General features: G+C 42.2%; 100 protein-coding genes and 1 tRNA gene (2 of these 101 running past the window's edge). 49 read left to right on the forward strand and 52 right to left on the reverse strand.

Translation table 11 applies throughout. The features are described from left to right. Window positions 1-2,077: the 5' portion of an acyl-CoA dehydrogenase FadE gene (fadE, locus tag DXX94_RS00830; RefSeq protein ID WP_116013240.1), read on the reverse strand. Its footprint begins 386 nt before the window's first position; 2,077 of the gene's 2,463 nt are visible here — the first part of the coding sequence; it begins with the start codon at window positions 2,075-2,077; its stop codon lies beyond the left edge, outside the window. A gap of 262 nt (window positions 2,078-2,339) precedes the next feature. Between fadE and DXX94_RS00835 the strand changes: the two genes are divergently transcribed. Then, the gene (locus DXX94_RS00835) at window positions 2,340-3,122 is read left to right on the forward strand and encodes a class II glutamine amidotransferase (RefSeq protein ID WP_116013241.1); all 783 of its coding nucleotides are present in this window, start codon (window positions 2,340-2,342) and stop codon (window positions 3,120-3,122) included. A 191-nt stretch (window positions 3,123-3,313) separates the two neighbouring features. Here DXX94_RS00835 and DXX94_RS00840 read toward each other — a convergent pair whose 3' ends face one another. The 3 genes from DXX94_RS00840 to purM are packed head-to-tail and all read right to left on the reverse strand — an operon-like array spanning window position 3,314 to window position 5,802. Continuing rightward, entirely contained in the window at window positions 3,314-4,066 is a 753-nt protein-coding gene (locus DXX94_RS00840; protein WP_116013243.1) for a DUF3108 domain-containing protein, read from the reverse strand. Window positions 4,067-4,105: 39 nt separating this feature from the next. Then, a complete protein-coding gene (purN, locus tag DXX94_RS00845) occupies window positions 4,106-4,750 on the reverse strand; it encodes a phosphoribosylglycinamide formyltransferase (RefSeq protein WP_116013244.1) in 645 nt (214 codons plus the stop codon). A gap of 5 nt (window positions 4,751-4,755) precedes the next feature. Continuing rightward, entirely contained in the window at window positions 4,756-5,802 is a 1,047-nt protein-coding gene (purM, locus tag DXX94_RS00850; protein ID WP_116013246.1) for a phosphoribosylformylglycinamidine cyclo-ligase, read from the reverse strand. Between the two features lie 131 nt (window positions 5,803-5,933). Here purM and DXX94_RS00855 point away from each other — a divergent pair, with 131 nt between their 5' ends. Continuing rightward, window positions 5,934-7,049, forward strand: coding sequence for a DUF2066 domain-containing protein (locus tag DXX94_RS00855; RefSeq protein ID WP_116013248.1), 1,116 nt, complete (start codon window positions 5,934-5,936; stop codon window positions 7,047-7,049). Continuing rightward, window positions 7,046-7,801, forward strand: a complete 756-nt coding sequence (gene hda / locus DXX94_RS00860) for a DnaA regulatory inactivator Hda (RefSeq protein ID WP_116013249.1) — start codon at window positions 7,046-7,048, stop codon at window positions 7,799-7,801. The genes DXX94_RS00855 and hda overlap by 4 nt, the downstream gene beginning before the upstream one ends. Window positions 7,802-7,881: 80 nt before the next feature. On the opposite strand, the gene DXX94_RS00865 is transcribed toward hda, so the two are convergent. The 5 genes from DXX94_RS00865 to DXX94_RS00885 are packed head-to-tail and all read right to left on the reverse strand — an operon-like array spanning window position 7,882 to window position 12,720. Then, entirely contained in the window at window positions 7,882-9,798 is a 1,917-nt protein-coding gene (locus DXX94_RS00865; protein WP_116013251.1) for a hypothetical protein, read from the reverse strand. A gap of 36 nt (window positions 9,799-9,834) precedes the next feature. Then, the gene (locus DXX94_RS00870; protein WP_116013253.1) at window positions 9,835-10,218 is read right to left on the reverse strand and encodes a DUF2069 domain-containing protein; all 384 of its coding nucleotides are present in this window, start codon (window positions 10,216-10,218) and stop codon (window positions 9,835-9,837) included. A gap of 28 nt (window positions 10,219-10,246) precedes the next feature. Further along, window positions 10,247-10,585: an arsenate reductase (glutaredoxin) gene (gene arsC / locus DXX94_RS00875; protein ID WP_116013254.1), complete on the reverse strand. Its 339-nt coding sequence runs from the start codon at window positions 10,583-10,585 to the stop codon at window positions 10,247-10,249. A gap of 45 nt (window positions 10,586-10,630) precedes the next feature. After that, window positions 10,631-12,082 carry a M48 family metalloprotease gene (locus DXX94_RS00880; protein ID WP_116013256.1) on the reverse strand — a complete coding sequence of 484 codons (1,452 nt, stop codon included), beginning with the start codon at window positions 12,080-12,082 and terminating at the stop codon, window positions 10,631-10,633. A gap of 2 nt (window positions 12,083-12,084) precedes the next feature. Then, the gene (locus DXX94_RS00885) at window positions 12,085-12,720 is read right to left on the reverse strand and encodes a hypothetical protein (protein WP_181901451.1); all 636 of its coding nucleotides are present in this window, start codon (window positions 12,718-12,720) and stop codon (window positions 12,085-12,087) included. Between the two features lie 99 nt (window positions 12,721-12,819). Between DXX94_RS00885 and DXX94_RS00890 the strand changes: the two genes are divergently transcribed. Both DXX94_RS00890 and DXX94_RS00895 read left to right on the forward strand, forming a co-directional pair. Further along, window positions 12,820-13,041, forward strand: coding sequence for a sulfurtransferase TusA family protein (locus DXX94_RS00890; RefSeq protein ID WP_116013257.1), 222 nt, complete (start codon window positions 12,820-12,822; stop codon window positions 13,039-13,041). Window positions 13,042-13,048: 7 nt separating this feature from the next. Beyond that, entirely contained in the window at window positions 13,049-14,125 is a 1,077-nt protein-coding gene (locus tag DXX94_RS00895; RefSeq protein ID WP_116000093.1) for an AI-2E family transporter, read from the forward strand. Window positions 14,126-14,239: 114 nt separating this feature from the next. On the opposite strand, the gene bcp is transcribed toward DXX94_RS00895, so the two are convergent. Next, the gene (gene bcp / locus DXX94_RS00900) at window positions 14,240-14,710 is read right to left on the reverse strand and encodes a thioredoxin-dependent thiol peroxidase (RefSeq protein ID WP_116013259.1); all 471 of its coding nucleotides are present in this window, start codon (window positions 14,708-14,710) and stop codon (window positions 14,240-14,242) included. Between the two features lie 59 nt (window positions 14,711-14,769). Further along, window positions 14,770-15,282: a glycine cleavage system protein R gene (locus DXX94_RS00905; protein ID WP_116013261.1), complete on the reverse strand. Its 513-nt coding sequence runs from the start codon at window positions 15,280-15,282 to the stop codon at window positions 14,770-14,772. Window positions 15,283-15,459: 177 nt separating this feature from the next. Between DXX94_RS00905 and dapA the strand changes: the two genes are divergently transcribed. After that, window positions 15,460-16,389, forward strand: a complete 930-nt coding sequence (gene dapA / locus DXX94_RS00910) for a 4-hydroxy-tetrahydrodipicolinate synthase (protein WP_258872058.1) — start codon at window positions 15,460-15,462, stop codon at window positions 16,387-16,389. Beyond that, complete coding sequence (bamC, locus tag DXX94_RS00915) at window positions 16,389-17,474, forward strand: outer membrane protein assembly factor BamC (protein ID WP_116013262.1); 1,086 nt, start codon at window positions 16,389-16,391, stop codon at window positions 17,472-17,474. Before dapA ends, bamC begins: the two co-directional genes overlap by 1 nt. A 153-nt stretch (window positions 17,475-17,627) precedes the next feature. On the opposite strand, the gene DXX94_RS00920 is transcribed toward bamC, so the two are convergent. From DXX94_RS00920 to DXX94_RS00950, 7 genes are all read right to left on the reverse strand, one after another. Beyond that, window positions 17,628-17,828, reverse strand: a complete 201-nt coding sequence (locus tag DXX94_RS00920) for a hypothetical protein (protein WP_116000098.1) — start codon at window positions 17,826-17,828, stop codon at window positions 17,628-17,630. Beyond that, window positions 17,821-18,513 (reverse strand): M15 family metallopeptidase, encoded by a 693-nt coding sequence (locus tag DXX94_RS00925; protein WP_220348008.1) that lies wholly within the window; start codon window positions 18,511-18,513, stop codon window positions 17,821-17,823. Before DXX94_RS00925 ends, DXX94_RS00920 begins: the two co-directional genes overlap by 8 nt. Before the next feature lie 87 nt (window positions 18,514-18,600). Next, window positions 18,601-19,746 (reverse strand): succinyl-diaminopimelate desuccinylase, encoded by a 1,146-nt coding sequence (gene dapE, locus DXX94_RS00930; RefSeq protein ID WP_116013266.1) that lies wholly within the window; start codon window positions 19,744-19,746, stop codon window positions 18,601-18,603. Then, a complete protein-coding gene (locus DXX94_RS00935) occupies window positions 19,743-20,090 on the reverse strand; it encodes an ArsC family reductase (protein WP_116013267.1) in 348 nt (115 codons plus the stop codon). The genes dapE and DXX94_RS00935 overlap by 4 nt, the downstream gene beginning before the upstream one ends. Before the next feature lies 1 nt (window position 20,091). Beyond that, a complete protein-coding gene (locus DXX94_RS00940) occupies window positions 20,092-20,484 on the reverse strand; it encodes an ACT domain-containing protein (RefSeq protein WP_116013269.1) in 393 nt (130 codons plus the stop codon). A gap of 429 nt (window positions 20,485-20,913) precedes the next feature. After that, window positions 20,914-23,022 (reverse strand): phosphate acetyltransferase, encoded by a 2,109-nt coding sequence (gene pta / locus DXX94_RS00945; protein ID WP_116013270.1) that lies wholly within the window; start codon window positions 23,020-23,022, stop codon window positions 20,914-20,916. Between the two features lie 3 nt (window positions 23,023-23,025). Beyond that, window positions 23,026-24,222, reverse strand: coding sequence for an acetate kinase (locus DXX94_RS00950; protein ID WP_116013272.1), 1,197 nt, complete (start codon window positions 24,220-24,222; stop codon window positions 23,026-23,028). 167 nt (window positions 24,223-24,389) lie between these two features. Here DXX94_RS00950 and yfbV point away from each other — a divergent pair, with 167 nt between their 5' ends. Continuing rightward, a complete protein-coding gene (yfbV, locus tag DXX94_RS00955) occupies window positions 24,390-24,815 on the forward strand; it encodes a terminus macrodomain insulation protein YfbV (protein ID WP_116013274.1) in 426 nt (141 codons plus the stop codon). Between the two features lie 51 nt (window positions 24,816-24,866). On the opposite strand, the gene rlmA is transcribed toward yfbV, so the two are convergent. Both rlmA and xthA read right to left on the reverse strand, forming a co-directional pair. Then, window positions 24,867-25,682: a 23S rRNA (guanine(745)-N(1))-methyltransferase gene (gene rlmA, locus DXX94_RS00960; protein ID WP_116013275.1), complete on the reverse strand. Its 816-nt coding sequence runs from the start codon at window positions 25,680-25,682 to the stop codon at window positions 24,867-24,869. 13 nt (window positions 25,683-25,695) lie between these two features. Beyond that, a complete protein-coding gene (xthA, locus tag DXX94_RS00965) occupies window positions 25,696-26,502 on the reverse strand; it encodes an exodeoxyribonuclease III (protein ID WP_116013277.1) in 807 nt (268 codons plus the stop codon). 562 nt (window positions 26,503-27,064) lie between these two features. On the opposite strand from xthA, the gene DXX94_RS00970 reads away from it, so the two are divergent. From DXX94_RS00970 to DXX94_RS00980, 3 genes are all read left to right on the forward strand, one after another. Continuing rightward, window positions 27,065-27,781, forward strand: coding sequence for a response regulator (locus tag DXX94_RS00970; RefSeq protein WP_116000108.1), 717 nt, complete (start codon window positions 27,065-27,067; stop codon window positions 27,779-27,781). Between the two features lie 76 nt (window positions 27,782-27,857). Then, the gene (locus DXX94_RS00975; protein WP_116013278.1) at window positions 27,858-29,159 is read left to right on the forward strand and encodes a sensor histidine kinase; all 1,302 of its coding nucleotides are present in this window, start codon (window positions 27,858-27,860) and stop codon (window positions 29,157-29,159) included. A 318-nt stretch (window positions 29,160-29,477) separates the two neighbouring features. Beyond that, window positions 29,478-30,092, forward strand: a complete 615-nt coding sequence (locus tag DXX94_RS00980) for a VC2046/SO_2500 family protein (protein WP_116013280.1) — start codon at window positions 29,478-29,480, stop codon at window positions 30,090-30,092. A gap of 300 nt (window positions 30,093-30,392) precedes the next feature. On the opposite strand, the gene DXX94_RS00985 is transcribed toward DXX94_RS00980, so the two are convergent. Both DXX94_RS00985 and DXX94_RS00990 read right to left on the reverse strand, forming a co-directional pair. Then, on the reverse strand, window positions 30,393-30,887 hold the full coding sequence (locus DXX94_RS00985) for a YchJ family protein (protein WP_258872059.1): 495 nt from the start codon (window positions 30,885-30,887) through the stop codon (window positions 30,393-30,395). A gap of 40 nt (window positions 30,888-30,927) precedes the next feature. Further along, window positions 30,928-31,425 (reverse strand): hypothetical protein, encoded by a 498-nt coding sequence (locus tag DXX94_RS00990; protein WP_116013283.1) that lies wholly within the window; start codon window positions 31,423-31,425, stop codon window positions 30,928-30,930. Window positions 31,426-31,727: 302 nt separating this feature from the next. Between DXX94_RS00990 and DXX94_RS00995 the strand changes: the two genes are divergently transcribed. The 12 genes from DXX94_RS00995 to cobA all read left to right on the forward strand — a co-directional run bounded on the left by DXX94_RS00995 (window position 31,728) and on the right by cobA (window position 50,440). Next, window positions 31,728-33,860, forward strand: coding sequence for a trypsin-like serine protease (locus DXX94_RS00995; RefSeq protein WP_116013285.1), 2,133 nt, complete (start codon window positions 31,728-31,730; stop codon window positions 33,858-33,860). 210 nt (window positions 33,861-34,070) lie between these two features. Then, a complete protein-coding gene (locus tag DXX94_RS01000) occupies window positions 34,071-36,140 on the forward strand; it encodes a trypsin-like serine protease (protein ID WP_116013286.1) in 2,070 nt (689 codons plus the stop codon). 316 nt (window positions 36,141-36,456) lie between these two features. Then, a complete protein-coding gene (locus tag DXX94_RS01005) occupies window positions 36,457-37,062 on the forward strand; it encodes an ANTAR domain-containing response regulator (RefSeq protein WP_116013288.1) in 606 nt (201 codons plus the stop codon). Further along, the gene (locus tag DXX94_RS01010; RefSeq protein WP_116013290.1) at window positions 37,059-38,219 is read left to right on the forward strand and encodes a CmpA/NrtA family ABC transporter substrate-binding protein; all 1,161 of its coding nucleotides are present in this window, start codon (window positions 37,059-37,061) and stop codon (window positions 38,217-38,219) included. Before DXX94_RS01005 ends, DXX94_RS01010 begins: the two co-directional genes overlap by 4 nt. Window positions 38,220-38,663: 444 nt before the next feature. Further along, a complete protein-coding gene (locus DXX94_RS01015) occupies window positions 38,664-40,025 on the forward strand; it encodes a CmpA/NrtA family ABC transporter substrate-binding protein (RefSeq protein ID WP_258872221.1) in 1,362 nt (453 codons plus the stop codon). Between the two features lie 118 nt (window positions 40,026-40,143). Beyond that, window positions 40,144-41,121 (forward strand): ABC transporter permease, encoded by a 978-nt coding sequence (locus DXX94_RS01020; protein WP_220348145.1) that lies wholly within the window; start codon window positions 40,144-40,146, stop codon window positions 41,119-41,121. A gap of 43 nt (window positions 41,122-41,164) precedes the next feature. Then, window positions 41,165-42,028, forward strand: coding sequence for an ABC transporter ATP-binding protein (locus DXX94_RS01025; protein ID WP_116000120.1), 864 nt, complete (start codon window positions 41,165-41,167; stop codon window positions 42,026-42,028). A 111-nt stretch (window positions 42,029-42,139) separates the two neighbouring features. Continuing rightward, entirely contained in the window at window positions 42,140-43,330 is a 1,191-nt protein-coding gene (locus DXX94_RS01030) for an alginate export family protein (protein WP_116013294.1), read from the forward strand. Between the two features lie 42 nt (window positions 43,331-43,372). After that, window positions 43,373-45,988, forward strand: coding sequence for a nitrite reductase large subunit NirB (gene nirB / locus DXX94_RS01035; RefSeq protein WP_116013296.1), 2,616 nt, complete (start codon window positions 43,373-43,375; stop codon window positions 45,986-45,988). Window positions 45,989-45,990: 2 nt separating this feature from the next. After that, window positions 45,991-46,374 (forward strand): nitrite reductase small subunit NirD, encoded by a 384-nt coding sequence (nirD, locus tag DXX94_RS01040; protein ID WP_116000123.1) that lies wholly within the window; start codon window positions 45,991-45,993, stop codon window positions 46,372-46,374. A gap of 14 nt (window positions 46,375-46,388) precedes the next feature. Beyond that, window positions 46,389-49,208 (forward strand): nitrate reductase, encoded by a 2,820-nt coding sequence (locus tag DXX94_RS01045; RefSeq protein WP_116013298.1) that lies wholly within the window; start codon window positions 46,389-46,391, stop codon window positions 49,206-49,208. Between the two features lie 245 nt (window positions 49,209-49,453). Further along, entirely contained in the window at window positions 49,454-50,440 is a 987-nt protein-coding gene (gene cobA / locus DXX94_RS01050; RefSeq protein WP_116013299.1) for a uroporphyrinogen-III C-methyltransferase, read from the forward strand. A gap of 66 nt (window positions 50,441-50,506) precedes the next feature. On the opposite strand, the gene DXX94_RS01055 is transcribed toward cobA, so the two are convergent. Beyond that, a tRNA-Val gene (locus tag DXX94_RS01055) sits at window positions 50,507-50,583 on the reverse strand. A gap of 239 nt (window positions 50,584-50,822) precedes the next feature. Here DXX94_RS01055 and DXX94_RS01060 point away from each other — a divergent pair. After that, window positions 50,823-51,932: an OmpA family protein gene (locus DXX94_RS01060; protein WP_116013301.1), complete on the forward strand. Its 1,110-nt coding sequence runs from the start codon at window positions 50,823-50,825 to the stop codon at window positions 51,930-51,932. A 104-nt stretch (window positions 51,933-52,036) separates the two neighbouring features. On the opposite strand, the gene DXX94_RS01065 is transcribed toward DXX94_RS01060, so the two are convergent. Both DXX94_RS01065 and DXX94_RS01070 read right to left on the reverse strand, forming a co-directional pair. After that, on the reverse strand, window positions 52,037-52,981 hold the full coding sequence (locus tag DXX94_RS01065; protein WP_116013302.1) for a DUF3137 domain-containing protein: 945 nt from the start codon (window positions 52,979-52,981) through the stop codon (window positions 52,037-52,039). A gap of 51 nt (window positions 52,982-53,032) precedes the next feature. Next, complete coding sequence (locus DXX94_RS01070; RefSeq protein WP_116013304.1) at window positions 53,033-54,385, reverse strand: MATE family efflux transporter; 1,353 nt, start codon at window positions 54,383-54,385, stop codon at window positions 53,033-53,035. A 57-nt stretch (window positions 54,386-54,442) separates the two neighbouring features. Here DXX94_RS01070 and DXX94_RS01075 point away from each other — a divergent pair, with 57 nt between their 5' ends. Then, window positions 54,443-55,081 carry a riboflavin synthase subunit alpha gene (locus DXX94_RS01075; RefSeq protein WP_116013306.1) on the forward strand — a complete coding sequence of 213 codons (639 nt, stop codon included), beginning with the start codon at window positions 54,443-54,445 and terminating at the stop codon, window positions 55,079-55,081. A 61-nt stretch (window positions 55,082-55,142) separates the two neighbouring features. Here the strand turns inward: DXX94_RS01075 and DXX94_RS01080 are convergent, their stop codons facing one another. The 3 genes from DXX94_RS01080 to DXX94_RS01090 all read right to left on the reverse strand — a co-directional run bounded on the left by DXX94_RS01080 (window position 55,143) and on the right by DXX94_RS01090 (window position 57,264). Then, window positions 55,143-55,349, reverse strand: a complete 207-nt coding sequence (locus DXX94_RS01080; protein ID WP_116013307.1) for a CPXCG motif-containing cysteine-rich protein — start codon at window positions 55,347-55,349, stop codon at window positions 55,143-55,145. Between the two features lie 141 nt (window positions 55,350-55,490). Further along, window positions 55,491-56,405 (reverse strand): fructosamine kinase family protein, encoded by a 915-nt coding sequence (locus tag DXX94_RS01085; RefSeq protein ID WP_258872060.1) that lies wholly within the window; start codon window positions 56,403-56,405, stop codon window positions 55,491-55,493. Between the two features lie 40 nt (window positions 56,406-56,445). After that, on the reverse strand, window positions 56,446-57,264 hold the full coding sequence (locus DXX94_RS01090) for a hypothetical protein (RefSeq protein ID WP_116013310.1): 819 nt from the start codon (window positions 57,262-57,264) through the stop codon (window positions 56,446-56,448). A gap of 180 nt (window positions 57,265-57,444) precedes the next feature. On the opposite strand from DXX94_RS01090, the gene thrS reads away from it, so the two are divergent. From thrS to DXX94_RS01125, 6 genes are all read left to right on the forward strand, one after another. Continuing rightward, a complete protein-coding gene (thrS, locus tag DXX94_RS01095; protein WP_116013312.1) occupies window positions 57,445-59,355 on the forward strand; it encodes a threonine--tRNA ligase in 1,911 nt (636 codons plus the stop codon). A 92-nt stretch (window positions 59,356-59,447) separates the two neighbouring features. Next, entirely contained in the window at window positions 59,448-60,014 is a 567-nt protein-coding gene (infC, locus tag DXX94_RS01100; protein ID WP_181901589.1) for a translation initiation factor IF-3, read from the forward strand. A 156-nt stretch (window positions 60,015-60,170) separates the two neighbouring features. Next, the gene (gene rpmI, locus DXX94_RS01105) at window positions 60,171-60,365 is read left to right on the forward strand and encodes a 50S ribosomal protein L35 (RefSeq protein WP_116000135.1); all 195 of its coding nucleotides are present in this window, start codon (window positions 60,171-60,173) and stop codon (window positions 60,363-60,365) included. Window positions 60,366-60,381: 16 nt separating this feature from the next. Then, window positions 60,382-60,741 carry a 50S ribosomal protein L20 gene (gene rplT / locus DXX94_RS01110; protein ID WP_116000136.1) on the forward strand — a complete coding sequence of 120 codons (360 nt, stop codon included), beginning with the start codon at window positions 60,382-60,384 and terminating at the stop codon, window positions 60,739-60,741. 281 nt (window positions 60,742-61,022) lie between these two features. Continuing rightward, a complete protein-coding gene (locus DXX94_RS01120; RefSeq protein ID WP_116013317.1) occupies window positions 61,023-62,126 on the forward strand; it encodes a phosphoribosylaminoimidazolesuccinocarboxamide synthase in 1,104 nt (367 codons plus the stop codon). 371 nt (window positions 62,127-62,497) lie between these two features. Beyond that, window positions 62,498-64,642, forward strand: a complete 2,145-nt coding sequence (locus DXX94_RS01125; protein ID WP_116013318.1) for a methyl-accepting chemotaxis protein — start codon at window positions 62,498-62,500, stop codon at window positions 64,640-64,642. Window positions 64,643-64,778: 136 nt separating this feature from the next. On the opposite strand, the gene DXX94_RS01130 is transcribed toward DXX94_RS01125, so the two are convergent. The 3 genes from DXX94_RS01130 to DXX94_RS01140 all read right to left on the reverse strand — a co-directional run bounded on the left by DXX94_RS01130 (window position 64,779) and on the right by DXX94_RS01140 (window position 66,955). Next, the gene (locus tag DXX94_RS01130; protein ID WP_116013320.1) at window positions 64,779-65,417 is read right to left on the reverse strand and encodes a GNAT family N-acetyltransferase; all 639 of its coding nucleotides are present in this window, start codon (window positions 65,415-65,417) and stop codon (window positions 64,779-64,781) included. A gap of 15 nt (window positions 65,418-65,432) precedes the next feature. Further along, the gene (locus DXX94_RS01135; RefSeq protein ID WP_116013322.1) at window positions 65,433-66,149 is read right to left on the reverse strand and encodes a DUF1456 family protein; all 717 of its coding nucleotides are present in this window, start codon (window positions 66,147-66,149) and stop codon (window positions 65,433-65,435) included. 113 nt (window positions 66,150-66,262) lie between these two features. Next, a complete protein-coding gene (locus tag DXX94_RS01140; protein WP_116013323.1) occupies window positions 66,263-66,955 on the reverse strand; it encodes a helix-turn-helix domain-containing protein in 693 nt (230 codons plus the stop codon). A 228-nt stretch (window positions 66,956-67,183) separates the two neighbouring features. Between DXX94_RS01140 and DXX94_RS01145 the strand changes: the two genes are divergently transcribed. After that, a complete protein-coding gene (locus DXX94_RS01145; protein WP_116018209.1) occupies window positions 67,184-68,731 on the forward strand; it encodes a methyl-accepting chemotaxis protein in 1,548 nt (515 codons plus the stop codon). 74 nt (window positions 68,732-68,805) lie between these two features. Next, on the forward strand, window positions 68,806-70,866 hold the full coding sequence (locus DXX94_RS01150; protein WP_116013325.1) for a bifunctional diguanylate cyclase/phosphodiesterase: 2,061 nt from the start codon (window positions 68,806-68,808) through the stop codon (window positions 70,864-70,866). Between the two features lie 63 nt (window positions 70,867-70,929). Here the strand turns inward: DXX94_RS01150 and DXX94_RS01155 are convergent, their stop codons facing one another. Continuing rightward, window positions 70,930-71,196, reverse strand: a complete 267-nt coding sequence (locus DXX94_RS01155; RefSeq protein ID WP_116013326.1) for a hypothetical protein — start codon at window positions 71,194-71,196, stop codon at window positions 70,930-70,932. 661 nt (window positions 71,197-71,857) lie between these two features. Here DXX94_RS01155 and pheS point away from each other — a divergent pair. Genes pheS through DXX94_RS01170 form a run of 3 tightly spaced genes read left to right on the forward strand, consistent with a single transcriptional unit; the run spans window position 71,858 to window position 75,561 of the window. Then, a complete protein-coding gene (gene pheS / locus DXX94_RS01160; RefSeq protein WP_116013328.1) occupies window positions 71,858-72,838 on the forward strand; it encodes a phenylalanine--tRNA ligase subunit alpha in 981 nt (326 codons plus the stop codon). 11 nt (window positions 72,839-72,849) lie between these two features. Further along, entirely contained in the window at window positions 72,850-75,267 is a 2,418-nt protein-coding gene (pheT, locus tag DXX94_RS01165) for a phenylalanine--tRNA ligase subunit beta (protein WP_116013330.1), read from the forward strand. A 3-nt stretch (window positions 75,268-75,270) separates the two neighbouring features. Beyond that, window positions 75,271-75,561 carry an integration host factor subunit alpha gene (locus tag DXX94_RS01170; protein WP_116000146.1) on the forward strand — a complete coding sequence of 97 codons (291 nt, stop codon included), beginning with the start codon at window positions 75,271-75,273 and terminating at the stop codon, window positions 75,559-75,561. Between the two features lie 116 nt (window positions 75,562-75,677). Here the strand turns inward: DXX94_RS01170 and DXX94_RS01175 are convergent, their stop codons facing one another. From DXX94_RS01175 to queC, 3 genes are all read right to left on the reverse strand, one after another. Beyond that, window positions 75,678-76,187 carry a DUF2937 family protein gene (locus DXX94_RS01175; protein ID WP_116013331.1) on the reverse strand — a complete coding sequence of 170 codons (510 nt, stop codon included), beginning with the start codon at window positions 76,185-76,187 and terminating at the stop codon, window positions 75,678-75,680. Then, window positions 76,184-77,635, reverse strand: coding sequence for an HDOD domain-containing protein (locus DXX94_RS01180; RefSeq protein ID WP_181901452.1), 1,452 nt, complete (start codon window positions 77,633-77,635; stop codon window positions 76,184-76,186). Before DXX94_RS01180 ends, DXX94_RS01175 begins: the two co-directional genes overlap by 4 nt. A gap of 145 nt (window positions 77,636-77,780) precedes the next feature. Next, window positions 77,781-78,446, reverse strand: a complete 666-nt coding sequence (gene queC, locus DXX94_RS01185; protein ID WP_116013334.1) for a 7-cyano-7-deazaguanine synthase QueC — start codon at window positions 78,444-78,446, stop codon at window positions 77,781-77,783. Between the two features lie 69 nt (window positions 78,447-78,515). Between queC and queE the strand changes: the two genes are divergently transcribed. Beyond that, window positions 78,516-79,217 carry a 7-carboxy-7-deazaguanine synthase QueE gene (queE, locus tag DXX94_RS01190; protein ID WP_181901453.1) on the forward strand — a complete coding sequence of 234 codons (702 nt, stop codon included), beginning with the start codon at window positions 78,516-78,518 and terminating at the stop codon, window positions 79,215-79,217. Window positions 79,218-79,318: 101 nt separating this feature from the next. On the opposite strand, the gene pdsS is transcribed toward queE, so the two are convergent. Both pdsS and pdsR read right to left on the reverse strand, forming a co-directional pair. After that, on the reverse strand, window positions 79,319-81,565 hold the full coding sequence (gene pdsS / locus DXX94_RS01195) for a proteobacterial dedicated sortase system histidine kinase (RefSeq protein WP_258872061.1): 2,247 nt from the start codon (window positions 81,563-81,565) through the stop codon (window positions 79,319-79,321). Window positions 81,566-81,567: 2 nt separating this feature from the next. Continuing rightward, a complete protein-coding gene (gene pdsR, locus DXX94_RS01200) occupies window positions 81,568-82,299 on the reverse strand; it encodes a proteobacterial dedicated sortase system response regulator (RefSeq protein ID WP_116013336.1) in 732 nt (243 codons plus the stop codon). Window positions 82,300-82,584: 285 nt separating this feature from the next. Here pdsR and pdsO point away from each other — a divergent pair, with 285 nt between their 5' ends. Next, entirely contained in the window at window positions 82,585-83,358 is a 774-nt protein-coding gene (gene pdsO / locus DXX94_RS01210; protein WP_116013339.1) for a sortase-associated OmpA-like protein PdsO, read from the forward strand. A 251-nt stretch (window positions 83,359-83,609) separates the two neighbouring features. Then, window positions 83,610-84,092, forward strand: coding sequence for a hypothetical protein (locus tag DXX94_RS01215; RefSeq protein WP_116013340.1), 483 nt, complete (start codon window positions 83,610-83,612; stop codon window positions 84,090-84,092). A 97-nt stretch (window positions 84,093-84,189) separates the two neighbouring features. Here DXX94_RS01215 and DXX94_RS01220 read toward each other — a convergent pair whose 3' ends face one another. The 4 genes from DXX94_RS01220 to dinG form a co-directional block, all read right to left on the reverse strand. Then, window positions 84,190-85,392 carry an IS256 family transposase gene (locus DXX94_RS01220; protein WP_116013342.1) on the reverse strand — a complete coding sequence of 401 codons (1,203 nt, stop codon included), beginning with the start codon at window positions 85,390-85,392 and terminating at the stop codon, window positions 84,190-84,192. A gap of 63 nt (window positions 85,393-85,455) precedes the next feature. Continuing rightward, the gene (locus DXX94_RS01225; RefSeq protein WP_116013343.1) at window positions 85,456-89,634 is read right to left on the reverse strand and encodes an EAL domain-containing protein; all 4,179 of its coding nucleotides are present in this window, start codon (window positions 89,632-89,634) and stop codon (window positions 85,456-85,458) included. Beyond that, the gene (locus DXX94_RS01230) at window positions 89,634-90,053 is read right to left on the reverse strand and encodes a BLUF domain-containing protein (RefSeq protein ID WP_181901454.1); all 420 of its coding nucleotides are present in this window, start codon (window positions 90,051-90,053) and stop codon (window positions 89,634-89,636) included. Before DXX94_RS01230 ends, DXX94_RS01225 begins: the two co-directional genes overlap by 1 nt. Before the next feature lie 188 nt (window positions 90,054-90,241). Next, entirely contained in the window at window positions 90,242-92,380 is a 2,139-nt protein-coding gene (gene dinG, locus DXX94_RS01235; RefSeq protein ID WP_116013347.1) for an ATP-dependent DNA helicase DinG, read from the reverse strand. 75 nt (window positions 92,381-92,455) lie between these two features. On the opposite strand from dinG, the gene DXX94_RS01240 reads away from it, so the two are divergent. The 3 genes from DXX94_RS01240 to DXX94_RS01250 all read left to right on the forward strand — a co-directional run bounded on the left by DXX94_RS01240 (window position 92,456) and on the right by DXX94_RS01250 (window position 97,023). Then, complete coding sequence (locus DXX94_RS01240) at window positions 92,456-94,984, forward strand: DNA polymerase II (RefSeq protein ID WP_116013348.1); 2,529 nt, start codon at window positions 92,456-92,458, stop codon at window positions 94,982-94,984. A gap of 93 nt (window positions 94,985-95,077) precedes the next feature. Continuing rightward, the gene (locus DXX94_RS01245; protein ID WP_116013350.1) at window positions 95,078-95,614 is read left to right on the forward strand and encodes an AAA family ATPase; all 537 of its coding nucleotides are present in this window, start codon (window positions 95,078-95,080) and stop codon (window positions 95,612-95,614) included. Window positions 95,615-95,802: 188 nt separating this feature from the next. Beyond that, window positions 95,803-97,023 (forward strand): cystathionine beta-lyase, encoded by a 1,221-nt coding sequence (locus DXX94_RS01250; RefSeq protein ID WP_116013352.1) that lies wholly within the window; start codon window positions 95,803-95,805, stop codon window positions 97,021-97,023. Window positions 97,024-97,029: 6 nt separating this feature from the next. Here the strand turns inward: DXX94_RS01250 and DXX94_RS01255 are convergent, their stop codons facing one another. Further along, window positions 97,030-97,566, reverse strand: a complete 537-nt coding sequence (locus DXX94_RS01255; RefSeq protein WP_116013353.1) for a DUF924 family protein — start codon at window positions 97,564-97,566, stop codon at window positions 97,030-97,032. 18 nt (window positions 97,567-97,584) lie between these two features. Beyond that, on the reverse strand, window positions 97,585-99,462 hold the full coding sequence (locus DXX94_RS01260) for a winged helix-turn-helix domain-containing protein (protein ID WP_181901455.1): 1,878 nt from the start codon (window positions 99,460-99,462) through the stop codon (window positions 97,585-97,587). Window positions 99,463-99,607: 145 nt separating this feature from the next. Here DXX94_RS01260 and DXX94_RS01265 point away from each other — a divergent pair, with 145 nt between their 5' ends. Further along, complete coding sequence (locus DXX94_RS01265) at window positions 99,608-100,393, forward strand: sterol desaturase family protein (protein ID WP_116013356.1); 786 nt, start codon at window positions 99,608-99,610, stop codon at window positions 100,391-100,393. Between the two features lie 104 nt (window positions 100,394-100,497). On the opposite strand, the gene DXX94_RS01270 is transcribed toward DXX94_RS01265, so the two are convergent. The 8 genes from DXX94_RS01270 to DXX94_RS01305 all read right to left on the reverse strand — a co-directional run bounded on the left by DXX94_RS01270 (window position 100,498) and on the right by DXX94_RS01305 (window position 108,235). Continuing rightward, complete coding sequence (locus DXX94_RS01270) at window positions 100,498-101,532, reverse strand: Leu/Phe/Val dehydrogenase (RefSeq protein WP_116013358.1); 1,035 nt, start codon at window positions 101,530-101,532, stop codon at window positions 100,498-100,500. Window positions 101,533-101,760: 228 nt separating this feature from the next. Next, window positions 101,761-102,177: a GNAT family N-acetyltransferase gene (locus tag DXX94_RS01275; protein WP_181901456.1), complete on the reverse strand. Its 417-nt coding sequence runs from the start codon at window positions 102,175-102,177 to the stop codon at window positions 101,761-101,763. A gap of 49 nt (window positions 102,178-102,226) precedes the next feature. After that, window positions 102,227-103,387, reverse strand: coding sequence for a cupin domain-containing protein (locus tag DXX94_RS01280; protein WP_116013359.1), 1,161 nt, complete (start codon window positions 103,385-103,387; stop codon window positions 102,227-102,229). 143 nt (window positions 103,388-103,530) lie between these two features. Further along, window positions 103,531-104,898 carry an adenylosuccinate lyase gene (gene purB / locus DXX94_RS01285; RefSeq protein ID WP_116013361.1) on the reverse strand — a complete coding sequence of 456 codons (1,368 nt, stop codon included), beginning with the start codon at window positions 104,896-104,898 and terminating at the stop codon, window positions 103,531-103,533. A gap of 109 nt (window positions 104,899-105,007) precedes the next feature. Further along, complete coding sequence (gene hflD / locus DXX94_RS01290; protein ID WP_116013362.1) at window positions 105,008-105,625, reverse strand: high frequency lysogenization protein HflD; 618 nt, start codon at window positions 105,623-105,625, stop codon at window positions 105,008-105,010. Between the two features lie 5 nt (window positions 105,626-105,630). Beyond that, entirely contained in the window at window positions 105,631-106,788 is a 1,158-nt protein-coding gene (gene mnmA, locus DXX94_RS01295; RefSeq protein ID WP_116013364.1) for a tRNA 2-thiouridine(34) synthase MnmA, read from the reverse strand. Window positions 106,789-106,878: 90 nt separating this feature from the next. Further along, complete coding sequence (locus DXX94_RS01300) at window positions 106,879-107,379, reverse strand: NUDIX hydrolase (protein WP_116013365.1); 501 nt, start codon at window positions 107,377-107,379, stop codon at window positions 106,879-106,881. A 100-nt stretch (window positions 107,380-107,479) separates the two neighbouring features. After that, entirely contained in the window at window positions 107,480-108,235 is a 756-nt protein-coding gene (locus tag DXX94_RS01305) for an rRNA large subunit pseudouridine synthase E (protein ID WP_258872063.1), read from the reverse strand. Window positions 108,236-108,385: 150 nt separating this feature from the next. Between DXX94_RS01305 and DXX94_RS01310 the strand changes: the two genes are divergently transcribed. The 4 genes from DXX94_RS01310 to icd all read left to right on the forward strand — a co-directional run bounded on the left by DXX94_RS01310 (window position 108,386) and on the right by icd (window position 114,167). Beyond that, the gene (locus tag DXX94_RS01310) at window positions 108,386-110,617 is read left to right on the forward strand and encodes an NADP-dependent isocitrate dehydrogenase (RefSeq protein ID WP_116013367.1); all 2,232 of its coding nucleotides are present in this window, start codon (window positions 108,386-108,388) and stop codon (window positions 110,615-110,617) included. Between the two features lie 230 nt (window positions 110,618-110,847). Next, complete coding sequence (locus DXX94_RS01315; protein ID WP_116013368.1) at window positions 110,848-111,486, forward strand: LysE family translocator; 639 nt, start codon at window positions 110,848-110,850, stop codon at window positions 111,484-111,486. A gap of 31 nt (window positions 111,487-111,517) precedes the next feature. Further along, window positions 111,518-112,288 carry an SGNH/GDSL hydrolase family protein gene (locus DXX94_RS01320; protein ID WP_116013370.1) on the forward strand — a complete coding sequence of 257 codons (771 nt, stop codon included), beginning with the start codon at window positions 111,518-111,520 and terminating at the stop codon, window positions 112,286-112,288. 625 nt (window positions 112,289-112,913) lie between these two features. Beyond that, window positions 112,914-114,167, forward strand: coding sequence for an NADP-dependent isocitrate dehydrogenase (icd, locus tag DXX94_RS01325; protein ID WP_116013372.1), 1,254 nt, complete (start codon window positions 112,914-112,916; stop codon window positions 114,165-114,167). A 119-nt stretch (window positions 114,168-114,286) separates the two neighbouring features. Here the strand turns inward: icd and cspD are convergent, their stop codons facing one another. Beyond that, entirely contained in the window at window positions 114,287-114,508 is a 222-nt protein-coding gene (cspD, locus tag DXX94_RS01330; protein ID WP_116000172.1) for a cold shock domain-containing protein CspD, read from the reverse strand. A 213-nt stretch (window positions 114,509-114,721) separates the two neighbouring features. On the opposite strand from cspD, the gene clpS reads away from it, so the two are divergent. Continuing rightward, window positions 114,722-115,042 (forward strand): ATP-dependent Clp protease adapter ClpS, encoded by a 321-nt coding sequence (gene clpS / locus DXX94_RS01335; RefSeq protein WP_116013373.1) that lies wholly within the window; start codon window positions 114,722-114,724, stop codon window positions 115,040-115,042. Window positions 115,043-115,073: 31 nt separating this feature from the next. After that, window positions 115,074-115,343, forward strand: partial view of an ATP-dependent Clp protease ATP-binding subunit ClpA gene (gene clpA / locus DXX94_RS01340; protein WP_116013375.1) — the 5' portion only. The gene runs 1,992 nt beyond the window's last position; the window shows 270 of its 2,262 coding nt (coding positions 1-270); its start codon is at window positions 115,074-115,076; its stop codon lies beyond the right edge, outside the window.

The following is a 115,343-nucleotide window of genomic DNA, read 5'->3' on the forward strand; positions in this document are numbered from 1 at the left end:
CAGATGGTTTAGTTAACCAGCTACCAAATGGCAAGATAACCGCACGTAAAGCGACTGCAACTGCTTTGTTAGGGAAGTTGCTAATGAGCTCATCAATTGCAACTTGTGTTTGGTACAAGCTGTCTTCAACTGCCCATTGTAATACTGGTAAGTCAGCAGATTGACGGCCTTCGTCATTAAAGCGTTTCAATGTTGCTGAGGCTAAGTACAAGTGACTTAATACATCACCTAAGCGTGCTGAAATACGTTCACGACGTTTTAAATCACCACCTAGGGTTAACATCGCAATATCAGATAACATTGCTAAGTTAGAGCTAAAGCGTGTTAACAATTGGTAGTATCGGCGCGTACCGTCGCTGTATGGTGACTTAACAAAGCGAGAGCCTGTTAACGACATCCATAAGCTGCGGAAGATATTGCTTGTTGCAAAACCAATATGACCAAATAATGCGTGATCGAAATCATCTAATGCTTGTTTAAAGTCACTGTTACCAGCCGCTTCAAGCTCAGCTAAAACGTAAGGATGACAACGGATTGCACCTTGACCGTAGATAATCATGTTACGGGTTAGGATGTTTGCACCTTCAACCGTGATAGCAACTGGTGCACCTTGGTAGCCACGTGCTAAGTAGTTAGCAGGGCCCATACAAACGCCTTTACCACCGTGAATATCCATCGCATCTGTCACAGATGAACGCATTTTCTCGGTTAAGTGGTATTTAGCAATAGCAGAGATTACCGACGGCTTTTCGCCTAAGTCGATACCGCCTGTTGACATAGTTGTCACAGCATCCATTAGGTAAGCGTTACCGCCAATACGTGCCAATGCTTCTTCAATACCTTCCATTTTACCGATAGGTAGTTTGAATTGACGACGAATGCGGCTGTAAGCACCTGTGGCAAGTGCGATAGATTTAACGCCACCAGCACTGTTTGAAGGTAAGGTAATAGCACGGCCGACAGACAAACATTCAACTAGCATACGCCAGCCTTGACCAGCCATTTTCGGGCCACCGATGATGTAATCAAGTGGTACAAAAACTTCTTCACCTTGTGTCGGGCCATTTTGGAACGGCACGTTAAGTGGGAAGTGACGACGACCAGTAATCACACCGTCAAGATCTGTAGGGATCAGGGCACAAGTAATACCTAGGTCTTCTTCTTCACCGATTAATCCATCTGGATCGTACAACTTAAAAGCAAGGCCAAGTACTGTAGCTACAGGTGCAAGTGTAATGTAACGCTTGTCCCATGTTAGCTTCATGCCTAGTACTTCTTCGCCGTCAAATTCGCCTTTGCAAACAATACCAAAATCAGGAATTGAGCCTGCATCAGAGCCAGCTTCCGGACTGGTTAACGCAAAACACGGAATTTCTTGGCCATTAACTAGGCGAGGTAAGTAGTAGTCTTGTTGTTCTTTAGTGCCGTAGTGCTGCAATAGCTCACCTGGGCCTAAAGAGTTAGGAACACCAACGGTACTGGCAAGTACTGAACTTGCACCCGTTAGTTTTTGTAACACGCGAGACTGTGCATAGGCGCTGAATTCCAAACCACCAAATTCTTTTTTGATGATCATCGCAAAGAACTTGTTGTCTTTTAGGTATTGCCAAATCTCTGGCGATAGGTCGGCGCGATCGTGTGTGGTATCCCAGTCATCCACCATTTTACAAACTTGCTCAACAGGGCCATCCAAGAATGCCTGTTCTTCAGCTGACAAACGTGGTTTAGGGAAGTTGTGAAGCTTTTGCCAGTCCGGGTTACCACGGAATAGATCAGCTTCGAACCAAGTTGTACCCGCGTCAATCGCTTCTTTTTCGGTACGAGACATTTCTGGCATAATACCTTTAAACATTTTCAGCAAAGGCTTACTGATGTATTCCTTTCTGAAGCTTGTCATGTTCAATGGTAAAGCGATGGCGGCAAAGATTAACCAGCCAACAAGAGAAACAACGTTAAATACAGAGCCTACCACCATGAGTATACCGAATACTAAGGTGTAGGTAGTCAGAGCGGCTCGGGTATAAGCCATAAACCAGCTTAGTGCTATTGCGCTGGCAAACCAAATTAAAGTTTCCACTTACTTTCCTTACTTTTTTAAGAGGTCAGACCACTAAAGATTAGCTCGTAGATGAAAAAAATTCAATTAAAATGTCGAATAAATCAATAAATCTCACGTAAGTTTTGTTGAAGCGTTATAATTTCGAGCTTAGCGAGCCAATCTATTGGCTTTTGTTTATAGGTTTTGCTATCTAGTTTTTGTAATTTGGCTTGTTACTATCATCGTTGTTAGATCATTGTGACTAGGTTATTAGCTTTTAGTTGAGGTAAATAAAGCGTCTATGTGTGAACTTCTTGCCATGAGTGCAAATGTGCCGACCGATATCTGTTTTAGTTTTGCGGGCTTAATGCAGCGAGGTGGCAATACTGGGCCCCATAAGGATGGTTGGGGGGTTACTTTTTACGAAGGCAAAGGGTGCCGTAGCTTTAAAGATCCAATGCCGAGTGCCGAATCCAAAATTGCACAGTTAGTGACAGATTACCCGATCAAGAGCGAGTCTGTGATTTGCCATATACGCCAAGCCAATTCAGGCGCAGTTTGTTTAGAGAATACTCACCCATTTGTTCGTCAACTTTGGGGGAAAAATTGGACTTATGCCCACAATGGCCAATTGAAAAATTTTATTGAGGCTTTGCCGGTTGAGCATCACATACCTGTTGGCACAACCGATAGTGAGCACGCGTTTTGTTGGCTACTTGATCAACTTTATATAACGTTTGGTCGCACCCAACCTGCATCGGAAGTGTTGTTTAATTTTATTGCTGAGCACGCACAGCAAATTAATCAGCTAGGTGTGTTTAATCTAATTTTGTCTGACGGCGAGAGCTTATTTGCATTTTGTTCAAATAATCTGCATTGGATTACCCGACGGGCGCCTTTTGGCCAGGCACAGTTAATTGATGCCGATGTCGTCGTTGATTTCAAAAAAGAAACGAGCTCAACCGATATAGTGACCGTTATTGCTACCCAGCCGCTCACCAATAATGAAAAATGGCACAAGATGGAAGCAGGGCAGTGGCATGTATTTAACAAAGGGCTCTGTGTGTTTGGCTCGCCAACTTAAGACCTACTACTCTATAAATGCTTTGGTTAATACAGAAATCAAACAGCAACGATGTGCTGCTGTTTGATTTTTAAAAATAACGGATTGGTATTTGCCATCTAGCGACTTATAGAAAGTTTAGGTTACCGCCAAAGGCGGGTATGGATCTGGCGAGTGAGTTTGTGTCAAGGGAGCTTATGTTTAGCAAGCTGTTAGTTAACAGTCAAAGAAGACAATTGTGCTTGAAACTGCTCAACGCCGCCTTTTTGTTGAAACAACTTCACCATCAAATAATCAAGTTCAGGTGCAAACCAAGCATAGGTAACACGCTTTTTGTCTACCACTTCACGTTTTAAGCGAATCGTTTTTACTAAACCATACGGCAGCATTAATTCTTCTTCACCATCATACTCGTAAACGTAATTTTTGATTTTGCCAGAGGTACCAACCACCGGATAAACAAAATGTTGCGGCTTTTGTGCTTGGCCATCATTGGCTATTAAGTTCAAACGGTTTTGTAGGTGATAGCTAAGCTTGTCTTGAATATTGGTAGGAAAGTCTATATCGCGAGTACGCTTTGTTTTTACATTAGTTGCTTGATTGGCTTTAACGTCGTATTGCCATTCATAATATTTGTCTTTACCAGTGCCTTCGCGGTTATAGGTGTAGTGATTTGGCGTTACTTTGCCGCCTATCACTTCGACAATCGAAGTTTCGGCGCGGCGATCAGAAAAAATCATCCACTCAATATCAGTGTGATAACTGTATTTCGCTAAACCATTCTCTAAATATTCAAGTTCGCGTGTTGCGCTACCAACGGCTTTAGATTTGCGCAATATGGTATATTGCGCAGTAAAAGGACTAACAAGAGGGGACGCTAATTGTTCACCGTGGGATGCATAAACCGGTGATAAAGCGCTTAATGAACCAGCAGCCAATGCGGCTAATAGCCATTTTTTCAACATCAAAATTACCTCATCAGAAATGTACGCCAAAGAGTGTTACTACTCTTCGCTTGCATATCCTGACATAGGCAAAGGTGTGTCATCAAGTATTGCTTTTTCGTCCACCATTTTTAATCGTCCTTGGCATAGCCATTTGACGACAAGTGGATAAATTCGGTGTTCTTGTTCATGCACCCTAGCAGCTAGTTCGTCAGCTGTGTCATTTTCAAATACAGGCACTTTCGCTTGCAGAATAACTGGGCCGCCGTCTAACTCTTCAGTCACAAAATGAACACTAACGCCATGTTCGTCGTCACCTGCATCAATGGCGCGCTGATGCGTATTCAAGCCTTGATATTTGGGTAACAGAGATGGATGGATATTAACAAGTCGACCTTGATAATGTTGAACAAATGCAGGCGTTAAAATGCGCATAAAGCCAGCAAGCACAACAACGTCCGGTTGATACTTATCAATGGCTGCCATCAAGGCGTCATCATAAGCTTCTCTAGTGGCAAAATCACGATGGGATAATGTGGTGGTGGCGATATTGGCGTTGGCAGCACGTTCTAGGCCATAAGCGTCAGCTTTATTCGATAATACGCCAACCACTTGGCCCGGATAATCTGGCGATTTGCAGGCGTCGATAATCGCCTGCAAATTAGTCCCACTGCCAGAAATTAAAACGAGAATTCGGCAGGACATTTAGCTTACTCCTGACCAATAACGACTTGTTCTTGATCTTCTGCTTTGGTTTGGATTTCACCAATGTGCCAAGCTTGCTCGCCGTGTGCCTTAAGAATTTCAAGACTTTGTTCAACAGCATCTTTCGGTACAGCGATAATCATACCAACACCACAGTTAAAGGTACGGTACATTTCATGGGTTGTAACATTACCTTTTTCTTGTAACCAATTAAAAATGCTTGGCCACTGCCAAGATGTTTCATTAATAACTGCTTTAGCATTTTCAGGTAGTACGCGTGGAATATTTTCCCAGAAGCCACCACCGGTAATATGTGATAGTGCATGAACGTCTACTTCTTTGAGCAGTGCAAGCACTGATTTAACGTAAATTTTCGTTGGTTCAAGTAAGTGTTCGCCAATTGATTTACCGTCAAGTAGCTCGTTGGTATCACTACCGCTGACTTCTAGCACTTTGCGAATTAATGAGTAACCATTTGAGTGCGGGCCAGAAGAGCCAAGAGCAATCAGTTGGTCGCCAGCGGCAACTTTTTGGCCGTCTAATACTTTTGATTTTTCAGCAACGCCAACACAGAAGCCAGCAATATCGTAATCGCCTTGATGATACATGCCTGGCATTTCAGCAGTTTCACCGCCAACTAACGCACAGCCTGCTTGCACGCAGCCTTCAGCAATACCGTTAACCACACTTGCGGCAACTGGAACGTCTAACTTAGCGGTTGCATAATAATCAAGGAAGAACAGTGGCTCCGCCCCTTGAACAATTAAGTCGTTAACACACATAGCAACAAGGTCGATACCAACAGTGTCGTGTTTTGCTAAATCAATCGCTAAACGCAATTTTGTGCCAACGCCATCTGTACCCGCTACTAACACAGGCTCTTTATAACCAGTTGGTAATTGGCAAACCGAGCCAAATCCACCTAAACCACCCATTACTTCTGGGCGAGTTGTGCGCTTTACCGCGCCCTTAATGTTTTCTACTAACTCATTGCCTGCATCGATATCGACACCAGCGTCCTTATAGCTTAGGGATTGCTTTTGTTCGCTCACGAGAAACCTCAAATTGTTCAAAAGGATTTTTGAAAGCGCATATTCTAACAGCGCATTTAGGGAGATAAAATCTTTATCAGAAATTATTTTTAAGTGAAAACTTTGTCGCTAATTATGTTAAGATCGACACTATGAAATTGATTCAATTAAACAAAATGTTCCACGCGCTGGTATTAATTTTAACCACATTTAGCATATTTTCAGCAGCAGCGATTGAAGTAACTGATTTGTATCAAGCAAAAGTCGCGGTTGACTCGCAAGCAAACAAAGATCGCAACCAAGCAATTAAAAAAGCCATGGCGGCTGTGTTACTTAAAGTGGGTGGTCAAGAATCGGTATTAACCAATAGCGAAGTAAAGCGACAGTTAAGTCGTTACAATCAATATCTCACGCAATATCGCTACGAGCGCGATAGCGAACAACTTTTTCTCGTGGCGATGTTCGATGAAAACAAAATCAATCAATTATTCCAACAACAAAACCTTGCCATTTGGGGAAGCTTGCGCCCGCAGATTTTAGTTTGGCTGTTAAATGAAAGCGACTTAAATCGTGAGGTAGTGGCTGAATCAGCTGGACTTCCTTGGCCCAAACAAGTGAATGATTTTTCTGAGCAGCGCGGCCTGCCTCTATTATTACCATTAATGGATCTAGAAGACTCGCTGCAAGTAAACGTAACCGATTTGTGGGGGCGTTTTGCTAATGCAACCGAAGAAGCAGCGGCAAGATACTTTGTTGATGCCAACTTAATTATTCGAATTTCAAACAGCAGCTTGTTGAGCGAGCAAGATCAGCAAGTGGCATGTGAAGGCGTGCTATGCCAACAACCTAGTTGGTATGCGGTTGATTGGTCGCTATTGGCCGAACGCCAGCAGTTTGGTGAAACCTATGAAGGAAGTGATGTGGCGGCGCTATTATCACAAGTATTAAAAGATGTTGCGTCTGTGGTTTATCAAGACTACGCGCTATCTACCGATTTGAACAATGAATTGCTAATAGACGTGGCTAATGTTGACTCATTAACAAGCTATGTAGAAATTCATCAATTTCTAACTGCTTTGTCAGCGGTTGAGTCGGTAATTTTAGTCGAAGCAGAAGAACAAACTAGAACATTTAAGCTTAATTTACTCGGTTCGAAAAAAGCCTTGTTAGCGTCACTTAAATTAAATGATCAACTACAACAGTATATCGACCCTTTAGTTGGCGAAGAGCCAGGTGCAAACCCTGTGTTTTATTGGAGAAAACAATGAAGCAAGATGCACAATTAGCACTGGCTGTGCACTTGCCTGATGATGAAACGTTTGAGAGTTATACTGGCAACACTAATCTAACAGTACTCAAAATTTTACGGGATTTCGTCAGCCAATTAAGGTTTTCGAACAGTCATAAAACGCAAAATTCAACGCAACCGGATTTGATTGAAACGGTCAATAGCTTTTATTTATTTGGCTTATCAGGCGCTGGTAAATCTCATTTATTGCACGCTGCTAGCAACTATGCTGACAGCTTAGGTAAAACCTCATTGTGTCTGCCAATGTCTGAGATTATTGAGATGCCAGTTGAAGTGCTGGAAGGGCTTGAACAAATTGATTTAATTTGTGTTGATGATATTCAACTGATTCGCGGCAATATGGTTTGGCAACAAGCAATTTTTGACCTGTTTAATCGCGTTAAAGAGCAGGGCAAGCAAATTCTGATTGCGGGCACAAACTCAGTACAAGACTTGTCACTAGAGTTACCTGATCTCAAATCACGATTGAGTTGGGGTTATGTTGAGCAGCTAAAACAATTAACCGACGATGAGAAAATGGCGGTGGTTGCAAGGCGCGCCCGTCAGCGTGGCTTAAATATTCAACCAGACGTAATTAAGTATCTATTGAATCATTTTAGCCGTGACACAGCCGCTTTAATTCAATACTTGGATACGCTCGACAAGTTGTCGATACGTGAACAACGCAAAATTACCATTCCATTTATCAAAGAAGCGCTAGCCAATAGTTAGACAGTTTGTTGTTTAGCGCTTTTCGTCACTTTTTTGTCATTTGCCTTTTACTTAGTTTGGCTTCCTATCAACTAAGGTAGTCATTGATTTGTGTTACTGCGTTTCGGTAAAGGTTTACTGTAGTAATGGTATTGACGATGATTGGAGTTTGCAGAGTTGTCACCGTTAGCATTTTTTGCCCTTGCTCGGCCATTAGTGTTTGGGCTCAGTGACAGATTGTCTCGCCAACTGGCACCAGCAACAAAAGGGATTGCTGCAGGTAGTTCAGCAATTGCTGCTTGTGCATCGAATTCTGGATAAACAAAGTTGGTTGTATAAGCGGCGCGATCAACAATTTGTGGTTGAGATAGTCGGCCTCGCTGTCCCCACTCAACGATGTAGTCGTTGCGATTATCATTGACGTTGTTAGGGTTATTGGTGACCGCAACATCGCGTTGCACGCCATATCTATGTTGCATCATTAACTCTTCAAAGAGCATGGCAAAGTCTTCACGTTCAGTGCTAAAACCATAAAAATGCACTGCCTTGTCTGGTTCAAACAGTGTACGAACATCTTGTGGTAAATACGCCTTTTGAATGTCTGTTGCATTACCCGTGTTGTAGCGTACTTGCGCCAAATCTTTCATTACTTGGCTTTCCAGTGGACTAAATGCGGTGAGCAGCTCAGAGCGGGCCGCATTATCTAGTGCAGCATCTAACACGCGGGCTTGGCTATTTAGCGATGACCAGTTAGTTTGTGGAAAAAAATCATTGGCATGGGCAAGCTCGTGGTAAAGCAAGTAGCCAAGTGGGTAGGTAAGTGCTGAAAGCGGACGTTCTACTCGCTCATCTTTAGCGTAAAATTCAAATGCGTAATCGTTGTCTTTAACGTAACGCCATGGAATCGCAAATTGTAAATCATCGCCTAAACCTGAACGAAAATCTGGCGCTTCGTTAATTGTGTCGCGCTGTCGTGGTGTTAGCCAAAAGTTCTCTGCATCCAGATAGATAGCACCAGTTGCCGCCCAGTAAAATGACGGTCTAACATCATAGGCTATAACAACCGCTGTTGTTGCTCTGAGCAACTGCTTAAAGTCATTGTGAGGGTCGAGTTGTTCTAAAAATGCTTTAAAGTTATCGCCCATCCATTGATGAGAGACGACTACTCTGTTCATCACATCATCGACACTTGGTGTTAATGTTTGTTGTGCCAGTAGTGGAAGTCGGTCCAATGTACATGAGGAGTTGAGAGCATTGCTATAAACACAATTGGCTAACTGATTCGCATAGGGGCTATTTGGGTTATACGGAAATACGCGGGCAACGCGATCGTCAAAATAAGCAGCATTGCTAATACTTTCAGCTTGTTCTACCAAAATTGTGACAGTTTCAGACGATTGACGGTTATTAACATTAGCGCTGGCTTCAAATGAGAAAAGCGTATCTTGTGACACCGCTGGCGCCTTAAAAATCAACACATTGTCACTGGTACTACTGAGGCTTATTGAAGGCCCTTGAGTTTGTCGCCAATTGACATTGGATAAGGTAGCAGCTTCATTTTGCCCACTAAACACGCGAACTGATACTTTATTCTGCGCTAATACGGCTTGTCCCGTCGGGATGGAAAGTGTCGCGTTATCCGCGGAGACGTCAATCGCAGCGTTTAAGGTTTTCGCTTGCCCATTTTCATTGAAACTCACTTGGAATTCATAGTTGCCACTTTCTGTCGGAACTACCGATAAGACTTTGTGATTGGTTGTGACAAGGTCGATTGCTTGTCCGCTGGTTTGCGACCAAGTAATGTTGGAAATGTTAGTGTCAGGTGCATATAGGATGAGCTCGGCGGCCTGATTAGTACTAACGTTGTTGCCATCAATAACAATCTCAGCGATTTTTGCTGCGCTGCCACTGTTGTTAGGACTTGGTTGAGTTGTGGAGTCACCCGAGGAGCCTCCGCCGCAGCCGTAAAGCATTGGCAGGGCAATGATAAATGCACAGTTAATTAGTTTTTTATTCATGCTAAAACTCCTGTGAATGACTCAATACAAAGGGGGTTACTCTTCACCCTTCTTTTTTCTGATACTTAATCCGAGCTCTTGACCTCGATATTTCGCGTAATATGTACCACCAAAAAACATCAGGCTGGCAAATATTAGTTCAATCAATGGGTAAAGCTTATTAGCTGACACCCATAAACTGGTCAAGCTGTGTAGGAAATACCACATGACAATAAAATTAGACCAGGCAAAGGTATAAGGATTTCCTTTTAACATACCCTTAGCTGGAAAAAATAACGGCACTACGAATAAAACTAACGCTAGCCAAGGGCCAAGTGAGCTTGGTTCAAGCACCAGTAACCACAGTGGCATAAATGCCAATAAACCAAAGTAGCCAATTAAGGCTATTTTTTTATAGGTTGCAGTGTTGATGGATTTCATTGAAGTTAAGGCCTATTAAACTAATGGGCTATAGCAAGGCATTAACATTTTCTGGTGGACGACCAATAACGGCTTGTTCACCTTTAACCACAATGGGGCGCTCCATGAGTTTAGGAGTGGCGGCCATGGCGGCGAATAATGTATCGTCATCTGCGCCTTTTAGTGCTTGCTCTTTAAACTCGGTTTCTTTAGTGCGCATCATATCAATAGGTGCAACCGATAATTTTTTTGCTAAATCGCGAAGTGCATCTTCAGACAATGGAGTTTTTAAATATTCCACCACTTCATGTGCAGCATTAGCAGATTCGATAAGTTGAAGTGTTTGGCGGCTCTTTGAGCAGCGTGGATTATGGTAAATAGTTAACATAAATTTTCTCAGTGTTTACATGTTAGATACGCTTGCAGCAATCGCTTACAGGCGTTTTAGTTTATTTTGTTGGTCTTCAAATTGTAAAATACGGGCTTTAATTCGCTTTTGGATTAGTGGTTTTCCTTCCGCGAAATTATAACCTGTTTGCAACTCATCAATTGCTTTAGGGTAAGCGCCTAGTAGGGCATAAACTTCTGCCTGTGTGGTGTGCATCAACGCTGTTTTTTTCGCTTTGCGGTAAACTTCATTCAATAAGTCGTAAGCAATAAAGTGCTTTGGTTTGACGAGTAAGAAGTCTTGTAGCACTTGTTCAGCTTGATCGTATTGTTGGTTTTTTTGCAGTGCGTTAGCATAGTTCAATGCGACCACTTGATTGTTTGGCATTAATAAATTCAGCGCTGCCAACATGTCGATTGCACTTTGATACTCCTCTAGTTCGAGGTAGGTATCAGTTAATGCGTCAACATAAAACAAGTTACGCTTATCATTAGCCAGTAGCTGCTCTAACAACTGTTTTGCTTGGTTGTAGTCTTCGTTGGCAAAATACGAAAGTGCCAAACCATAGTTAGCCGCTTCTTTAATGGCGTACTGTTGCTGTTTAAGAATGTGCTGAAATTGCGTGATATTGTTTTTCGGCTCACCTTGATATCGCGCTTGAATGCGCGCTTTAGCCAACTCAAATTCGAGGCTAGGTGGCAGCTGAGTTCTTGGATAATTTTGTGCTCTTAAACGGGCATCGCTAATTCGAGACTCTGGCAGTGGATGGGTCAATAGCATTGCCGGCGGCTTAGATTTATAGCGGAACCGTTCAGCCATCTTGCCAAAAAAGTTCGGTGCACCCATTGGATCAAAATTACTATTCACCAATAACGCGATGCCGACGCGATCTGCCTCTTTCTCGTTGCCTCGTGTGTAATTTAATGAGGCTTGCTGGCTTGCCGCAACGCTGGTACTTAGTGCCGCAATACCAACGGTTGGGTTAACTAAGGTCAGCAAAACACCGCCGAGCATACCCGCAAGCGTCAGCGGTTGGTTGGCAGATTGCGCTTCCAGCCGACGTGCCAAATGGCGCTGCGTAACGTGTGATATTTCATGGGCAAGTACTGACGCTAGTTCACTTTCCGTATCAGCTGTGGTGATAAGCCCAGAATGTACACCGACATGGCCGCCGAAGAAGGCAAATGCATTAAGTTCATTGTTGTTTAAAACAAAAAACTTAAATTTGTAGTTAACATCTTGCGCATTTCTAACCAAGCGGTTACCAAGGTGGTTAAGGTATTCGGTGATCACCGGATCGTGCAAAATAGGTTGTGTGGCCCTTAAATGGCGCATCATGGCGTCACCGACCACGCGTTCTTTATCGATTGATAAAATACTTGAGCCGGCAGCCCCTATTTCAGGTAATTCATTTTTGTCTTGTTGTGCATTAATAGGAGAACTACCAATGGTTAAGCACAGACCAATACTGAGTAAAACAGGTTTAAGCTTAAACAAAATTATCCCACTTCATTGTTATTAGAGTTAGCTAGACCAGCGATAAGTGCATCTTTGTGATGCTTGATGGCTTCTTGGAAAAATCTAGCGATATTAGGTCCTTTGACCTCAACGATTTCAAATGATTCATCCAAATAGCCAATTAATCTTTCTACTCTGCGGTAAATATGACGGATCAGCGCGACATCCGCTTGATCGCCGTTTTCAGCGGTTATCATAATAAATGACATTAAACTGTTAACGCGAAATAAGCGGCGCATCGCTTCTGGGATCCAGCGTTGAAATGGACACATGGGGTGATCGATCATGTTGTGATTCATTCGTTGACCGCGAATGACAGGGTAGCAATGAAGCTCATAGCCCATGTCGTTGTATACATGACGTAGGCTGACTTGTGGTTTAATCGCAACTGTTATCTCACCACTATTATCAACATTGCCTTTTAGTAAATTTAGATTCCAGTACTTTTTTTCTAAAATATTGGTGTAGCCACTTTCAAACCCGTGACTGAGGATACCATCAAGTTCACCTGCCGAACTGGCGACCATATGATAGAGCGCTGAAACATCTCCCCAAGTGAGCTGCTTTTTTAAAGCGTTTATTTCTTTTAAATCGAATGTTTCAGGTAAATCCAGCATATATACAAATGGTTGAAAACAAAATTAAACTACGACACTTGTTGTATTCGATTGTCGCAAATTAGATAATCAAACAAAAGAGCTGTGTAACAATTTACAATGAATTATCAGTATGACGCCAGTGGCGAAGTGTGCCCGTTGCCTTTAGTTAAGCTGCGAGTGTTACTGAAAAAAATGAAAATTGGTGATAGTTGTCGATTATTAATAAAAGACACGGGATCGAAGAGCGATATTCCCAAATTGCTCGACAAACTTAATTACCCATACACGTCAAGCATCATTGATGATGGGATTCAAGAACTCAATATTAGGATCAGGTAACAATTTTATGGTCAGGTTTTTTAAAGACTGGTATACGCGCAAGTTTTCAGATCCGCATGCCGTCACGCTCGTGGTTATTCTGGTGACGGCGTTTTTGGCGGTCTATTTCCTAAGCAGCTTGCTAATGCCAGTATTTGTGGCAATGGCGATTGCCTTCTTACTTGATTTGCCAGTTAACCGCTTAACTAATGCCGGAATTAGCCACAGTTGGTCGGTGATTATGGTGGTTGCTGCATTTGTCGGTGTCTCGTTAATCACTTTCTTAGGGTTGATGCCAATAGTGTGGCAGCAAAGCACGAACTTGATGCAAGAAGTGCCGCATATGGTCACGGAAGGTCGTACTTATTTGATGACGTTACCGGAAAAATATCCAGAAATTGTTCAAGCTGAACAAATAGAGCATATGATTGCGCTGACAAACGACAAATTGTTGGAATGGGGACAAGTGGCGATTGAGGCAACGTTAAACTCACTTTCTGACTTAGTTGCCTTGATTATTTACCTAATACTTGTGCCGATCATGATCTTCTTTTTCCTGAAAGATAAGCGAGAATTACTGACAGGCTTTAGTCGATTTTTACCGAAAGAGCGTCGCATGGCGAGTCAAGTCGGTAAGGAAATGAATCAGCAGATCCTTAACTATATACGCGGCAAGTTAATCGAGATATTGATTATTGGCGCAGTCAGTACGGTTACCTTTATTTTCTTAGATTTGCGCTACTCAGTGCTGCTTGGCGTATTGGTTGGTTTGTCTGTACTCGTCCCTTACGTTGGTGCAACACTGGTAACCTTACCTGTGATGTTAGTGGCCTTGTTCCAATTTGGCGTTAGTCCAGAATTTGGATACGTAATGCTAGCTTACGGAATTATTCAAGTACTCGACGGTAACTTGCTAGTACCGGTGTTGTTTTCCGAAGCGGTAAACTTACATCCGGTGACCATTATCATCGCAGTTATCTTCTTTGGCGGTATGTGGGGCTTTTGGGGCGTATTTTTCGCTATTCCACTGGCAACATTAGTGAAAGCCGTTGTTAATGCTTTTCCAAATACGCCACTTGACGAGGAGCAGTCTGTGACTGCGTAACGCCGTTAAATTGGGCGCATAACTTAGCTTCACGTAAAAATAAAAAAGCCCTGCTTGTTAAACTACCAAGCAGGGCTTTTTGTCTGTAAAAGGTAAATGTAACCAGTAATAAGCTTATACTTGGTTAAGTACTTCTAATACGACCTCGTGATGGTTTTTCGTTTTAAACTTGTTAAATACGTGACTAATTTTACCGTCTAAGCCAATTAAAAAACTTAAACGGTGAATACCGTCGTATTCTTTGCCCATAAACTTTTTCAATCCCCAAACACCGAAGTCATCAGCCACTTTGTGATCTACATCTGATAATAAGGTGAAGTTAAGCTCGTCGCGTTGGCAAAATTTATCTAGACGTTTGCTTTCATCAGGGCTAATACCAAAGACAACAGTGTTTAGATTGTCTAGCTCAGTTTTACTATCTCTTAATCCTTGTGCCTGCACTGTACAGCCAGGTGTCATTGCTTTTGGGTAAAAGTATACAAGCACTTGCTGTTTGCCGATGTAATCTTGTAATGATACTCCGTCGCCGTTTTGGTCAGGTAACGTAAATAATGGGGCAGTATCGCCAACTTGTAGTGTATTCATATCTAAATCCTGCGTTATATTTGTTATAGCATTGCTGATGGTTGCACGTAGCCGCCTAGCTACTGCTTATGGATACAACCTTGAATATCGAACTGCTGGCAAAGTTCTAAAAAGTCAGTTTCGATAGTATCAATACTCGTGTCTTGATTGACCGTAAATTCAATGCTGGCACTCATATTGTTGGTAACAGGGTCAATATCTGACTTTAATGACGAGATATCTATCTGTCGATTTGCAAAAAAAGCGGTAACCGCTTTTAAAATACCAGGCTGATCAATACCCGTGTATTCTGCCGAGTACATTTGAGTCTTATCGAGCACATGGTAGCCAGAGGTACGTTTCATCATGGTGATAAGTTCAAGCTCAACGGCCATGGTGGGCAAACGCGCTTCAATTTGATTGATGGCACGCATGTCGCCTTGCAGTAACATGATGAAGGAAAATTCTTTACCAAATATCGCCATACGACTGTCAAGAATATTACATTCACACTCGCTTGCTAGGTTAGTAAGCTCACTGACACTACCGTTTCTATCTGCGCCCATGGCAGTTAGTACAAGATATTGAGACATTCGTCGCCGTTTTTTGAATAAATAAAGGGCGGCATTGTAACTTACTTAACCTTAAATTATTAGTTACCTACAAAAAATTATCGCTAGTGGTGGAATTATCGCCACAAATCACCGACTAAGCGGCTTTCACCTTGTTATTAGCATGGCTGGCAAGTACCATGAGCGCAGTTTGTTGTAATGAAAATAGTTAACAAGTTTACGGGTATGTTTAGAGGAAGCATTGTCGCTTTAATTACGCCATTTACCGAGCAAGGGAAAATAGACTATAGCGCCTTAGCTCAGTTGATTGATTGGCATATAGCTCAAGGTTCGCAAGGGTTGGTAATTGCTGGAACAACGGGTGAGTCTGCAACCTTATCAGATAATGAAAAAATTGAGCTGGCCCGCTTTAGCGCAAAACAGAGCGCAAAACATAATGCAGGGCGAATTCCAGTGCTTGTCGGTAATGGTTGCAATGCCACAGCGCACGCTGTTGAACTTACTAAGCAACTCAACGATACCGGTATCGATGGCTACTTAACGGTCACCCCGTATTACAACAAGCCAACTGAACAAGGCTTACTAGCACACTACAGCGCGATTAACTCAGCAAGCGAATTACCCATACTGCTTTACAATGTGCCAAGTCGCACGAGTTGTGATTTATCGCCAAAGCTTGTCAGCCTGCTTGCGGAACTATCTCACGTTTGCGGCATCAAAGATGCGTCAGGTGAACTATCTCGCATAGATGAACATCGCCAGTTATGCCCAGAAAACTTCGCGCTGCTTAGCGGTGACGACGAATCTGGCACAGAGTTTTGTAAACTCGGTGGTGACGGTGTAATATCAGTGACCGCTAATGTGATGCCAAAGGCAATGGCGCAAATACAGCAGCTTATAGAACAAGAAAAATTCCAGCAAGCTGAGTTAATTGACCAGCAGTTGGCAAAATTACATAAAAATTTATTTGTTGAGTCAAATCCAATCCCAGTTAAGTGGGCGATGAGCGCAATAAACCGTTTACCTAGCGCCCATATGCGTTTGCCTTTATGCCAATTAACTCCTGCAGGGCAGGCTGTTATGTCGGCAACGTTAACTGACTTAACACAACATTTTCAGGAGATTTAATGAGTCGTCGTAGTCTTTTATTATCGGTATTAGCACTTTCCGTTTCGGCATGTAGTAGTGTTCGTCATAACCAAGCTTCCGGCGATTTTGAATATGCAACTGGTGAGGAAGCAACGCCATTAGTCGTGCCGCAGTCGCTAGATAAGCCAGCAGCGAAGAGCGACTTTAAGGTTGCTAATGTTAAAAATACCCAAGGTCCAGTGGGTCAAGCTGTTGATGTTCGAGCACCATCGCTGGTTTTGCCTATCGCAGCATCTTCGCGTGTTGTGCCAGAAAATGATGATGCCATTATTTGGTTTGATAAAGTGCTTGAAGACAAGGACTTGGCACAATTCATTGAATTAGCCGTTAAAGATACCTTGCTGGAAAGCAGTGTTGAGTTTAATAGCCTTGCTGATAAACCGTTATCATTTGAGTCTGATTGGTTTCACAGTGAAGAAGAGTCAGGCTGGATTTTCAAACAAGTAGACGCCTCTGAAAGTATGCGTTTTCGCTTTGACCTAACAACTAAGCCGCATGGCCGTAGCGTTTCATTGCAAGTTTCCATGATTGACTACATGAAAACCGACCAATCAGGTTCAACTAAAACACCAAACATTATTGACAAGCATCGCGCTGAAATGGCGTTGCTTAACGAAATTACGGCAACTGTTGATTATAAATATCGATTGCAACAACGAGAAAATCGCTTAATGCGCGCTAATCAAAAGTTAGTCACTGTTGGTGAAAATCCTCAGGGTGAAGCGGCTTACGTGGTTGAAATGGAAACAGACTTGTTATGGTCAAACCTACCGATCTTTTTTGAACGATACGGTTTTGATATTGCAGATTTGAATGAAAGCAAAAAGATTTACTTTGTTGACTTCACGCAACCAGATATTAGCCTTTGGGACCGAATTTGGGGCGATGATGTGCCAGTTATTGAACTTAGCAATGCCAGCTATCAATTCCACTTGAAACCCTTGGCTGAATCACAAAGCACTGCACTAACCATTTACAATAGTGAACAACAAGCATTAACGAAAGAAGTGTTAGAGCAAATCTTCCCAGTAATGGAACCTGCGCTTTCTTTCCGAGATTTGTAAGCGTAATACTGAGTGTTAATAAGTAATAAATAGCAAAAAACTCAGTTTATCGGAGTTTTTTGCTTTTAAGTAATTGTTTCTCCAGAATGATGGCGTCGTCTAGTGCTTGTTATTTAGGTTATTACACTGCTTACGCGCAAAAACTTAAGCGGTTTATAAGTTTTTTGTTTTATTAAAGCTAGGTAACGCGTCATCTTGCGCTTTTTTCGGACTGCGCGGTAAGGTTTCTTCCAAATCGTTCAAGCCTTTTTTACGCATCGGCTTTTGTGCTGTTTTATGCACTGTACTAAAGTTACCAACGATAAATAAAAATACCGCCACGATAATTAGAATAACTACCCAATGATTATCCATGCGGATAAGCTCCAATATTCATAATATAAGTGTCGTAGAGTTCGTCTAAATTGCTCAAAATAGCCGACTTTCCGGCAATTTCTGCCTGTGCAATACAATCGGCTAGGCAATTTAGGGTTAAGCTAGCTTGAAAATCACTAGCACTGTCAAAGTGTGATATATGCCAAGGCTCTACGGCAACGCCACCTCGGTATTTATCGTAAGGAAAGAAAAAACCAAAGTCACTAGCGTGTTTAGCAAGCCATGTACTTAATCGGTGCATTGGCCCACCTGCTTGGTATTCCCATTGCTCAAGCTTGAGCGCTTGATTGTCGCCAAGTAGGTTGCTTGCGTAAACATCTAGGTCTGTACCCCAATGGTGGCGGCTGGCGCCAGGCAGGGCAGAGAATAACATAATTGCCTTTATTTTTTCTAAATCGCTACGCGAGCTCATATTGACTGCTTGCTCATTGATATCAAGCACTGGCAGTTCGCCATGAAACTTTCTATTCCAGATGCTCAACTGTCGCTCGAAAGAGCGGAAGCTGCTGGCAAGTGTTAATGTTAGTTGCTCGTGAGCAGCGGCCTCAACCATGGATTGCCAAGCATGGTACACCTGATGGTTTATACCGTGACGTTCATCCAGCCATTGAATATGCTGGGCTTCTATACCTGTTACCGTTGTTACAGTTATCGATTTAGTCAAATTTCACTCGTTTATACAATTCGCTAAGTGCCTTTGTGAGCCTTATTCGGTTTATTTTACATTGCTGAAAAGGTTGTTTTAGGCATGCTAATCAGCGCCTTTGGTGCACAAAATATTGACCATGCTGTGATAATAAATATCGACAAGCTTAATTAAATCGTCACAAGAAACGCATTCATTCACTTGATGAATGGTCGCATTGCACGGACCAAGTTCAATAACTTCAGCACCTGTAGGTGCAATAAAGCGACCGTCAGAGGTGCCGCCAGATGTTGAAAGCTCAGTTGCTTGCCCAGTTACCTGTTCAATCGCATTGACCACGCCGTCCAATAGTACACCAGGTTCGGTAATAAAGGGTTTGCCGTTGTATGTCCATTTAATGTCGTAATCAAGCTGGTGACGCGTCAGGATTTCATTAACGCGGTTAACAATCGTTTGGTCGTCTAATTCCGTGCTGTAACGTAAATTAAACAGCGCAGTTAGCTGACCCGGTACGACATTGGTTGCCCCCGTGCCACTGTGGATATTGGTTAACTGAAAACTGGTGGCAGGAAAGTAATCATTACCTTGATCCCACTCAGTTTGACTAAGCTCAGCTAATGCAGGGGCGGCAAGGTGAATAGGGTTAATGACATGATCAGGGTAAGCAACGTGACCTTGTTTGCCTTTGATCACTAACTCGCCAGAAATAGAGCCACGACGCCCATTTTTAACGACATCACCTACTTGGTGCGAACTTGATGGCTCACCGACAATGCAGTGATCTATCTTTTCATTGCGTGCTTCAAGCGTGTCAATGACGCGTGTGGTGCCATTGATAAACGGTCCTTCTTCGTCACTGGTAATCAAAAAGCTAATAGAACCCTGATGATCTGGATGATCGGTAACAAAGCGCTCAGTGGCGATTATCATTGCAGCCAGCGAACCTTTCATATCGGCAGCGCCACGACCGTAAAGCATATTATTATGAATAACAGGGGTAAAAGGCGCAGTGTGCCATTGCGTCAAGTCACCGGGTGGCACAACATCGGTATGGCCAGCGAAGCAAAACAGCGGTTGCTGTTGGCCTTTTCGTGCCCACATATTGGTTGTGTCTTCAAACACTAAACTTTCAACATCAAAGCCGAGCGGTGCTAACCGCTCAGCCATTAACTGCTGGCAACCTGCGTCTTCTGGTGTAACAGATTCACGTGCAATTAGCGCTTTCGCAAGCTCAATAACAGGATGGTTCATGATAAAAATGTGTCAGCGAAAGTATCTGCTTTAAAGCCTACCACAACTTGTTCGTTAATAAGTGTGACTGGGCGTTTGATGAGCGTAGGCTCTGCCAGCATAGCGGCTTTGGCAGTGGCTTCGTTTAGGTTATTTTTAATATCGTCTGCTAAGTTGCGAAAACTGGTACTGCGTTTATTAAGTAATTGCTCCCAAGTTGCTTTTTCAAGCAAAGAGGTCAGTAGTTCGTCACTTAGGCCGTCTTTGCGAAAGTCATGGAAGTCGTGCTCAATATTTTGCTCTGCTAACCATTTTCTTGCTTTTTTTACTGTGTCGCAGTTTGGAATGCCGTATAGGGTTGTCATGTTAGTCTCTTATAATGCTGTAATTATTATGGCCAAGGGCATCAATGGCTTTATTGATTAGGTTATCTTTCACCAGAATATAATCAGTGTCGAACGTCGAAATCGCGAATATACTGATTTTCTCAGCCGCTAGAATACTTGAAATACGGGATAAAATACCCGTTAGGCTAAAGCCCAAAGGGCCGACAACTTCCAAAGCTCGCCAATCTTTTTCCACATCTTCACTGTCCAGTGTAATGGATTGCGGCAACACCAATGATACTTCGTCGTAAGTTTTGGCAATAAAGTAAATAGGCGCTGAAAAAGCTTCCGGTGGAATGGTACTTTCTGGCGCTAAACTATGTATCGCAAAGGTTTCCGAGAGCAATTGTAATGTCAGAGTGTTACTGGTCATATTTGCGTCTATTGTCGGCATTAAAGAGTTTGTATCTTAGCAAGTTTTACTGCCGTTGACTAACCGCTGGTTTTAGCGTTTTGTATACAAGAATTATAGTTTTATGCAGTTAAGCGTAATTTTGAGTGAAAACACGTAAAAAGCTTAGGTAAAGATCGCGTTTTAACGCCAGTAAATTGCCAAGTTGCTCAAATTGGGTAAAAAATGATATCCACAAAACCTGTGGATAAGTTTGTTAGCAAACCATGGGAAAGATTTAAAGTTTTTGAATTATAAAGGAAAATATAATGGCTCGTTTTTTGACTAGTTAAACATCAGCAAAAAACAGGATAAAAGGGTTAAAAATAGCGGCTTTTGTCAAAGCCGCTACAATTTGGTGCATCATTACCAATTAAATTGGCTTGATATGGCGAAAAGTGTCAGACTTTTTTACTTATCTGCTTGAATTGCCGTCAATGCGATGGTGTAAACAATATCATCAACTAGCGCGCCACGAGATAAGTCGTTGACCGGCTTAGCCATACCTTGCAGCATTGGGCCAATACTGATCAAGTCTGCAGATCTTTGTACAGCCTTATACGTCGTATTACCAGTATTTAAATCTGGGAACACAAATACGGTTGCTTGACCGGCAACTGGACTGTTTGGTGCCTTTTTCTTGGCAACATTTTCCATAATTGCCGCATCGTATTGCAGTGGCCCATCGATTATCAAGTCAGGGCGTTTTGTTTTAGCGATTTCTGTTGCTTTTGTTACTTTCTCAACATCAGCGCCAGAGCCAGAAGTACCTGTGCTGTAACTGATCATTGCAACTTTCGGCTCAATACCAAACTGTGCTGCAGAATCGGCAGATTGAATTGCAATATCAGCTAATTGCTCAGCATCAGGATCTGGGTTAATCGCACAATCGCCATATACCAGTACTTGATCAGGTAATAGCATAAAGAATACTGACGAAACTAGGCTAGAGTCAGGTGCTGTTTTTACCAGTTGTAGTGCAGGGCGGATGGTATTAGCTGTCGTGTTTACTGCACCTGAAACCAGACCATCAACTTGACCAAGTTGTAGCATCATGGTGCCAAGTACAACGTTGTCTTGCAGTTTTTCACGTGCCACAACATCGGTTAAGCCTTTGTGCTTACGCAGCTCAACCATAGGGCCAACGTAGTTCTCGATGATCTCTTTTGGATCTGTGATGATCACGCCCGAAGATAGGGTGATTCCTTGTTGCTCGGCTAAACGCAGAATTTCTTCTTTGTCGCCCAATAGCTGACAGCGGGCAATGTTGCGCTCTGCACAGATGGCAGCAGCTTTAATCGTACGAATGTCATTACCTTCCGGTAAAACAATGAGCTTGTCGGCATTACGGGCTAATACGGTTAGCTTGTGTCTGAAAGCTGGCGGTGAGAATTGACGGTTAACGGCTACGTTTTCAGTGAATTCGCCTACCCAGTCGTGATCAAGGTGATCGGCAACAAACTGCTTCACTTTGTCTTGGCGCTGAACATCATCTTCTGGCATTTCTGGGTTGAAACTCATGATATAGCGAGAAGTTTGCCATGTATCAGATTGCACCGAAAGCACAGGTAAACCAGCATCTAAGGCTTGCTGGCAAAGCGCTTTTACATTGTCGTTTGGCACATAACCGTTAGTTAATAATAGAGCGCCAACTTTAGTACCGTTTAACGCTGATAAACAAGTAGCGACGATAATATCAACGCGATCGCCCGGGGTAACTATGAGTCGACCTGCAGCTAAGTGACTCGTTAAGTTGGCGACTGAGCGGGCACAAAACGAAACGCTGCGAATTCGGCGGTGCTCGTAGTCACCTTCGTTGAGCACGTCAGCACCTAAATAATCTGCAATATCTTTAACGCGTGGCGCGATTAAATCATGCTCCCAAGGAATAGTACCGAGTAATCGAAAACGTGCATCGTTAAAAATGCTAAGGTTTTGCCAACTGTCCAAATCAAGTGTTGTCTGAGCCTCGTGTTCACGCGGCAGCAAACCATATTCGTCAGTATCTGGCGAATTGACTTTGTTAATGATACAACCGACTAAGCGTTTACTTTTTAAACCACCGTATGTTGCGGCAGAAACTTCAATACGATCTTCAAATTCTTCCAGTGAATCATTATCAGGCGATGCAACCAAGACGACATTAACCGATAGGGCTTGTGATACTTCGCGATTAAAGCGCGCGGCATAAGGTTGTCTGGTGGTCGGAATTAACCCTTCAACGATAACAATGTCGTACTCTTGTGTTAGCTTGCTGTATGTTTCTACAATTTGCTCTAACACAACTTCAAGATCGCCATCGCCCATTTTTTCTTCAACATAACTAATCGGTAAGCTAAGCGAATCTGGGTTAGCACTTTCTACTTTTCTGCCACGGCGCACATTGCGCGCTGGCTGTGAAATAGGCTTGTAATGAACAACCTTAAGACCTTGCTGCTGACAAGCGTGATACAAACCGAGTACCACACTGCCAAGGCCAACACCAAAGCCAGCAGGGACTAACATAACTTGATGTGACATGAGTTATCCTTGAATTAATTGGTGAGTTTGATTGGCAATAACCCACTCTTCGTTAGTTGGCACAACCAACACTGCTGGCGATGGAGCGGTAGCAATGTTAAGTGATTTTCCGCGAATGGCTTGTGCATTTAGCTCAGGGTCAATTGCTACACCAAGCACGGCCAGTTGCTTTACGATTTGTTCACGCACGTAATCGGAATTTTCACCAATACCACCAGTGAATATAATACCGTCTAATTTCGATAAGCTTACTGTCATTGCGGCAAGTGACTTAGCAATAGTGAAACTGAATACATCTAAGGCCAGTTTTGCTTGCGGGTTGTTTTGTTCTAGCGCTTGGTCTTCAAGCGTACGGCAGTCGTTGCTAATGCCAGATAAACCCAATAAACCACTTTCTTTGTTAAGCATAGTATCAACTTGCTCAACCGTATAACCACAGTGTGTGGTCAGGTGGAAAATTACGCCAGGGTCGATATCACCACAGCGAGTACCCATAGTAACACCCGCTAGCGGCGTGAAGCCCATGCTAGTATCAACGCTTTGACCAGCTTCTATTGCGGCCAAACTACAACCATTGCCCAGGTGCACGGTGACTAAACTTAATGCTTCTATGTCTTTATCTAACATGGTGGCTGCTTCGCGACTGACGAAGTAGTGGCTGGTGCCATGGAAACCATATTTGCGAATGCTATGTTCTTTGTACAACTGTTGTGGCACAGCATATAAAAAGGCTTTGTTTGGCATCGTTTGGTGGAATGCTGTGTCAAATACCGCGACTTGTGGTAAGTCAGCAAATGCCGCTAACGCCGCTTCAATACCTTGTATATTGGCAGGGTTATGAAGTGGTGCTAGGTTGCTAAGACTTTTCAGTTGCGCCATGACTTCATCGTTAATCAAGGTTGGTTGATGATACATTTCACCACCGTGTACTACACGATGACCAATAGCGACTATGCTTTGAGTTAGGCTGTTCGTTTGTAAAAACTCGATTAATGCAGCTAATGCCGCTTGATGGTTGTATGACGCTGCTAACGAAAACGTTTGCTTTTCGCCGTTAAACTTGATGGTAATTGAAGCATCACTAGCGCCTAGGCGTTGTGCTAAGCCAGAAAGCGACTCTTCTTTGGTTGCAACATCAATAAGTGCGAATTTTAATGAGGAACTGCCACAGTTAATGACAAGGATAGTTTGTTTAGTCATAGCCACTCAAATTTGGTTGTTTGTCTAATAGCGTAATAAGGTTAGTCTATTTTGCCAAAATACAGTTTAAGTATTTGCTCTAATTATACTATGTGTGATTTACAATTAGAAATCCGATTACTCTTTTTTACTGTTTTTTACCAAAGGTATGGTTTACATTTAAAGCTATGAAATTAAGTGTCTCTGCATTAATCAAACTGGGTTATCAATACATGGAGCTTTGGCCAAAACGGCCTGAGTTGGCTCAGTACTTTGCTGAATATAAAACGGTACGATTTGCTCGCTTGGTGGTTAACTATGCCCCAGGTTTGGCGGTGTTGTCGTTGATTTTGCAATTGGGCCTACAACCCACAAATGGCGTAGTGATGGGCCTGTTTTATTTTATCCTGTTATTGTCTATGCCTGTTCAGGCCATGGTTATGCTGGGCGTAAATGCCGATAAAGTGCTACCACCATCGCTTGCCGCTTGGTATAAGCAAGGGGTCGCTCGCTATAATCAGCAGGGCGGCTCAATAAAGCTTTCGGTGAACAAACCTAAATACCTTGATTTAGCCAAGCTGTTAAATATGACCTATCAGCAAGCTAAAAAGTAGTATTGCTGATAGGTACTCACTTTAGCTATTCCCTTAACTTTCTTAAGTCCTTTAGTTCTTTTGATAAAGCTTGATCAGAAAATCTGCTTGGCAAGTAAACTCTACTTGTTTAGCTAACCACTCTTTAACCTGCTCACTGGCTTTAAATGCAAATGGTGTCATTGACAACAGGTTTAAGCAATCTTCGCCAGTGGCTAATGTCATTGGATAACCCAATTGCCATTCATCTACCAGTGTTAATTCGCTAATTGGTTGTCTAGTTTCATCGTGCGGCAAAGCTTGTTGATAGACTTGCTGTTTGAGCTCGGCTAGGTGATTAGCACCTGGGGTTACGGTGATCAGGTACCCTTGTTCAGCTAATACACGGGTAAATTCTGGCTCAAGAATTGGCGCGTAAATTGAAACAATCCAATCAAAAAAGCTATCTGCAAATGATAACTTGGACAAGGTGCCCACACTAAAGTGACAGTCGTGATATTTTTTACCGGCTTTTTTGATGGCTTCCTTGGCTATATCAACACCATAAACCTGATTGTTCTCTTGCTTATGTTGGTGAGTGTAATAACCTTCACCGCAGCCAGCGTCTAGCAGTTTACCTGTGGCAAGACCAAACTCCTGATATTTCGCGACAAGACATTCAATTAGTGGTTGATAGTAGCTTTTTTCTAGAAAAGCACGGCGGGCATTAACCATGGCTTTATTGTCGCCCGGGTTTTTAGAGTGCTTGAATTGAACGGGCAACAAGTTGACATAGTTTTCTTTCGCCAAGTCAAAACAATGGTTTTGCTCGCAGCGGTAAATGCTATTTGTCAAAGCCAAAGGGCTTTGACAAATAGGGCAGCTATATTCGGCAACACTTACTGACATTGCTTACTCGCGGCTACTTAAATGTTGACCAAATCGGCGCATGATCTGAAGGTTTCTCAATACCGCGCAGTTCATAATCAACGTCAGATTCAACACAGGTTTTGGCTAATGCAGAAGTTGCTAGTACAACATCAATACGTAGGCCGCGATTGTCGTCAAACCCTTTTGAGCGATAATCGAACCAAGAGTAACGCTCTGTTTTTTCTGGGTGTAATTCACGAAAAGTATCTTTAAAGCCCCAATTTAATAGCGTTGCTAACCACTCGCGCTCTTCTGGCTGGAAGCTACATTTACCTGTTTTTAACCAGCGTTTACGATTCACTTCGCCGATGCCGATGTCTAAATCAATCGGGGAAATATTAATGTCACCCATAATCACAATGTTTTCGTCAGGTGTGTGGTGCTCGTTTAAATAGGTCATTAGATCTTTGTAGAATTGGCGCTTATACGGGAATTTAGTTTCGTGGCTAATATTGTCACCCTGCGGGAAATAACCGTTTAGCACGGTAACTTTTTCACCGGCGCTATTTGTGGTTTCTACCATTATCATGCGACGTTGTGCTTCTTCCGTATCTGTCGGGAAGCCTTTCATTACTTTATCTGCTGGCTTTTTACATAGCATAGCAACACCGTAATGGGCTTTTTGACCATGAAAATAAACGTGATAACCCATAGCCTCGACATCTGCTAAAGGAAAGGCCTCATCATGTACCTTAATTTCTTGTAGGCCAATAATATCAGGCTGGTGCTTGTCTATTACCGCTTGTAGTTGATGAAGTCTGGCACGTAGGCCATTGATGTTAAATGAGATTATTTTCATGGTTAGCTATCTACTTAAGTCACTTGGGCTGATTTACAAATGCTTGGCACATTGTTAGTGCCTCATAAATTTATGGATGATTTGCCAAATCACGCGCCGAAATTGGAATGTAGGGTATTAGAAAACAATTGTTTACTGATGGCAACGACTGCTTGCTAGATTTAATTGTGACTAATGAGTAATTATGATGAATGAGAAGTTGCTCAGTAGTGGTTGATTCTGCCAATTCGCTGAGGGCGTCACGCCAACATAAAACTAATGGCAAAGTTGACCCCTTTTGGGGCTAGAGGCATTAAAAATTAGATTTTAGATTAATCTATTTTTAACAACTTTATAGCATTTTGTAACTTAATGTAGCTATCGGGTAACACCTTGTAGTTTAAGTTGTTATCTCGGTATAAGTTATTTATGGTTAAGCACAGTCAAGACAATAAAAACGGCAGTATGTTGCAGGCTAAGTTGGTAAAAAAAGCCAGATAACACATGCAATTATTGCGATAAATAGGCAAGATTATGGACTGTTAACGAAAAATAACGGTTTATAACAACGATTGGAGTGAAAATGTCAGATAACATGTCATCGGTAAAAAAAATACTTTTGGTGGAAGATGACCGCCAACTATCTGATCTAGTAACAGATTTTTTAACGACTGAGGGTTTTCATGTAAAGCAAGAGTTCCGTGGCGACACTGCTGCGAAACGCGTTGAAAGTTTTACACCAGATTTGATTATTCTCGACGTTATGTTGCCTGGCAAAGACGGCTTTGCTGTTTGTCGTGATGTAAGAGCAACTTATAACGGGCCGATTTTGATGCTTACTGCCAAGGGAACTGATTTTGATCAGGTACTTGGTTTAGAAATTGGTGCTGATGACTATGTAATTAAGCCTGTAGAGCCACGTGTTTTACTGGCAAGAGTGAATGCTTTATTGCGTCGTGGTGAACTGGCAACAGATACCAAAGACAAAGAAGTGTTGAACATTGGTGAGCTATACATTAACCGTGGTTCAAGGCAAGTGACCTTGCACGAAGAAAGTATTGAGCTGACTAGCCAAGAGTTTGATTTATTGTGGTTACTTGCAAGCCGAGCTGGAGAAGTACAAAACCGTGATTATATATACAAAGCCGTTGTTGGCCGCGAGTATGACGGTATGGACCGGAGCGTTGATGTACGCATTTCTCGCCTTCGTAAAAAACTACACGATAGCAACGACACACCATTTCGTATCAAAACTATCTGGGGTCAAGGCTACTTATTCGTTCCTGATGCATGGAACTAGCATTCCCTTCAATTTTCGCATGGCAGGCAATAATAGCTCGCCATGCGCAGCCAGCATTGTGAAAACCCCGTATTAAATGAAAACTTTTGTCAAAATAGGGCGCTCGTTTCTCAGCCTATACTTCCTGATTACCTTAACTTTTATTGTTGCCTCTTGGTTGCTCGATGAAGTGTGGAACTCGTATATGGAGCAAGATATTGAGTCCTACACTGGCTACAAAACCATGTTGCATGCGATTGGCGATTATGTCACCAATCATCCACAAGAAGAGTGGCAACAAGTCGTTGAAAATGCGGCGATTCGCTATCATTTACCGCTTTCGTTAGTAAAAATTGCTGATATTGAATCGCAAGGGATAGCCGGTGAGCGACGTTTGCTGGGTGCTGGCAATACTTATGTATACATTGAAAAAGATACGGTTTCGCTACATCACTTAATCGCGGGCTCTGAATTTGTGATTACGTTAGGGCCAACAGAGATGCCAACGAGGCCGAGAGCCGAAACCATGGTTCGAGTGTTAGTGCTGATAGCCTTGGCTGTGATGATTCTCGTGTGGCTGTGGCCAATCTCTAGAGATCTACACGCGCTTCGTAAAGTGACTAAAGAGTTTGGTACTGAGCATTTTGATGTTCGCGCCCAAAAACCTAAGTCCATTATGATGGCAGGGCTAGTGCATGGTTTTAACGCCATGGCTGAGCGGATTAAAGATTTGGTTGATGCGCACAAAGAGTTAACGACGGCAATGTCGCATGAGCTAAGAACGCCCCTAGCACGCAGTAAATTTGCATTACAAATGCTAAGTCATGCGAGTGAGGAAACAAAACGACAAAAATACGTAAAGCAGATATGCGGCGACATTAACGAGCTTGAGAGTTTAGTAAATGAGCTGCTTGAATACGCCTCCCTTGAAGATGACAAACCTAAATTAAACTTTGGTGAGCATAACCTTGACGATATTATCAGTCGGCAGATAGGGCTTGTCGGTGGCCAATGCGTGCAAGTGAGCTACAACGCACCTGATATCCCAGTTATAGCCGATTGTGATCGTCTATATATTGAACGAGCACTGAGTAATTACATTTCTAATGCCATTAAATACGGTGATGGCCTTGTGGTTATTTCGTGTGAAACAACGGAACAAGACTGCGTTATCAAAGTAGAAGACAATGGTAATGGTGTCGATACTTGCATTGAAAATACCTTGTTTGATGCATTCTCTCGCGCAGATGACAGCCGAAATAAGGAAACTGGTGGTTTTGGCTTGGGACTTGCGATTGTTAAGCGTGTGCTTGAGTGGCACGGTGGTCGTGTCTATACAGAGAAGAGTCGCTTAGGTGGTGCGTGTTTTGTGATGCAATGGCCAATAAAAGGCCAATAGCTTCCTTTTACAGCCTCTATAGCCTCTATAGCCTCACTATGGCAAAAAGTTAACAATTTGGGCAATAGACGAATATCACTTGAAACCCATATTAAATTTTAGATTAAGTTTTAGTCTATTGGCCTGCTACTATCTTTTGTTTAATTTTTTTGGTTAACGTTTAATCGCTAACTTGAGGTTGAAAATCACACTGATTGCTTCAGTGCCTAATGACTAATTTGGTCTATATTTATTCGGTATGTTCACCCTTTGAACAGTTAACTAAAACTTCCCACTTATTTGATAATTTTTTCTAAAGGTTAAGCAATCTGCGCCGATATGTTAGTTGTTCCACTAGCAGTATTATTGGCAGCAAACCCTTTGATAGAAAACATCCATCTTCAACATGAGCACCAACTTGGTGAATCGCTAAATAAATGCGTTCATCATGAAAGACGTGCTGATTTTTCGTTGATGCTTGCGATGTTAAATGATGATGTTCGTCAGCAAAGCCAGTTTCTTATGCCAAAAACTGAGCAAAGTGTCGCTGAAATCACTGATGCTCGTTTACGTGCTGAACTAGAACTTCCAAAACCCGCTTCATTAGGCATAACTAACAGCAATCAAATTGCTCAATATGATCAAGCGGCACTGGCTGAGCAAGACTTAATGGCGTCCATTAAATTGAGTGATGCACTTAACCCTAAGCCAATTAGCTTTCGCGATAATAAACATCATCTACCGACACATGTTGTTGGTAATACGAGTATTCATTGCCAAACTCGCAGTCTTTCTGGTTCAGAAGATTTGGCAGGCATCAATGAAAGTACCGTTTCTGAACCACAAGAGTCATCACCTAAACGTATGCAGCTTGATGCAAAAGGTTGGTTGAAATCGATTCAACATTCCTTAATTAAAACAGAGCAGCCGTTAATTACCGAGCAATTTGCCTAGTCACATACTTGGCAACTCTTCTGTTTTTCAAATGTTCCTTTAATACCAATTTCAATAAATACTTGATTATTCTAGCTGGTTAAAACGCTTATAAACTACGTTGTTATTTTGAGATTAGAATAACTACTAACTTCAAAATGAGCCCTGCCAACATGGATGTAGTTACTTAGGTTTTGCTTGGAGCATAAAACTTGTGTTTATGAATCTTTTTTCTGCGCCACAATTATCCAATCTATTTGTTCGATTAATGTAATTCAAAGACTAGATTGCACTAACTGGTGGGGCTTTGTTAATGACTAGTTATCTTGCGCAGCACTTTTTGTACTTCTTACCGCTTAAGCAAGGGCAAGGATCGTTTCGTTTAATGGTTGCTATTTGTTCGTGCTTAATAATTTCACCATCGTGATAGCGCCACTGCTCGTTTTCTTTAATAAAGTTTGAACACTCACGCATTTCGTAAACTCTTTCTTGGTGCAGATAAAATGCCGAAAACTCCACTTGTGCAGGTTGCGCTACTGGATTGTGTTGATGAACAGTTAAACGCAGCCAAATATTTTCTTTAGCCCATTCTTCTATGTCTGAGACGGAATTTGTTTGTTGGCTTTCTTGTGTGTATGTATCGAATATATATTGAGCGTGGGACTCTGAGTAAGCTGAGAATCTAGAGCGCATTAACTGCTCTGCGTTGACAGGGTATTTAGCTCCAGTTAGGAAAGGCTGGCAGCACAACAAAAAAGTCATGCCCGAACCACACGGGCAGGCTTTATCTTTGTTTACATTATCTATATTTGCCAAGGGAATATCCGGTAAAGAAAAAAACCTTATTTTACGTGAATTAGTGCCTCAACAAAACACAGTGTGTTTTACCCAGATGAGCTAAATCCTGCAATTGTGCTTGTTGCTCTGTGTTTATTTGCGCATTAACAAGGACAACAGCTGCACAATTACCTTTCGTTAAGGTTTTTTCAATATTGGTATGTGCCACATTAACTTTATTGGCATGAACCCACAGCACATTTTGGGTTTTCATTTTAGCTTGAGTAAGCGTATTCGCTGAATGTTGGCTTATACGCTTGTCACCGCAGTGATGCGAATTATGTGTTGTGGATTTATAAAAACCATCGAACGCATGGCTATCGCTGCTAATCACTAGTACCCATTTATGACTCTCGCTGAAACGTTGGCTTAGCAAGCTAATTTGCTGTTCTATACCCGTAGAGTCATTAACGATTTTTTCTTCAAACCAAGGGGTTAGTTGGTAAAGGTTACTTACTGAAGCTGCTTCATTGTTATCAATCGTTGTTTCACGTGCTGTTATTGGCTGTACTTTCATGGTGAAGTTCCTTGGTATAGATATACTGTATAAATAAACAGTATATCTATTTTTGTTTAATTGCAAGTGTTGCTTGAATAAAGTTTGTTCAATTTTTTGAGGTGGATTAACGCTTGCTGTACGCGCGGCGATTGATGCTAAGCGAAGCTAAATCAATTAAGCCATTTTACTCGTCTGATATGCTGTGCCTTTATGGCGATGTATAATTCCTGCGCTAATTTTTTGTCAGCTTTGTAAGCATTATCCGCGTTCGCGTTGCTAATAAGGCTTGTTGTGACAGTTTTATTAATTAGGAACCTTCTATGAAAATCTTCTCAGTGATTTTGGCAAGCACCGCAATTTTAATGACGAGCTCTACGATTGCGAAAAACGTCAACCCGTTGATCAAACCAAGAATTGTCGGTGGCCAAGAGGCAACTCAAGGTGATTGGCCATGGATGTCGGCTTTGGTTATTACTAATGAGCAACCTTTATCGTTGCTAATTGCAAAAGACGGTGAAGTTGCAACTCAGCCATTTATGTTTAGCCCGCAAGGCAAGGCAAGTGGCGAAATTATTGATTGCGGGCTAGGCGAAAAGGCATGTACCAACGCTCAGGGTAAAATTTGTTTTATGGAACGTGGTGAGGTGCCATTTGCCACTAAAGTTAATCACTGTGAAACTGGTGGTGGCATAGGTGCAATTATTTATAACAATGCGCCTGGGCCAATATTAAGTGGTACTTTGTATCCAGATTTTGTTGGTACTATCCCTGTTGTTGCGATATCTCAAGAAGACGGTCAAGCATTTAAAGATGGTTTGTTGGGTAGTCAAGTAGAAGTGTCTGTGACAATGATAGTCGATGGTGCTCAAACATCATTTTGTGGTGCTAGCTTTTTAGGTGACAAGTGGCTGCTTACTGCATCGCATTGCGTGGATGGTGAAACAACTGACTCATTTAAAGTGAATATTGGTGAGTATGATTTGTCTGATGGAGCCCCAAATGCACGTTCTGTTGCTCGCATCTATATGCATCCTGAATATGATCCTATTGCGCTTAATAACGATGTCGCATTAATTGAGTTAACAGAAGAAGCTAACGTTACGGCGGTTAACTTGGCGTCAAAAATTACCACTGATAATGCAGCGCTAGATCATCAAACGGTGACTGCGATGGGGTGGGGTGATCGCACTGGCTATCAACCGGGGGAAGAGCACTTAGTTGATATTCCAGATATTTTACATCAAGTAGATTTAGAGCTGCTTACCAACCTTGAGTGCAATACGACGTTAGTTAATTCCTTGATTGGCCCAGATAGCGACCCTAGTCAAGGTGGAGTTACCGATAAAATGCTTTGCGCCGCGGTAGCGGGAGGTGGCAAAAGTTCATGCCAAGGCGACAGCGGTGGACCACTCGTATTAAATACAAATCAAGGGTGGCAACAAGTAGGCATTGTTAGTTGGGGGATTGGCTGCGCCGCTGATGGCTACCCGGGCGTTTATGCGCGTGTCGCGGAATTTAACGATTGGATTGATGGCATCTATCAAGGTGTTGCTATTGAACAACATGCTGATTTTCACGTTGTTGGGGTTAATCGCACAGAAACTGCTTTAGTCAGAGTGTCTAACAACAGTGGGCAGGCTGTTAATCTTAACTATTCAATTGTCGGCGATTCGAGTTTTACTATTACTGATGGTGAATGTTCGTCGCTGGCTATCGGCGCAAGTTGTGACTTAACGGTCACTTATCAGCCAATTGAAGTTGACAAGCATAGTGCAAGGTTAACAATCACAACAGACGATATTAGCGTGAAAACAAGTTCCGCTTATTTGTCAGGACAAGCGATTGCTCCTATGCCGAGCTTTGACAATAGTCTGGCAGCGGGTAATGAAGTTAATTGGTATAGCGGTGGCCAAAAAAATTGGCAGCAGAATACGAGTAATAGCAGTATTGAAAGCGGCACTATTGAGCATAATCAATCAAGCATTGTGATGGCTCAAATTGAAGGTAAGGGTGAGCTAAGTTTTGAATGGGCGGTATCTTCAGAAGCCAACACTGAGAATTCAAGCGATCCATATGATGCACTTTATGTATTCATTAATGGGATTGAGTATAACCTTATCTCTGGTGAGCAAGACTTCGCGGCATTAACGTGTACACTTGAAGGTGACAGAAACCGCGTGACTTGGGTATACCGCAAAGATCAGGAAACATCGGCAGGTAACGATAAGGCCTATTTGCGAAATATAGTGTTTACCGCAACAGAAGAGTCAGGTACTAATCCCGTTCCGCCAGCGCCTTCAACCCCAAGTACGCCGAGCACACCGTCTACACCGGCTCCGCCAACGGCACCAGAAACAGAGTCATCAACAGGCTCTTCTGGTGGAGGTTCAATCGTCTGGTTATTGTCACTTTCTTTTTTATTGATTTTTAGGCGCAAAGGCTCGATTAGTTAGCCAAATTTTCTGCCAACTTATAAAAGGTAACTTATCTTATATTATAGAGCTCGGTATTACTGCTTCACTGATGTCTGTTTTTTACGAATCATTAGGGGCGGCATTTAAAGCTTACCTTTATATAAATTGTAAAATTTTTCGACTTTTTTGCTTTAAACCTCGTAGAGGATCTATTAAGGTGAGTTTGGAAAATTTGTTAAGGAAGTGTAAATGAAAAGATTTGGGATAGCGGCAATCAGTGCGGCACTAATGGTAGCCTACCCTGTGGTAGCCAAAAACACTAATCCACTGGTAAAGCCGAGAATTGTTGGTGGTGAGCAGGCGGTGAATGGCGATTGGCCATGGATGTCGGCGTTAGTGTTTACTGGCGAAGAGCTAACAACCTCATTGGAAGTATCGGGCACAAGCTATGATACTGGCCCGTTTACCAATAGCCCAGCAGGTCAGGCAAGCGGCGAACTTGTCGATTGTGGCATTGGCGATCAAGCTTGTAGCGATGCACAAGACAAAGTTTGTTTAATTGAGCGTGGTGAAATCAACTTTTCGGTAAAAGCGGAAAACTGTGAAGCCGGCGGTGGTGTTGGTGTTGTTATTTACAACAATGTTGACGGCGCGATTAATGGCACGCTAGGCGATGACTTTGCTGGTGGTATTCCGGTCGTTGCAATTAATCAAGAAGATGGCCAAGCGCTAAAGGCAAATAACCTAGGTGATATGGCAACGGTTTCTGTATCGAGTGAAGCGAGCCTAATCCAAGACTCTTCATGTGGTGCTACATTCCTTGGTGGCAAGTGGGTATTGACGGCTTCGCACTGTGTTGATAGTGCAAGCTCACAATTTGTCAAAGTTAATGTTGGCGAACATGACCTATCCGATGGCGCAGAAAATGCTATCGATATCCAAACCATTTACATGCACCCAGAATTCGATGCACCTAGTTTAAATAATGATATTGCGTTACTAGAGTTAGTGGAAACTGTTGATGCCCCAAGTGTCACCTTGGCATCTAAAGTTATCACTGACAATGCGGCAGCAGAAGCAAGCGATGTTACTGTAATTGGTTGGGGCGGTCGTTTGGGTTATGAGCCAGGCGAAGGGCCAACAGGTGATTTCCCAGATATTTTGCATCAAGTAGACTTACAACTGCTAAATAACCAAGAATGTCGAACCGTTTTAGCCAATTCATTGTTTGGTGAAGGCGGCGACCCTGACAGAGCAGGTGTGACTGATGTCATGATTTGTGCCGCTGTTGCTGGAGGCGGCAAAGGTTCATGTCAAGGTGACAGTGGGGGCCCTCTCGTACTAAATACTAACGAAGGCTGGCAACAACTTGGTATCGTTAGCTGGGGCTTTGGCTGTGCAGCAGATGGGTTCCCAGGCGTTTATGCGCGTGTTGCTGAATTTGATGATTGGTTAACGGCAATTACAGAAGGTATTGCGATTAACCAAACCCAAGACTTCCATATTGTCGGTACTGAGCAAACTTTTAGCACGCAAGTAGAAGTGGTTAACAACGCCTCACAAACAGCGAACCTTACCTACAGCATTGAAGGCGATGATAGCTTCTCTGTTGCTGATGGTGAGTGTTTATCGCTTACCGCGGGTGAACGTTGTCAGTTAACGGTTAATTACACGGCTAGTGCCGTAGGTGAGCAAACAGCTCGTCTAACCATTAACAGTGATAATAGTGAGATTACCACCAGCGAGACTTTCTTAGCAGGTCGTGCAATTGCGGCATCAAGTGATATTGAAAACACAGTTGGCGGCGATGAAAACATCACTTGGTATAACGGTGGTGAACAGGCTTGGCTTGCCAATAGCGTTGACGGTGGCATTGAAAGCGGCGCAATTACTCATGATCAAGACAGTATCGTTATGGCTGTTGTAAGTGGTGAAGGTGAACTTAACTTTGAATGGTCGGTATCATCAGAAGAAAATGCTGACGATCCTGCCGAGCCTTACGACGCGCTTTATGTTTACATCAATGGTGAACTAGTGGAGTTTATTTCAGGTGAAGTCGCATTTGAGCAAAAATCATACGACTTAACGGGTGAAGAAAACCGTATTACTTGGGTATACAACAAAGACGGCTCTGCAAGTGAAGGCGACGATAAAGGCTATATTCGCAATATTAGCTTTACGCCGACAGCGGCACCAGCTCCTGCTCCAGCGCCGACACCAACACCGACTCCGGCAGCACCGAGTAGCTCTTCTGGTGGCGGCTCTATGGCATGGTTACTACCATTGTTATCGTTAGTGTGGTTAAGAAGAAAACACTAGCTAAGCTGATTATTAACGGCAGCTTGTTAACTTATTAGTTTATATAGCTTTTCGTTAACCTGTTTAAAGGTCTGCATATGCAGGCCTTTTTTGTGCCAAATAGCTTAACACCAGGGAATATTTATAGTTATCAGTTCATGGCGTTGGACGTGTTTCACTAAAATAAAGCAAAGCTGCATTAAATCGGTTCAACAGTTGCGTAATTAGCCATAATAATAAACTTAAGAACATGTTATTCAAGGGAATATAAAGCTGGTGCGTATCTTGTATTAGTTGCTATCTAAGCTTGGAAAAGTGGCGACTCACGCAAACCAGCATGCAAAAACAACAATTAAATGAACTAAACGTGCTCCTTATCGAAGACGATAAGAAAAAAGCCGACATTCTGATGAGTGCCTTAGATCACTCACAATACTGTATTAAACACGTCGCATCTTCGGGTATGTCATTGCTCAAGCAAGTTGAACAACTGCAACCTGATGTCATTATTATCGATGTCGAATCCCCAAGTCGCGATATTCTCGACAGCCTCAGCATTATTTCACACGCCAATCCTAAACCTGTTGTCATGTTCTCGGAACAAGAAGATACCGAAACCATTAATCAAACAGTGAAATCTGGGGTTAGTGCCTATATTGCCGGCGATATAAATCCTGTTCGTGTGCGCTCCATTTTAGATACCGCCGTCGCGCGTTTTTCAGAATACCAAGCGCTAAAAAGTGAACTGGTCAAAACCAAGCAAAAGCTTTCTAGCCAGCGAGTGGTTGAACAAGCAAAAGTTTGGCTGATGGAAACCAAAAGCCTAACTGAAAAAGAGGCTTATCATCGAATTCGCAAAATGGCGATGGATAACAGTCAGAAGCTGGAAGATGTAGCCAAAAATATTTTATCACTTGCGCAAATGTTGGAGAAATCATCATGAACAGCACTAACATTCATAACATAGAGCATAACAAGCGCAATATCTCTCTTGGCTTTATGCCATTAACTGACTGTGCGCCCCTTGTCATTGCCCATGAGTTGGGCTTTTTTGAGTCGCAAGGGCTAAATGTTACGCTGAAAAAGCAATATTCATGGGCGACCATGCGCGATAAGTTGCATGCAGGCGTGTTAGATGCTGCGCAGTTTCTTGCACCGATGCCGATTGCCAGCACGTTAGGATTAAGTGGCCCTGCGGTGAACGTTATTGCGCCTATGGTGCTGAGCCAAAATGGCAACGGTATTACCATCTCAATGGCGCTTTATGAAGAAATAAAGTTTGTTCATCAACGTCATCATATTGATTTACCCATTAGCGCTGCTTTGTTGAAACCTGTTATTGAGGCTAGAAAGAAAGCAAGCAAGCAAACTGACACGAAATTAAGATTTGCCACCGTTTATCCGCACAGTTGTCACTATTATCAATTACTGACGTGGTTCGAGCAAAATGGTGTTAATAAGGACGATGTTGATATCGTTATTATTCCTCCTGCCTCTATGGTTGAAGCGCTCCAAAGTGACGATATTGACGGCTTTTGTGTGGGTGGTCCTTGGAATGCCAAAGCAGTACGTGATGGTGTTGGCGTTACGGGGGCAACATCTTGCGATATATGGCCGGACATGCCAGAAAAAGTACTGGCGATGAAACAGAGCTGGCAAGAGCAACACCCAGAAACCACGAAAGCGCTAATTATCGCACTGCAGCAAGCATGCGATTGGCTGGCTACAGTGGCTAATCGCTTTGAAGCGGCACGCATATTGAGCAGGCACACCTATTTAGATTTACATTTGTCGGTTATCGCGCCGTCGCTTATTGGAAGCTGCCTCGTGCATCATCAACTATCACCACGTCACATTCCGAGCTATAACCGTTTTGCCCTTGATGGCAATGATACGATCAATAAACCGGAACTCTTCCATGGTGAATGGCTGTTGAGTCAGATGGTCAAACATCAACATATTCCTGCTGAAGTTAAGCTAGAAGCACTGATTGATAGTGTATTTCGACAAGATATTTATCAGCAAGCATTTGCAGAGCACGATGCTTTTGCAACACCAACTAAGGTAACGCCACTAAAAAGCACCAAAATGGTACCTTAGTGCGCCAAACTAATGCATTGGCAGGCAAACAGCATCTAACACAAAATCATCACTAGAGTGTGCAAAGTCAATAAAAATAAGGGTTTAGAGTAAACATTCAAAGTTGGCACTAAACCTGAATAGTAGTAATTGAAGTTATCAACGTTTGTAGTTGGGTCAAACGAAAATTAAAACCAACCCTGCAACGGCTGTGGGTATAACTCGCCTAGAACCAAGCATTTTAGGCAACAAAGATTACGCGTTAATAAACAAGTAATAACACAACAATTTATTTAACTAATTACACCGCAAAGGCGTGGTAACCGATTAGTTTGGCATAGTAGCCCGCATGCACGTGGTAATGATCCTCATGATCAAACCTCAGGTGCAGCGGGCTTTTTTTATTTGGAGGAACGGATGTTTAAACACCTATTAAAACAACCTAAACATATCTGCCGTAAAATAATGGGTCAAGCGCTTGTAGCCGGCCTTTGTCTTTCGAGCAGTGTCGTAAGCGTTAGCGTTAGTGCCGAGGAATTAGGGTATCCAGAAAAAGAAGAGCTAAAATTCGGTTTCATTAAACTTACAGATATGGCACCTATCGCCATTGCTTATGAAAAAGGCTACTTCGAAGACGAAGGTTTATACGTCACGATTGAAGCGCAAGCAAACTGGAAAGTGTTGCTTGATGGTGTGATTGATGGCCGCTTAGACGGTGCCCATATGCTAGCAGGTCAGCCAATTGCAGCAACCATTGGTTATGGAACAAAGGCTGAAATCATTACACCGTTTTCAATGGACTTAAATGGTAACGGCATCACAGTTTCTAATGAAATTTGGAAACAAATGAAACCAAACATTCCTAAGCAAGCTGACGGTAAGCCAGTTCACCCGATCAAAGCTGATGCCCTTAAGCCTGTGGTTGAAAAATACTCAGAAGCGGGTAAGCCATTTAATATGGGCATGGTATTCCCTGTGTCTACCCATAACTATGAGTTACGCTACTGGTTGGCGGCAGGTGGTATTCACCCTGGTTACTACGCACCTCATAAAGGCGACACATCAGGTCAAATTGACGCTCAAGCATTACTTTCTGTAACGCCGCCACCTCAAATGCCTGCCACGTTAGAAGCTGGCACTATCTACGGTTACTGTGTGGGTGAACCTTGGAACCAGCAAGCAGTATTCAAAGGTATTGGTGTACCTGTTGTTACTGACTACGAGATCTGGAAAGACAACCCAGAAAAAGTATTCGGTATCACCAAAGCGTTTGCTGAAAAATACCCTAATACCACTATTCGTTTAACGCGTGCACTGATTCGCGCTGCGAAATGGTTAGACGAGAACGACAACGCTAACCGCCCAGAAGCGGTAAAAATTCTATCGCAGTCAAACTACGTTGGTGCTGACTACGATGTGATTGCAAACAGCATGACAGGTACCTTTGAATACGAAAAAGGTGACAAACGCGCTGTTCCTGACTTCAACGTATTCTTCCGTTACAACGCAACATACCCATTCTATTCAGATGCAATTTGGTACTTAACACAAATGCGTCGTTGGGGCCAAATCAGTGATGATAAGCCGGATAGCTGGTACTTCGATGTAGCGAAAAAAGTATACCGTCCAGACATTTACATGAAGGCAGTTCAATCATTGGTCGATGAAAAAATTATGCCAGCAACTGATTTCGCTTCGCTTGATGGTGAAGACGGCTTCCGCAGCCCGCAAACACACTTCATCGATAACATCGTTTACGACGGTACTAAGCCAAACGAATACATCAATAAATTTAACATTGGCTTAAAAGCTGGCGACAAGATTTAGTCGCCAGTAACAAAACCCAGTACTAGAAAAGTAAATAGAAAGTTATACAGCGTAGCTTTACGGTTAAGTGGCTAGTGTTACGCGCTTGGAGAGAAATATGACCACCTTAATACAAAAAATGGCTACATCAGAAGGACAGCCGAGCTGGGCAACCAATGCGTTGCGTTGGCTGTCAAATCACATCAAAGCTATTGTTTTGCCAATAGTTGGTATTGGGATTTTCCTGATAATTTGGTCGTTTGCCGCCAGTAAAATTGATACGTCGTTAGGCAAGTTCCCAGGCCCAACGGCAGTGGCGACTCAGGTGGTCAATTTATACCAAGAGCACAACACAGAACGCGAAAAAGAAGCAGCGTTTTATCAACGTCAAGAAGAGCGCAATGCCAAGCGTGTTGCTAAAGATCCGAATTATGTACCTAAAATCCGTGCATATACCGGTAAAGAAACCTTTATCGACCAAATCGGCACTAGTTTGATTACGGTGATGAGCGGTTTTGCTGTCGCGGCGGCTATCGCGATCCCACTAGGCATTGCAATTGGTCTTAGCAAAAACTTGAATACGGCAATTAACCCCATTATTCAAATTTTTAAGCCGGTATCACCGTTAGCGTGGTTGCCACTCGTGACCATGGTGGTTAGCGCGGTATATGTGTCGCCTGAGCCAATGTTTGCCAAGTCATTTCTAAACTCAATGATCACGGTAACCCTGTGTTGCTTGTGGCCAATGGTGATCAACACCTCTGTGGGTGTGTCAGCAATTAACTCTGATTGGAACAACGTTAGCCGAGTATTGCGCTTGCCCAGCCTAGTACACGTGCAAAAGATTGTACTACCAGCGTCAATTCCTGCCATTTTCACGGGTATGCGTTTATCACTGGGTATTGCTTGGATGGTGTTAATCGCGGCAGAAATGCTGGCGCAAAACCCTGGTCTTGGCAAATTTGTTTGGGATGAATTCCAAAATGGTAGCTCGCAAAGCTTAAGTCGCATTATGACCGCCGTATTTGTTATTGGCTTTATCGGCTTTTTGCTTGACCGCGGCATGTTACAACTGCAACGCATTGTCTCTTGGGACAAAGCCAGCGCAAACCGTTAATCCTCTTTAGGCCCTGATAATAATACAGACAAGGAATATTTAGATGAGCATTTTACTTGATATCAGCAAAATCGACATGGTATTTCCAACGCCTAAAGGAGACTTTACCGCGCTAAAAGAAGTGGATTTAAAAATTAACAAAGGTGAATTTATCTCGTTAATTGGCCACTCTGGTTGCGGCAAGTCAACGGTACTAAACGTAGTGGCGGGTTTATACCAAGCCACTAAAGGTGGTGTGTTACTGAACAATAAAGAAGTGACGGAACCAGGCCCAGAGCGCGCCGTTGTGTTTCAAAACCACTCTTTATTACCTTGGCTAACGGCTTATCAAAACGTTGAACTTGCGGTTAAACAGGTGTTCAAGAAAAAAATGGCACCGGGCGAGATGAAAGAGTGGATAGAACACAATTTGAAACTCGTTCATATGGATCACGCGATGCACAAACGCCCAGATGAAATTTCTGGTGGTATGAAGCAACGTGTGGGTATCGCTCGTGCGCTGGCTATGCAACCCGAAGTACTCTTGATGGATGAACCATTTGGTGCATTGGATGCACTAACCCGTGCGCATATGCAAGATTCATTGATGGAAATACAAGACGAACTCAACAATACCGTGATCATGATCACTCATGATGTTGATGAGGCTGTGTTGCTATCAGATCGCATTGTCATGATGACCAATGGCCCTGCGGCCACAATTGGTGAAATTCTTGATGTTAACTTACCAAGACCGAGAAATCGCTTGGCACTAGCGCAAGATGTTGAATATAACCGACTTCGCTCCGCTGTATTAACTTTCCTTTATGAAAAACAACGAAAAGTCGAAACCATTGGCCAAAAGGCTGATGACTCGACAACTGTTAAATCGAACAAAGAAAACATGAAAAAACATGACGTGGCGTAACAAAAAAACACTAAATTAGCGCTACGATACGCTGGTTAATATTTAGCCTGTCACTAGACTGAGCTATGTAAAACCCTCGTTTTCGTTTGAATCGAACACTAAGGAATTAATATGAAAGCAAATAAACTAACTCTCTCAATTCTAGCTGCAACTACATTTACTGCTGTTTCACCTTTGGCCTACAGTGCTGATGCAGGCACAGCGTCTATCGATTTTCGTTTACGTTATGAAGCTGTCGATCAAGACAACGCATTGCGCGATGCTGATGCCTTAACGCTTCGTACTCGCCTAAGTTATAAAACGGCAACCTTTAACAAGTTCTCAGGCTTTGTTGAATTTGAAGACTCACGTCAAGTGCTAGGTGTTGACGATTACAACGACACGGCTGGCAATGGCGCAGGTTATTCAGTGATTGCCGATCCTGAAACAACAGAAGTTGATCAAGCATATGTTCAGTATGCCGATCAAGGCTTTACGGCAAAAGTTGGTCGTCAAGTACTTACCTTAGACAATCACCGTTTTGTGGGTCACGTTGGCTGGCGACAAGACAGACAGACCTTCGATGCGGCTTCATTTAATTACAAATCGGATAACTATGAAGCGACTTACGCTTACCTGACTCAACGTAACCGTATTTTTGCCGAAAATCGTGATTTAGATAGTAAAGACCACTTGTTGAATGTGAGCTATAAAACGCCATTCGGTAAGTTAACTGGTTATGGCTACTTGTTAGATGAAGATGAGGGCGTTCAAAGAGAAATAGATACGTACGGTATTCGCTTTGCGGGTAGCCAAAAACACGGTGATAGCAACAAGGTACTGTATGCCTTTGAGTTTGCAACACAAGACTCTGAATCTGCAGCGGGTCAATTTGATGCCGAATATTCACTCATTGAAGTAGGTTACGGCTTTAGCGGTATCACTGTCAAAGGCGGTTACGAAGTATTGGGCAGCGATAACGGCTTTTACGGCTTCTCAACTCCTCTTGCAACCTTGCACAAATTTAACGGTTGGGCTGATCAATTCTTAGGTACACCAAGCTTAGGTTTAGCTGATTTATATGTCTCAGTTTCAGGTAAGGCGTTAGGCGGTAAATGGTCGATAGTGTATCACGACTATGAAGCTGACGAAGATGAAGCAGCAGTGGAAGACTTTGGTGACGAAATCAATCTTTCATACGGGAAAAGTTTCAACAAAACCTTTTCAGGTGGAATTAAGTTTGCCGCTTATTCGGCAGGCGACAGTGGCTCAGGCAAAGTCGACACAGACAAGCTTTGGGTCTGGGTTGGTGCGAAATTCTAATAAAAAAGCATCAATCAGGAATCTAAGTTAAGAGGAAATAACATGTCTAAACAGCTAAACGTCGTTGTTGTTGGCAACGGTATGGTCGGTCATCACTTTGTTGAGCAACTTGCCAATTTACGTGAGTCTGCAGAGCAAGTGAACATCACAGTGTTGTCAGCTGAAAATCGCTTGGCCTATGACCGCGTTCATTTATCTGAGTATTTTGCGGGTAAAACAGCGCAAGACTTGGCATTAACAGACGAATCAACTTACCACGATTGGCAAATTGATTTTCGTACCAATGCTAAGGTCACGACTATTGATCGCCAGCAGCAGCAAATCACCACTGAAGTGGGTGAAACGTTTAGCTACGACAAGTTAATCCTTGCAACAGGTTCTTATCCTTTTGTGCCACCGATCCCTGGGGGAGATCAATCTCATTGCCTTGTTTACCGCACCATAGATGACCTGGAGTCTATTAAAAGCAGTGCAAGTAGCAGTAAAGTTGGTGTGGTGATCGGTGGCGGTTTATTAGGCTTAGAAGCCGCCAATGCACTCAAAGAGTTAGGGCTGCAAACCCATGTAGTGGAATTTGCACCGCAATTAATGGCAGTACAAGTTGACACTGGCGGTGGCCGTTTACTCAAATCAAAAATTGAAGAGCTTGGCGTGCAAGTGCATACCTCAAAAGCAACACAAGTGATTGAAAAAGGTGAGTCTTGCCGATACCGCTTAGTGTTTGCTGATGGTGAAACCTTAGAAACCGATCTGGTGTTATTCTCAGCAGGTATTCGCCCATACGACAACTTAGGGCGAGAAAACGACCTGACGCTTGGTGAACGTGGTGGTATTGTGATTAACAGCCAATGCCAAACGTCAGACGAGAATATTTATGCGATTGGCGAATGTGCGCTATATGAAAATATGATTTACGGCTTAGTGGCACCGGGCTACTCGATGGCGAAAGTTACCGCTAATCATGTGTTAGATAGCACCAGTGAAACGGTGTTTGAAGGCGCCGACATGAGCACTAAATTAAAATTAATGGGTGTTGATGTTGGCTCGATTGGTGATGCGCATGCCAAAACACAAGGTGCATTAACCTATACCTACGAAAACCAACCAGAAGGCGTTTACAAGAAAATCGTTGTTTCTAGCGATAAAACTCTGCTACTAGGTGCTGTGCTTGTTGGTGATACCAGCGAATACGACAGCCTTTTGCAATACATGCTAAACGCCATTGAACTGCCAGAAAGCCCAGAAGCGCTGATTCTACCAATGGCTGCAGACAAACCTATGTTGGGTGCTGATGCATTGCCTGATACCGCAACCATTTGTTCATGTTTAAATGTCACTAAAGGCGATATTGTTGCTGCTGTCGATGGCGGTGCCTGTAGCGTTGCCGATGTGAAATCTTGCACCAAAGCCAGTACAGGTTGTGGTGGCTGTGCTGCCTTGCTTAAAGACGTGGTAGATAAAGAGCTAGAAAGCCGTGGCGTTGAAGTGAAAAAAGATATCTGTGAGCACTTTGCCTATTCTCGTCGCGAATTGTTCGATATCGTTAAAGTCGAGAAAATCACCAGTTTCGAGCAGTTAATTGAAAAACACGGCCAAGGGTTGGGATGTGAAATTTGTAAGCCAACCGTGGGTTCAATTTTAGCGTCGGTTTGGAACGATTATATCCTGGATAGCAGTAAAGTGCCGCTTCAAGATACCAACGATACTTTCCTCGCAAACATGCAAAAAGACGGTACTTATTCAGTCGTACCGCGTATTCCAGGCGGTGAAATTACCCCTGACAAGCTGATCACTATTGGTGAAGTCGCGAAAAAGTATAACCTTTATACCAAGATCACCGGTGGCCAACGCATCGATTTATTCGGCGCTCGTGTCGACCAATTACCTGATATTTGGCAAGAATTAATTGATGCTGGCTTAGAGACAGGCCACGCTTACGGTAAATCTGTACGTACCGTGAAATCTTGTGTTGGTAGCACTTGGTGTCGATATGGCGTGCAAGACAGTGTCGGCATGGCGATTGACATTGAAAACCGCTACAAAGGCGTGCGTGCTCCACACAAAGTGAAGTTTGCTGTCTCTGGTTGTACGCGCGAATGTGCTGAGGCGCAAAGTAAAGATTTTGGCGTGATTGCAACTGACAAAGGCTGGAACCTTTATGTTAGTGGTAACGGTGGCATGAAGCCTCGTCACGCGGACTTATTCGCAACCGACTTAGATGACGAAACCCTGATTAAATACATTGACCGTATCTTTAGCTTTTACATTCAAACGGGTGATCGTTTGCAACGCACGTCGGTATGGATGGAAAATTTAGAAGGCGGTTTAGAGTACCTGCAAAAAGTGATTATTGACGATCACTTAGGCATTTGCGACGAACTTGAAAAACAAATGGCAAGTATTGTTGGCAAATACCAATGTGAGTGGAAAACCACACTGGAAAACCCAGAGTCATTGAAGCGATTTAGACAATTCGTCAATTCAGATAAAACCGACAGCAATATTCAATTTGTGACGGAGCGCGATCAAATTCGCCCGGCAACACTTGCTGAAAAGAAAGCGGGTGAACTGGGCGGCAATATCGAAATTGTCGATTTAACCTACAATGAGAGCCCTAGCGAATCTAGCAAACAAGCTGTTGCTGTAATGGAGGACTAATTATGACACAAGCGTTAAAAGAGCAAACGGTAAACAAAGATTGGGTGACCTTGTGTGGTATTCAAGACCTAGTTGCTAACTCCGGTATCTGTGCCTTAGTTGCTAAGCCAAGTGAACAGGGGGAGCAACTAGAGAAACAAATTGCCATTTTTAGTATTCCCGACAGTGAAGAAAAAGTGTTTGCGGTTGATAATTTTGACCCGATTGGCAAAGCGAATGTGCTATATCGCGGCATTGTTGGCAGTAACAACGGCGAACCTATTGTTGCTTCACCACTTTACAAACAGCAATTTTCGCTGAAAACCGGTACTTGTATTCAAGAAGAAGCTGAAATAGGCGCTTATCCAGCGCGTATTCAGGACCAAGCGATCCAAGTCTATATCTAAGAGGATTGCAGTGTATGACGTGCGACCACACTATTGATAAGGCAGCTCAGCTTTGCGCTACTGGCTTGAATGAGCAAGCTCAATCTTTATCCTTAAATGAGCAGACTCACTGTTCATCTCTAAATGAGCAAGTTCATTATCCACCTAAAGCGACAAACGCTTTGGTGCAAAGTACGTGTGCCTATTGTGGCGTTGGTTGTGGTGTGGATATTACGATAAACGGCGAGCAGGCAACTAGTCTAACGGGCTCACCGGAGCATCCTGCTAACTTTGGTCGTTTGTGTGTCAAGGGAACGCACCTACTTGATACGGTTGATATCACCAATCGCTTATTAGTGCCTGAAATTGCCGGTGAGCAAGTAAGTTGGGATACGGCAATTAGCAAAGTTGCTGGTGAGTTTAACAAAATAATTAAGCAACATGGCCCCGATTCGGTTGCCTTTTATGTCTCGGGGCAGTTACTGACCGAAGATTACTATGTTGCTAACAAACTAATGAAGGGTTATATCGGCAGTGCCAATATCGATACTAACTCAAGGCTTTGCATGTCATCAGCAGTGTCGGCGTATAAACGAGCGTTTGGCGAAGACGTGGTGCCATGTGATTACCAAGATTTAGAACACACCGACTTAATCGTATTAATTGGCTCTAATGCCGCGTGGACGCACCCCGTATTGTTTCAACGTATGCAACGGGCTAAACAAATCAACCCGGCGTGTCAGCTCGTGGTGGTTGACCCACGTCGCACGGCAACGGCGGAAAGTGCCGAACAGCATTTAGCGATTAATCCCGGTACCGATGCCGCGCTGTATAACGGTTTATTGAATTTCTTGGCCGAACATGAAGCGTTGGACAAAGCTTACATAAACGACAATACACAAGGATTTGACGAGGCACTTGCCGAAGCCTCGCATTGGGACATGGCAAAAGTCAGTCAATTTTGTGGTGTTAGCCAAGCCCAGTTGCAAGATTTTTATCAGTTATTCCTGCGCTCAAAAAAAGCAATATCCATGTACTCCATGGGCATCAATCAATCGACTTCCGGTGTTGATAAATGCCATGCCATTATCAACGTGCATTTAGCGACAGGCAAAATTGCATCACTTGGCTCTGGGCCATTTTCGATCACGGGTCAGCCTAATGCCATGGGGGGGCGCGAAGTAGGTGGCTTAGCTAACCAATTAGCGGCTCATATGGATATTGAAAATCCAGCACATCGTGATTTAGTGCAAACGTTTTGGCAATCACCGCACATCCCAACCGAGCAAGGTGCGAAAGCGGTTGATATGATTGAACAAATGCAATCGGGCAAAATTAAAGCGGTTTGGGTTATGGCAACCAACCCTCTCGTGAGTTTGCCGGATCACAATCAAGTTGCTAAAGCATTTGAACAATGTGAGTTTGTCGTGGTGTCAGATTGCGTCGCTGATAATGATACATTGGCTTACGCTGATGTTAAATTACCAGCTACGCCATGGCTTGAGAAAAATGGCACTGTCACCAACTCTGAGCGCAGAATTTCAAGGCAGCGCGGTGCCTTAGCACCTGCAGGGCAAGCCAAACACGATTGGCAGATCATGTCGCTAGTAGCGCAAAAAATGGGTTTTAGTGGCTTTGATTACCAGCACCCTTACCAAGTGTTTACCGAATTTGCTGCCTTATCTGGCTATCAAAACGCAGGGGACAGCAAGCGCGTTTTTGATATGTCAGGCTTGGCACGACTAACACTCGCCGAATATGAGCAATTACAACCTGTGCAATGGCCAATAAAAGGGCCAATAAAAGCGGGCGTTCAAAAAAGCGCACGTGTATTTGCAGACGGTCAATTTGCTACTGTGAGTGGCAAAGCTAAGTTTTTCGCAGTAACCCCACAATTACCTCAGCAGAAAGTCAGTAAAGCATATTCATTAGTACTTAACAGCGGTCGTTATCGCGATCAATGGCATACGATGACACGCACAGGTGCTGCATCTGCGCTAACTCAACATTTAGCGAAACCCTATATTGCTGTTAACCCGCAAGATGCGATAAAACTAGGTTTAACAGAACACCAGATTGCCCATGTTCAATCGCAAACCGGTGAGTTATTTGTCCCTGTGCAAGTCACTGATACCGTTAATTTCGGTGAGTGTTTTATGCCAATTCACTGGAACGGCCAATTTTCATCAAATGCAACGGTGTCAACGCTTTACAATGCAGTGGTAGATCCTATTTCTGGTCAACCTGAATTGAAACATACTGGTATTGCAATAGAAAAGGCTAACTTTGCTCAGTATCTTGATTGCTACTTTGCAGAGGATATTGCCGCTGATACACCATACTGGTTAAAAGCTAAGCAGGAGCATTGTTGGCACTACCAACTTGCCACCAGTGAAGAGCAGCCAATGACCATCGCCAAACTGCAAAAACTTTTTCCGTTCCAAGGGGAGTGGTTAAGCTTTAACGATGAAGATAACCAACTTTCTCATGTGATTTGCCTGCAAAATGGCGCACTGAAATGTGTCGCTTACTTTGCCAATCAGGCATTTAATGAAGCGAAAAAATGGGTCGATAGTCTGTTTGGGCAAGACAGTTTGTCATTTGCCGAAGTGCAAGCCTTACTTTCTAAAACAGCGCCAGCCAGTGCAGACGAAAGTCGGAACGTGTGTAGTTGTTTCAATGTTTCTGAAGCGAGTATTCGAGAGGCGGTAATGTCTGGTACAGACAGCGTTGCCGCGCTGGGTAAGTCACTAAAGTGTGGCAGTAACTGCGGCTCGTGTAAGCCAGAATTACAAGCCATTATTAATGATTGCCAATCGAACCTAATCGACATTAAAGAAGTCGCCAGCGCTTAGTTAGTGTCTATTTAACCTCAGGTTTGGATAAGAAATAGTGAATAGCAAAGTTAATTCAAATACTTAGATTTGCAATTACCTTCTAGCGAGTAATTTTCACTGATATCAAGGCGAATTTACGCGTCAATAGCTGGCCTATTGCAAGTGAAGTCAACGCAGATAGGAGTGAAAATAGCCGCTAGAAGCACATTAGTTATCCAGAGCTGAGGTTACTTATTAAAATTTAAGATGCTTAAGGAGTTAGTATGCAGTTAAGCTTATTTAAAACCCCGTTATTTTGGTTTAGGCATCAACAAAAGCGCCGTTGGGCTGCCAAAAGTGTTAAAAATGTCGCTGCTGGAGCGAATACTAGTGATGCCCTTGCTAATAATGTCAGCAAATTAACCTGGCTAACGCGTAAGCTAAATCAACACAAGAACAGCTCGTCAGTACTATCCACCGACAAAAATTCTGGGCAAGTGGTATTTGTTGGGGCAGGGGCTGGCGACCCAGAGCTATTGACGTTAAAAGCGGTAAAAGCACTGCAGCAAGCAGATATTGTATTAGTTGACTGGCTGGTGAACCCTGAAATTAATGCCCTTATTCCAGATCATATCGAACGTGTATTTGTTGGCAAAAAATGTGGTCAACATTCAGTCACACAAGCAGAAATTTGTCAGCTATTGGTTGATTACGCGGCTCAAGGAAAACGAGTTGTGCGATTAAAAGGGGGAGACCCGTCGATATTTGCGCGACTTGCCGAAGAAACGGATGTGCTTTCGCAAGCGAATGTTCCATTTCAAGTCATCCCCGGTATTACTGCGGCGACAGGCTGCGCCGCTTATTCCGGTATTCCGTTAACCCATAGAGACTGCGCGCAATCAGTGAAATTTATTACTGCTCATGGCAAGCAAGAAGAGCATGAATGTGATTGGCATTTGATTGCAGCAGAGCAAAGTACACTGGTTTTTTATATGGGCTTGAATCGTGTTCAGTTAATTTGTCAGCGATTAATAAGTCACGGCATGGCAGCAACGATGCCGATTGCGGTGATTGACCAAGGCACGAGTCATACTCAGAAAGTAGTTTGCAAGTCTTTGGCATCGATGGATGCGGCAAGTGATTTAGCTGACTTTCAAGGCCCAGCGTTAATTATCGTAGGTAAGGTGGTTGAAAAGCGCGTAGACGTTAATTTATCGCTGGTTGATGGTGAAGCGCCTACCATTTCCGCAAGTGCTTTCGAAGCCGCTTAGCGATAAAAAACTTGTAATAATCTCTCAAAACGAAAAAAGCCGCACAATGTGCGGCTTTTTAAAATGTGGTGGGTGCGACTGGAGTTGAACCAGCGACCTCTTGCATGTCAAGCAAGCGCTCTAACCAACTGAGCTACGCTCCCAAATCAATGTTGCCTTAGCAACGGAGCGCTATGTTAGCGATGCTATTTTACAGTTGCAAGTGTTTTTCGCGATATTTTCTCAAATTTGGTTTGTTCGATTAATTTAACAACAAATCACTAAATTTATTGATTAAATTAGCATCGTTATTAACAATGTAATTAAATAACTCGGTAGTTTAAAAATCTTCACGCATTGATAAGCCCCAAACGCAGGGCATGGAAAAATTAAGGGAATCTAGATGAAAAATAATAAAATTATTGCGCTATTGGTAGCGGGAGCGTGTTCTTCAGCATTTTCAATGGGAGTAATGGCAAACGAGCAGCCAGATGCCTCAGTTTTGGTTAAGCAAGCCTATGGCGGTATTCATTACAGCTATTTTGATGCAGACAATGAACGACTGACCGTGGCAGGTGATCGTGCGTCAGGGTTAGAAGAGGGCGATGGTGCAGGTTTGTCACTTGGCTATCGTTTTTCCGAATACAACGAATTGCGTATTCAGTATACCGACTTGTCAGTTGATGCATTGCGCAGTGTTTATGGCGACCAAGATGGTCGTTCGGTAGCAATTGACGTTTTACACTTTCCAAGCAAAAAGAACCTTTACCTTATTGGTGGTTTTAAAGAAATTGATTTAGAAGAAAAAGAAGTATCAGCCAACATTGGTATGGGGTATCGTCATTACTTCACTAATCGCTTTGCTGGTTTTGTTGAAGGTAAAGGGCATTATCAATTTGAAGAGTACCATACTGATTTTAACGCCACTTTGGGTTTAATTTACTTCTTTGGTGAGAACAAGGCACGTACAGCCTCACCTGTAACGTCAAAACCAACCGTAGCTAAGCCCGTAACGGCTAAACCAGCGACAACGCCTACCATTAAAGATGCTGATAAAGACGGTGTTATTGATAGTTTAGACCAGTGTCCAGGCACACCAACAAACCATATGGTCGATATTAAAGGCTGTACCTTGTTTAGCGAGAAAATGCGTTCTATTGAAGTGCAAGTAAACTTTGATAACAACAGTGATGTCATTAAGCCTGAGTTTTATGGTGAAGTTGAAAAGTTGGCTAACTTCTTAAAACAATACAGCGGTGTTAATCTGACTATTGAAGGTCATTCATCTAGCGTTGGTGCGGCAGGCTACAATAAAACCTTATCAATGAAACGTGCCCAAGCCGTTGTTGATATGCTGGTAAACGAATATCGCATTGACGGTGGACGATTAAACGCTGTTGGCTATGGCGAAGAGCGTTTAATTAACGAGGCAAATACTGCTGCTGCTCATGCAGAAAATCGCCGTATTATGGCAACAGCGGAAACTAGTGAAAAAGTTGCAGTTGAGAAATAGCTGAGCCTATCAAGCCTGCTGCTAAAGAAAGAAAAAAGCGCAAAGTGGATTAACTTATACAATTAATTACTTTGCGCTTTTTTATGCTCCTTGCGAAGCAATTATTAGTGCTGGCTATTGGATGGAAGTCCTAATTCTCGTAATAAACCCGTATAAAACACTAAATCTTGAAACAGGCCTTTGATGATGTCAAAGTCTGTTAAAGCTAGTGCTAGTTGAGGCTCGAATAAATCCCTGCCTTCGGGGATTGCAATGTAAACATTTTGGTCAATAAAAGATAGCGATATCGCGATTCCCTTTTTTTGATTTCTATAGTCAACTAATTTATCCATCAACTTGGGCGATAGCATTTGTAATATGGTATCTGGCGCTGAGCTGACAACGGAGAAATATTGGCTAAATTCACTTTCCTGTAATGCTACGTTTTCACCAATACGTTGACTTTGAAAATGGCCAAATAGCTTTGCTTTTATCCCTTGCTTGGCATTTTCTTTCGCTAAAATATAACTAGAGTGAGAAAATGGTGTGGGACGTTGAGCTTTGAGAAATAGACCGATAAAAATCGGATTTTTTAGCGAGCCGCCTTCAGGCCGCTGAATGATCTGTTCTACAAAAAGTTCAGACATTTCAATCTTAAAGCCTTCGAGCTCGCCACAAATAAGATCTTCACCACCGTAACTATCAACTTTTGTGGGGTACAAACCGCTTTGTTCGAACTCGGGTTGAGTGATGAATTTGTCTTTATGCCAGATTAGCGACTTGTCAATTTCACTCAACAGAGTCACCATTATTTGTTTTTTGTAACTACTTCGGAACTTGTCCCAACTGAACTTAAAGGTGACAAAGCAATACGCCATAATGGCAAATAGCGCAATTAGCAAAGGCGTTGAGTCAATGCCTGACAATACCGCGATAAAAAAGGCACCTACGGAAAAGGTAAGCGCTTTTTTCTTCTTTAATGTCGCTAAACGAGAGGTTTCTAGTGGCGCTAACTTGGGTTTTAGCTTTTGTTCAAACAGCAAATTTAACTTTGCACTGTCTATGTTCATTTCTCGTCCACCTCCAAAAAATGAGCTAGCTTTTGAAAATATACTCTAATCTTACGCTAGCCGTGCTTGCACAACCTTTAATCGAATAGCCAACAGCACAGCGGCGGTGGTTAAGCCTGAGATAAAACCAATCCAAAAGCCTGATGGGCCTATCGGCTCAATTATCCAATCCGTTAAACCGAGTATTAATCCAATAGATAAGCCGACAATCCAATATGAGAAAAATGTGATGATCAATATTGAGGTAGTATCTTTATACCCACGTAATGCACCTGCTGAAATCACTTGAATAGCGTCTGAAAACTGAAATAGTGCCGCTAAGAACATTAAGCTTGCTGCTAGCTCAATTACAGGTAGTTCAGTGGTATAAATACCCGCAATCTCGGATTTAAACAGTAACGTGCCAGAGGCTGTAACCACGGCAATAACTAAGCCTAATAGTGCTGAATACCAACAAATATCTTTTGCATCCTGATATTGTTTGTTGCCGACGGCAAAGCCCACTTTTATCGTCACCGCCATAGCAAGGCTCAGCGGGATCATAAATACCAGCCCCGAGAAGTTAATGGCTATTTGGTGGCTAGCCACAACTTCAGCACCAAATGGCGCCAAAATTATCGCGACCACAGCAAATAAACTCACTTCAAACAGCAGTGATAGCGCGATAGGCACACCCAGTGCTAATACCGTTTTTATTTCTGACCAGTTTGGCCAATAAAAACGCTCAAACAAGTGCGCTTGTTTGAGGTGTTTTGAGAAGTAGGTATAGGCCAACATAGATAAAAACATTGCCCAATAAACCAGCGCGGTAGCTAGGCCGCACCCAGCGCCGCCCAGTGCAGGCATGCCGAACTTACCGTAGATAAATATGTAGTTAGCGGGGATGTTAACTAGCAAACCAATGATACTAATGATCATGGTTGGTCGAGTATGCGACAAACCCTCTGAATAGTTCCTTAACACAAAGTACAAGCAAAACGCGGGTCCACCCCAAACGATATAGTCTAGGTAGTCAAACATTAACTTTTTGAGTTCTGGCTCAAGGGTTACTTCTTGATAAATTGCTGGCGCGGCGGTGGCGTTTAATAAGATAAGTGAGCCACCTAAAAACAAGCCAATCCACGCAGTTTGATAGGTTGCACTTGCGACCTTATCAAATGCCTTAGCGCCTGAGTATTGAGACACGATTGCCGCTAAAGCCATCATAATACCGGAAATCGTTAGAATGGCTGGTAACCAAACACTACTAGCAACCGCTACAGCAGCCATGTCAGTTGCGCTTACACGACCAGCCATTACCGTATCGGCAAAGCCCATTAAGTTTTGGATCAGTTGGGCAATAAGAATCGGGTAGGCAAGTTTAAGTAAACTTTTTGATTGATAAATAAAATCTGATAAGCGCATGAAAACCTGAATGCTTTGCTGTTAAAATAGCGAAAAATTTTAAGGGGTAAATAATATATGTTTACTGGGATTGTGCAATCGAAAGCACAAGTTTTATCAGCACAAACTAAGCATGGCGTTTGCCAGTTATGCATCGCTGTTGACAAGCAATATGCACAGCAAATTGAGTTGGGCGCCAGTATCGCGATTAATGGTGTATGTTTAACGGTTGTCGAGCAGCAATCGCTTGATGAAACGCTCGACAAAATTCGCTTTGATGTGATTGATGAAACGTTACGCGTAACCAACCTTGTATCGATTAATACTGGCGACTTCGTGAATTATGAGCGGTCGTTAAAAGTTGGCGATGAAATCGGCGGGCATCAAGTCTCGGGGCATATTCATGCGATGGCCAGTGTGACTAACATTGAAAATATCGGTGATAATCGCAGTGTTTATTTTGAGTTAGCGCCAAGTCAACAAGCAGCTTATGCAAAGTACATATTTGGCAAAGGGTTTATCTCAATTAATGGCACGAGTTTGACCTTAGGTGAGTCAGTGGAAAACGGTCACTTCAATGTGCATTTGATCCCTGAGACATTAACCAGAACCAATATTGGTGACCTTAAGGTTGGTGATAACGTCAATATTGAAATGGATCAGCAAACCATTACTATCGTGTCGACGATAGAGCGAATGAAATTACAATTAGACTAACCTTAAAAACGCAGAGATAAGTAGGCCAGTTTTACGCCGCTTTTCGCTCAAGCAGTTATGCTTAAAAAACTTGTTCGTCGTCTGCGTCTACTTGTAGCTCAATTTTTTGGTCGACCTCATCAATATGCATGTTCAAATGAATTTCACTGCAACATGCTGGGCAATCGTCGTAATAATCTTGGTCACCGGCACTTGGGTCTAACGTTACGTGTAAGTGGTGTCCGCAGTGTGGACACTCAATCCGCTGTTGCTGGAGTTCTTCGAGCATAATTGACCTCTTCACCTTTGCTCAAACGTCTTTTAAGTATGACCAAAATATGTGATTCTGCTAGCCGCAGCTAAGTCTCTGATAAGCGGTAAAATAGTAGTTTATAGGCGTTTTACGTGAATTTTTAACGATTGGTCGTGGCTAACTTGGCGTTGATAAAATTCGCTGCAAACTAGCTTTTGACTGGTCAATGTAGATACCACCGAACATATTGGCGTGATTAAGTACATGGTAAAAGTTATAAAGCAGTTTTCGTTTGGCATAACTTTTCGATAATGGGTATATCGCTTGGTAGCCTTGATAAAAACTTGCGGGAAACAAGCCAAATAATTCTGTCATGGCAATATCAGCTTCGCGATCACCGCAGTAACACGCAGGGTCGTAAAAAACGCCCTGTAATTCAGTAAAACTTACGTTACCTTGCCATAGATCGCCGTGCAGTAAACTTGGCTGTGGGTGATGGTGGGCGAGCAGCTTTTGGCAATGCGCGCAAATGTAGTCAATATTACCCAACAAAATGGATTTTTCTTCTAACGAGGCTAACTGCCAACCAATACGTTGCTCTGCAAAAAATACACTCCAATTTTTCTGCCATTTATTAGGTTGTCGAGTATGACCAAGGTAGTTGTCGTTTTGCCAACCAAATTCACCATGAGTGCAAACTTGGTGCATTAGAGCAAGTTGTTGACCGATTTGAAACCACTGGCTATCGCTGCCACTGGTTAATGCTAAATATTCAAGCACCAGAAAACTTTTATCTAGTGTGCTGCCAATCGCAATAGGCTTGGGTGATTTAACGTCAGAAAGAGTGGCCAGTTGGTCAAGCGAATACCACTCTTGCGCTAAGTTATCGTATGCAGTTTTGTTGTTCACCTTAACGAAGTAGTTTTGGTCTTTACCACTAATGTGAAATGCTAAGTTGATATCACCGCCAGAAATAGGGGATTTATTTTCAATACTGAACGCCTTTCCTGTGCTTTTAGTTATCGCAGATTCTACGCTGTGCCACATAGTTAATAGAATATTAAATACCAATAATTGCTTAGTATAGAACAAGTTGCGGTAACCGTTTGCGGCGCTTTATCAGCACCTTTACTTAGTGTGTTGGAGAAATTTGAACTGCTTGCTCTTTAATTGAGTTGATGTGAAATTGTTGCCATTGAGATGCGGGTAACTGTTGTTCAATGTTTCGCATGGTTTGCCATACGGAATTCACTGTCATTTGATTAACTAGCCAAACTGGAATGGCCCCATTTGGATTGACGCTGAATTCGTAGGCAATATGAATATAGCCAAGTTGCTCAATGGGTTTGATTAGCCAGTTCGCATGCAATACGCTAACCCTAACAATGTCGTCTGAAAGTGGTACTGAATTGCCTGCATCTTTCACATGAATATTGATGCTGAGATCCGACTGCTGTGTAAACTCTGTGTCTATCACCATATCTCGGGGCTTAACTGGCCAAATACCTTCAAAATAGGTGATGAAAATATTACGGGTTGGCGATTCCTGACTGACCAATTCACTATGGTAGGCATTATCCAGCCAATTGGGAATGTTGTCGTAATCTTGTAAAAACAATAAAAAACCGGAAAGGGAAGATCGAACGGTAAGCTCGGCTCTAATATGAGCAAGGTGCTTGTTTTCGTCATGGTTCTCGTTATGGTCTTCGTTTTGCTTTGCAGCCTTTGCAGCCTTTGCAGCCTTTGCACCCTTAGCTGTGTAGACTTTAATAGCGTCGCTAGTTCGCACTAATTGCCAATGTGTAGCTGTACCCTTATTTTCAACTTTTTCTACAATATCATTCGCGTAACTTTTACCAAGAATAAGAGGGTTTGCAACAATTAATAAAAGCAGTGGAAACGTTATTTTAACCAAATGATGAAAAAGCTTTGAAAAACGCCTGTTTGCCATTGAAATATCCGCTTAATTTTTCTATTCTTCTGGGCTCATTTGTATTAGACCATATTTTGCGTGTTTTAGGTTCGAAAACGTAATTCGAAACGATAGTGCAATTTCTGATGGCCAATCACACTTTTATTTAAAATTAACAAGCGGCGCTACGTGTGCGTCGCCACTGTGTAAGGAAATTTCATGCCTGTAATTACTCTCCCAGACGGAAGTCAACGTTCTTTCGATAATCCAGTATCTGTAATGGATGTTGCATTAGACATTGGTCCTGGTTTAGCAAAAGCGACACTTGCCGGTCGCATTAATGGTGAGCGCGTAGACGCGTGCGAAACAATCACCGAAGATTGCCAACTACAGTTGATCACTGCAAAAGATGAAGATGGTCTGGAGATTATTCGCCACTCTTGTGCTCACTTGTTAGGTCACGCGATCAAGCAATTATTCCCAGATGTAAAAATGGCGATTGGTCCTACAATCGACAACGGGTTTTACTACGACATCGATTTAGAGCAAGCATTAAACGACGATGATTTAGCTAAGTTAGAAAAGCGCATGCTTGAGCTTGCTAAAACTAACTATGCGGTTGTGAAGAAAACGGTTTCTTGGCAAGAAGCACGCGACACGTTTGAAGCGCGTGGCGAAAGTTACAAGATGGAAATCTTAGACGAAAACATCGAAAAAGATGATCGTCCAGGCTTATACCACCACGAAGAATACATCGACATGTGTCGTGGCCCACACGTACCAAACATGAAGCACTGTCATCACTTTAAACTGATGAATGTCGCAGGTGCCTACTGGCGTGGTGATTCAGAAAACAAAATGCTACAGCGTATTTACGGCACAGCATGGGCAGATAAGAAGCAATTAAAAGCTTACTTACAACGTTTGGCCGAAGCGGAAAAGCGCGACCACCGTAAAATTGGTAAAGCATTAGATTTATTCCACTGGCAAACCGAAGCGCCGGGTATGGTGTTCTGGCATAACGATGGTTGGACGATTTACACTGAACTTGAAAAGTTTGTTCGCCAAAAGCTACACGAGTATGACTACGACGAAGTAAAAGGTCCATTAATGATGGATCGTCAGTTGTGGGAGCGCTCAGGCCACTGGGACAAATACGCAGAAAACATGTTCACGACAGAATCTGAAAAACGTGAATATGCGATTAAGCCAATGAACTGCCCAGGTCACGTACAAATTTTCAACCAAGGTCTTAAGTCATACCGTGACTTACCGCTACGTATGGCGGAATTTGGCTGTTGCCACCGCAATGAGCCATCAGGTGCATTGCACGGCTTAATGCGCGTACGTGGTTTCACCCAAGATGACGCCCACATTTTCTGTACTGAAGATCAAGTTCAAGCAGAAGTTACTAAGTGTATTGAAATGGTTTACGACGTCTACAAAACCTTTGGTTTTGAAGACATTCTCGTAAAACTTTCGACACGTCCTGAAAAGCGCATCGGTGCTGACGAAATTTGGGACAAAGCCGAGGAAGGCCTCGCAAATGCGCTTAACTCGTTAGACATCCCATTTGATTACTTACCAGGTGAAGGTGCATTCTACGGTCCAAAAATTGAGTTCACTTTGCTCGATTGTTTAGGCCGTAACTGGCAATGTGGTACGGTGCAGCTAGACTTTGCACTACCAGGTCGTTTAGATGCGTCTTACATTGGTGAAGATGGCGAACGTCATGTACCAGTTATGATCCACCGTGCAATCTTAGGTTCATTAGAGCGTTTCATCGGTATTTTAATCGAAGAATACTCAGGTAAATTCCCAACTTGGTTATCACCAATTCAGGCAACTGTGATGAATATCACCGACAAACAAGGTGAATATTGTGAAAATGTTGTGAAAAAACTGAAAGAAAGTGGATTTAGAGCCAAAGTTGACTTGAGAAATGAGAAGATAGGCTTTAAAATCCGCGAGCACACTTTGAAGCGTGTTCCATATCTTTTAGTCGTTGGTGACAAAGAGATGGAAAATGGCGAAATTGCAGTTCGTACACGCGGTGGTGAAGATTTAGGAAAAATGTCGGTTGACGACTTTATTGCTAAGCTAACACAAGAAGTTAGCGACAGAACCTAATCCTAGTGATTCGCAAATAAAGTTAAAACGGACACAACACGTTATTTTATCCAGGCATGTATGCAAAATCATGCCTGATTATTTTTAGTTCTTTGGAGGAACAGGCTATTAAAGGTGGTCAAAGAGGCGGTCAAAAAGAGCCGGCACATCGTTTAAATGAGTTAATTACAGGTATTCCAGGTAATGAAGTTCGCTTGATTGGTTATGACGGCGAAGCTGCTGGAATCGTAACCTTAAATGAGGCAATGAACTTAGCGGAGCAAGCTGGTGTTGATTTAGTAGAAATCAGCCCAACGGCAAAACCGCCTGTGTGTCGTGTAATGGATTACGGTAAGTTCCTTTACGAAAAAGCCAAAGAGCAAAAAGAACAGCGTAAAAAGCAGAAACAAATACAGGTCAAGGAAATTAAATTCCGTCCTGGTACAGATGAAGGCGACTATCAGGTCAAACTACGCAACCTGAAGCGCTTTTTAGAAGGTGGTGACAAGGCTAAGGTAACAGTACGTTTCCGCGGTCGTGAAATGGCCCACCAAGACATTGGTATCGAGCTTTTAAACCGTGTTAAAGCGGATTTACAAGACATAGCATCTGTAGAGTTCTTCCCGAAAAGGGCAGAGGGTCGTCAGATGATTATGGTTCTCGCACCAATCAAACGTTAATAGTTTGGTCTACAAGTAGTTAATCCTTTTATTTTTGTAATTGGATTGCTCACCACTATTATCTTGAAGCTGGTTATTAAGGCCTGCAAGTAGAGCGCAATTAGCACTCTCGCCTTGATAACTTAATATTAATGGCAGAAATGCGGAGTATTTTTCATGCCTAAAATGAAAACTAACAAAGGTGCTGCAAAGCGCTTTAAGCCTACAGCTAACGGCTATAAATTCAAGCAAGCTGGTCTTCGTCACATCCTGACTAAGCGCCGTACCAAAGTTAAGCGTCACTTACGTGCTAAATGCCTAGTTGCCGCTTCTGACATCAAGTCAGTTAAGAAAATGTTACGTCACGCTTAATAGGAGAACTTAGACAATGGCAAGAGTAAAACGTGGTGTTGTAGCACGCCGTTCTCACAAAAAAGTTTTAAAGCAAGCTAAAGGTTACTACGGTGCTCGTAGTCGCGTTTATCGCGTTGCTTTCCAAGCAGTAACTAAAGCTGGCCAATACGCATACCGTGACCGTCGTCAACGTAAGCGTCAATTCCGTCAACTTTGGATTGCTCGTATCAATGCTGCATCTCGTCAAAATGGTTTATCTTACAGCCGTTTCATCAACGGTCTTAAGAAAGCTTCTATCGAGATCGATCGTAAGATCTTAGCAGACATCGCTGTATACGATAAAGCTGCTTTCACTGTACTAGTAGAAAAAGCAAACGCGGCATTAGCTGCTTAAGCTTGACTATTTGAATAGTTGAAACACAAAAAAGGACGCACTAGCGTCCTTTTTTATTTTTTATACATGGATGTGTTTATGTCGCGTTAACAGGACGTTATAGAGCGACGATGTACAGGAAGTACGGTACGCCATGCCTATGTTGTGAAAGGAGGACGTCATAGAATGGCGCTTTATTATTTACATTGCTTTTGGTTTTAGTAAATAAGCTTAAAGAAATTATTAATGTGTTTTCATCGATTGAAATCAGACTAATAGATTCTTTAAAGGAAAGTATAAGCATGAGTCTTGCTGATCAAGTTTTGGCGGTAAATGATGATTTACCCATCCGCACTGATAAACCTGTTCACAGTGGTAAAGTTCGCAGCGTTTATTGGTTAACTGAAGCTGACAGTCGTCGTTTAATCATCGAGAAAGGATACGATGTTCCTACCGATACACCATTAGCCATCATGGTGATCAGCGACCGCATTTCAGCCTTTGATTGTATTTGGACTGGTGAGGGTGGCATGCGCGGTGTACCAGGTAAAGGTGCAGCGCTCAATGCGGTTTCAAACCATTGGTTTAAGCTTTTTAAAGAGCAAGGCTTAGCCGATAGTCACATTCTTGATATTCCTCACCCATTTGTATGGATCGTACAAAAAGCACAACCTGTGATGATTGAAGCGATCTGTCGTCAATACATTACCGGCTCTATGTGGCGTGCCTACGAAAAAGGTGAGCGTGATTTTTGTGGTATTGAATTACCAGTAGGCTTAAGCAGGGACAGCAAATTACCAGAGTTATTACAAACGCCATCAACAAAAGGTATTTTGAAAGGGATCCCTGATGTACCAGAGGCGGATGACGTTAACATTACCCGTAAAAACATTGTTGATAACTTCCAAGCCTTCAACTTTAAGTCGGTTGATGATATCGCTCTGTACGAAAAGCTGTTAACGCAGGGCTTTGATGTAATCTCAGACGCGCTTGGCAAGCTTGACCAAATTTTTGTCGATACCAAATTTGAATTTGGTTACGTCAAAGACAAAGCCGGTAACGACAAGTTAATTTACATGGATGAAGTGGGCACACCAGATTCTTCTCGTATTTGGGACGGTGAACAATATCGCGCTGGTAAAGTGGTGGAGAATTCAAAAGAGGGTTTCCGCCAACTATTGCTTAGTCATTTCCCAGATCCAGACATTCTGCTAAATAAAGAGCGAATGGAAGAGCGTGAAGCATTGGCACGCGATAATGAGTTACCTGCCAACGTACTCATGCAAGTGTCAAAAACTTATACCGATATTGCCGAGAAAATTACCGGCGAAAAAATCGTGTTAAGCGACAATCCTAAAGCTGAGATCATTAAAATATTGAAAACCCAGTACCAATTAGTTGACTAGGCAGTTATTATTTCTGCGAGGTTAATCGGCGAACTCAGCAAATGAAGCATCTGTAATTGTTACTAAAATTTGCTGGACTTGCCCGTTAGTGAAGCTAATAGGTAATATGATTTAGCATAGAATTATGTATATAACTTTGTATATAACGAGTTTACCAATTAGAGAATACCCATTAAGTATCTCGGTAACTATTGAAAAATACATAAACGACACACATTTGTATGCGCCCCGTTAAATCCTAAGGTAATATTAAGAATAATCTAATCATTACAACATACCTAACAAATGTATTTCAGATTGCGAGAAACTCAAATTTAGACTAGTTTCTCCATCTAAGTGTCCTTCAAATTAAGACAAAGGAATTTCCAGTTATGGCAACGAAAACCGCTAGTACCCCAGATCACGACTATCAACAAATGATCGCAAAAGTTGATGCATTAAATAAGGTACAGGCCGTTATTGAATTTACATTAGACGGCACAATCGTGACCGCCAATGATAATTTTCTCAACGCAATGGGTTACACATTGGAAGAAGTTGTAGGCAAGCACCATAGCATGTTTGCAGAAGCTGGCTATGCGAATACCGCTGAATACGCTGCATTTTGGCAGCAGTTGAACCAAGGCGAATTTGTCACCGGTGAATTCAAACGTATCGGTAAAGATGGTCAGCCAGTTTGGATCCAAGCATCGTACAATCCGATTTTCAACGAAGAAGGCAAAGCCACAGGTGTTGTAAAGTTTGCAACTGATATCACCGAGCAAAAAATAGCGGCGGCGAACTTTCAAGGTCAAATTGATGCCATCAGTAAATCTCAAGCGGTAATTGAATTTAATATGGATGGCACCATTATCACGGCGAATGATAACTTCCTTAATGCCATGGGTTACAGTTTAGTCGAAGTGCAGGGTAAACATCATAGTATCTTTGCTGATTCTGAGTACGCTAACAGCCTAGAGTACAAGCTGTTTTGGGAAAAACTAGGCCGCGGTGAGTTTGAAGCAGGTGAATACCGACGTGTCGGTAAAAATGGGAAAGAAGTTTGGATTCAAGCTTCCTACAACCCAATATTAGATATGGAAGGCAAGCCATTTAAAGTGGTTAAGTATGCTTCAGATATCACGACACAAAAATTAGAATCGGCTAATTTCTCAGGTCAGATTGACGCTATTGGCAAATCACAAGCCGTGATTGAGTTTGAATTAGACGGCACAATTATTGATGCCAACGAAAACTTTTTAATGACCATGGGCTATACGCTAGCTGAAGTGAAAGGTAAACACCACAGCATGTTTGCAGAGCCAGAAGTTGCCGGTAGTCCAGAGTATCAGCACTTCTGGCAAAAACTAGGTCAAGGTCAGTTCGATTCCGGTGAATACCGTCGTTTAGGTAAGTTTGGTAAAGAAGTTTGGATTCAAGCTTCATATAACCCAATTTTAGACATGAACGGTAAGCCATTTAAAGTGGTTAAGTACGCCACTGATATTACCAAGCGCAAACAAGCGATATCAGAAATCAAAGACAGCATTATGTCGTTATCGGAAGGGGATTTAACCAACCGTATTGACGCTGACCTAGGTGAAGAATTCAGCGTGTTAGGTGATTCGATGAATTCCTTGCTGGATAACTTAAACGATATGATGAGTACGATTCGCGATGCAGCTGATCATGTGTTCCACTCGTCGCGTGAGTTAGCGGTAGGTAACAGTGAGTTAAGTCAACGTACTGAATCTCAAGCGGCAAGCCTTGAAGAAACTGCCTCAGCGATGGAAGAACTGACTTCTACGGTTCAGCAAAATGCCAATAACGCAACGGAGGCCACTAAGCTTTCTACTACGGCGATGAGTAAAGCCAGTGATGGTGGCGACGTGGTAAACAATGCGATTGCTGCAATGCAGGCTATTGAAAAGTCTAGCAAGAAAATCTCTGACATCATCGGTGTTATTGATGAAATTGCATTTCAAACAAACCTGCTCGCACTAAACGCCGCAGTTGAAGCCGCACGTGCTGGCGAGCAAGGCCGCGGTTTTGCAGTTGTTGCAAGTGAAGTTCGCAACTTAGCACAACGCAGTGCGTCTGCGGCGAAGGAAATCAAAGGTTTGATTAACGACAGTGTTGATGCGGTTAATCAAGGTAGCAAGCTTGTTGATGATACAGGCAAGACATTTAGCGATGTTATCGGTGCGGTACAAGAAGTGGTTACCATGATTTCGGATATCGACTCTGCAAGTCGCGAACAAGCGGTTGGTATTAGTGAAGTGAGCAACGCAGTTTCGCAAATGGATTCGATGACACAGCAAAATGCAGCATTAGTTGAAGAAGCAACAGCGGCAAGCCGTTCGATGGAAGAAAAAGCACAAGACTTACTTGAGCAAGTATCAAACTTCGAAACTGATGAAGCTTTACAAAGCCCAGTATTAAAACCTGAAGTGACTCGCACTAGAGACTTTAACTCACGCCCTAAACCGGCAGCGCGTTTACGCAAGCCAGTAGTTAATGAGTGGGAAGACTTCTAATTATCGTTTTGCAATAGCTAATAAGCTAACATAGTTGGCAATATATTAAAAAAGCCATCATCGATTCACGTCGATGATGGCTTTTTTAATGCGTATGTTTTAGCTGGAAGTTACTAGTCGCTATTTATAGCCAGTTTTATTCGTTATCAGCTAATAACTTAGGTGACGTGACCAAAATCTTATAGGGTAAAAGCTCGGCTAATAAGTTTTCATCAATACTGAGTGATTGAAAGCCTTGTTTTTGGAAATAGGCCGAAATTTCTGAACTTGTTGCGGTTTGCTCAGTCAACTTCATGGCTTGATAGTAAGCTTTATCCTCAGCTAACTCACATTCTTCTGGGTCGATAAAAAAGTGCATTGGCATTGCCATTAACCAAATCGACTGCGCTTTTGAGTATTCGTTTGCCAGGTAATTTAGGATCGCTTTACCTACACCTTTACCTTGGTATGCTGGCAGAACGCTAATCGCCTCTAGCATAATGTGCTGGGTTGCCTTTTTACTCTCTTGTTTTACTGAAAGTTGCTCACTAAGGTCAGCTTTTACATTGTGCCCTTTAAAAAATAAGTTTAATGGCAGCTCCCAATCTGTGGCACCTAGTTCTTCAAGTGCTTCACAGCTTTGTAGTGCATTGCGATGCTTGTTGATGGTTAGTAGCTCTAATTCAACTTTGGCGATAAGTTGATCGCCATCTAATACATTTAGCTCTTGATAAAGCTGCCATTCAAAATTTGTTTTAATCTCTGGCGATTGCAGGGAAAAGGTATAGTCGGTCATGAATTTGCCTTGTGCTTACTTATCTTTTTGTCCCCAGATTTGCTCTGGTTTAAGTTTCAATGTTTTGCGCTCATCTGACTTCATGCTGTCATCGCGTTGATTACTGGCATTTGGATTCACATAAACTTTACTTTTGTTTGGTCGCGCGCCTTGTTTCGTCAATTTGTCAGTTTTACTCTTTTTATTAGTAACAGCACTTTTGGGCTTGCCAGCATGCTTATTAGGTTGAGTGTTTGCTGAGCCATCCTGGTGGTCAGCGACAGCAGAGTTTCTGATTGGTCGCTGTTTTTGCTGGATTGCCGTTAACAAGTTACGCAATATTTGATCTTTACATTGACGAAAATGCTTGTGATCAGGCTTTCTAAAAAATGCACTTAGTTCAGCTTTACCTAAATTAAAATCAACTGATTTTAGTAACGCTAATATATCTTCAGCTTTCAGTGATAAGGCAATTTTTATCTTAGTTAAAATTAAATTATTGCTAAGTTGTTTTTCGTTAATTGGCGTTTGCCCATCTTTTTTACCGCGATTTTTAACTATCCAACCATTTAGGAAACCTGCTAATTTTTGATCTGATAGGTTAACTTGATCTTTATCGTCGTCTTTTCTTAACCAGTTGACTACTTGCTCGGTCGTCACACCAACGTCTGCTAGCGCAAAAATGTCGCAAATCTGCTTGTCTGTGAAGTTATAGGTAAAACGCAGTCGGCGCAGAATATCGTTATTAGTCACTCGTTAATCTCATGAAAAGGGTAAACGCGTATTTTAGCATGAAATTGGTGATGCGCGCTTAATTTTGTAGTCTTGCGATATTTTTACGCAATGGAATTGAATTCGAGCACTTATCAGGAATCAGCAACTTCTTTACGCAAATCATCGATACATTTATCGCATTTTGCTTTTAGACATTTAGAGAGCTGTTCATGTTCCGAGAATACTTTAGTGACGCTAAAAGAAATACCCTCTAGCAACTGTGTGTGATTAACAATGGGCATTAATGTGCATTGGTAAATATGGGGATTATGCACGGTGCTTATGTGAAATGAATCAATATGCAACTGGGTTAGCAGTTTAAGTGCGTTTAGTTTGATGCGTTTTAATTGTTGAGAACAGACATGACTGGTTAAGTCTTCGAAACTATCTACAGGGCCCGCTGCTGGGTTCAAAACAGTGCTTGTGTTATAACAACTTATTTTCCCTGTGCTGAAGTGATAGGCGCCAATTAGCACATCAAGTTCAGCAAGGTGCTGCTTAGTATCATTGAACGCATGGTTATCTAGCACTTTAATAAAGGCATTTTTACCTGAATTTACGCTTTGTTCTCGTGTAGTAAAACCTTTCGTACCATATCGCAGCCAGTCTTCATCAACCGCTAAACTGCGGGCGAGTTTGGTTAAAGAGTGCGAGCTGATGTTGTCGGTAGCAAACCATTTGTAAATTGATTGTCGGCTAATGTTAGTAAGCCGAGATAACTGTGAAATTGAGATGTTGCGCTCTGCCAACAACTTTTTCAGTCGGGAAGAAAACTTATGTGCCATAAACTTCAGGCTAATACTTTTGCTTATTATTATGATACTCGGCTACTGGTCACCAATCTTGATCTGCGTCAACCTGCCTTGGCTTTTTAGCATAAAATGTAAGGGTTTTCATTGCTCAGATTGCAAGGTGTCAAGTTGTAGTTGACACATTTGCAGCGATTTGACGATCGTCAGATAAATTTACAAGCTAGCGCATCACTTCTACATTATTTAATGGCAGTTGAAAGGATGTCACGAGAAGTAAAGTTAGCCCATGATGACGTACTCATATCAGTTACGGATACCGCAAGCCATATCACTTATGCGAACCAAAAGTTTTGCGATATAGCGGGATTTACTGAAGATGAATTAGCCAACCAACCACACAATATCGTTCGCCATAGCGAGATGCCCAAAGCGGCGTTTGCCAATATGTGGCAGTATATAGAAAATGGCGAATCATGGATGGGACCGGTTAAAAACCACTGTAAAAATGGTGATTACTACTGGGTAAATGCCTTTGTTACGCCGATTAAAGATCAGCAAGGGAACATTGTTGAATACCAGTCGGTACGCACCCAACCTGATCCAGAGGTTGTCGAACGAGCGAGCAAAACCTATCAACAGCTTAACCAAGATAAGTTGCCAGCCAAATTAAAATTCTGTACCGATGCCACAAGCTGGGTGCAATGGCTACTGCCGTTAATACTGCTCTACTTACTTACATTACCTTTCTTTTTTCCACACATCACTACCGCATTGCTACCGTTGATGTTAGTTGTGGCTGCAACAGTCGGTGTGTTTTCTTACTGGCGAATAAAATACCGTGCCATGGTCAAAGCGACCAAAGAGGTGTACGACAACCCACTGATGAATTATCTATACGCCGGCACAACTGATGACATAGGCTCAGTGATTTTAGCGTTAAAAATGCGTAAAGCTGAATTAAATGCTGTGGTAGGGCGTGTGTGTGATGTCTCTACTCAGGTTACCGAAACCGCTAATGATTGCCATCAACTAGGTCAACAAGCATCAACGGCTTGTAGTGAGCAAAATCGTGAAACATCGCAAGTTTCGCAGGCGATAAAAGAGCTTTCCGATACCATCAACGATATTTCAACTACCGTTAAACAAGGTGCGCAGGCAAGTGAGCAAGGCATGCAACTTTCGCAACTTAGCCAATCTACCGTTACGGATATGCTCGGCGCAATCGATGCATTGTCACAACACTTGTCATGTGTTGGCGGCACGATAGAACGATTAATTACCGGTACTCATTCGATCGAAACGGTATTAACTGAAATTAGTGGTATTGCAGATCAAACTAATCTACTCGCGTTAAACGCAGCGATTGAAGCAGCACGTGCCGGTGAACAGGGCAGAGGTTTTTCCGTTGTCGCTGAAGAAGTTAGAGCACTTGCCATTCGTACACAGTCTTCTACGGAAGAGATCAACAGTTTACTTAGCCAAATTAAAACTGAATCTGCTGGAGCCATTAAAGAAATGAATGAAGGTGGCGAGCTATCTGCGACTTGTGTTGAGTTGGCGACAGCCACAAAACAAGCCCTAACAGACATTAATAATGAAGTTCATCGGCTTTCCACACACAGTGTCGATATTTCTGTCAATGTTGAGCAGCAAGCAGTGGTGGCTGAGCAAATTAGTCATAACTTGCAATCAATTTCTACAATGTCGTCTGATACTGATGAGCATAGCAAGAGCGCATGTCAATTGAACCTGAGCCTGTTGCATCGAATTAGTGACCAACAGCGCTTAGTTGGCCAGTTTTTGAATTAACACATTGAAGGCGCTTTATTAGTGCGTTTTTTTGGTAATAAAAGTTAAGTTATTCCCTAAGTTCGAGAAGATCGATGAATGAAGTTGTATTAAGTAGTCGTTTCCCTGAATTATTGTCTGATGCTATTGATCCCATGTTGATATTGCGTGGCGAAGACGTGATTGATTGTAACCAGGCAGCCTTGGATTTTTTCAAATTTACCTGCCGACGTGAGTGTTTAACAAAGCGCCCATGGGATTTATCACCAACCTATCAGCCTGACGGACTACTTTCACTTGAAAAAGGTTGGCAAAAAATTATGGCCTGCTACCAACACGGTAAGCAGCGGTTCTTATGGTTACACCGAGACATGCAGCAACTTCTGCACTGGGTTGAAGTCACCATTGTAAAAATTTCGCACGGTGATAGCAGTTATATTCACGCGACAATTCGTGATGTTGTAAAAACGCAAACTGATAAAGACTCACAATCAACCGAAGAAGAGGGCACTCAGCTATATCAGATTGATAATGGCTATCGTGAACAGCTCGATTTGGTGAATCCTTATATCCAGCTATTACATGAACATAAAAAGGTGATTGATGCTTCTTCGATCGTGTCAAAAACCAGCCCTAAGGGCATCATTACATACGTCAACAAAAATTTTTGTGAAACCTCTGGTTATCATGAGCGTGAACTGATTGGCCAAAGTCATAATATTATTCGCCACCCTGATATGGACACCGCGGTATTTAAAGATTTATGGCGCACCATAGCGTGCGGTAAAATTTGGCAAGGGGTGATCAAAAACCGTAAGAAAAATGGTGACACTTATTTAGTGAAAAGCACCATAGCACCGATATTTAATGATAGTGGTCGTATCGCTGAGTATATCGCGATTAGACAAGATGTTACTGAATTTACCAAACAAAAGTTAGTCATTGAACAGCAAACAATCGACCCAATTACCAAAGCAAAAAACTACTCTACTTTACTTAGCGACATGAGCAGTGAGCTGCAATGTCATATTGCCATTATTGATATACCTGACTTAGAAGTGATTCAAAATGCTTATGATATTAAAGAGTATTATCGGGTGTTTGCGCGAGTTGCCTCTCAACTAGCTAGCTTGCTGCCAGTTGAAGCAACGCTATATCGTCATTCTGGCCGCTCTTTTGCGGTATTGATGCCTAATACTATACCGTTTAACGACTTTATTCGCCTTTGCTTAGAGTGGCAGAATGAGCTTGAAGAGCGAGACATAGAAACGGCGAACAACTTGTTCTCGTTAACTTTTTATATTGGGTTAGCGCAATGGATGCCTGATGCCGACTTACTTAGCCGCGCACGGATGGCGTTAGTAGGTGGTGACGAATTGAATCAGAAGCTTTCTGTTTTTACGCAAGGCAGTAATATTCACAGTCGCTTGCTATCCACCATTGATTGGACAAATCGCTTAAAGTCAGCAGTTACGGGCAATGGCATTGTCATTTTTGGTCAGAAAATAGTGAATCAGCAACACGACTATTATTCCACCGAAGTACTCATGCGCTATTTTGACCCAGACAAGCAGCATTATGTATCGCCAATTGAATTTTTAGGTTATGCCAAACGTTCAAAAGTTTACCCAAGCTTATCGCGTGTGGTGATTGAAAAAGCGTTTGAATATTTTGCCAGCAAGCAGCAACGCTTTTCGATTAACTTATCAAAAGCGGATATCTCGGATCGGTTTACTGCAAATTTAATACTTTCATTGCTAGACAAATACCAACTCGGCAAAAACGTTATCATTGAACTTGTTGAGTCTGAAAACTACGAGTTGGACGATCAAAAGTTTGCAGACTTCCTCGTCAAGCTTAAAGCGCACCAGTGCCAGATTGCGATTGACGACTTTGGCTCAGGCTACTCTAACTTTGAATATTTAACCCGCTTACCCGTCGATATTATTAAAATCGATGGTTCACTAATAAAGCAGATAGCGACGAATCAAAAGCATCAAGTGATTGTGAATACCATAGTGACCTTCTGTCACTCACTGGGTATAAAAGTGGTCGCTGAATATGTTGCCAATGAGCAGGTGTTAGATAAGGTGAAAGAGTTTGGTGTTGATATGTACCAAGGCTATCACTTTCATCAACCGGAAAGGTTGCATTGATAACAAGGTTTTAATGTTCATCATCAGAAAGAATTAAGCAGAATTGGTTAATTTAAAATACTTCTATATGGCTGGAAAACGCTCTTGCAAGTACTCGTAGTACGTTGCAGAGGCTTTCCTCATAAAATTTATGTTTAAAGGATACAGCTCGTTAGCAATAATTTTAGCTAGTTCTTTTTGTGCAGGTAGGTAGTCGCCGCTTTCACTATTATTACAATTACTGATAAGACTGAATATGCGATCCCTAATTTCTTGCCAGTCATCATACCAGCTTTCTACCGCAGCTCTGTCTTTTTCAGGATAAATACTAATTAATGGGTGACGTTCCAATAGCCCATGCTGTGCCGATTCAAATTCAATCCCTATTATTTGCTTTCACCAAGCTCAGTAAATTCTCTCTTACTGTCAAAGCATTTATTTAGTTCTTTGGTTCTCCGGTCTATAAAGCCAAACTTAAATCTTCCTCCTGATATTAACCCCGCCAGAAGAATACCCATATCATCGTGTTTACTGAAATCTGCAGGAAGTTGTTCAACTAGCATAATAAAGGCAATTGCATCACCATTTTGAAAACGATTTATTCGAGAAAGTTGAGGCCTATAAACCTCTTGTTTTCTTGAGAGTACAGCAGTGCTGTATGAGGCTCCGGCATTTTTCTGGTCGATTCATATCTTAATAGCTAGACAAAAATGACAGGGTCATACTGATAGTTGTAAATCGCTTGGCTCTGTCTTTGGTATCTATCAATTCCACACAAAACTCTTAATCATTCATTTCTTTAAAAAAACTCCCCTAAAAACCTAATAAAATTAGTGCTAAGCCAATATTAGCTCTACATTTCTCCTCGCTTTTTATGTAGAATCATTCACCATTTTTTAAATTGACCCAATTCCAAAAAAAGTCCAAGAAAAATCCAAGAAAAGCATGGTTTTTCAGACTGGGGTGGGTATATGAATAAGTCTAACTTAAGCCATTCGCTTTAGAGGAAATCATGAACTTAGACGATATAATTTTGCAAGCAGAGCAAGAGATCGCTGCGGCGTCTACACCTGCTGCGCTAGATGACGTGCGCGTAAGCTACCTAGGTAAAAAAGGTGTGTTTACCGAAAAGATGAAAGGCTTAGGCCAGCTACCTAAAGAAGAAAAGCCAAAAGCAGGCCAAGTAATCAACCAAGCTAAGCAGCAAGTACAAAAGCTATTAACTGAACGTGGTGAGTTACTGCGCGCAGAAGAAATCAAAGCAAAATTAGCGGCTGAGTCAATTGATGTAACTTTACCGGGTAACACTAACGAGATTGGTGGCTTACACCCAGTTACGCGCACAATTGAACGCATTGAGTCATTTTTCAGCGAGTTAGGCTTTGAGGTAAAGGCGGGTCCAGAAGTGGAGGATGATTTCCATAACTTTGATGCGTTGAACATTCCTGAACATCACCCAGCACGTCAAGATCACGATACCTTCTACTTTAACCCTAAGTTGGTTTTGCGTACGCAAACATCAGGCGTGCAAATTCGTACTATGGAAGCGGAAAAGCCGCCATTGCGCATTATCTCGCCGGGTCGCGTATACCGTAACGATTACGATCAAACCCATACGCCGATGTTCCATCAGGTAGAAGGTTTATTGGTTGATAAAGACGTGAGCTTTACTCACCTGAAAGGCATTTTGCACGACTTCTTACATAACTTCTTTGAAGAAGACTTAGAAATTCGTTTCCGTCCGTCTTACTTCCCATTCACTGAGCCTTCAGCAGAAGTGGATGTGATGGGTAAAAACGGCAAATGGTTAGAAGTACTAGGTTGTGGCATGGTTCACCCGAACGTACTTAAATCAGTGGGTATCGATCCAGAAGAATACACCGGTTTCGCCTTTGGTATGGGTGTTGAGCGTTTAACTATGTTGCGCTACGGCGTGAACGACTTGCGTTCATTTTTTGAAAACGATCTTCGATTATTAAAACAGTTTAAGTAAGGCGAGCGATAATGAAATTTAGTGAATCTTGGTTAAGAGAGTGGGTTAACCCAGAGAGTACTTCTGACGAGTTAGCGCACCAAATTACAATGGCTGGCCTTGAAGTTGATGGTGTAGACCCAGTTGCGGGGGAGTTCTCTGGCGTTGTTGTTGGTGAAGTGGTTGAATGCGGTCAACATCCAGATGCTGACAAACTGCAAGTTACCAAAATTAACGTTGGTGATGCCAGCACAGACGGCGAGTTATTAGACATTGTTTGTGGTGCGAAAAACTGTCGCTTAGGTCTTAAAGTGGCTGTTGCTATGGTGGGCGCTGTGCTACCGGGCAACTTCAAAATAAAGAAAGCGAAACTTCGCGGCCAACCGTCATTTGGTATGCTGTGTTCAGAATCTGAACTCGGTATGGCAGAAAGCGCTGATGGTATTATTGAATTGCCAGCTGATGCGCCAATCGGCACTGATATTCGTGATTACTTAGACTTAAACGACAACACGATTGATGTTGATTTAACCGCTAACCGTGGTGACTGTTTAGGTATTAAAGGTTTAGCCCGTGAAGTGGGTGTACTCAACAGCTTAGCTGTTACTGAGCCTGCGATTGAGCCAGTACCTGCGACGATTGAAGATACTCGTGAAATCAAATTATCAGCACCAGCTGCTTGCCCGCGCTACTTAGGTCGTGTTATTAAAGGCATTAACCTTGGCGCAACAACACCGCTTTGTATGGTTGAAAAGCTACGTCGCTGTGGTGTGCGTTCAATCGACCCAGTAGTTGATGTCACCAACTATGTATTACTTGAGTTAGGCCACCCAATGCACGCTTTCGATTTAGCAAAAATCGACGGTGCAATTGATGTACGATTTGCGAACAAAGAAGAAAAGCTAGTTTTATTAGACGAAAACGAAGTGACGCTTTCTGAAGAAACATTAGTTATCGCTGATACTGGTTCTGAAGGTAAAGACGGCAAGTCGTTAGCGATGGCAGGTATCTTCGGTGGTCTTCACTCAGGTGTTGCACAAGGCAGCAAAGACATTTTCCTAGAAAGTGCCTTCTTTGCGCCATTAGCGATCTTAGGTAAAGCGCGTCAATATGGTTTACATACTGATGCATCTCACCGTTACGAGCGTGGTGTTGACCCAGCACTTCAACGTGATGCGATGGAGCGTGCTACTCAGTTACTACTTGAGATTGTTGGCGGTGAAGCTGGCCCAATCGTAGAAGCAAAATCTGACGAGCATATTCCTCAGCCGCGCCAAGTAAGCCTTCGCCGTGCGAAATTAGATCAGCGTATTGGTTTACACATTGAAGACGACAAAGTGTCTGAAATTCTAACTCGCTTAGGTTTTACGGTTGCTTTTGCTAACGATGTTTGGGAAGTGACTGTACCGGGTTACCGTTTTGATATTTCAATTGAAGTTGATTTAATTGAAGAAGTGGCGCGTATTTTTGGTTACAACAACATTCCAAATGTTGCGCCGCAAGCATCACTTTCAATGCGCAAGCACAGCGAAGGTAAGTTAGGTTTAACTAAACTTCGCCAAGCGCTGATTAATCGTGGTTACCAAGAAGCGATCACCTACAGCTTTGTTGACCCGAAAGTTCAAGCGTTATTGCACCCGAACCAAGAAGTGATGACGTTACCACACCCAATTTCATCTGAAATGTCAGTGATGCGTTTAAGCCTATGGACAGGTTTATTACAAGCGGTAACTTACAACCAAAACCGTCAGCAAGGTCGTGTTCGTTTGTTTGAAACTGGTCTTCGCTTTATTCCTGACGAAAGTGCAGAAAACGGTGTACGCCAACAACAAATGATCGCTGGTGTAATCTCAGGCTCACAAAACCAAGAGCACTGGAACTTAGCAAAAGCAGCCGCTGATTTCTTCGATATCAAAGGTGATGTTGAAGCTATGTTAGCCGTGACTGGTAAAGGCGCTGAGTTTGAATTTTCAAAAGCAGAAATTGATGCACTACACCCAGGTCAAACAGCGGCAGTTCACAAAGATGGCGAGCTAGTTGGTTACCTTGGTACCTTACATCCTGAATTAGAAAGAAAATTAGGATTAAACGGCCGTACGTTAGTGTTTGAATTATTGTTAGACGCTGTTTTAACCTTAAATGTACCTGAAGCTCGCGATATTTCTCGCTTCCCTGCAAACCGTCGCGACATCGCGGTTGTGGTTGAAGAGCAAGTTGAAGCAAATAATGTGTTACAACTCATTGAAAAGGTTGGCGGAAATAATTTAGTTGATCTAAACTTGTTCGATGTATACACAGGCAAAGGTATCGAACCTGGCTTTAAGAGTTTAGCGATTGCAATGACCTTGCAAGACGTCGAGAAAACCCTTGAAGAAAAAGATATAACAGAAGTTGTTAATCGGGTTGTTGATACATTAAAAACTGAACTAAATGCATCACTGAGGGATTAAGCAATGGCGCTAACCAAAGCAGAAATCGCAGAACACCTATATGAAAAGGTCGGGTTGAGCAAACGCGATGCTAAAGATATGGTTGAGATATTCTTCGAAGAAATTCGAGAAACTCTTGAAGAAGGTGAGCAGGTTAAATTATCAGGCTTTGGCAACTTTGACTTAAGAGAGAAAAGTGAACGTCCTGGCAGAAACCCTAAAACTGGTGAAGATATTCCTATCTCTGCCCGTAAAGTGGTTACCTTTAGACCGGGTCAAAAACTTAAAAGTCGTGTTGAAGACGGCAACGAGTAAAGTATGCTATTGGCTGCAAGGTAAATAACCTTTAACTTGTTGCTAGCGAAGAAAAAAATCGAGGCTTATGCCTCGATTTTTTTATGCGTTAATTTTTTGAATGCGATTGATTAACGCTAAGCTCCTTGGGGTAACACTCGGCTAAATAACCCTGTAACTAGCATTCGAAGCCAAATAAAGATAAAGGCCAACACAACACCTGATGCTAATGCTTCAACGGTTAATGGGAACGCTAATTGATAATAACCGAGCACAGTTTCTGCATCTTTAACATTTACACTGCTAAATAAGCTAATCACTTGCTCTATGTAACTGTTGCTATCAAGCGATGCAATGGTTTCTGTAAGGCTTTGTTTGCGAGTTAACATCTCACTGACCAATTGACCGGTCTGTTCAATCGCTTGTTTACCACTTGCCAAGTAATCTTGAATTAACGCTGGAATACTGCCTTGATAGTTTTGATCGGCAATTTTTTGGTAGCCATTTAAGTGCCACTGAGTTTCACTTAGTTTACCTGCCAAATATTGTTTATATTGTTGAATAAATTCTGGAAGTTGTACGGCTAAAATAAAACCTAAGGTAAATAAGCAATAGTCCAGTGTGGATTTTATAGCGGTGGTGATCATGTGGCTTTTTTATTGGGTGAAATCAAGGTTAGGCACATATTAAGGTGCTGAGTCAGCAAATGAAAGTTGTCTAACTCTGCTTGTTCTATTGTTGGCTTTTTACGCTGCCCTATAATCATACCTATATTACTTTGTTTTATGTGGACAGCTGCGAGTACCAATTTTGATTTGGCGAAAAGCTTATTAACTGGGTAGGGAAAGCGAGCGTTACCGTGGTCACTTTCGTTGTTTACGATTGCTGGTTGTTGGGTATACAAAACGCGGTTTAGCAAAGATTTCTGATCTGTCAGTGAGATGGTTAACGGCTCTTCTACAACTTTACCAAAGTGGTTAACGGTTTGGCGACAGGTTAATGTTTGTTTTAAATTGGTCAGCAAATAAAACGAGCAGGTTTCAAAATTAAGGATTCGAGCCAGTTGCGTTAGTGCGTATTCCAAGTATAGGCTAGCGTCTTTAGTCGTTAGCGTCATGCTGGTGAGGTGCTGAATGGTTTTCAGCAATGCCGCTTCCTTATTGACAACGTCCTCATAAACAAACTGATTATCGTGAGCAAGATCTGCTGCAGATGGAAGTTTTTTCACATACTCAATAAGTATTTGTGCACCGTATGATTCTAATAACTTGATTGACGTTTCGCGGGTTTGTTTAATGCGGTAAAGCAATTGCTGATCAGATATTTTCATTAGCTTGGATATCTGGCGAATTATTTTGTTGTACTTCACTGCGGTAGGCGGGTTGTGAATATAATGAACTAGCTTGTCGGCGAGGTAGATAACTTGCATCTCTAGAGTGCGTTGCTCTGGATTATCGAGTGATTTAATCATTAAATCACCTAGTTGCCAGCGGCGCGCTAAGCCAATGCTCAATTCATCAAACGACATTCCAATAAGCTCAATGCAAGCTTCTTCATATTGCTGTTTTGGTACACTGATTAAATGATCTAGCTCTTCTTGAAACTCCTTTCCTAAACACCAAAATGCCGTTTCGCCAATTCTGCGCAGCATCGCTGCTATGTATACTTCTTCTTGGGTTTCATCGCTGTGATTAGGGAGCATCATTTTAGCAAGTTGTCCGGCAAAAAATGATTGCGCCATCAAGCTTTTAATTCTTGTGTAAACTTCAATATCGAGATCTTTATGTTTCAGCAGGCTTTCGATGACCTTAGAGGTCAGGCAAATATTTTTAACGGTTTGAATGCCAAGGATCACAGTAGCGCGAGAGACTGTGGTGATTTTATTTACCCCGATACGCTGAATGCTGTTGGCAACCTTGAGTAAAGAAGAAGAAAGCACTTGATCGTGCAAAATCGCGTTGCTTAATCTCGGTAGGGATGAAACATCATCGTTAGCAAATTTATCGAGTAACAGCGCAGTTGAGGTTAACGCTGGTAATTCTCGCTGTGAAATGATTGAAATCCAATGTTCTGAACTGGCTTTTTTTGCTGCCACACCACCACCAAAACAAGCTAAGTTTTTGTTTAATATGAGCTACGTTTACTAAAGATGACAGACAAAAGAACAATTTACAAACAATAAGACTAAAAAGCGGGCAAGAATGCCCGCGTTATTTACGTCGTAGTTAGCTCTAGGGGATTCAAGCTGTAACTTCGTAAGTTAATGGATCCGTTGCGTTATTATCACGAAAGGCTTCTAAACGCTCTTGGCAAGCACCGCATTTTCCACAAGCGTGTTCACGACCGTTGTAGCAGGTCCATGTTTGGCTGTAGTCTAGGCCCATCGCTATGCCGTCAGTTAAAATAGCCGTTTTGCTCACACTTAAATAAGGGCTATAAATTTCAACGGCTTCATAGTTAGCGATCTGACATACATCATTCATTTTCTCAACAAACTCTGGGCGACAGTCAGGGTAGATGGCATGATCGCCAGAGTGTGCGCCGTAATAAACCTTTGAAGCACCAACTGATACCGCGTAACCCACAGCAAGTGACAGTAAAATCATATTGCGGTTCGGCACAACGGTAGATTTCATGCTTTCTTCTTCGTAATGGCCTTCGGGTATCTCGATATCATCGGTTAGTGACGAACCCGCCAATAACTGATTAATCGCTGAAATATCAATAACCTTATGCGGTACATTTAATGATTTACATACAGCTGCTGCACAATCAATTTCTTTAACGTGGCGTTGACCATAATCAAACGTTAGTGGGTATACTTGCATACCATCTTTAATTGCGCGATTCAGTACTGTGTATGAATCCATGCCGCCGGAATAGATAACGACAACTTTTTCAGTCATTTATTACTTCTCTTGAGGTATAATCGATAATGCGTTGAATTTTACTTGATCTACTTCTTTAGCGAAAGCATGACAACTGATATAACACCTACCGACAATACCATTTTGTATAAAATTAATGAGATCTTTGAAACCCTTCAAGGTGAGGGTTCTTTTACGGGGCAGCCTTCTATATTTATCCGTTTACAAGGGTGTCCAGTCGGCTGTTCTTGGTGTGATACTAAGCACACTTGGGAAACCAAGCCTGACTTAGCTATTCCCGTTAACGATTTATTAGCGAAAAGCGAAGAGTCTGAGCATTGGAGTGAGTTGTCAGTTGATGGCATCGCTAAATTGTTTGTTGAGCAAAATTACCAAGCAAAACATGTGGTAATCACTGGTGGTGAGCCTTGTATGTTCGATTTGACGCCACTTTGTGCAGCGCTCGAAAGCCGTGGTTACAGTACGCAAATTGAAACCTCAGGCACCTTTGAAGTTAATACCACTGAAAAGTGCTGGGTGACGGTGTCACCGAAAGTGAATATGCGCGGTGGTTATAAAGTATTATCGCAGGCGATGCAGCGCGCTAATGAAATCAAGCATCCAGTGGCAACTGAACAACACGTAGATGATTTAAAAGCATTATTGGCAGAGCACCAAGTCACAGATAAACAAGTTTACTTACAACCGATAAGCCAAAAACAGCGGGCAACTGAACTCGCAATTAATACTTGTATTGAAAATAATTGGCGCTTGTCAGTGCAAGTACACAAATATATAGGCATTGAATAGTGCTAAGCCTAATCCTAGCCAGAACATAGCCATAAGCCAGAGCATAGCCACCAAACCCTAGCTACAACAATCGCCACTCTATTCAATTACAGCCTATCCGTTTATTCAGTTAGCGGTATTTCGATATTAATTTGAACGCCATTAGGGTCAAAACAGTTTTGCGCACTGATTTGTCCCTGATGGTATTCGCAAATTAACCGAGCGATAAAAAGCCCAAGCCCCAAATGTGGCTGTGAATTTGGTGATGGTTGTGATTTTGACGATGGCTGCGATGATTGCAAACTAGATTCACTGTTTACTAAAGCTTCTTCCCTTAGCGATACCATAGAGTTAAACAAACGATTTTCCATCGTTTCTGGCAATAACTCACCGTTGTTTTTCACCGTTAAAATCAGATTTTTCTTCACCGTGATCAGCATTATTTCTACTTGTGCGTCACAGCTAAACTCAACGGCATTCGTCACTATTTTCTCTAACATTTGCGCGAAGTGTTCAGGCGAGCCTAATACATTTGCTTTTTGATTCGGCGCCTGAAAGTTAAAAGTCGTTTCAGGGTGAATTTGCTTAAAACCGCTTATACAACTGGCAATAACCTCATAGGCATTAAAGGATTGCTTTTCGGTACGTTGTAGCAGTTGCTCAACGCGTGTGGCTTCTGTCATGCTGGTAATAATGTGATTTAGCCTGTGCACGCCAGATTCTGCACGCTCAATATAGGCTTTGGCGTTTTCAGGAATAGGGTACATAGACAAATTTTCTATTGAGGTTCGAACTACGGCAATGGGTGTGCGAAGCTCGTGTGATAAACGCGAAGATAAGTTTTCCAAATATTGATTGTATTGAGTTAATCGCGATACCGCCGTGGAAAAACTTCGTGATAGATCGCCAATTTCATCATTACCTTTTAGCGCCGGTAGATCTTCTTTCACTCGCCCGTGTTCGTCTATTGCCACTTCTGCGTGATTGCGAAGCTGTCGGATACGATTGGAAATACGTGACGCAAAAAAGAAAAAACTAATGGTACCAACCAGTAAAATGGCGAGAATTGACGTAAATAATTGCTCTAACGCTTTATTTCTCAGGGTTTTAATACCGTTTGTGGTTTCTTCAACAATCACGGCTCCTTGTACTTGTTCATCAATATAAATGGGGTAGGCAGCCGAGAGGATCACCGCTTGTTTGTCGGTACTTAATCGCCATTGGCTATGTACTTCACCTGATAACGCTTGCTCGATATGCTCGCCAGCTAAGTGGCTTTCATCGTAAAGCTGGTCGTAAAAATCTTGCGTTGGTTTGGTCAGCACCTTGTAATAAAGCGGATGTAACAGATTAGTTTGCAGCCAATGCCACCATGTTGGCCAAATGCCCGAGTTGGCATTAGTTGACGCGGTTGAGCGCCAAACACCACTGGCACTATTAATATCGCCTGCGCTCGCCAGTACTCGTTGGTGTTTATCTATTACCCAAATGCTGGACTGGGTATAGCTCATGCCTTTTACGATACGCTCTATTTCTGGTGAAGGAACGAGAATAGTGCCTAGTTGCTCAGGATCTGAGGTATTAGCCGAGCCGACTAAACTCGTTGCCTTACTGCTAGGCGTATCAACATCGGCAAAACTAAAACCTATTTTATTACCGACATAGTCAAGCGGTAGGCGCAGTTCAACGTTATAGCCTGTGTTATTTGGCTGCCATACTCCTTGAATATAGTTAATTGGCTGTGGGCGATTTGTTTGATTATCTAGCTGGAAAGACTCTATCCAGCCTGCATTTTTATTACTGACAATATATTGCTGATGCTCGCCATCAGGAGCGGTAAGACTCAGTGTTAAATGATCGTTGAGGTAAATTGACCGTGCATTGTTTCCTCGAAAAACGAGTTTATCGTCAACAACATTAAAAAATAGGTACAAGTACTTGTCGTATTTGCCGACGGCAGCGTTAAAGCGCAAGCTAACGGTTTGATTAGGCTCTTGCCAAATAATGTTTGAGTCTTCGTAAAAATGCGCCTTACCTTCAAAGTCAGGCCAGTCGTTATAGCGGCCATCTAATTGAATGGGTTGACGAATTTGAAAACCGTATAAATCTTTGCCTTTTTCAACACTGGCTAAAAAAGACGCTTGGTTGTCGAACAGATTCGGGCGATCGTGCAGTGTTGTTGCTAGCGCCCTAGCTGTCCCAACAATAGTCTGTTCTTGACCATAGCGCAGGTACTTTTCCATCTCCCAGACATATTGATAGCCAAACCATGGAATGGTGAAGAGAAAACTAGAGAGGATCAACAGTTTGGTTCTTAGTCCAATACGAATAAACCCCTGGTTTTTTGAGCGTGTTGAATACAGGTTCAAGCCTAGGCTCCAGCGTTGCTTTGGCCAACTAGGCTAACGATGTCTGCATCATTCCAGCGGTAGCCCATACCATAGACGGTTTCGATACAGTTAAAGTTCGCTTCAATTTTACTGAATTTTTTACGAATACGTTTAATGTGAGAAGTGATGGTGCTGTCATCCACAAATATTTGTGAATCTTGCATCAGTTGCTGTCGGTTTTTCACATGCCCCGGTGATTTTGCCAGCGCGAACACCATCCAAAACTCGGTAACCGTGAGCTCTACATATTGATTATGCCATTTAATCGTCATTTTTTGGCTGTCGATTACTAATGGCCCGCGTTCAATTAAGTTCTCTTGCTCTACTGGTTTATTTTGCGCATCTTGGCGGCGAAATAGCGCAGCAATACGAGCGGTTAAATGTGGCAGGCTAATGTCTTTGGTTAAGTAGTCGTCTGCCCCAATGCGCAGGCCCGAGACAGTATCGACATCATTGTCACGCGCGGTCAAAAAGATAATAGGTAAAGTAGAAGATTTAGCTCTTAGCCATTGGCAAAGTTCAAAGCCTGCGTCGTATTCGTCGTGTAATCCAATATCTAGAATGACCAAGTTAGGCAGGCGAACGGTAAAAGCCGCTTCTGCGCTTTGACGGTTAGCAAAGCTTTGTACTTGATACCCTTGATGTCGCAATACGTCGGCGTAGTTTTCACGAATGGCGTCGTCATCTTCTACTATTGCTATGCGTTTACTCATGTCGCTTACTTCACTTACTCGATTATCGATGGCTTTGAGCCGCTTTCTTAATGGCGTTCACTATATCCTAATTTATTGTCAGCTGGGCACTTTTGGCGAAATTGCCAGATTGTTGCCACATTTGCTCGCTAACTTGCCATTTTTGTCACCCGATTTGGTCGTTTTTGCTGTGTTTAATAATCATCAAGTTCCCAAACAACTTATTTAAACAGTTCTCATCAACAACGTTGATAACTAACGCAATAAACTAAAAGACATAAAACCAAAAGGTAAAAGGATAACAAGATGAAAAAACTTATTTTAACGTCAGCAATCTTAACGAGTTTAGTATTAACGCCTATGGCGCAAGCTAATGCATATTCACAACCACAAGGTTTAACCGATAACACTCTTACCGATGAAACTTTTTCTGATGAAAGTAAGGAAGAATTAGGCTTCGGTGCGGGTGCGATTTTAGGGGGCATTTTCGGTGGCCCAGCTGGTGCCATGATCACAGGCCTTGCGGGTACCTTTTTAATGAAAACTCTCAATGGTGAAGAAGATATTGTTGAGCTAACCAAAGCTAATGAAACACAAGCGAAAAACTACGAAATGCAGTTAGCGAGCCTTAAAAGCCAGATGCAAGACGCAGAATTTCAGCACCAACAAGAGCTGTTAGCATTCGAGCAGTCGCAAGCAAAAGCAAGTGCCTTGCAGGCGAGTAATCTAATGATGAGCTTGCAGTTCAACACAGGCTCAAGCGATATTCCAAGCTACTACGCAGAACAAGTGAATGCGCTGGCTAGTATTCTTAACAGTAACCAAGACCTAACCATTGATTTGTCTGGTTACACTGACTTGCTCGGCAGCAGTAAACGCAACCAAGCATTATCGCTCGCTCGTGCGGAAAGCGTAAAAACCGCTTTAGTAAACCAAGGTGTTGGCGCGCATCGAATCAATACGATTGGCTATGGCGAGAATCATCCTGTAGTCGCCAACGCCCAACAAGAATCTAGTTTTTATGATCGCCGTGTGATGATCAGCGTTCAGCAAAGTGACAAGCAAATGGCAAAAAACTAATAACTGACGGGACAATGAAGGAGGGTTTAAACTCTAGAGACTTAATTAACTTCAGTATAAAGCTAACTAACCTGTTTTAATCAAATAAAGTAACCAGAGCACGAGTTGATGTGCTCTGGTCTTTTTTTAAATACAGCGCACCGTATTTTGGTATTAAGTTGCTAGCTAAATGTTAAAACAGCAATAGTTATACTGCGCATGCGACAGCTAACACTCTTATAGGCAATCGGGTATAGTTAGGTAGTATCAGCATGTTGCATAAGCGATTTATTATGGCAATGAGTTACAGCACAACTTCCATCGACATTTCACAGTTTCGCCAACACGGTATTGTCAACCTTGAAATTCCGTCTGAGCGAGTCGTTGTTTATCATGCGCACGGCCCATTTAACAGAGAGCTGGCTCAAGCCTTGGTAAAGCTAGAGCAGCAGGTATGCCCTGTGTTCAAAGCTAAATGGGGTTACTGGGCTGATCTATGTGTGTTTAGTGAGTCTTGTTTAGTATTGGAAGAGGCGATTGAATACTATCAAGATTACTTAAAGTCATTTAAAGCAGAAGGGTTGTCGCCTATTGCCTCTGCTTTTATCTATTCGCCAGAAGTAGAAGGTCGATCACTCGCCGAAAATATTTACCAGCAGCTATATCAGTTTGCAGGAGTTAAATACGCTGGCTTTTCAAATTTTGATGATGGGTTAAACTGGGTTAACAATGAGTTATTGCTGTATCATTGTTAGGCCATTTATTTTGAACCAATGAAATGAGCTAAAAATAAGTCAAACCTCAATACTAGATGCATTGAGGGCGTTCAGAATTCTGTGTCAGCCTAAATTGCTAAATATCTAGCACACCATCTAACCTACCCTCGAAGTGGATGGCTAATTGCGACAATGTCAGGTTCCAACTGTGGATTGGCATTGTCCATTTCTGCGAAGCGTTCAATATGCCCGCATACAATAACTTCATCAAGCTATTTTCGTTAGGGAAAGCGCCTTTAGTTTTGGTCAATTTCCTAAACTGACGATGTACTGCTTCAATGGCGTTGGTGGTGTAAATAGCTTTGCGCACGTAGTCTGGATACTTGAAGTAAACCGACAAGTTAGCCCATTTCCTGCGCCAAGACTCAATCACGATGGGATATAGCTTGCCCCATTTTGCATCTAATTCGTCTAAGGCTGCTTCTGCGGCATCTTTGGTCGCTGCACGGTAAACAGGCTTTAAATCAGCCATAAACGCTTTCTGGTGCTTTGAAGCAACATACTTCATTGAGTTACGAATTTGATGAATAACGCACTGCTGAACCTCCGTTTCAGGGTAGATAGTGCCAATAGCTTCGGGGAAGCCTTTAAGCCCATCAACACAGGCAATTAAAATATCGGATACGCCACGATTGTGTAAATCAGTCAGCACTGAGAGCCAGTAATTAGCGCCTTCGCTTTCCGATACATATAGACCGAGTAATTCCTTACGGCCTTCAATATTAATACCAAGAACGGTGTAAACAGCCTTACTAACGTAACGGCCACAATCCTTGACTTTGTAGTGGATAGCATCAAGCCAGATAAACGGGTAAAGCGTATCAAGGCTACGAGACTGCCACGCTTTTAGCTCTGGTATGAGCTGGTCGGTGACGCCGGTTATCGTGGCTTCTGAGATTTCAATGCCGTACATTTCCTGAACGTGGCTGCGAATATCACGGTAGCTCATGCCTAACGCAAACATGGATAGGATTTTATGGTCAATCTCAGCGGTTAGCTTAGTTTGATTTTTCTTAACGAGTTGAGGTTCAAATGAGCCTGTGCGGTCTTTTGGGGTTTCAAGCTCAAACTGGCCTACAGATGATTTAACCGTTTTCTTGCTTGTGCCGTTCTTACGATTAGGTTGTTGCTCTGAGTCTAGGTGTTGCTCTAGCTCGGCTTTGAGTGCAGCTTCGGTTAATTGTTTAATCAGTGGCGTTAAAACACCATCTTCACCCGTTAACCCTTTACCCGATTGAAGTTCTGCTAATGCTTTGTTGAAGTCGAAAGATTGAGTCATGTGTCATTCCTGTTTTCTTAATATTACTGAAATGACACAGATTTCTAAACACTACCGATGCATTTAATTTAATTCTCGGTGAATTGAAATAAACTCTTCTGTTGGCACTGGCCGTTGCAGGTAGAAGCCTTGCAAGTAATCGGTATTTAAATTGGTTAGCATCTCTTTTTGAGCTTCGGTTTCAACAGCCTCAGCTACAACGTTCATATGTAATTTGTGAGCGACTCTTGTTACGGATTCGACAATGGTTTGGTTGATGTCGTCATTAACAATTGTTTGAATAAATTTACCATCCAACTTAACAGTATTGACGGGTAGATCCGTTAAATAAGCAAGGGAGCTCATACCTGTGCCAAAATCATCAATGGCAATCTTGCACCCACAATCGCGCATTCTTTTGATAAACCGCTTGGCTTTTACTAAGTTACTCATTGCAGCTGTTTCCGTTAGTTCAAAGCAAATTTTATCGAAGGGAATTTTCTTTTCATGCAGCGTATGCTCGACAAGCTCTAGAAAACCGTCATCACAAATTGTATTCGCAGATACATTAATATTAAGCTCAGGCATTTCATCCGGTTCAAAATATTTATTTAGCGTATTTGCAACTTCTTGCACTACCCACCTGTCAATTCGGTTAATCAAACCAAAACGCTCGGCAGAGGGAAGAAATACGTTTGGTAAAACGAATTTTCCCTCTTTATTGAACATTCTAATTAACACTTCCCAATGAAGTTTTTTCTCATTATTCACTGGTACTATTTTTTGTAAATAAAGTCTGAATCCATTATTGTCCAGGGCTTCATTGATATCTGAAACCACCTTCATTTGCGCCCGCTGAAGCTCTACTAAATCGTTGTGTTCGCTGTGAATTTGAACTTGGTTTCTACCTGATTCTTTAGCCGCATAGCAGGCTGCATCAGAATCAGACAACAAAGAACTTATAGATTCCGTATATTTATTAATTGAAACTAAGCCTATGCTAATGCCAACTTTAAATATCTTGTCTTCCCAAAAAAAGGAATAACCTTGTACATATTCCAATATTTGCTTTGCAATTGCCTCAGCCTTGGTCAAAGAGCACCTTTCGAGTAACAAGGAAAACTCATCTCCACCTAAACGAGCGAGTGTATCTCGTGATCTAATATTGGTTTGAATCAATTCTGCTATTTGTTTTAATAGTTGGTCACCAGCCATGTGTCCGCAGGTATCATTAACTACTTTAAATTGATCTAGGTCCATATAAAGAAGAGAACTTTCTATTCCAGACTTTTGGGTATGCTCGATGACTCTTTCTAGCCTGTGCTCAAGTTCTTTTCTATTGACTAAGCCCGTTAAAGAATCATGCTTGCTGCTCCATAGCAAGTTATCAATATGTGACTGGCGCTCTGAAACATCTTTTAATGTGATGGCAATACTGTTTTCAGTGCATGGGCTTGATAGGTTAGTAGGGGTAACGGTAATTTCGACTAATGCGTCTTCACCGTAGCGTCTTTTACAAGTTAAAAAACTATCTTTGGGTGCGTATATCGCCTGATTCTCAATGCATTCAGCAATAACATTTTTAATATCTAATGCAGTATTTTCGTTATATAGATGAATAAACTGTTCAACTGGGCAATCGTATAATTCTTTAAGGCGGTGCTGTAAAAGCTCTTCTGCAGCGTGGTTTACATATTCTATTTTGTTGTTTCCGTTCAGTCGTATTATTCCTTCAGACAGAGAACCGAGAGTGACTTGGGCTATGTCACGCTCTAAAGCTAGTTCTTTTTGTGCTAGCTTAAGTGACGTGATGTCATAAAAGGTGACTACTAACCCTTCCATAACGTGTTGGTGATTCAAGTACGGCGAAATTCTAACCCTAAAAATATCGCTACCAACCATTAATTCTTCTTCTCTAAGTTGATGACTACCCATAACATCTTCAAGTATTGGCTTTAAATCTGGCATTTCCTGATGCCAAGAAACAGCAAAGAACAAATCTCCAAACCTGAGAGAACTTACTTCAGCAATTAATGAACACTGTTTTGTGTAACGCTTAATTCTGTATTCTTTATCAATAAGGAACATTGGCAGATCTAATGATTCTTGTATATTAAACAAATCTGCGGATAAACGTTTCTGCTCTTTATTTTTTTCATTAAGTTCTTCGTTAACGGTTATCAATTCTTCGTTAGTGGACTGCAGTTCTTCATTAACCGTTTGTAGTTCTTCATTTGTGCTTTGATATTCTTCATTCGAAGTTTGCAGTTCACCGTTATAAACTTGCAATTGCTCATTGGCAGTCTCTAATTCTTCAACAACAGTTTGCAAATTGTCTCGAGTAACACTCAACTCTTGTTCGAGTTCAAGTAACATTGGGTTAGCAGATGTGAGTTGGAACGTGCCAATGTCAGCATTAACATTGGTATATGAAAAAGTGATTAGAACCCAGTCGACCTTGCTGGGATCAAACATTTTTACATTGAGTTTTACGATTAGGTGCTTTGATTCCACTATTAACTTCCTGTTTCCTGAAGACGCTTTATTTTGAGTTCTTCGAACCCGATAAACCATTGCTCTAAGCTCTGCTTTTAACTCGGGAACTATCCGTTCAAAAATATTTGAGGTTACCATTCCTTGCTGTTTTCGGAATAAAAAATTGGTATCTCCAAAAAGGTAGGTGTGATTGTTGTACTGGTCTATTACGATGGCATTACCTTTTTTTTCTTCTACTAAGCTGCGCAGAGTGATACGCTCAATCTCCAATTTTTCGGAAGAAATACTAGGTTCTTTGGCTTCAAAATTGAGTTTTGTATTTTGCTTTATATAGCGGAAACCATTTTTGGTGTGATGTGTTTTTTGATAGAGCTTATACTCGTTATCCAACACCTTGAAATCTGTGTTCTCTCGCAAGCTTTCAGATTGACCTAAAAGTAGAAGACCGTCTTTGTTTAAACTGTTATTAAACATATTGATGACCTCCTCCTGAAGGGATCTTTTAAAATAAATTAGTAAGTTTCTGCAGGAAATTACATGTAGTCTGGAAAAAGGTGGATCGGTAAGCAAGTTGTGCACCGAGAAAACAATTTTTTCTCTAATTGTTGCTTTCGCTTCGAGTACTTCACCACTTACTTCGAAGTACTTCTCTAGAAATTCACTGGGCAAATTTCCACATAAGCTCTTGTCATACTTACCCGTCCTTGCTTTGGCTATGGCCTTGTGGGATATATCAGTAGCAAAAATTTTGTAGTCAAACCAGTTGTTGTTGAAGGCTCTCAATTCTTCTAACATAGTAGCGATGGTAAAAGCCTCTTGGCCCATTGCACAAGCAGGAACCCAAAGCCTGAGGGTGTGAATGTTTTTATGATTATCCTGATGACTGTTAACTAGGTTTGTAACGTGCTCGCTTAAAAGCCTAAACGCTTCAGGTTCCCTAAATAGATAACTCACATGAATGAAGACATCTTTTAAAAATAAGCTTACCTCAGCTTCGCTTTGTTTAATTAGTTCAAAATATTCTTCTATTGAAGACAGTTTAAGGAAATTCATTCTACGAGTAATTCGTCGCAGTAATGTAGACGAACGATAGCTATTAAAGTCGATACCCGATATGCCCTTCAAATGCGTAATTAGTTCTTGAAAAACTTCTGTTTCACTTTGTTTTAATGAGACGTTATTGTTGGGTTGAGTAATTTTATTGATGTATTCAGCTAACTCTAGTGCTGTTCCTATATGGTCTATATGAGTCGTATCTATAGCCGCAAGAGGCATACTATCATACTCTGCAGATTCCGGATTTTGTACCATGCAAACTCCGCCACTAGCGTTAATAGCTCCCATACCAATTGCACCATCGTTACCTGTGCCAGATAAGATCACGCCGATAGAAGACTTTCCGTGAAATTTACTCAAAGAAGACATGAATTGACTGATATTGGGCTTCGAAGTTAGCTCTTCAGGGGGGATTTGCAATTTTACCTCATGCTCGTCAAACGTTAAGTTTCTATTGGGAGGTACCACATAAATGTGCCCTGGTTCAAGGAAGCTATTCTCTTCGATAACACTGATTGGCATTTTAGATATTCTTGCCAAAATTTCACAAAGCATACTATTGTGGTGAGGAGATAAGTGTTGGCAAATAACAATGGATGCTGTCGTTGTCTCAATGGTTGAAACTATTTGTTCTAATGGTTTAAGCCCACCTGCCGACGCGCCAATCGCAATGTAGTGTTTGGGTTTCTCATCAATTTTAGCACTCATCATTAGCTTCTTGCTCTGAAAAAAAGTAACAATTCCATTGTCTTATCATAATTTGGAGGTAAGTTAGGTGAATGTTCGTCAGACATGAACAACGAATAACCAGCCAATGGCTCAGCTTCACTGGATTGGTTTAGGTTTTGGAACCCCATACTCCAGTCAGGAAATAATCGCTGCTCTGCTTCCTCTTTTACTAGAGTTTTGATGGCATAGTGACGTTCGTCTGTGCAAATACTCTGGAATAATGATGCGACTCTTTCAGAGGGGCCTTCGAGCAATTGAACGAAAGATTGATTTTTGTATAGAAGTAAACCAGTTATGTCGTTTTGATCATTAAACATCCTTGCTTTTTTCAAAAGTGAAACTAATTCATTTTGTGCCATCAACGACGTTGATCTAGAGAAGTAAACTAACCTTAAATGCATGAAATCCCTTTCCATGTGAAGATTGAACTAACAGTTTTACATTAGTAAAGAGCTTTAGATTTTTCAAATTGGGCTGCAGAGAACTTATGTTGTATCTATTGCCATCACTGGCTTTTCAAATTTTGATGATGGGTTAAACTGGGTCAACAATGAGTTATTGCTTAAACAATAACTCATTGCTGCAATTTTTAATAACTGATCTGACGCTTAAACGGCGGCAAGGCATCAAGTAAATCACCACCGTAGCGCTTTGTCACCACGCGGCGATCTAGCAGGGTGATGACACCGCTGTCTTTCTCATTTCGGAGTAGGCGACCACAGGCTTGAATCAGCTTATTGGAAGCATCGGGCACGGTTATCGACACAAACGGATTGCCCCCTTTGGCGGTTACATATTCAGCGTGTGCTTCTTCAACAGGCGAGGTTGGTACAGAAAATGGCAGTTTAGTGATCACTAAGTTAGTGAGGTAATTCCCAGGTAAATCTAGCCCTTCAGAAAAGCTTTGGGTACCAAATAAAATACTGGCTTTATTGTTGTCACACTTCTTTTTGTGATTTTCAATAATATAGCTACGCGCTTGCTCTCCTTGTATTTGCAGTGAAATTTTATGTTTTTCACGCATCACTTTTGCCACTTGTTCCATTTGCCAATAAGAGGAAAACAGTACCAGTGTTGCTTCGTCTTTTTTAATTAACGCTGGCAGTAATTTACACAGCTCATCAGTAAATGACGGATGGCTAGGTTCATAGCGAACATTAGGCACGGACAGCACAGCGTTTTCACGGTAGTTAAATGGTGAATCGACTTTTTGATATTGCGTACCATCATTATTGGAAAGGCCCACTTGTCGGCGAAAATGGTCAAATGAATTGAGCGCTACGATAGTAGCAGAGCAAAGTACAGCACCTGCACACTTCGACCACAGCTTATCTTCAAGTGTGTAACCGACTTCAATGGGGGAAGCAGACAATAAGTAGTCTTGCTTCTTACCGCTTAGTTTTTCTAACCAGCGGGCGAGTGGTGCGGCTTTTTCGCTGTCGGTTTTTGCGTACATCACCCAAAGTGCGTTAAAGTTTTCTAGGCGTTGAAGCAAAAAACCAAATTCTGATAATAATGGCTCGGCTAAGTAAGCCTTTACGTCACCGTCTTTCACCGCTTCGACTAATAAGTAGTAAAGCTTATTGCCATGGGCTAAACATTTACGGCTGTATTCGCTTAAATCTTCAGCACTGGTTTTAATTAGCTGCGGAATAATACCGTGTTCAAAACGATAACTAGGCGTGTTATTGCCATGAGAGTTGTTTTGCTCGGCATTGGCAAAGTAGGTGGTTTGGTTGGCTTCAACAAACTGCACAATTTTTTGCATATCGGCAATCAGCGATTGGCAATCATCCGCGAGTTTAAGCGATGGGTTAATTGAGGATTGCGATTTGATCAGCTTGGCAACTTTATCGCCGGTATCTGCGACTTTTTGTAGCCACTCTAGCGACCCTTTTAAGGTGATTGCTGCACTTGAATGGTCACGCGTAACCTTGGGTAAGTGGTGCGCTTCGTCAATGACATAGTAGGTTTCATCAGGCTCTGGCAGAATTTTACCGCCGCCCATTTCTAAATCGGATAATAACAATGAATGGTTTATCACCAATACATCAGCTTTATCCATGGTATCGCGCGCTTTGTGAAACGGGCAGTGCGTGTGCTCTGCTAAATGGCGTAAACAGCTATGTTTATCTGATTGAATGGCTAACCAAACATGGCTTGGTATTGGGTCTGCCCAACTGTCTCTATCACCTTGCCAGCGATTTTCATTTAACGCACTGTTGAGTTCTTTAATCAGCTTTATATCATAACGGTTCGGTTGCTCAGCAAAGGTAAAACCTGGCTGTGGGTTTTCGCTGGCGTTAGCTGCAGCAGCTAGCTTATGACGACAAACATAACGCTGGCGGCCTTTCGCTAAAGTAAAGTCAAAGTCTATACCGCCGTGATCTTTCAAAAAGGGCAAGTCTTTATTGACTAGCTGCTCTTGCAGGGCAACAGTTGCGGTCGAAATGACTACTTTTTTCTTTTTAGAGAGCGCTAACGGAATGGTACTCAAGCTATAAGCCAGTGATTTGCCTGTGCCCGTACCAGCTTCAACGGCAATGATTTTTCGAGTTTTGTCGTACTCACCAGCGAGCGTTTTGGCTATTTCAGCAATTAAAAAAGTTTGCTGTTTGCGTGGGTTAAAGTTGGGTAGACTTTCGCCGATGGCTTTGTAGGAAGTGCGAATGGCTTGTTTAATATTATCGCTAAGCGCGCTGGTTTGCTTTTTGGTGGCGGTCGACATTGGTTCCCATTCACAGGTATTTGTTTTAAACTGCTGTATATATTAACAGTTTGTGGTGGCATGTGGCGAGACTTAATGGCCAACTTATCTGACAATTTTATCAGCAAAGAGGTTCAGGCGAGTGGCGTCGGTACTAACAACAGTGCGTTTGGCTTTGTGTTAACCCGAAAAACCTATGATACCCGCCGCGGCATGGTTATTTCACTGTGGTTAGTTACAGAGCAAGGGCCAATTAACCTCAAAATTACTGACGAATATGCACTGCTGTTTATCCATCAAACGGAGCAAGAAAAAGCACTTGGGTTACTTGCTAAACATCAACTGCAACCGGCTAAAGTAACACCGCTCGTCTTAAAAACCTTTGCTCACCAAGCTGTGACCGGGCTTTATTTTGCCAAGTTAAGAGATTTTTATCAGGCGAGAGAGCTGCTGAAACAACACGACATTAAGTGTTTCGAAGACGATATTCGCCCAGAAGATCGCTACTTAATGGAGCGCTTTGTTACCGATAATTGCTATTTTACTGGCCAAACAAGCAGCTATGCGACAAACCAAGCCCATCAATACCCAATCTTGTATCAAGCTAAATGTAAAAAGTCAGCGGGCGATATCGAGCTTTCTATGGTGTCAATTGATCTGGAATGTTGCCCCAAAGGGGAGCTGTATTCGATAGGGTTATACAGTGATACTTGCCAAAAAGTCATGATGATCGGCAAACCAGAGCCGCTTGATGAAAGCTGCGATTATATTGAATGGCTTGCTAACGAGGCAGCGCTACTGCAACGTTTTTTAGCTTGGGTGAAGGAGCACGATCCTGATGTGTTTATTGGCTGGAATGTCGTTAATTTTGATTTTAGTTTGTTTCAAAAGCGCTATGATTTGCACGGTATTCCCTTTGCGATTGGCCGTGATAATAGTGCTCCCAATTGGCGCAAGCAGCGTAATAGCGAACAAAATTTTATGGATATCGAAGGGCGAGTCGTTATTGATGGGATTGATCTACTGAAAAGTGCCACCTATAACTTTGCTTCGTTCTCGCTCGACAATGTTGCCCATGAGTTATTAGGTAAGCGTAAACAAGTCAAAGATGTGGAAAATCGCCTGTACGAGATTGTTGATAACTTTCACCATAACAAAAAGGCATTGGCTGCCTACAACCTAGAGGATTGCCGTTTAGTCTGGCAGATATTTGAACATACCGATTTGCTCGCTTTTGCCAAGCTTAGAGCCAAGTTAACCGGGTTATCGCTTGATCGAATTGGTGGCTCGGTGGCTGCTTTTACTAACCTTTATTTACCTAAACTACATCGTGCTGGCTATATTGCGCCGAATCTAGGGGATGGAAAATCGGATCTAATTTCGCCTGGTGGCTATGTAATGAACTCCATTCCTGGGCTTTATCGCAATGTGCTAGTGCTTGATTTTAAAAGTCTATACCCAAGCATTATCCGCACCTTTTATATTGATCCTATGGGCCTTATCGAAGGACTGAGAGCTGAAGGACTAAAGGTAGAAGAATTAAAAGTAGAAAGTGAAGATATAGTAGCTCAAAACCAAACTGTTCCGGGTTTTGATGATGCCTATTTCTCACGAAAAAAGCACTTTCTTCCGGCCATAATTGACGAACTTTGGGCAGAGCGCGACAAAGCCAAACGCGACAAAAATACTGCCTTGTCACAAGCCATTAAAATTATTATGAACTCGTTTTATGGTGTGCTGGGTTCGACGGGGTGTCGGTTCTTCGACCCTAGGCTGTCAGGTTCTATTACTAAGCGTGGCCATCAGATTTTAAAAACCACGAAACAATGGATTGAAGATATTGGTTATCAAGTGATTTACGGCGATACGGATTCAATTTTCGTTGCAATTGGTGAGTCACACAAGGTCAAAGAATCAAGGCGTATCGGTAAAGAGCTCGAGCAGCTAATTAATCAAAAGTGGAATGAGCATATTGCTTGCGAGTACCAAATTGAAAGTAAACTGGAAATCGAATTTGAAACCCATTTTTCCCGGTTTTTTATGCCGACTATTCGCGGCCTAGCTGATGTCGGTACGAAAAAGCGCTACGCAGGCCTAGTGATAAATGAAGCTGATAAATCGAGTAATGAAAGCAGTAGGCCAAATGAACGTATGGTCTTTAAAGGGTTAGAAACCGTCCGTACAGATTGGACGCCATTAGCCAAAGATTTTCAACAAACTTTGTATCATAAAATATTCCACGACGAGCCGGTGAGTGATTTTGTCCTTGATACCGTGAACCAAACCAGGGCAGGGCAGGTTGATGAAAAACTCATTTATCGTAAACGTATCCGTCGTAAGCTTGATGATTACATAAAAAATGTGCCGCCCCATATTAAAGCCGCACGAGCCGCCGATGCGATAAATCTTGCCAATGGTCAAAAAGAGAAATATCAAAAGCGTGGCCATATCGAATATGTGCTGACCACCCAGGGTCCACAAGCGATAGAGCACCAAAGCGCGCCACTTGACTACGATTTGTATATCGAACGCCAGTTAAAGGCGGTTGCCGATGCGATTTTACCATTTGTTGATTTATCGTTTGAGCAGATCACTGATAATCAATTGGATTTATTTTCATCATAATTTTTGAGGTATTTGTCATTTTTTTTAGTTTTCTTGTTACTGTACGTATAAACAGTTAAATTATAAGTAACCAAAATAGAAAACGGAATGACAATGAAGTTTGTGATGGTTTATGGCGCATCTGGCGTAGGTAAAGAGAGTATTGCTAGAGAGTTGGCAGCAAGAAATGGATGGAAGTTGTTTCCTCAGCATTTAGCATTTGATGTTGCTTGCGCTGTTGTTGGCTTTGGTAACGCAGGTTTTGAAAAGTACCAGCGTAAAATTTGTTTGGAAGCATTTCGAACAATCATTGAAACACAAAAAGATAAAGGCATTGTATTTACTTTTTGCTACGTAAATCCCGCAAGTAATTTCTTTATCGAAGGTTTTCTTGATTTATTGCAGGAATTTAGCGTTAGCCCTGATTTTATATATCTATCTTGCGACTATGATGAGCATTTAAGGCGAGTGCTAAGTGAAAGAAGAAAAAATACGAATAAACTTCAGTCAAAAGAGTATTTGGATAAGTACTTAAAGAAATTCGATTTCTCAGCAACTATACCAAATGTTGAGTCTTTTCAATTAGACACTAGCAATCTAACAATTGAACAATCTGCAACCGAAATTGAGTGTTATTTAAAGAATAAGTGATTTGTGCAAATAGCGTTGTTAGGTTGTATCTGTTTGCTATTTAAATGTCATTAAATAAATATCTTAGGGAATCAAATCTAGCTAACATTTCTTCTTGAGCTTTCCCAATAAGCTAGGTATAAATTATTTAGACGGCTAGATAGCCAATGAATGTATTCTAATTATCCAAATTCTAAAAGAAGTAGCGCATGTCCAATCCTAAAAGCCCAGAGCAAAGCCGCGAGTCAAATAACACGCAAAAACAAGATACTAAAATCGTTAATGCAGGTCGCAGCGATAAGTGGACGAATGGGGTTGTTAACCCAGCTGTACAGCGCGCTTCAACCGTAGTGTTTGATAGCGTTAAACAAATGAAACATGCGACTGCCAACAAAGCGAACCAAGTATTGTTTTATGGTCGACGTGGTACTAGTACATCGTTCGCCTTTAGCGATGCCATGACAGAGCTAGAAGGTGGTGTAGGATGTGCGCTATACCCAAGCGGTACCGCGGCGATCACCAATGCAATTTTGGCTTTTGTAAAAACTGGCGATCATATTTTAATGGTGGATACGGCTTATGAGCCAACACGCAGTTTTTGCGACAATATTCTCGCTAAAATGGGTGTTGAGACCACTTACTACGATCCTGTGGTTGGTGCTGGCATTGAAAGTTTGATTAAAGGAAATACCAGCCTCGTATTTTTGGAAGCGCCAGGTTCGTTGACCATGGAAGTGCAAGATATCCCTGCTATTTCTGAAATTGCTCATCGCCATGGCTGCTCTGTACTATTAGACAACACTTGGGCATCGCCTATTAACTTAAAGCCTTTTGAATTAGGCGTTGATGTGTCTATTCAAGCAGCAACCAAGTATGTGGTAGGGCACTCAGATGTCATGCTAGGTACAGCAACAGCGAATGAAGCTCATTGGCCTCAACTGCGTGAAAGCAGCTACACCATGGGGCAATGCACATCACCTGATGATCTCTATTTAGCGCTGCGTGGTATTCGTACCTTAGGTGTGCGTATGAAGCAGCATGAACAAAGCGCACTCAAAGTTGCCAAGTGGCTAAGCGAACGGGAAGAAGTTGAAACTATCCTTCACCCAGCTTTTCCTTCATGCCCTGGGCACGAGCAATTTAAACGAGACTTTTTAGGCAGTAATGGCCTGTTTTCGTTTGTGGTAAAACCTGAATTCGCCAAGGATATCACCGCATTTTTAGACGGTATGCACCATTTTAAAATGGGCTATTCATGGGGGGGCTTTGAAAGTTTAATTTTGGCTATGCAAAATGTTGGTGCAATGCGTACAGCCACCGATTGGCAATATCAAGGGCCGTTAGTTCGTTTACATGTTGGTTTGGAAGATGTTGACGATCTGATAGAGGATCTTGCAAAAGGCTTTGAGCGCTTGGCAGGCAAAGCTTAAACAACATTAAAAACTACTATTAGGCTGGGTAAGAAACTCAATTTCTTCCGGTGTAGATGCTCGGCCCAGTATTTTATTTCGATGTGGATAGCGACCAAAGCGGTCGATAATTGCTTTGTGTTGCTGCTCAAATTTTAAATTATTTTCGTTGCCTAAAGCGGTGTATAGCTTTAATGCTTCTTGGTGGATAAGCTGAGATTCACTGTGCATAAATGGCATATATAAAAAGCTTCGTTGTTTAGCCGTAAGTTCATTATCGAAGCGTTTTTCTATGGCATATTGTGCAAGCGCTAAAGCCAAATTATCACAGGCAAACGCTTGTGGGGTATCGCGATAGATATTGCGAGAAAACTGATCGAGTACAATCACTTCTGCTAGAGCGCCTTCGGCGTTATCTCGCCAAGCAAATAATTCGCCGGCACTCGCTTGTTTGTGCAACCCTGCAAAACGCTTTGCAATTGTGGCATCAAGTTCTTCGTCTTTTTGCCACCACTGTTTTGGGGCTAGTTCTTGAAACCAAAAATTGATGACTTTTTCAAACATATTATTGCCCTTGTCTGATTATCCTCTGGGGTAATTTTTTATTACTATGTCACTTAATCCGACTTTATCAAGTAACGTAAGATATCTAGAGTCGCTTCTCACAGACGCTAAGCGTGGATCATTACGTATAAAAACGAGGCAATTTGAACGATACTCAACAGCTTCTTGTAGTAGCTCAAATGTTTTGTCGAGTTGTTCAAGTTGTATGTAAACAATGGCCGACTCATAGGGGCAAACATAGGCTTTACTTTGATTTGCTTCGGTTAACAAGGACAAAGCACGTTGCTCGTCACCCATGGCAGCAAAAGACTGTGCCAAGAAAACCAGTGACAATGGCGAACGATTGCTTAGTTTCACGCCTTTTTGCGCAAGTATGATGCTTTGTTGGTAATTTCCGTTGATATACAAAGCAACTGCTTGGCTAAGTTTTGGTGAGGGCTTATTAGGGTGTAGTTTCATTTTTTCTTCGCCCCAATTAATGGCTTCCTCGAGTTCGCCAAGCATCATTAGCGACCATGCTCCCCATTCAGCCAGTTCTTCATTTAATGGGTCAAGAGCATCTGCTTTTGCCAGCGACTGTTTTGTTAGCTTTACTTCACCAAGTGCCGAAAAATATAAAGCAAAGCCAAGTTCGGTTAGCATTATGTCTTGACGACGAAGTTTAGCTTCCGTTAGTACTTTCCATGCATCTGCCCAAAGCCAAGTATGCACATAAGCAAGACCAAGTGAAGAGCGGGCAATGGCTGAATCAGGGCTAATTTTCAAAAGCTCTACGGTAGATGTAACGACATGAGGCAAAACATCTTTGGGTTTTTCGTACAGTGTCATGATCGCTCGATAAGCATTAGACTTGGCGAGATATGCGGCTTCAAAAGCTGCGTCTAAGGCAATTGCTTGAGAAAAATATTCTATCGATTTAATCATCGCTTTATGAGTCATCTTTGAAAACAGGTATTGGCCTTCAACATAAAGTTTATAAGCGTCGGTACTCGTGGTGGGAAGTTCAGCTAACTGAGCTTTTTCAGATTCATTCATCAACACCTTAAGCGAAGAGGATACCGCCGTTGCAACTGCTTCTTGTAGCTGAAAACTGTTGAGTTTATCCAACGTTAATTGATAGCTGCCATCCCAGATAACATTGCCTCGGTTTAAATGCTCAAGCTCTGTATTGATTTGAATCGTACCTGATTTATCAACAGCTACTATTCCGTCTAGCACGTAGTCAATATTGGGAAGCCGTTGACTAATAAAATCGCGAGTCTTATTAGCCTTGAAGGCAAAAGATGACGGTGGCGGCACAACCTTTAAACCGGAAATTTTTCTAAGCGATTGAATTATTTCTCGCGTAATTTGATCAGCAAATGGGGATAAATGATTGGGGATGTCACCCGAAACTGAAAAAGGCACAACAAGAATATAGGGCCTGCTATCGCGATCGGTATAAAAGTTAGCGCCCCAATTTATCAAAAATACGAGACCTAACAGAACTAGGAAAGTTAGCAGTCTTTTCTTATTGCTTAGTGAAAATAGTAGTGTGTACAGAAAGCTCATTTGGGCACTTGGCTTAGATTCTTGCTTCTCTACTTTGATTTCATTGACAGGGCAAATAAATTGATAACCACGTGAGCGAACAGTTTTGATCACAGATTGACGTTCTGCGTCATCATTAACTAGCTTTCGAATATTTTTAATATGGTTGCTCAAGCTGGTGTCTGAAACGATTCGACCATGCCAAACCTTCTTAAACAGTTCATCTCTAGATATCAAACGATCACGATTTCTTAGTAAGTACAACAGCAAATCAAAAACTTTTGGCTCAATAGGTTGTTGTTGACCACGTACTTTGATAACGAAATGCGTGGCGTCAACTTCAATGTCATTGAACCTATATTTCATTAGATTTCCCTGTATTCCAGTCATATTAGCTAATCGTTAGCAAAATATTACCGAGATCTTATGTTTGCTAAGCGATTTCATCGCAAACTCCTTTTATGAAAATAAACGCAAATAGATGCAATAAACGCAATAAAGGAGAGCGACAATGCCAACACCACTAGAAGTGTTAATTGACCCTGTAACTATAGGTCAACTCATTATTTATGCGGTGCTTATTACGGTAGAAGTGTTGTGGCCTGCTCGTCAGCTAGCTAGGGTTCCGGGCTGGCACATCAGAACTGCAGGATTTTTCATACTTTACTTGTATCTCGCAACTTATCTGCCCTTGTTGTGGGATCCCTATTTAGCTTATTATCAGATTGTTAGCTCGGAGTCCGTGCATCCGATTATCTCAATTCTTCTTGCACTGCTTGTTTTTGAGCTTTTAATTTACCTTTGGCACAGAGGTATGCATAAGTCGCGAGTACTTTGGCGTGTCTTTCATCAGATGCATCACAGTGCAGAGCGTGTAGATACGTTTGGCGCGTTTTATTTTAGCCCATTAGACATGATAGGTTTCACTTTAGTGGGCAGTTTTGCGTTAACGGTTGGCGTAGGGCTATCACCTGAAGCAATCACTTGGTTTTTGTTTATCACAATGTTTTTAGTTGTTTTTCAACATACCAATATTAAAACGCCTCAGTGGCTAGGTTATTTTATTCAGCGGCCAGAGAGTCATTCTGTTCATCATCGTCGTGGCGTTCATGCTTACAACTATTCAGATTTACCAATAATTGACATTATCTTTGGTACTTTCAACAACCCAAGAAATTTCATTGAAGAAGTTGGCTTTTACAAAGGCGCTTCAAAAAGAGTAGGGGATATGCTTATGTTTCGAGATATTGTGAGCGATAAGCTAGATTCAGAAAGCGTCAAAACCACCCTTCTATAACGCGAAGGGTGATTAGTGAGACTATGGGAGAGGAGTTATTCTATTCCTTTGGTGATAATTACTTTTTGCCTTGTGCGATAGCTACTTACCACCTTTAGTGATAACTATTTGCCGCCTTGTGCAATTATCTGGCGAGCAATCTCATCGGCTACCATACCGGTTGGTTTGCCAGTAGATGCTGCCTTAGTGAAAACATCTAACAAAGTATCGTAGATCTCTTCAACTTTTTGAGTGGCTTTATCTGGGCAGTAATCATCTTCAAATGAGATATTGATAATGCCACCAGCATTAATCACATAATCTGGAGCGTATAAAATACCGCGATCAACTAAAGCTTGATCGTGTTTTGGTGCAGCTAACTGGTTGTTGGCACAACCGCCAATAATTTTTGCTTTAATACGATCAATCGTCGTGTCGTTGATGGTAGCACCAAGGGCACAAGGAGCATAGATATCACAATCCACATCGTAAATATCATTTAGGCCCACAGCATGTGCACCAAATTCTGCTTGTGCTTTATTGACTGCTTCTTGATTGATGTCGGTAACAATCAACTTTGCGCCAGCGTTATGTAGGTGTTCACATAAGTAATAACCAACGCTACCTAAGCCTTGTACAGCAACGGTTAAGTCAGTTAAATCATCTCGGTGAAATTTGTGTTTTACTGCCGCTTTTAAGCCTAAAAATGTGCCTAATGCAGTAAAAGGGGCTGGGTTGCCACTTTTCCCTTCTACACCAGCAACAAACTCAGTTTCGGTATTGGCAATGGCAATATCGCCGGTGGTGATGTTGACATCTTCAGCGCTGATATAGCGTCCCGCTAAGCCATTTAAGGCTTGGCCAAAGGCTTTAAACAAGGCTTCAGATTTAATTTTACTAGCATCGCCAATAATTACTGACTTACCACCACCCATCGCAAGGCCGGCCATGGCATTTTTATAGGTCATGCCTTTTGATAAACGCAGCACGTCAACTAGTGCTTCTTCATCGGTAGTGTAATCCCACATCCGACAGCCACCAACTGCGGCACCTAGGGCTGTGCTATGAACTGCGATAATTGCTTTTAACCCACTTTTCTCGTCACTACAAAATACGACTTGTTCGTGGTTGTCAAAATCTACTAAATCGAAAAACGCCACACTATTTCTCCATGAAATCAAGGCGAAAGCTTTTTGCTTAGCGCACTTGTGATTGCGAAAGTGTCGCGAACATTATCACTTACGTAAACGTCACGCTATATACTGTGATTAATTAGTCGTAAAAGAGGTGTTAAAAATTGAATACAAGCTCGATGCAGCTTAGAAAATATGCGCTTTGTACGAAAATTATCGCGTTGGTTAAATAGGTTTTTTTGAAAATAATATAAACTAGTGACTGAGGTAGCACTTTTTGACTGCTGCATCCATTGTCGCGCAGGCCATTTGCTGTTTGGGCAAACCTGCTTCCATAAACACAGCGCCAACAGGATAGAAGTCATGTTTAACAAAATAATCTACCGCATCCAGCGGACTATGAATAAATACTTGTTTGAGGTTGAGATCTTTAGCAACTCGCAATAAACCCGCTAGCACTAACTTATCTAGTTTTTGTTTACGATGTTCTTTAATAACAGCGATACGGCCTATCTGGCCTGATGGAAGGATGCGACCAGTGGCGACGGGCTCTTGGCTGATATCGTCGCACACCAGCATATGAATTGCTTTTCGGTCTTTACGATCAAATTCGACACGCTTAGGGATGCGGTGTTCACAAATAAAAACCCGCTCTCGAACAGTTTTTAACAAGGGAGCGGCATGCTCCCACGGAACTCTACATACACTGTATTGCATACGATTAATCGATATACCAGTACCCCATATTTAACACTTTAGTTAACATTTGTGTGTTATTCAAACAGTGTGTGAAACTTTCTAACTGTTTTGTAGTCAAAGCGACATTTTTTGCCAATAGCTGACCTAATTTGCGTGTTTGCTGCGTTAATGAAATCCGATCACCATTAATATACAAGTCACCGTTTTGTTCGTTGATTAGCGCTTTAACACCTAACACAGGGCGAACAAAAATTTCAGGATCTGCTAGATAACCTTTAACCGCTTCGTCGGTAAATGGCTCCATTGGAATCAGCACTTCTAACGCATGATGACTACGAGTGGTAAAGGTGGCAATCATATCGCTAAACAAATCGATATCACCGGTTTGCGTTAACATAAATTGTTGCAGTTTTTTAATATCTTCAGCGGCAAGTAACTCTGGCTGGTTGGTGACAGTGCGAGCCGGGTCGTTAAAACGGTGTTCGGCTAATTGCTTATCAATGACTGCATCCGCTAGCGCTGAAATCATATCTTGGCCACTAGGTGCCTGAAAGCCGACAGAGTAGTTCAATGAATTATCAATGGAAACACCGTCATGTGGGTGATTCGGCGGAATATATAAAATATCGCCAGGTTCAGTAATAGCATCAATCACAGGCTCAAATGGTGAGACTTGTTTTAAGTCTTCATGAGGTAACAACTGTGCTAACGAATCGTCAGGTAAACCCACTTGCCAACGTCTTTTCCCCTCACCTTGGGTGATAAAGACATCGTATTGATCTAAATGAGGGCCTACGCCGCCGCCGGGTGTGGAAAAGCTGACCATGACATCGTCGATGCGCCAGCTCGGTAAAAACTTGAATGGTTCTAGCATTTGAGCGGTAGTTTCAGACCAGTTGTTTACCGCTTGCACTAGTAGAGTCCAGTTTTCTTCACCGAACTCGCTAAAATCTTCGAATGGCCCGTGTTTGACTTGCCAGTTAGTCGGTTCACCACTCTCAGAACCATCATTGGCGATAATACGTGATTCTAACTCTTGCTCCATGGCAAGGCCGGCTAGTTCATCAGCAGAAATTGGATCTTGGAAGGCTTGAAAACCACCTTTGATCAGAAGTGGCTTTTTTTGCCAATATTCGGCAAGAAATAGTTCAGGGGTTAAATCGCCCCAATTAATGGTGTACATAATCTTTGTCTCTGGTTTCTTGCTTACTGAGCTCTAGTGATAACTCAGTTTCGCAAACAAAAAAGAAGACCTAAGCCTTCTTTTTGTATCTTTAATTTCCGTTAGCAATTTCTGACCATAGCCTATTGGCTAACAGTCATCAGCTATAATTCGTCGATAAAGGCAACAGCGCGGCCAATATAAGTTGCCGGTGTTAGCTCAGCAAGCTCTGCCTTAGCTGCTTCTGGCATATCAAGATTAGCGACAAACTCGCGCATTACTTCAGCGTTTACGCGCTTACCACGAGTTAACTCTTTTAGTTTTTCATAAGGCTTTTCAATACCGTAACGACGCATTACCGTTTGAATTGGCTCAGCTAAAAGTTCCCAGTTTTGATCTAGTTCATCTGCTAATGATTTTTCATTCACTTCTAACTTGCTGATACCTTTTAGTGTCGCTGCGTAGGCAATTAGAGCATGACCAAAACCAACACCTAAGTTACGAAGTACAGTAGAGTCCGTTAAGTCACGTTGCCAGCGAGAAACAGGAAGCTTTTGTGCAAGGTGAGCAAATAACGCATTCGCAATACCTAAGTTACCTTCTGAGTTTTCAAAGTCGATAGGGTTAACTTTGTGCGGCATAGTTGAAGAACCAATTTCACCCGCAACGGTTTTTTGCTTGAAGTGACCCAGTGCAATGTAGGCCCAAATGTCGCGATCGAAGTCGATCAAAATTGTGTTAAATCGTGCTACTGCATCAAATAGCTCAGCAATGTAATCGTGCGGCTCAATTTGGGTAGTGAATGCATTCCACGTAACGCCTAATGAAGTGACAAATTCATTTGAGAAGTTATGCCAGTCAAGGTTAGGGTAGGCAGAAAGGTGAGCGTTGTAGTTACCGACAGCACCGTTGATTTTACCTAACAATTCAACTTGAGCAATTTGCTCGCGTTGGCGTTTTAAACGAATGTAAACATTCGCCATTTCTTTACCCATGGTGGTAGGTGACGCAGGTTGACCGTGCGTGCGCGCCATCATAGGAATAGTTTTGTACTCAACCGCTAAGGCTTTAACCGCCGCTAAGATTTCATCAACAACAGGTAATAACACTTGTTCACGACATTCTTTAAGCATTAACGCGTGTGACAGGTTGTTGATGTCTTCTGAAGTACAAGCAAAGTGAATAAACTCTGTTACCGCGTTTAGCTCTGCGTTGTCAGCAATTTTTTCTTTTAAGAAGTATTCAACCGCTTTTACATCGTGGTTGGTAGTTGCTTCAATGGTTTTAACGCGTAGTGCATCTTCTTCGCTAAAGTTAGCAACGATGGCGTCAAGTACTGCATTAGCTTCGCCGGAAAATGCAGGAACTTCTGTGATGTCAGCAGTGGCTGCTAACTTTTGTAACCAACGTACTTCGACGGTAACGCGGTATTTGATTAGGCCAAATTCACTGAAAATAGGGCGTAAGGCTTTGGTTTTGCTGCCGTAACGACCATCAACCGGTGAAATTGCTGTTAATGCTGAAAGTTCCATAGTTTTTTCCTACAACAAATGTTTTGGTTTGTTATTAATTAAGTGTGAACGTTAAAAACTTTTCTTGGCGAAACTTTTATTAAGTACTTCGTTTATTTACTAAAGCTACCTAGTAAATTTCGCCTAATAATTGCTCTGCTTGTGCTAATATCTTTGTTCTTGAAAACAAAATATTGCGGCGTTTGCCACCAACTTGTCGCCATAAAACGGCGCTACGAATACCGGCTAATAATAATGCTCGGATCTTATGCTGATTGCTTTCCTGCTTTAATATAGCAGGTTCACCTGCTACCTGAATGCGCGCACCCAGCGGGCTAATAATATCGCTGTAAATGCTGGCAAAGCTGTTTAGCAAGGTATTGCTGTCAACATTGTAATGACCACTTTGACGTTTCGCTTGGTCAATGCGTTCACCCAACACGCCAAGTTGTTTGCGGTTTTTAGTTAAACGACGCTCTAGGTTTAACAGGCTAACTATATAGCGGGTTAATTCAGGGTCTTTTTGCTTAGTTTGATCGCCAAGGTGGCTGACTAATACCTGTAACCCTGGTTTTATGTTGGCTAAATTACCGCCATATACCGCTAGTGTATTTTCAGGCGAGGTATTGGTAATACCGCTTAGCATTGTGCTCAGCTGTTGCTCGTCAATTTCCCCTTGACGCGCTAGCTTTTGTACCATGCTGGCTATCTGGCAGATAGCAGCAAAAGTGATAGTTTGATCTCTCATACAGCTTATCGAATTAGTGTATTAATAATGCCGCCACCTAAGCACACTTCGTCTTGGTAAAATACCACTGACTGGCCCGGTGTTACTGAGCTTTGTTGCTCATCGAATAGAATTTCATACTCGTCATTTTCAAGCGGTGTTACTGTACAAACAACATCCTGCTGGCGATAACGGGTTTTGACTGTGCATTTAAATGGTGCTGTGATCTCATTGCGATCCACCCAATGCAGTTGATTCGCAATTAAGCCTTTTGAAAATAGGCGAGGGTGATTATGGCCTTGACCCACAATCAGTACATTGCGTTTTAAATCTTTGTCTACCACATACCAAGGCTCATCACCGGCATTGGCCATACCGCCAATACGTAAGCCTTTGCGTTGACCTAGCGTGTGGTACATTAAACCATCGTGCTCGCCAATCACTTCACCTTCGGCAGATTCAATTTTACCCGGCTGAGCTGGTAAGAATTTTTGCAAGAAATCTTTGAATTTCCGCTCGCCAATAAAACAAATACCCGTGCTGTCTTTTTTGTTGTGAGTAATTAAATCAGCCTCTTCGGCGATAGCGCGTACCTCAGGCTTTTCAATATGACCCACGGGGAATAGCGTTTGGCCTACCTGCTTATGGCTTAATGTGTAAAGGAAGTAGCTTTGATCTTTGTTGTTGTCTAAACCGCGGATCATATGCCATTTGCCTTCACCGCTCGCATCTTCGCGATATTCACGCTGTACGTAGTGACCTGTGGCAATGTAATCAGCACCTAAGTCTTCACAAGCAAATTCTAAAAAGGCTTTAAATTTAATTTCTTTGTTACACATGATGTCTGGATTAGGAGTACGACCTGCTTTGTATTCAGCAAGGAAGTATTCAAATACGTTGTCCCAGTACTCAGTGGCGAAATTGATGGTGTGTAACTTGATGCCAAGCTTGTCACATACTGCTTGTGCATCTTTTAGATCTTCTTCTGCGGCGCAGTATTCGTCGTTGTCGTCTTCTTCCCAGTTCTTCATAAACAAGCCTTCAACCTGATAGCCTTGCTGCTGAAGCAAGTAGGCTGATACAGATGAATCGACTCCGCCAGACATACCAACAATAACGCGTGTGTCTTGTGGCGCCTTTGTATTTGGTGCGATGGCTAATGATGAAGTTGCAATAGATGACATTAATTAATTGACCACGATAGAAAAAAGGCGCCGAATTATAGCATAGGGATTTTTTATAGCATAGAGGCCACAAGTCGCCTCCATTCAGTTTTACAGGTTAGTTTTTAGCATAGATAGCGATATCTTATGCCCTGCTAAATAGTCTTCAATACATTCAAGTACCATAGGACTACGAAGCTGATTTTTTATCGCTTTAATTTCTTCTAGGGTAAACCAGTGGCAAGCGATGATATCGCTGTCTTGCGGTTGGCAGACAGGCCATTTGTTATCTTCTTTAGTTGAGTCTAGATGGGTCAAATTACTTAGCTCGTAGACAAAACAAAAGCGTAAAAAATAAAGGTTTAACTCAGAGCGATGAAAGTAGTAAATGCCAGAAGCATAAGCAGGCTCACCAGTTAATCCCGTCTCTTCCTGTAATTCTCTATTTGCTGCAGCCACCAGATTTTCGTTTGCTTCTAAGTGACCGGCAGGTTGATTAAAAACAGTGTTGCCATTTTCCCTTTCTTCTACCAAGAGAAACTTACCTTGATGGTGGACGATAGCTGCAACAGTCGTATTAGGCTTAAATTGTGTAACGCCGTGGTCATTCATTGATTTAGGTACGCTCTTTTTGTTATTAACTAGTTTTCTTTTGCTTTTGTAGTACGGTCGGGATTATTACTACGTTTTCTCTGTAACTTGCTTGATAAGCTCAACTTATTCTCAGCCTTTCTTTGGCGCGTCTTTGGCGCGTCTTTGGCTTGCTAGGAGTTATTGTTTTTGTGCTCGTTGTCGCTTTTTTATTCGCCTTTGTACTAGGTGCGTTCATTGAATCTTGTTTGACCAAAATAAACTCACCATTCGCAATATTATCGAGCGTCCATTCGCCAATGGCATAGCGAACTAAGCGCAGTGTTGGGTGACCAATATGTGCGGTCATGCGTCGTACTTGACGGTTTCGACCTTCGGTAATAATAATTTCCAACCAAGTGGTGGGAATATTCTTTCTTTCGCGAATAGGGGGATTACGAGGCCAAATGTTTGGCGCTGAAATAATTTTTACTTTCGCAGGCTTAGTAGGGCCATCGTTGAGTTCCACACCTTGGCGAAGTGCTTTTAGCTTATCTTCAGTGGGGACACCTTCTACTTGTACCCAGTAAGTTTTCGGCGCTTTGAACTTAGGGCTGGCTATTTTATGCTGCAATTGACCGTCGTTAGTGAGTAGCAATAATCCTTCGCTGTCTTTATCTAAACGACCCGCCGCATATACCTCTGGAATAGGGATAAAATCTTTTAATGTTTGTCGATGTTGATCATCGGTAAATTGGCAAAGCACATCATACGGTTTGTTAAATAAGACAATTTTTCGATTTTTATCTGAAATTGGGGATTTTTTCTTTACTGGTCTGACCTTGTTGGAAAGATGACCTTTAGCCCTTGTTCTTGCGTTTGTGTTGAGGCGTGTCAACGTATCTTGCCTTATTAAATTATGGTTAGGTTGAGTGCCTGCTATTTTAAAGTAGTTTGTTTTTAAGTAATATGCGCCATCGAAAAAATTTTTTGTTGCTGAGTTTGTCACGAGCTTGGTGGCACGTTCTTAACGAAACTAGGATATTCAATGAGTAAAGATACATCAAAGATCATTTACACCATTACTGATGAGGCGCCAGCACTCGCGACTCAATCTCTACTACCTATTATTAAAGCTTATACTGCTTCTTCAGGCATCGATGTCGAAACTCGTGATATCTCATTAGCAGGTCGTGTTATTGCTAATTTCCCTAAGTACTTAACTAAAGAGCAACGTATCGGTGATGCGTTAGCGGAGCTTGGCGAACTAGCGAAAACACCAGAAGCAAACATTATTAAGTTGCCAAACATTAGTGCGTCAATTCCACAACTACAGGCAACGATTAAAGAATTACAAGCGAAAGGTTACAACTTACCAGATTACCCAGAAGAGCCACAAAGTGAAGCGGAAGAGTCAATTAAACTGACTTACGCCAAAGTACTTGGCTCTGCCGTAAATCCTGTACTTCGCGAAGGTAACTCAGATCGCCGAGCACCGGGTTCAGTAAAGCAATACGCGAAAAACAACCCACACTCAATGGGCGCTTGGTCAAGTGAGTCAAAATCTCACGTTGCACATATGGATGCTGGTGATTTCTACGGTAGTGAAAAATCAACAACAATCAATGGCGAGACTCACGCGAACATTGAATTTGTTGCTGAAAATGGCGATGTCACCTTATTAAAAGAGCATATTGCCCTTGAAGACAAAGAAGTGATTGATGCATCTGTGATGAACGTGAAAGCACTTGTTGCGTTCTTCGAGCAAGAAATTGAAAAAGCACAGAAAGAAGATGTGTTGTTCTCTTTGCATATGAAAGCAACCATGATGAAAGTATCTGACCCAATCATCTTTGGTCACTGTGTTAAGGTTTACTACAAAGCGGTATTTGAAAAACACGCTGCAGTATTTGACCAATTAGGTGTTGATGCTAACAACGGTATTGGCGATGTTTACGCGAAAATCGGTCGTTTACCTGCTGAAAAGAAAGCTGAAATTGAAGCTGACTTGCAAGCGGTTTACGAAACTCGTCCACCTATGGCGATGGTTGACTCAGATCGCGGTATTACCAACTTGCACGTACCAAGCGATATTATTATAGATGCGTCTATGCCGGCAGCACTGCGCGCATCTGGCCAAATGTGGGGTCCAGACGGCAAGCAAAAAGACACTAAGTTCACTATCCCAGATCGTAACTACGCAGGTGTATACCAAGCAGTTGTTGATTTCTGTCGTGAAAACGGTGCTTTCGATCCAACGACTATGGGTACTGTACCAAATGTTGGCCTAATGGCGAAAAAAGCCGAAGAGTACGGTTCACATGATAAAACATTTACGGCTGCAGCAAGCGGTACTATTCGTGTAGTTGACGCAGCAGGCCAAGTGTTACTTGAGCAAGCTGTGGAAGCGGGTGATATTTTCCGTATGTGTCAGGCGAAAGATGCACCAATTCAAGATTGGGTGAAACTAGCGGTTAATCGTTCACGCTTATCTGGTATGCCAGCAGTATTCTGGTTAGACGAAAACCGTGCACACGACGCTGAGTTAATCAAAAAAGTAAACCAGTACTTACCAGAGCACGGCACAGATGGTTTGGATATTCGTATTCTTGCACCAGTTGATGCTTGTCAGTTCTCGTTAGAGCGCATGAAAAAAGGCGAAGATACCATTTCTGTGACGGGTAATGTTTTACGCGATTACTTAACTGACTTGTTCCCAATTTTAGAGTTAGGTACATCAGCTAAAATGCTATCAATTGTACCGCTTATGAATGGCGGTGGCTTATTTGAAACTGGTGCTGGTGGTTCAGCACCTAAGCACGTACAGCAGTTTGAAAAAGAAAACCACTTACGTTGGGATTCTTTAGGTGAGTTCTTAGCACTAGCAGCGTCATTAGAGCACCTAGCAAACTTTGCCGGTAATGCCAAAGCACAAGTACTTGCTGATACCTTAGATGCGGCAACTGCAAAATTCTTGCAAGAGAATAAATCACCTTCGCGCCGTGTTAACGAGCTTGATAACCGTGGTTCTCACTTCTACCTAGCAACTTACTGGGCAGAAGCACTTGCTGTGCAAGATAAAGATGCTGAGCTAGCCAAAGCCTTTGGCCCAGTAGCACAAGCATTAACCAAGCAAGAAGAGAAAATTGTTGCTGAGTTAAATGATGCACAAGGCGTAGCAATGGACATTGGTGGTTACTACTTCCCGAATGAAGCGCAAGCATCAAACGCTATGCGCCCAAGCGAAACGTTAAACACTATTTTATCGACACTGCTATAAACCTTAGCGGTCGTACGCAATAAATAGTGCGTTTCAACGCAAAGTTAACTAAGCCCGCATTAAGCGGGCTTTTTTATGCTTGACTGTGTTTGAGATAGCTTTAGTGGTCAGCGATGTCAGTAGTAATTATGGTTGACAACTTACCGTAATCGTATGTTAATCAAACTCTACTGATTTACTTTTTAACGTGTGCATTTCATTCGTGCAATGCTAGGCAAAAGGAGTTTTAGATGGGGTTATTTGAAGGCTTATTGCTAATTACTACAATTCATTTATTGGCTGCGGCATCTCCTGGGCCTGATTTTGTTTTGGTATCACAACAAACATTAGCGCATGGTAAAAAAACTGGCTTACTTTGCAGCTTAGGTATTGCATTGGGGTTGGCTGTACATATCGTTTATTCCTCGCTTGGGCTAGCAGCAATCATTGCTAATTCTGAAACGATTTTATGGGGCATTAAGCTGCTAGGCGGTAGCTATTTAATTTATCTGGGCATTCAGGGGCTAAAGGCTAAACAAACCAATGTAATAGATAACAGTGCATTAAGTGCGCAAGTTTCTCCTCAGTTATCTAATAGTAAAACCCTTGCTAAAGGTTTTCTGTGTAATGCGTTAAACCCGAAAGCGCCAATTTACTTTGTTGCCTTGTTTACTATGGTGTTATCGCCCGCAATGCCCTTGTATCAATTGGCGATTTACGGTGCTTGGATGATGATCTTGCAGTTTGCTTGGTTTGCGACTGTTGTAATCTTGCTTAGCCGCCCAAGAATAAATAAACAGTTTCAACAATTTGGTCACTGGTTAGACAGAGTATTAGGCGGTGCTATGTTGCTGATGGGCATCAAAGTTATTACCAGCAAAATTAATTAACGGTATCTAACATGGATGGTTTGTTATTGTGATGCATTTGTCTTGGCTTAGTTCTTTGTTTTTTAAGTATACCTATACGCTGATCAGTGCGCCTATTTGGATGATTCAGGGGGTAGGTACTAAACGCTCTGCTATTCGACTCCCGGAAGCACAAGGAGAGCGCAAATTTGTGGTTAGGCAGTTTCACCATCAAGATAAAACTGCAGCAATTGAAAAGCCAATTAAAGTAGCGGTTATTGGTGATTCGGTTGCTGCTGGTGTTGGGATAACATCAATTAAAGATGCCTTGGCAGGACAGCTGGCAGCTGAGCTTAACTCCAGATTCGATGTAGCGGTTAAATTAGCTGTGTTAGCAAAATCTGGCGATAAAATAGCTGATTTACATACCGCTATACAAAATGAAATTACAGAAGTTGCCGACTATGTCGTTATTTCCATTGGTGTTAATGATGCAAAAGGATTTACATCAAGCCTAAAATGGTCACAGCAACTTAATGAATTGATGACGTTAATAGAGTACAAATATCAACCTCAACAAACTTTATTACTCGCAATACCGCCGCTTGAATGCTTTCCTCTATTAAAAAAGCCACTTGCGAGTATTTTAGGTTTTCGCAGCAGCCGTCTTAATGATGCGACCAACAAACTCCTACACTTAGCCCCTGAGCGTTTCAGTCTTGTTAGATACGAGTTAATTCCCGATGAAAAGTACTTTACAGCCGATGGGTTTCATCCAAACGAAACAGCTAGCCTAGCTATCGCCAAGACGATTGTAAACCAATATTTAGTTAGGGCGTGTTGATCTTTCAGGGTTGTTTTTGCTGCAGTCTGTTTGGGTTTTATACAAGGCGGCACTTTTGCAGTGTAGTTACTCTCCACAAATAAGTGCCAACACAGTAGAAAATTCAAACAGACGCTGCCCCTTTTATTTCGGTTGAGGGGGTTCATCTAAACGCTTCCTGCTCATTGTTGCCTACATGGATGTAGGTACAGAGCGATAGCAAGGATGTGTTAGCGGTGCTTAATTTTTATATACAACTGCATGGATGCAGGAGGTAGAGCGACTCAGGAGACAAAGCCGAGAATGACTATGCGACAAAGCGAGCGCCGCGATCAGAAAGCGTTTAGATTGAACAAAATTCAATCTCGAAAGTTCAACACGCCCTGATGAAAAAGTTCGCTAAATAATTATCAAATAACAGAGTTTTTTGCTTGGTTTATTGCCAATGGGTAGTTATTCTTAAGTTGAGCCTAAGGCGAGTTTACCGATGTGAATTCTTTATTGGAATATAGTGCTTTATATCATTCATATGATTTATATTGGTTATCGGTTTTGAAAAATTAGTGTCATTACTCTTTTTCGTTTAGGTTACAACTCTGGTCAGCGTACCTAGTGATAATAACTCAGCATTTCAGGGGAGAGCCTTATGTCTTCGCAAATAACAATTCCAGCAGACGGGCAAAAAATTACCATCGAAAACGGTCGATTGAACGTACCGAACAACCCAATTATTCCATTTATCGAGGGTGATGGTATTGGTATTGATGTCACGCCAACTATGCGCAAAGTGGTAGATGCGGCAGTTAAGGTTGCTTACCAAGGTGAGAAAAAAATTAGCTGGATGGAAGTGTACGCAGGTGAAAAAGCGACGGAAGTCTATGATTCTGAAACTTGGCTTCCAGAAGAAACATTAGCCATGTTTCGCGAATACCGAGTAGGTATTAAAGGGCCTTTAACAACGCCAGTTGGCGGTGGTATTCGCTCACTTAATGTGGCACTACGTCAAGTGTTAGATTTGTATGTGTGTCAGCGCCCAGTGCAATGGTTTACAGGTGTTCCTAGCCCTGTGAAGCATCCAGAAGCAGTTGACATGGTGATTTTCCGCGAAAATTCGGAAGACATTTATGCGGGTATCGAATACAAAGCAGGTACCGAGCAAGCTGATAAAATTATTAACTTCTTAACTGAAGAAATGGGCGTATCATCGATTCGCTTTACTGAGGACTGTGGTATTGGTATTAAGCCAGTGTCAAAAGAAGGTACACAGCGTTTAGTGCGAAAAGCGATTCAATATGCAATCGATAACGATCGTGATTCTGTGACCTTAGTGCATAAAGGTAACATCATGAAGTACACCGAAGGTGCTTTTAAAGAGTGGGGTTATCAATTAGCACACGATGAGTTTGGTGCTGAACTACTCGACGGTGGTCCATGGTTGTCACTTAAAAACCCAAACAACGGTAAAGAAATTATCATTAAGGACGTGATTGCTGATGCGATGTTACAACAAATTTTATTGCGCCCAGAAGAGTATAGCGTTATTGCAACACTAAACTTAAATGGTGATTATTTGTCTGATGCACTTGCTGCGCAAGTCGGTGGAATTGGTATTGCACCGGGGGCAAATATTAGTGATGAAGTGGCAATTTTTGAAGCAACACATGGCACGGCACCTAAATACGCAGGCTTGAATAAAGTGAATCCAGGCTCTGTAATTTTATCTGCTGAAATGATGCTACGTCATATGGGGTGGACTGAAGCGGCCGACTTAATGCTACAAGGTATGTCTGGTGCAATTGGTGCTAAAACAGTGACGTATGACTTTGAGCGTTTAATGGAAGGCGCTACGCTGGTGTCTTGTTCTGAATTTGGTGATGAGATAATCAAGCATTTAGCTTAACGTTCAAGTGATTAGCGGCCTGTTTTTAGCAATTATTACAAGTAATACTAAAAGCAGGCATTAAAAAACACAGCCTAGGCTGTGTTTTTTATTAGCGCGCTGTTGATTAATTTACTAAATTAATTTTCTGCTTCAGGTTCAATAGGCACTATACTTGCCGCGTGATGGCCTTTAGGGCCTTCATTCAACTCGTAATTAACATCCTGACCTGCTTTTAGCGTTCTGTATCCTTCCATCTGGATGGTAGAGTAATGAGCAAAGATGTCTTCTCCACCGTCATCAGGGCGAATAAAACCGAACCCTTTTGCATTGTTAAACCATTTAACCGTACCGTGAGCCATACTTCTACTTCCTTCTATATCCTGCGGTATAATTTAGGTATGCTTCCCATAACATACACGTATAAACGCGGCGGCTAAAAAATAGCCACCTGTAAATCGTAGAATATGTGTGAGAATAGTCAAGATATTTACAATATTTTTTACAATTTTTTAATAACCTATTTTTCATAAAAAGGTTCAGCAAATTTAACCTGTAGAGACTAATATAGATTTATGAGTAACTGGAAAGAACTGACAGAATCCCAGCACGATACGGAAGAGCTAACTAAGGAGCGTATTGATGAACCCCCTCGTTATCATGTTGTTTTGTTAAACGATGACTATACGCCTATGGATTTTGTGGTTGAAGTTTTACGTAGGTTTTTTAATATGAATTCTGAAAAGGCTACTGAAATCATGCTAACTATTCATTATAAGGGTAAGGCTCGTTGTGGCACATATTCTGCTGAGATAGCAGAAACTAAAGTAGACCAAGTTGTTCGATACGCTGCAGAAAATCAACATCCGTTGCAATGTTCAATGGAAAAAGCGTAACAGTGCAAGATTTAAGTAAGCTGGAGTATCTATGCTGAATAAAGATTTAGAAATTTCGTTAAACTTAGCGTTCCGTCAAGCTAAGGATTTTCGCCATGAATTTATGACGGTAGAGCACTTATTGCTAGCACTGCTTGATAACCCATCAGCGGTAGAGGCGCTTAAAGCCTGTGGTGCTGACATGTCTAAATTGCGTAAGAGTTTAGAAGATTTTATTGGTGAAACAACACCGGTCATTCCCGCAGGTGAAGATGATCGTGAAACTCAGCCAACACTAGGTTTTCAACGTGTTTTGCAACGC

It is taken from the genome of Thalassotalea euphylliae (assembly GCF_003390375.1).
Lineage (GTDB): Bacteria > Pseudomonadota > Gammaproteobacteria > Enterobacterales > Alteromonadaceae > Thalassotalea_F > Thalassotalea_F euphylliae_A.

Bases quoted from the DNA above. Each gene is read 5' to 3' on its own strand.
- DXX94_RS00835 (WP_116013241.1), top strand. From the start codon at position 2,340: ATGTGTGAACTTCTTGCCATGAGTGCAAATGTGCCGACCGATATCTGT.
- DXX94_RS00840 (WP_116013243.1), bottom strand. From the start codon at position 4,066: ATGTTGAAAAAATGGCTATTAGCCGCATTGGCTGCTGGTTCATTAAGC.
- purN (WP_116013244.1), bottom strand. From the start codon at position 4,750: ATGTCCTGCCGAATTCTCGTTTTAATTTCTGGCAGTGGGACTAATTTG.
- DXX94_RS00855 (WP_116013248.1), top strand. From the start codon at position 5,934: ATGAAATTGATTCAATTAAACAAAATGTTCCACGCGCTGGTATTAATT.
- hda (WP_116013249.1), top strand. From the start codon at position 7,046: ATGAAGCAAGATGCACAATTAGCACTGGCTGTGCACTTGCCTGATGAT.
- DXX94_RS00865 (WP_116013251.1), bottom strand. From the start codon at position 9,798: ATGAATAAAAAACTAATTAACTGTGCATTTATCATTGCCCTGCCAATG.
- DXX94_RS00870 (WP_116013253.1), bottom strand. From the start codon at position 10,218: ATGAAATCCATCAACACTGCAACCTATAAAAAAATAGCCTTAATTGGC.
- arsC (WP_116013254.1), bottom strand. From the start codon at position 10,585: ATGTTAACTATTTACCATAATCCACGCTGCTCAAAGAGCCGCCAAACA.
- DXX94_RS00885 (WP_181901451.1), bottom strand. From the start codon at position 12,720: ATGCTGGATTTACCTGAAACATTCGATTTAAAAGAAATAAACGCTTTA.
- DXX94_RS00890 (WP_116013257.1), top strand. From the start codon at position 12,820: ATGAATTATCAGTATGACGCCAGTGGCGAAGTGTGCCCGTTGCCTTTA.
- DXX94_RS00895 (WP_116000093.1), top strand. From the start codon at position 13,049: ATGGTCAGGTTTTTTAAAGACTGGTATACGCGCAAGTTTTCAGATCCG.
- bcp (WP_116013259.1), bottom strand. From the start codon at position 14,710: ATGAATACACTACAAGTTGGCGATACTGCCCCATTATTTACGTTACCT.
- DXX94_RS00905 (WP_116013261.1), bottom strand. From the start codon at position 15,282: ATGTCTCAATATCTTGTACTAACTGCCATGGGCGCAGATAGAAACGGT.
- dapA (WP_258872058.1), top strand. From the start codon at position 15,460: ATGAAAATAGTTAACAAGTTTACGGGTATGTTTAGAGGAAGCATTGTC.
- bamC (WP_116013262.1), top strand. From the start codon at position 16,389: ATGAGTCGTCGTAGTCTTTTATTATCGGTATTAGCACTTTCCGTTTCG.
- DXX94_RS00920 (WP_116000098.1), bottom strand. From the start codon at position 17,828: ATGGATAATCATTGGGTAGTTATTCTAATTATCGTGGCGGTATTTTTA.
- dapE (WP_116013266.1), bottom strand. From the start codon at position 19,746: ATGAACCATCCTGTTATTGAGCTTGCGAAAGCGCTAATTGCACGTGAA.
- DXX94_RS00935 (WP_116013267.1), bottom strand. From the start codon at position 20,090: ATGACAACCCTATACGGCATTCCAAACTGCGACACAGTAAAAAAAGCA.
- DXX94_RS00940 (WP_116013269.1), bottom strand. From the start codon at position 20,484: ATGACCAGTAACACTCTGACATTACAATTGCTCTCGGAAACCTTTGCG.
- pta (WP_116013270.1), bottom strand. From the start codon at position 23,022: ATGTCACATCAAGTTATGTTAGTCCCTGCTGGCTTTGGTGTTGGCCTT.
- DXX94_RS00950 (WP_116013272.1), bottom strand. From the start codon at position 24,222: ATGACTAAACAAACTATCCTTGTCATTAACTGTGGCAGTTCCTCATTA.
- yfbV (WP_116013274.1), top strand. From the start codon at position 24,390: ATGAAATTAAGTGTCTCTGCATTAATCAAACTGGGTTATCAATACATG.
- rlmA (WP_116013275.1), bottom strand. From the start codon at position 25,682: ATGTCAGTAAGTGTTGCCGAATATAGCTGCCCTATTTGTCAAAGCCCT.
- xthA (WP_116013277.1), bottom strand. From the start codon at position 26,502: ATGAAAATAATCTCATTTAACATCAATGGCCTACGTGCCAGACTTCAT.
- DXX94_RS00970 (WP_116000108.1), top strand. From the start codon at position 27,065: ATGTCAGATAACATGTCATCGGTAAAAAAAATACTTTTGGTGGAAGAT.
- DXX94_RS00975 (WP_116013278.1), top strand. From the start codon at position 27,858: ATGAAAACTTTTGTCAAAATAGGGCGCTCGTTTCTCAGCCTATACTTC.
- DXX94_RS00980 (WP_116013280.1), top strand. From the start codon at position 29,478: ATGTTAGTTGTTCCACTAGCAGTATTATTGGCAGCAAACCCTTTGATA.
- DXX94_RS00990 (WP_116013283.1), bottom strand. From the start codon at position 31,425: ATGAAAGTACAGCCAATAACAGCACGTGAAACAACGATTGATAACAAT.
- DXX94_RS00995 (WP_116013285.1), top strand. From the start codon at position 31,728: ATGAAAATCTTCTCAGTGATTTTGGCAAGCACCGCAATTTTAATGACG.
- DXX94_RS01000 (WP_116013286.1), top strand. From the start codon at position 34,071: ATGAAAAGATTTGGGATAGCGGCAATCAGTGCGGCACTAATGGTAGCC.
- DXX94_RS01005 (WP_116013288.1), top strand. From the start codon at position 36,457: ATGCAAAAACAACAATTAAATGAACTAAACGTGCTCCTTATCGAAGAC.
- DXX94_RS01010 (WP_116013290.1), top strand. From the start codon at position 37,059: ATGAACAGCACTAACATTCATAACATAGAGCATAACAAGCGCAATATC.
- DXX94_RS01015 (WP_258872221.1), top strand. From the start codon at position 38,664: ATGGGTCAAGCGCTTGTAGCCGGCCTTTGTCTTTCGAGCAGTGTCGTA.
- DXX94_RS01020 (WP_220348145.1), top strand. From the start codon at position 40,144: ATGGCTACATCAGAAGGACAGCCGAGCTGGGCAACCAATGCGTTGCGT.
- DXX94_RS01025 (WP_116000120.1), top strand. From the start codon at position 41,165: ATGAGCATTTTACTTGATATCAGCAAAATCGACATGGTATTTCCAACG.
- DXX94_RS01030 (WP_116013294.1), top strand. From the start codon at position 42,140: ATGAAAGCAAATAAACTAACTCTCTCAATTCTAGCTGCAACTACATTT.
- nirB (WP_116013296.1), top strand. From the start codon at position 43,373: ATGTCTAAACAGCTAAACGTCGTTGTTGTTGGCAACGGTATGGTCGGT.
- nirD (WP_116000123.1), top strand. From the start codon at position 45,991: ATGACACAAGCGTTAAAAGAGCAAACGGTAAACAAAGATTGGGTGACC.
- DXX94_RS01045 (WP_116013298.1), top strand. From the start codon at position 46,389: ATGACGTGCGACCACACTATTGATAAGGCAGCTCAGCTTTGCGCTACT.
- cobA (WP_116013299.1), top strand. From the start codon at position 49,454: ATGCAGTTAAGCTTATTTAAAACCCCGTTATTTTGGTTTAGGCATCAA.
- DXX94_RS01060 (WP_116013301.1), top strand. From the start codon at position 50,823: ATGAAAAATAATAAAATTATTGCGCTATTGGTAGCGGGAGCGTGTTCT.
- DXX94_RS01065 (WP_116013302.1), bottom strand. From the start codon at position 52,981: ATGAACATAGACAGTGCAAAGTTAAATTTGCTGTTTGAACAAAAGCTA.
- DXX94_RS01070 (WP_116013304.1), bottom strand. From the start codon at position 54,385: ATGCGCTTATCAGATTTTATTTATCAATCAAAAAGTTTACTTAAACTT.
- DXX94_RS01075 (WP_116013306.1), top strand. From the start codon at position 54,443: ATGTTTACTGGGATTGTGCAATCGAAAGCACAAGTTTTATCAGCACAA.
- DXX94_RS01080 (WP_116013307.1), bottom strand. From the start codon at position 55,349: ATGCTCGAAGAACTCCAGCAACAGCGGATTGAGTGTCCACACTGCGGA.
- DXX94_RS01090 (WP_116013310.1), bottom strand. From the start codon at position 57,264: ATGGCAAACAGGCGTTTTTCAAAGCTTTTTCATCATTTGGTTAAAATA.
- thrS (WP_116013312.1), top strand. From the start codon at position 57,445: ATGCCTGTAATTACTCTCCCAGACGGAAGTCAACGTTCTTTCGATAAT.
- rpmI (WP_116000135.1), top strand. From the start codon at position 60,171: ATGCCTAAAATGAAAACTAACAAAGGTGCTGCAAAGCGCTTTAAGCCT.
- rplT (WP_116000136.1), top strand. From the start codon at position 60,382: ATGGCAAGAGTAAAACGTGGTGTTGTAGCACGCCGTTCTCACAAAAAA.
- DXX94_RS01120 (WP_116013317.1), top strand. From the start codon at position 61,023: ATGAGTCTTGCTGATCAAGTTTTGGCGGTAAATGATGATTTACCCATC.
- DXX94_RS01125 (WP_116013318.1), top strand. From the start codon at position 62,498: ATGGCAACGAAAACCGCTAGTACCCCAGATCACGACTATCAACAAATG.
- DXX94_RS01130 (WP_116013320.1), bottom strand. From the start codon at position 65,417: ATGACCGACTATACCTTTTCCCTGCAATCGCCAGAGATTAAAACAAAT.
- DXX94_RS01140 (WP_116013323.1), bottom strand. From the start codon at position 66,955: ATGGCACATAAGTTTTCTTCCCGACTGAAAAAGTTGTTGGCAGAGCGC.
- DXX94_RS01145 (WP_116018209.1), top strand. From the start codon at position 67,184: ATGTCACGAGAAGTAAAGTTAGCCCATGATGACGTACTCATATCAGTT.
- DXX94_RS01150 (WP_116013325.1), top strand. From the start codon at position 68,806: ATGAATGAAGTTGTATTAAGTAGTCGTTTCCCTGAATTATTGTCTGAT.
- pheS (WP_116013328.1), top strand. From the start codon at position 71,858: ATGAACTTAGACGATATAATTTTGCAAGCAGAGCAAGAGATCGCTGCG.
- pheT (WP_116013330.1), top strand. From the start codon at position 72,850: ATGAAATTTAGTGAATCTTGGTTAAGAGAGTGGGTTAACCCAGAGAGT.
- DXX94_RS01170 (WP_116000146.1), top strand. From the start codon at position 75,271: ATGGCGCTAACCAAAGCAGAAATCGCAGAACACCTATATGAAAAGGTC.
- DXX94_RS01175 (WP_116013331.1), bottom strand. From the start codon at position 76,187: ATGATCACCACCGCTATAAAATCCACACTGGACTATTGCTTATTTACC.
- queC (WP_116013334.1), bottom strand. From the start codon at position 78,446: ATGACTGAAAAAGTTGTCGTTATCTATTCCGGCGGCATGGATTCATAC.
- queE (WP_181901453.1), top strand. From the start codon at position 78,516: ATGACAACTGATATAACACCTACCGACAATACCATTTTGTATAAAATT.
- pdsR (WP_116013336.1), bottom strand. From the start codon at position 82,299: ATGAGTAAACGCATAGCAATAGTAGAAGATGACGACGCCATTCGTGAA.
- pdsO (WP_116013339.1), top strand. From the start codon at position 82,585: ATGAAAAAACTTATTTTAACGTCAGCAATCTTAACGAGTTTAGTATTA.
- DXX94_RS01215 (WP_116013340.1), top strand. From the start codon at position 83,610: ATGTTGCATAAGCGATTTATTATGGCAATGAGTTACAGCACAACTTCC.
- DXX94_RS01220 (WP_116013342.1), bottom strand. From the start codon at position 85,392: ATGACTCAATCTTTCGACTTCAACAAAGCATTAGCAGAACTTCAATCG.
- DXX94_RS01225 (WP_116013343.1), bottom strand. From the start codon at position 89,634: ATGATGAGTGCTAAAATTGATGAGAAACCCAAACACTACATTGCGATT.
- DXX94_RS01230 (WP_181901454.1), bottom strand. From the start codon at position 90,053: ATGCATTTAAGGTTAGTTTACTTCTCTAGATCAACGTCGTTGATGGCA.
- dinG (WP_116013347.1), bottom strand. From the start codon at position 92,380: ATGTCGACCGCCACCAAAAAGCAAACCAGCGCGCTTAGCGATAATATT.
- DXX94_RS01240 (WP_116013348.1), top strand. From the start codon at position 92,456: ATGGCCAACTTATCTGACAATTTTATCAGCAAAGAGGTTCAGGCGAGT.
- DXX94_RS01245 (WP_116013350.1), top strand. From the start codon at position 95,078: ATGAAGTTTGTGATGGTTTATGGCGCATCTGGCGTAGGTAAAGAGAGT.
- DXX94_RS01250 (WP_116013352.1), top strand. From the start codon at position 95,803: ATGTCCAATCCTAAAAGCCCAGAGCAAAGCCGCGAGTCAAATAACACG.
- DXX94_RS01255 (WP_116013353.1), bottom strand. From the start codon at position 97,566: ATGTTTGAAAAAGTCATCAATTTTTGGTTTCAAGAACTAGCCCCAAAA.
- DXX94_RS01260 (WP_181901455.1), bottom strand. From the start codon at position 99,462: ATGAAATATAGGTTCAATGACATTGAAGTTGACGCCACGCATTTCGTT.
- DXX94_RS01265 (WP_116013356.1), top strand. From the start codon at position 99,608: ATGCCAACACCACTAGAAGTGTTAATTGACCCTGTAACTATAGGTCAA.
- DXX94_RS01280 (WP_116013359.1), bottom strand. From the start codon at position 103,387: ATGTACACCATTAATTGGGGCGATTTAACCCCTGAACTATTTCTTGCC.
- purB (WP_116013361.1), bottom strand. From the start codon at position 104,898: ATGGAACTTTCAGCATTAACAGCAATTTCACCGGTTGATGGTCGTTAC.
- hflD (WP_116013362.1), bottom strand. From the start codon at position 105,625: ATGAGAGATCAAACTATCACTTTTGCTGCTATCTGCCAGATAGCCAGC.
- mnmA (WP_116013364.1), bottom strand. From the start codon at position 106,788: ATGTCATCTATTGCAACTTCATCATTAGCCATCGCACCAAATACAAAG.
- DXX94_RS01300 (WP_116013365.1), bottom strand. From the start codon at position 107,379: ATGAATGACCACGGCGTTACACAATTTAAGCCTAATACGACTGTTGCA.
- DXX94_RS01310 (WP_116013367.1), top strand. From the start codon at position 108,386: ATGAGTAAAGATACATCAAAGATCATTTACACCATTACTGATGAGGCG.
- DXX94_RS01315 (WP_116013368.1), top strand. From the start codon at position 110,848: ATGGGGTTATTTGAAGGCTTATTGCTAATTACTACAATTCATTTATTG.
- DXX94_RS01320 (WP_116013370.1), top strand. From the start codon at position 111,518: ATGCATTTGTCTTGGCTTAGTTCTTTGTTTTTTAAGTATACCTATACG.
- icd (WP_116013372.1), top strand. From the start codon at position 112,914: ATGTCTTCGCAAATAACAATTCCAGCAGACGGGCAAAAAATTACCATC.
- cspD (WP_116000172.1), bottom strand. From the start codon at position 114,508: ATGGCTCACGGTACGGTTAAATGGTTTAACAATGCAAAAGGGTTCGGT.
- clpS (WP_116013373.1), top strand. From the start codon at position 114,722: ATGAGTAACTGGAAAGAACTGACAGAATCCCAGCACGATACGGAAGAG.